Origin of the sequence: Bifidobacterium asteroides (assembly GCF_003202755.1) — a bacterium.
In the GTDB taxonomy this organism is placed as follows: domain Bacteria; phylum Actinomycetota; class Actinomycetes; order Actinomycetales; family Bifidobacteriaceae; genus Bombiscardovia; species Bombiscardovia asteroides_F.
In genome coordinates this window covers 346,030-461,372 of sequence record NZ_QGLK01000004.1, presented here as the reverse complement: position 1 = coordinate 461,372, position 115,343 = coordinate 346,030, and the positions used below count along the sequence as shown (strand labels likewise).

At 59.6% G+C, this 115,343-nt stretch carries 97 protein-coding genes and 2 tRNA genes (2 of these 99 only partly in view); 58 read left to right on the top strand and 41 right to left on the bottom strand.

Features of this window, described 5'->3' with window-relative positions:
- The 9 genes from DKK74_RS05960 to dnaG form a co-directional block, all read left to right on the top strand.
- A protein-coding gene (locus DKK74_RS05960) for an ATP-binding cassette domain-containing protein (RefSeq protein ID WP_110413228.1) crosses the window boundary here: on the top strand, window positions 1-745 show its 3' portion. The gene continues 116 nt to the left of window position 1, outside the view; 745 of the gene's 861 nt are visible here — the last part of the coding sequence; its start codon lies beyond the left edge, outside the window; it ends in the stop codon at window positions 743-745.
- Entirely contained in the window at window positions 742-1,704 is a 963-nt protein-coding gene (locus DKK74_RS05955) for a hypothetical protein (RefSeq protein WP_110413227.1), read from the top strand. Before DKK74_RS05960 ends, DKK74_RS05955 begins: the two co-directional genes overlap by 4 nt.
- A 90-nt stretch (window positions 1,705-1,794) precedes the next feature.
- Window positions 1,795-3,813, top strand: coding sequence for a RecQ family ATP-dependent DNA helicase (locus DKK74_RS05950; RefSeq protein WP_258334482.1), 2,019 nt, complete (start codon window positions 1,795-1,797; stop codon window positions 3,811-3,813).
- A gap of 63 nt (window positions 3,814-3,876) precedes the next feature.
- Window positions 3,877-4,359, top strand: coding sequence for an S-ribosylhomocysteine lyase (locus DKK74_RS05945; protein WP_029678668.1), 483 nt, complete (start codon window positions 3,877-3,879; stop codon window positions 4,357-4,359).
- Window positions 4,360-4,744: 385 nt separating this feature from the next.
- Window positions 4,745-5,380: an N-acetyltransferase gene (locus DKK74_RS05940; protein ID WP_110413226.1), complete on the top strand. Its 636-nt coding sequence runs from the start codon at window positions 4,745-4,747 to the stop codon at window positions 5,378-5,380.
- A 42-nt stretch (window positions 5,381-5,422) separates the two neighbouring features.
- The gene (gene alr / locus DKK74_RS05935; RefSeq protein ID WP_110413225.1) at window positions 5,423-6,781 is read left to right on the top strand and encodes an alanine racemase; all 1,359 of its coding nucleotides are present in this window, start codon (window positions 5,423-5,425) and stop codon (window positions 6,779-6,781) included.
- A gap of 70 nt (window positions 6,782-6,851) precedes the next feature.
- Entirely contained in the window at window positions 6,852-7,310 is a 459-nt protein-coding gene (locus DKK74_RS05930; protein WP_024626651.1) for an Ohr family peroxiredoxin, read from the top strand.
- 18 nt (window positions 7,311-7,328) lie between these two features.
- Complete coding sequence (locus tag DKK74_RS05925) at window positions 7,329-8,612, top strand: deoxyguanosinetriphosphate triphosphohydrolase (RefSeq protein WP_110413224.1); 1,284 nt, start codon at window positions 7,329-7,331, stop codon at window positions 8,610-8,612.
- Window positions 8,613-8,669: 57 nt separating this feature from the next.
- On the top strand, window positions 8,670-10,736 hold the full coding sequence (dnaG, locus tag DKK74_RS05920) for a DNA primase (protein ID WP_110413223.1): 2,067 nt from the start codon (window positions 8,670-8,672) through the stop codon (window positions 10,734-10,736).
- Window positions 10,737-10,829: 93 nt separating this feature from the next.
- Here dnaG and DKK74_RS05915 read toward each other — a convergent pair whose 3' ends face one another.
- A complete protein-coding gene (locus tag DKK74_RS05915; RefSeq protein ID WP_110413222.1) occupies window positions 10,830-11,081 on the bottom strand; it encodes a hypothetical protein in 252 nt (83 codons plus the stop codon).
- Between the two features lie 312 nt (window positions 11,082-11,393).
- Between DKK74_RS05915 and DKK74_RS05910 the strand changes: the two genes are divergently transcribed.
- A complete protein-coding gene (locus tag DKK74_RS05910) occupies window positions 11,394-11,618 on the top strand; it encodes a helix-turn-helix domain-containing protein (protein ID WP_110413221.1) in 225 nt (74 codons plus the stop codon).
- Between the two features lie 49 nt (window positions 11,619-11,667).
- Window positions 11,668-12,441 (top strand): HAD family hydrolase, encoded by a 774-nt coding sequence (locus tag DKK74_RS05905; protein WP_258334470.1) that lies wholly within the window; start codon window positions 11,668-11,670, stop codon window positions 12,439-12,441.
- Between the two features lie 10 nt (window positions 12,442-12,451).
- Here DKK74_RS05905 and DKK74_RS05900 read toward each other — a convergent pair whose 3' ends face one another.
- Window positions 12,452-12,784, bottom strand: coding sequence for a nucleotide pyrophosphohydrolase (locus DKK74_RS05900; RefSeq protein WP_110413220.1), 333 nt, complete (start codon window positions 12,782-12,784; stop codon window positions 12,452-12,454).
- Between the two features lie 441 nt (window positions 12,785-13,225).
- Between DKK74_RS05900 and DKK74_RS05895 the strand changes: the two genes are divergently transcribed.
- The 8 genes from DKK74_RS05895 to DKK74_RS05860 all read left to right on the top strand — a co-directional run bounded on the left by DKK74_RS05895 (window position 13,226) and on the right by DKK74_RS05860 (window position 22,696).
- Window positions 13,226-14,323, top strand: a complete 1,098-nt coding sequence (locus DKK74_RS05895; protein WP_110413219.1) for a PfkB family carbohydrate kinase — start codon at window positions 13,226-13,228, stop codon at window positions 14,321-14,323.
- A 209-nt stretch (window positions 14,324-14,532) separates the two neighbouring features.
- Window positions 14,533-15,507 carry a carbohydrate kinase family protein gene (locus DKK74_RS05890; protein ID WP_110413218.1) on the top strand — a complete coding sequence of 325 codons (975 nt, stop codon included), beginning with the start codon at window positions 14,533-14,535 and terminating at the stop codon, window positions 15,505-15,507.
- Window positions 15,508-15,552: 45 nt separating this feature from the next.
- The gene (locus DKK74_RS05885) at window positions 15,553-16,248 is read left to right on the top strand and encodes a phosphoribosylanthranilate isomerase (protein ID WP_110413217.1); all 696 of its coding nucleotides are present in this window, start codon (window positions 15,553-15,555) and stop codon (window positions 16,246-16,248) included.
- Between the two features lie 2 nt (window positions 16,249-16,250).
- The gene (locus DKK74_RS05880; RefSeq protein ID WP_110413216.1) at window positions 16,251-17,408 is read left to right on the top strand and encodes an iron-containing alcohol dehydrogenase; all 1,158 of its coding nucleotides are present in this window, start codon (window positions 16,251-16,253) and stop codon (window positions 17,406-17,408) included.
- A 38-nt stretch (window positions 17,409-17,446) separates the two neighbouring features.
- A complete protein-coding gene (uriH, locus tag DKK74_RS05875) occupies window positions 17,447-18,388 on the top strand; it encodes a uridine-preferring nucleoside hydrolase UriH (RefSeq protein WP_110413215.1) in 942 nt (313 codons plus the stop codon).
- A 3-nt stretch (window positions 18,389-18,391) separates the two neighbouring features.
- On the top strand, window positions 18,392-19,804 hold the full coding sequence (gene uriT / locus DKK74_RS05870; RefSeq protein ID WP_110413214.1) for a uridine transporter UriT: 1,413 nt from the start codon (window positions 18,392-18,394) through the stop codon (window positions 19,802-19,804).
- Between the two features lie 406 nt (window positions 19,805-20,210).
- Window positions 20,211-21,392 carry an SLC13 family permease gene (locus DKK74_RS05865; RefSeq protein ID WP_110413213.1) on the top strand — a complete coding sequence of 394 codons (1,182 nt, stop codon included), beginning with the start codon at window positions 20,211-20,213 and terminating at the stop codon, window positions 21,390-21,392.
- Window positions 21,393-21,493: 101 nt separating this feature from the next.
- Entirely contained in the window at window positions 21,494-22,696 is a 1,203-nt protein-coding gene (locus DKK74_RS05860; RefSeq protein WP_110413212.1) for an MFS transporter, read from the top strand.
- Between the two features lie 47 nt (window positions 22,697-22,743).
- Here DKK74_RS05860 and DKK74_RS05855 read toward each other — a convergent pair whose 3' ends face one another.
- Genes DKK74_RS05855 through DKK74_RS08930 form a run of 3 tightly spaced genes read right to left on the bottom strand, consistent with a single transcriptional unit; the run spans window position 22,744 to window position 24,481 of the window.
- Entirely contained in the window at window positions 22,744-23,349 is a 606-nt protein-coding gene (locus DKK74_RS05855; RefSeq protein ID WP_110413211.1) for a DNA-3-methyladenine glycosylase, read from the bottom strand.
- Window positions 23,346-23,732, bottom strand: coding sequence for a ferredoxin (fdxA, locus tag DKK74_RS05850; RefSeq protein WP_110413210.1), 387 nt, complete (start codon window positions 23,730-23,732; stop codon window positions 23,346-23,348). The genes DKK74_RS05855 and fdxA overlap by 4 nt, the downstream gene beginning before the upstream one ends.
- Window positions 23,729-24,481 carry a helix-turn-helix transcriptional regulator gene (locus DKK74_RS08930; protein WP_375537554.1) on the bottom strand — a complete coding sequence of 251 codons (753 nt, stop codon included), beginning with the start codon at window positions 24,479-24,481 and terminating at the stop codon, window positions 23,729-23,731. Before DKK74_RS08930 ends, fdxA begins: the two co-directional genes overlap by 4 nt.
- A 58-nt stretch (window positions 24,482-24,539) precedes the next feature.
- On the opposite strand from DKK74_RS08930, the gene DKK74_RS05845 reads away from it, so the two are divergent.
- The 3 genes from DKK74_RS05845 (at window position 24,540) to DKK74_RS05835 (ending at window position 29,898) form a co-directional block, all read left to right on the top strand.
- Entirely contained in the window at window positions 24,540-27,197 is a 2,658-nt protein-coding gene (locus DKK74_RS05845) for a multicopper oxidase domain-containing protein (protein ID WP_110413209.1), read from the top strand.
- A 508-nt stretch (window positions 27,198-27,705) separates the two neighbouring features.
- Window positions 27,706-29,256 carry a hypothetical protein gene (locus DKK74_RS05840; RefSeq protein ID WP_110413208.1) on the top strand — a complete coding sequence of 517 codons (1,551 nt, stop codon included), beginning with the start codon at window positions 27,706-27,708 and terminating at the stop codon, window positions 29,254-29,256.
- Between the two features lie 21 nt (window positions 29,257-29,277).
- Window positions 29,278-29,898, top strand: a complete 621-nt coding sequence (locus DKK74_RS05835) for an NUDIX hydrolase (protein WP_110413207.1) — start codon at window positions 29,278-29,280, stop codon at window positions 29,896-29,898.
- Window positions 29,899-30,094: 196 nt separating this feature from the next.
- On the opposite strand, the gene DKK74_RS05830 is transcribed toward DKK74_RS05835, so the two are convergent.
- Window positions 30,095-30,171, bottom strand: a tRNA-Arg gene (locus DKK74_RS05830).
- Between the two features lie 44 nt (window positions 30,172-30,215).
- The gene (locus tag DKK74_RS05825) at window positions 30,216-32,093 is read right to left on the bottom strand and encodes a 1-deoxy-D-xylulose-5-phosphate synthase (protein ID WP_110413206.1); all 1,878 of its coding nucleotides are present in this window, start codon (window positions 32,091-32,093) and stop codon (window positions 30,216-30,218) included.
- A 179-nt stretch (window positions 32,094-32,272) separates the two neighbouring features.
- On the opposite strand from DKK74_RS05825, the gene purE reads away from it, so the two are divergent.
- The 3 genes from purE (at window position 32,273) to DKK74_RS05810 (ending at window position 34,442) form a co-directional block, all read left to right on the top strand.
- Window positions 32,273-32,779, top strand: a complete 507-nt coding sequence (gene purE, locus DKK74_RS05820; RefSeq protein ID WP_110413205.1) for a 5-(carboxyamino)imidazole ribonucleotide mutase — start codon at window positions 32,273-32,275, stop codon at window positions 32,777-32,779.
- On the top strand, window positions 32,763-33,929 hold the full coding sequence (gene purK / locus DKK74_RS05815) for a 5-(carboxyamino)imidazole ribonucleotide synthase (protein WP_110413204.1): 1,167 nt from the start codon (window positions 32,763-32,765) through the stop codon (window positions 33,927-33,929). The genes purE and purK overlap by 17 nt, the downstream gene beginning before the upstream one ends.
- 69 nt (window positions 33,930-33,998) lie before the next feature.
- Window positions 33,999-34,442 carry a Fur family transcriptional regulator gene (locus DKK74_RS05810; protein WP_110413203.1) on the top strand — a complete coding sequence of 148 codons (444 nt, stop codon included), beginning with the start codon at window positions 33,999-34,001 and terminating at the stop codon, window positions 34,440-34,442.
- Here the strand turns inward: DKK74_RS05810 and DKK74_RS05805 are convergent.
- Complete coding sequence (locus DKK74_RS05805) at window positions 34,414-36,999, bottom strand: bifunctional lysylphosphatidylglycerol flippase/synthetase MprF (RefSeq protein ID WP_110413202.1); 2,586 nt, start codon at window positions 36,997-36,999, stop codon at window positions 34,414-34,416. The two genes, DKK74_RS05810 and DKK74_RS05805, sit on opposite strands and share 29 nt — an antisense overlap.
- A gap of 54 nt (window positions 37,000-37,053) precedes the next feature.
- Window positions 37,054-38,418 carry an alpha/beta hydrolase gene (locus DKK74_RS05800; protein WP_110413201.1) on the bottom strand — a complete coding sequence of 455 codons (1,365 nt, stop codon included), beginning with the start codon at window positions 38,416-38,418 and terminating at the stop codon, window positions 37,054-37,056.
- Window positions 38,419-38,637: 219 nt separating this feature from the next.
- On the opposite strand from DKK74_RS05800, the gene DKK74_RS05795 reads away from it, so the two are divergent.
- Entirely contained in the window at window positions 38,638-39,558 is a 921-nt protein-coding gene (locus tag DKK74_RS05795; protein ID WP_110413200.1) for a metal ABC transporter solute-binding protein, Zn/Mn family, read from the top strand.
- Between the two features lie 125 nt (window positions 39,559-39,683).
- Window positions 39,684-41,831, top strand: coding sequence for an LTA synthase family protein (locus DKK74_RS05790; RefSeq protein ID WP_110413199.1), 2,148 nt, complete (start codon window positions 39,684-39,686; stop codon window positions 41,829-41,831).
- Here DKK74_RS05790 and purD read toward each other — a convergent pair.
- From purD to purT, 6 genes are all read right to left on the bottom strand, one after another.
- Window positions 41,828-43,099 (bottom strand): phosphoribosylamine--glycine ligase, encoded by a 1,272-nt coding sequence (purD, locus tag DKK74_RS05785; protein ID WP_110413198.1) that lies wholly within the window; start codon window positions 43,097-43,099, stop codon window positions 41,828-41,830. The two genes, DKK74_RS05790 and purD, sit on opposite strands and share 4 nt — an antisense overlap.
- Window positions 43,100-43,117: 18 nt before the next feature.
- Window positions 43,118-44,167, bottom strand: a complete 1,050-nt coding sequence (gene purM / locus DKK74_RS05780) for a phosphoribosylformylglycinamidine cyclo-ligase (protein WP_110413197.1) — start codon at window positions 44,165-44,167, stop codon at window positions 43,118-43,120.
- A gap of 38 nt (window positions 44,168-44,205) precedes the next feature.
- Window positions 44,206-45,714: an amidophosphoribosyltransferase gene (gene purF / locus DKK74_RS05775; RefSeq protein WP_110413196.1), complete on the bottom strand. Its 1,509-nt coding sequence runs from the start codon at window positions 45,712-45,714 to the stop codon at window positions 44,206-44,208.
- 17 nt (window positions 45,715-45,731) lie between these two features.
- Entirely contained in the window at window positions 45,732-49,511 is a 3,780-nt protein-coding gene (locus DKK74_RS05770; RefSeq protein WP_110413195.1) for a phosphoribosylformylglycinamidine synthase, read from the bottom strand.
- Window positions 49,512-49,590: 79 nt separating this feature from the next.
- Window positions 49,591-50,343 (bottom strand): phosphoribosylaminoimidazolesuccinocarboxamide synthase, encoded by a 753-nt coding sequence (gene purC / locus DKK74_RS05765; protein ID WP_110413194.1) that lies wholly within the window; start codon window positions 50,341-50,343, stop codon window positions 49,591-49,593.
- Between the two features lie 77 nt (window positions 50,344-50,420).
- Window positions 50,421-51,728 (bottom strand): formate-dependent phosphoribosylglycinamide formyltransferase, encoded by a 1,308-nt coding sequence (gene purT, locus DKK74_RS05760; protein ID WP_110413193.1) that lies wholly within the window; start codon window positions 51,726-51,728, stop codon window positions 50,421-50,423.
- Between the two features lie 135 nt (window positions 51,729-51,863).
- Between purT and DKK74_RS05755 the strand changes: the two genes are divergently transcribed.
- From DKK74_RS05755 to DKK74_RS05735, 5 genes are all read left to right on the top strand, one after another.
- Window positions 51,864-52,916: a methionine ABC transporter ATP-binding protein gene (locus DKK74_RS05755; RefSeq protein ID WP_219997357.1), complete on the top strand. Its 1,053-nt coding sequence runs from the start codon at window positions 51,864-51,866 to the stop codon at window positions 52,914-52,916.
- Window positions 52,913-53,593 (top strand): methionine ABC transporter permease, encoded by a 681-nt coding sequence (locus DKK74_RS05750; RefSeq protein ID WP_110413191.1) that lies wholly within the window; start codon window positions 52,913-52,915, stop codon window positions 53,591-53,593. Before DKK74_RS05755 ends, DKK74_RS05750 begins: the two co-directional genes overlap by 4 nt.
- A gap of 25 nt (window positions 53,594-53,618) precedes the next feature.
- Window positions 53,619-54,500 carry a MetQ/NlpA family ABC transporter substrate-binding protein gene (locus DKK74_RS05745; protein WP_110413190.1) on the top strand — a complete coding sequence of 294 codons (882 nt, stop codon included), beginning with the start codon at window positions 53,619-53,621 and terminating at the stop codon, window positions 54,498-54,500.
- 33 nt (window positions 54,501-54,533) lie between these two features.
- Window positions 54,534-55,397, top strand: coding sequence for a MetQ/NlpA family ABC transporter substrate-binding protein (locus tag DKK74_RS05740; RefSeq protein ID WP_110413189.1), 864 nt, complete (start codon window positions 54,534-54,536; stop codon window positions 55,395-55,397).
- A gap of 77 nt (window positions 55,398-55,474) precedes the next feature.
- On the top strand, window positions 55,475-56,653 hold the full coding sequence (locus DKK74_RS05735; protein ID WP_110413188.1) for a glycosyltransferase: 1,179 nt from the start codon (window positions 55,475-55,477) through the stop codon (window positions 56,651-56,653).
- A 6-nt stretch (window positions 56,654-56,659) separates the two neighbouring features.
- Here DKK74_RS05735 and DKK74_RS05730 read toward each other — a convergent pair whose 3' ends face one another.
- Both DKK74_RS05730 and DKK74_RS05725 read right to left on the bottom strand, forming a co-directional pair.
- Entirely contained in the window at window positions 56,660-57,436 is a 777-nt protein-coding gene (locus DKK74_RS05730) for an ABC transporter permease (RefSeq protein WP_110413187.1), read from the bottom strand.
- On the bottom strand, window positions 57,433-58,365 hold the full coding sequence (locus tag DKK74_RS05725; RefSeq protein ID WP_110413186.1) for an ABC transporter ATP-binding protein: 933 nt from the start codon (window positions 58,363-58,365) through the stop codon (window positions 57,433-57,435). The genes DKK74_RS05730 and DKK74_RS05725 overlap by 4 nt, the downstream gene beginning before the upstream one ends.
- Before the next feature lie 157 nt (window positions 58,366-58,522).
- Here DKK74_RS05725 and DKK74_RS05720 point away from each other — a divergent pair, with 157 nt between their 5' ends.
- Window positions 58,523-59,215, top strand: coding sequence for a response regulator transcription factor (locus DKK74_RS05720; protein ID WP_110413185.1), 693 nt, complete (start codon window positions 58,523-58,525; stop codon window positions 59,213-59,215).
- A 49-nt stretch (window positions 59,216-59,264) separates the two neighbouring features.
- Window positions 59,265-60,170, top strand: a complete 906-nt coding sequence (locus DKK74_RS05715) for a sensor histidine kinase (RefSeq protein ID WP_219997356.1) — start codon at window positions 59,265-59,267, stop codon at window positions 60,168-60,170.
- A gap of 190 nt (window positions 60,171-60,360) precedes the next feature.
- Here the strand turns inward: DKK74_RS05715 and DKK74_RS05710 are convergent, their stop codons facing one another.
- The 6 genes from DKK74_RS05710 to DKK74_RS05685 form a co-directional block, all read right to left on the bottom strand.
- Entirely contained in the window at window positions 60,361-61,410 is a 1,050-nt protein-coding gene (locus tag DKK74_RS05710) for an NAD(P)-dependent alcohol dehydrogenase (RefSeq protein WP_110413184.1), read from the bottom strand.
- Between the two features lie 239 nt (window positions 61,411-61,649).
- Window positions 61,650-62,675 carry a threonine aldolase family protein gene (locus DKK74_RS05705; RefSeq protein ID WP_110413183.1) on the bottom strand — a complete coding sequence of 342 codons (1,026 nt, stop codon included), beginning with the start codon at window positions 62,673-62,675 and terminating at the stop codon, window positions 61,650-61,652.
- 81 nt (window positions 62,676-62,756) lie between these two features.
- Window positions 62,757-64,166: an NAD(P)(+) transhydrogenase (Re/Si-specific) subunit beta gene (locus DKK74_RS05700; RefSeq protein WP_110413182.1), complete on the bottom strand. Its 1,410-nt coding sequence runs from the start codon at window positions 64,164-64,166 to the stop codon at window positions 62,757-62,759.
- Complete coding sequence (locus tag DKK74_RS05695) at window positions 64,163-64,531, bottom strand: NAD(P) transhydrogenase subunit alpha (protein ID WP_110413181.1); 369 nt, start codon at window positions 64,529-64,531, stop codon at window positions 64,163-64,165. Before DKK74_RS05695 ends, DKK74_RS05700 begins: the two co-directional genes overlap by 4 nt.
- The gene (locus DKK74_RS05690) at window positions 64,528-65,718 is read right to left on the bottom strand and encodes an NAD(P) transhydrogenase subunit alpha (protein WP_110413180.1); all 1,191 of its coding nucleotides are present in this window, start codon (window positions 65,716-65,718) and stop codon (window positions 64,528-64,530) included. Before DKK74_RS05690 ends, DKK74_RS05695 begins: the two co-directional genes overlap by 4 nt.
- Window positions 65,719-66,203: 485 nt before the next feature.
- Window positions 66,204-66,896 carry a hypothetical protein gene (locus DKK74_RS05685; protein ID WP_146210550.1) on the bottom strand — a complete coding sequence of 231 codons (693 nt, stop codon included), beginning with the start codon at window positions 66,894-66,896 and terminating at the stop codon, window positions 66,204-66,206.
- Window positions 66,897-67,337: 441 nt separating this feature from the next.
- Here DKK74_RS05685 and DKK74_RS05680 point away from each other — a divergent pair, with 441 nt between their 5' ends.
- Entirely contained in the window at window positions 67,338-67,661 is a 324-nt protein-coding gene (locus DKK74_RS05680; protein WP_146210549.1) for a hypothetical protein, read from the top strand.
- 595 nt (window positions 67,662-68,256) lie between these two features.
- Here DKK74_RS05680 and DKK74_RS05675 read toward each other — a convergent pair.
- The 5 genes from DKK74_RS05675 to DKK74_RS05655 all read right to left on the bottom strand — a co-directional run bounded on the left by DKK74_RS05675 (window position 68,257) and on the right by DKK74_RS05655 (window position 74,729).
- Window positions 68,257-72,039 (bottom strand): RCC1 domain-containing protein, encoded by a 3,783-nt coding sequence (locus tag DKK74_RS05675; protein ID WP_110413177.1) that lies wholly within the window; start codon window positions 72,037-72,039, stop codon window positions 68,257-68,259.
- Window positions 72,040-72,524: 485 nt separating this feature from the next.
- Window positions 72,525-72,600, bottom strand: a tRNA-His gene (locus DKK74_RS05670).
- A 116-nt stretch (window positions 72,601-72,716) separates the two neighbouring features.
- Window positions 72,717-73,175, bottom strand: a complete 459-nt coding sequence (locus DKK74_RS05665; protein ID WP_110413176.1) for an ASCH domain-containing protein — start codon at window positions 73,173-73,175, stop codon at window positions 72,717-72,719.
- Window positions 73,165-73,734 carry a DNA-deoxyinosine glycosylase gene (locus DKK74_RS05660; RefSeq protein ID WP_110413175.1) on the bottom strand — a complete coding sequence of 190 codons (570 nt, stop codon included), beginning with the start codon at window positions 73,732-73,734 and terminating at the stop codon, window positions 73,165-73,167. The genes DKK74_RS05665 and DKK74_RS05660 overlap by 11 nt, the downstream gene beginning before the upstream one ends.
- Entirely contained in the window at window positions 73,731-74,729 is a 999-nt protein-coding gene (locus DKK74_RS05655; protein ID WP_146210548.1) for a YwiC-like family protein, read from the bottom strand. Before DKK74_RS05655 ends, DKK74_RS05660 begins: the two co-directional genes overlap by 4 nt.
- Before the next feature lie 112 nt (window positions 74,730-74,841).
- Here DKK74_RS05655 and DKK74_RS05650 point away from each other — a divergent pair, with 112 nt between their 5' ends.
- The 10 genes from DKK74_RS05650 to gmk all read left to right on the top strand — a co-directional run bounded on the left by DKK74_RS05650 (window position 74,842) and on the right by gmk (window position 87,105).
- Window positions 74,842-75,210: a DUF488 domain-containing protein gene (locus tag DKK74_RS05650; RefSeq protein ID WP_110413312.1), complete on the top strand. Its 369-nt coding sequence runs from the start codon at window positions 74,842-74,844 to the stop codon at window positions 75,208-75,210.
- A gap of 460 nt (window positions 75,211-75,670) precedes the next feature.
- Window positions 75,671-76,042, top strand: coding sequence for a 30S ribosomal protein S12 (gene rpsL / locus DKK74_RS05645; RefSeq protein ID WP_015022141.1), 372 nt, complete (start codon window positions 75,671-75,673; stop codon window positions 76,040-76,042).
- Between the two features lie 3 nt (window positions 76,043-76,045).
- Window positions 76,046-76,516: a 30S ribosomal protein S7 gene (gene rpsG / locus DKK74_RS05640; protein WP_015022140.1), complete on the top strand. Its 471-nt coding sequence runs from the start codon at window positions 76,046-76,048 to the stop codon at window positions 76,514-76,516.
- A 26-nt stretch (window positions 76,517-76,542) separates the two neighbouring features.
- A complete protein-coding gene (gene fusA, locus DKK74_RS05635) occupies window positions 76,543-78,669 on the top strand; it encodes an elongation factor G (protein WP_110413173.1) in 2,127 nt (708 codons plus the stop codon).
- Window positions 78,670-78,864: 195 nt separating this feature from the next.
- On the top strand, window positions 78,865-80,064 hold the full coding sequence (gene tuf / locus DKK74_RS05625) for an elongation factor Tu (protein ID WP_015022138.1): 1,200 nt from the start codon (window positions 78,865-78,867) through the stop codon (window positions 80,062-80,064).
- A 236-nt stretch (window positions 80,065-80,300) separates the two neighbouring features.
- The gene (efp, locus tag DKK74_RS05620; protein ID WP_015022137.1) at window positions 80,301-80,864 is read left to right on the top strand and encodes an elongation factor P; all 564 of its coding nucleotides are present in this window, start codon (window positions 80,301-80,303) and stop codon (window positions 80,862-80,864) included.
- 22 nt (window positions 80,865-80,886) lie between these two features.
- Window positions 80,887-81,591 (top strand): transcription antitermination factor NusB, encoded by a 705-nt coding sequence (nusB, locus tag DKK74_RS05615; RefSeq protein WP_110413172.1) that lies wholly within the window; start codon window positions 80,887-80,889, stop codon window positions 81,589-81,591.
- Window positions 81,592-81,787: 196 nt separating this feature from the next.
- A complete protein-coding gene (gene carA, locus DKK74_RS05610) occupies window positions 81,788-83,017 on the top strand; it encodes a glutamine-hydrolyzing carbamoyl-phosphate synthase small subunit (protein WP_110413171.1) in 1,230 nt (409 codons plus the stop codon).
- On the top strand, window positions 83,010-86,384 hold the full coding sequence (gene carB, locus DKK74_RS05605) for a carbamoyl-phosphate synthase large subunit (protein ID WP_110413170.1): 3,375 nt from the start codon (window positions 83,010-83,012) through the stop codon (window positions 86,382-86,384). The genes carA and carB overlap by 8 nt, the downstream gene beginning before the upstream one ends.
- Window positions 86,385-86,481: 97 nt before the next feature.
- Entirely contained in the window at window positions 86,482-87,105 is a 624-nt protein-coding gene (gene gmk, locus DKK74_RS05600) for a guanylate kinase (RefSeq protein ID WP_110413311.1), read from the top strand.
- 75 nt (window positions 87,106-87,180) lie between these two features.
- Here the strand turns inward: gmk and ilvD are convergent, their stop codons facing one another.
- Entirely contained in the window at window positions 87,181-89,040 is a 1,860-nt protein-coding gene (gene ilvD, locus DKK74_RS05595; protein WP_110413169.1) for a dihydroxy-acid dehydratase, read from the bottom strand.
- Between the two features lie 178 nt (window positions 89,041-89,218).
- Here ilvD and rpoZ point away from each other — a divergent pair, with 178 nt between their 5' ends.
- The 10 genes from rpoZ (at window position 89,219) to DKK74_RS05545 (ending at window position 100,710) form a co-directional block, all read left to right on the top strand.
- The gene (gene rpoZ, locus DKK74_RS05590) at window positions 89,219-89,503 is read left to right on the top strand and encodes a DNA-directed RNA polymerase subunit omega (protein WP_015022131.1); all 285 of its coding nucleotides are present in this window, start codon (window positions 89,219-89,221) and stop codon (window positions 89,501-89,503) included.
- A gap of 62 nt (window positions 89,504-89,565) precedes the next feature.
- Complete coding sequence (gene metK, locus DKK74_RS05585; RefSeq protein ID WP_110413168.1) at window positions 89,566-90,786, top strand: methionine adenosyltransferase; 1,221 nt, start codon at window positions 89,566-89,568, stop codon at window positions 90,784-90,786.
- Between the two features lie 91 nt (window positions 90,787-90,877).
- Window positions 90,878-93,181: a primosomal protein N' family DNA-binding protein gene (locus tag DKK74_RS05580; protein ID WP_110413167.1), complete on the top strand. Its 2,304-nt coding sequence runs from the start codon at window positions 90,878-90,880 to the stop codon at window positions 93,179-93,181.
- A gap of 102 nt (window positions 93,182-93,283) precedes the next feature.
- A complete protein-coding gene (locus DKK74_RS05575; protein ID WP_110413166.1) occupies window positions 93,284-93,988 on the top strand; it encodes an HAD family hydrolase in 705 nt (234 codons plus the stop codon).
- Between the two features lie 45 nt (window positions 93,989-94,033).
- The gene (gene fmt, locus DKK74_RS05570; RefSeq protein WP_110413165.1) at window positions 94,034-95,008 is read left to right on the top strand and encodes a methionyl-tRNA formyltransferase; all 975 of its coding nucleotides are present in this window, start codon (window positions 94,034-94,036) and stop codon (window positions 95,006-95,008) included.
- Between the two features lie 66 nt (window positions 95,009-95,074).
- Window positions 95,075-96,619, top strand: coding sequence for a proteasome ATPase (gene arc, locus DKK74_RS05565; RefSeq protein ID WP_110413164.1), 1,545 nt, complete (start codon window positions 95,075-95,077; stop codon window positions 96,617-96,619).
- Window positions 96,616-98,124, top strand: a complete 1,509-nt coding sequence (gene dop, locus DKK74_RS05560; protein WP_110413163.1) for a depupylase/deamidase Dop — start codon at window positions 96,616-96,618, stop codon at window positions 98,122-98,124. The genes arc and dop overlap by 4 nt, the downstream gene beginning before the upstream one ends.
- Window positions 98,125-98,214: 90 nt before the next feature.
- The gene (locus DKK74_RS05555; RefSeq protein ID WP_110413162.1) at window positions 98,215-99,051 is read left to right on the top strand and encodes an inositol monophosphatase family protein; all 837 of its coding nucleotides are present in this window, start codon (window positions 98,215-98,217) and stop codon (window positions 99,049-99,051) included.
- A 24-nt stretch (window positions 99,052-99,075) separates the two neighbouring features.
- Window positions 99,076-99,279 carry a ubiquitin-like protein Pup gene (locus DKK74_RS05550; protein ID WP_110413161.1) on the top strand — a complete coding sequence of 68 codons (204 nt, stop codon included), beginning with the start codon at window positions 99,076-99,078 and terminating at the stop codon, window positions 99,277-99,279.
- A 3-nt stretch (window positions 99,280-99,282) separates the two neighbouring features.
- Complete coding sequence (locus DKK74_RS05545; protein WP_110413160.1) at window positions 99,283-100,710, top strand: proteasome accessory factor PafA2 family protein; 1,428 nt, start codon at window positions 99,283-99,285, stop codon at window positions 100,708-100,710.
- A 98-nt stretch (window positions 100,711-100,808) separates the two neighbouring features.
- On the opposite strand, the gene DKK74_RS05540 is transcribed toward DKK74_RS05545, so the two are convergent.
- From DKK74_RS05540 to DKK74_RS05485, 12 genes are all read right to left on the bottom strand, one after another.
- Window positions 100,809-101,096 carry an HU family DNA-binding protein gene (locus DKK74_RS05540; protein WP_015022121.1) on the bottom strand — a complete coding sequence of 96 codons (288 nt, stop codon included), beginning with the start codon at window positions 101,094-101,096 and terminating at the stop codon, window positions 100,809-100,811.
- A 169-nt stretch (window positions 101,097-101,265) separates the two neighbouring features.
- Entirely contained in the window at window positions 101,266-103,737 is a 2,472-nt protein-coding gene (locus DKK74_RS05535; RefSeq protein WP_181414934.1) for a lysylphosphatidylglycerol synthase transmembrane domain-containing protein, read from the bottom strand.
- 2 nt (window positions 103,738-103,739) lie between these two features.
- Window positions 103,740-105,185, bottom strand: coding sequence for an adenylosuccinate lyase (gene purB, locus DKK74_RS05530; RefSeq protein ID WP_110413159.1), 1,446 nt, complete (start codon window positions 105,183-105,185; stop codon window positions 103,740-103,742).
- Window positions 105,186-105,256: 71 nt separating this feature from the next.
- A complete protein-coding gene (locus DKK74_RS05525) occupies window positions 105,257-106,684 on the bottom strand; it encodes a PGAP1-like alpha/beta domain-containing protein (RefSeq protein WP_110413158.1) in 1,428 nt (475 codons plus the stop codon).
- Window positions 106,681-107,007: a hypothetical protein gene (locus tag DKK74_RS05520; protein WP_110413157.1), complete on the bottom strand. Its 327-nt coding sequence runs from the start codon at window positions 107,005-107,007 to the stop codon at window positions 106,681-106,683. Before DKK74_RS05520 ends, DKK74_RS05525 begins: the two co-directional genes overlap by 4 nt.
- A gap of 208 nt (window positions 107,008-107,215) precedes the next feature.
- A complete protein-coding gene (locus DKK74_RS05515) occupies window positions 107,216-107,767 on the bottom strand; it encodes a DUF6466 family protein (RefSeq protein WP_110413156.1) in 552 nt (183 codons plus the stop codon).
- A complete protein-coding gene (locus DKK74_RS05510; RefSeq protein ID WP_110413155.1) occupies window positions 107,764-108,792 on the bottom strand; it encodes a vWA domain-containing protein in 1,029 nt (342 codons plus the stop codon). The genes DKK74_RS05515 and DKK74_RS05510 overlap by 4 nt, the downstream gene beginning before the upstream one ends.
- A complete protein-coding gene (locus tag DKK74_RS05505; protein WP_110413154.1) occupies window positions 108,789-109,865 on the bottom strand; it encodes a vWA domain-containing protein in 1,077 nt (358 codons plus the stop codon). Before DKK74_RS05505 ends, DKK74_RS05510 begins: the two co-directional genes overlap by 4 nt.
- The gene (locus DKK74_RS05500; protein WP_110413153.1) at window positions 109,862-110,395 is read right to left on the bottom strand and encodes a hypothetical protein; all 534 of its coding nucleotides are present in this window, start codon (window positions 110,393-110,395) and stop codon (window positions 109,862-109,864) included. Before DKK74_RS05500 ends, DKK74_RS05505 begins: the two co-directional genes overlap by 4 nt.
- Window positions 110,392-111,324, bottom strand: coding sequence for a DUF58 domain-containing protein (locus DKK74_RS05495; RefSeq protein ID WP_110413152.1), 933 nt, complete (start codon window positions 111,322-111,324; stop codon window positions 110,392-110,394). The genes DKK74_RS05500 and DKK74_RS05495 overlap by 4 nt, the downstream gene beginning before the upstream one ends.
- Window positions 111,321-112,376 carry an AAA family ATPase gene (locus DKK74_RS05490; protein WP_375537558.1) on the bottom strand — a complete coding sequence of 352 codons (1,056 nt, stop codon included), beginning with the start codon at window positions 112,374-112,376 and terminating at the stop codon, window positions 111,321-111,323. Before DKK74_RS05490 ends, DKK74_RS05495 begins: the two co-directional genes overlap by 4 nt.
- A 45-nt stretch (window positions 112,377-112,421) precedes the next feature.
- On the bottom strand, window positions 112,422-113,210 hold the full coding sequence (locus tag DKK74_RS05485; RefSeq protein ID WP_258334469.1) for a uracil-DNA glycosylase: 789 nt from the start codon (window positions 113,208-113,210) through the stop codon (window positions 112,422-112,424).
- 150 nt (window positions 113,211-113,360) lie between these two features.
- Between DKK74_RS05485 and DKK74_RS05480 the strand changes: the two genes are divergently transcribed.
- From DKK74_RS05480 to groL, 3 genes are all read left to right on the top strand, one after another.
- On the top strand, window positions 113,361-114,005 hold the full coding sequence (locus tag DKK74_RS05480) for a LytR C-terminal domain-containing protein (RefSeq protein ID WP_110413150.1): 645 nt from the start codon (window positions 113,361-113,363) through the stop codon (window positions 114,003-114,005).
- Between the two features lie 167 nt (window positions 114,006-114,172).
- Window positions 114,173-114,376 (top strand): cold-shock protein, encoded by a 204-nt coding sequence (locus DKK74_RS05475; RefSeq protein ID WP_015022108.1) that lies wholly within the window; start codon window positions 114,173-114,175, stop codon window positions 114,374-114,376.
- Window positions 114,377-114,695: 319 nt separating this feature from the next.
- A protein-coding gene (gene groL, locus DKK74_RS05470) for a chaperonin GroEL (protein ID WP_015022107.1) crosses the window boundary here: on the top strand, window positions 114,696-115,343 show its 5' end (the start). 972 nt of this gene lie beyond the right edge of the window; 648 of the gene's 1,620 nt are visible here — the first part of the coding sequence; the start codon lies at window positions 114,696-114,698; its stop codon lies off the right edge, out of view.

Here is a 115,343-nt window from a genome sequence, read left to right as displayed (position 1 = left end):
CGGCAAGTCCACCCTGTGCAATCTGATGGCGGGCAGGGCACTTCCTGACCAGGGGCTGATCCACCTGGATGGAAGCGATCTGGTCAGCGACTCAAGAATCGTTCGCCGAGTGGCTTTGGTCAACGAAACCTGGCCCTATCCATCCCGACGGCGCATTAGACAGGCATTTGCCATGGCCGAGGGGTTTTACGGTGATTTCGACTGGCACTTGGCTGAGCGTATTCTTAAGAGCTTCGCATTGAGGCTGACTGACACTTTTGCTTCCCTCTCCATGGGGCAGCGTCAGGTGGTCAAGGACGTCATCGGACTCTGCCTGCCTGTGGAATACCTCATTCTGGATGAACCGACGACAGGAATGGATGCGGCGGCCAGGGAGAGGATCTACTCCTTCGTTCTGGAGGCCTATCAGCACCGCGGACCGACCATGATCATCGCCACCCATATCATCAACGAGGTCAGCCAGCTCATCTCCCGCGCCACGATCATCGACCAGGGGCGGGTCCTGCGATCTTTCAGCGTGGATGATCTGTCTGCCCTGGGGACCACTGTCACTGGCCGTCCGCGTGACGTGGAGGGCTACCTTGCCCAGGGCGACCCACAGCTGCTGAGCAGGCAGCGCATCGGCGACCTGCTGCGCGTCAGCTTCGAGGGGCCAGTGCCCGACGAGCAGCCCAAGGGGCTTATTGTCGCCCCAATGGATCTGCAGACCTACTTCGTCCAGATAACGGAAGGAGCGGCACAATGAATAACACGCAAGTTGCGGGGGCAGTGCGGACGAAGACCAAGCTGGGGCCAGAAAGCCCCGACCTGGATGCTGGACCAGCTGAAGGGTGGGCCCGAATCAAGAGTTTCCTGTCGCCTGCGGTGCAGACCCGGATGGCTCTGCGCGTACAGGTGATGCCGAGGCTGATCGTCTTTTTGATTTGGGCTCTCGTCCTCACTCTGGGTGTTATGGGATTCATCCCCTTGAGCTCCGGGTTCACCGGTCTGTTCACCGAAATGGTGCTCATGGCTACCGCCTTCGTCTGCTCACTGACGACTTTCCGGCCCCTGATCTCCAACGCTGTGACTCGTTCTACAATCGCATGGACCCAGATCATCTCCAATGTGGTCATGGCCCTGGCGACAACCACTTTCATGATCGTGGTCGCGATTATCAGCAGCCTAGGCCAAATAGGATGGATGCCCTTTACGGAAAGCTACCAAAGGTTACTCGTGCAGGGCTGTTCGCCTTGGAGGATAACTCTTGATCCCTGGAGTGTGTCATGTTTTAACTGGTCGTATGCTCAGCAGCCGTCCCGTTGGCTGGCTCTGGCGCTGCATGTCTTTATGGTGCAGATAGCCTTCGTTTTGCTTGGCCAGGTGCTGGGTGACCTCGCCGCCCATCTTGATCGAAAAGGCGGATGCCTGCTGCTGGTGGGGCTGTTGATCTGTGTCGGTTTCTGGCATTCGATTTCCGGCTGGAATTTCTGGGGGTGGCAGCAAACGGCGGTTCAGATGATCAACCTTATGCGCGGCCATTGGATGTACAAGACCTTAAGCCCCTTCATGAATGTTGATTTATGGGGGTACGTCACCATATATTTACTCTGGCCCCAAGTGGTCTTCACGTTAGTCTTCTCCGCCATATGCATCCTGTTCAGCTACTGGCTCACCAGCCGTCGGCAGCTACCAGCTATTCAGGGGCTCAGCATTCTGGGTTAGTGGCAGGATAGCTAAGAATTCCAGCGACGATTGACCACATGGTCGTTCGCCCACTGCTTGACTCCTGTCGGGGCAATAGACTGGGGAATCATGGTGGACATCCAGGATGCAGGGCAGGCGCTGAAGCGGTATTTCGGATATGAGTCCTTTCGTCCGGGTCAGGAGGATCTGGTCAAGGCCATTCTGAATGGGCGAGACTGCCTGGGTGTTATGCCGACCGGGGCTGGCAAGTCCATCTGCTATCAGATCCCTGCCACCCTTCTGGACGGTCTGACCATCGTCATCTCTCCCTTGGTTTCCCTGATGAAGGACCAGGTGGACGGGTTGGAGGATGCCGGCATCCCGGCTTCGTTCGTCAATTCCACCCAGGATATGGATGAGCAGTCACTAGCCCTGGCTCAGGCTGCCCAGGGACGAAGCAAAATCCTCTATGTGGCTCCCGAACGACTGGATGCCCCCAGATTCAGAGAATTTGCCCAGCGTACGAGAATCTCTCTGCTGGCGGTGGATGAAGCCCACTGCGTATCCCAGTGGGGTCAGGACTTCCGCCCTGCCTACTTGGGAATCGGCGACTTCATCAGATCCCTGCCTAGTCGACCCACGGTGGCAGCCTTCACTGCTACAGCGACCGAAAAGGTTCGGCGCGACATTGTATACATGCTGGGCTTGGACGATCCTTACGTAGCGGTGACGGGATTCGACAGGCCCAACCTCTTCTTCGATGTGATCAAGCTGGAGAGCAAATACAAGAATCGCTGGGTGGTCCAGTATGCCCTGAAGCATGGAGATGACTCAGGCATCGTCTACTGCGCCACCCGCAAGGAGACCGAAGCCCTAGCGGATGATCTGGCCAAGGCTGGTGTCAGCGCTGTCAGCTACCACGCGGGCATGGATGCCCAGGACAGGGAGCAGGCGCAACGGGACTTCGTCAACGACAAGGTGCAGGTGGTCGTGGCCACCAATGCCTTCGGCATGGGCATTGACAAGTCCAACGTGCGCTATGTCATCCATCACAACATGCCCGAGAGCATCGAGGCTTACTACCAGGAAGCAGGCAGGGCGGGACGTGACGGTGAGCCCGCCCGATGCTCATTGCTGTGGAACGAGAGCGATATCGTCACCCGCAGGCGCCTGCTTGACATGGACAACGGCAATGACAGACTGACCGGTGAACAGGCTGAAGCGGTCAAGGCCGAACACCGGCGTCTGCTCAACGTCATGATCGGCTACTGTCGAACCACCGGCTGCCTTCACCAGTACATGTTGCGCTACTTCGGCGAGGAAGTGGACCAGGCTGCCGCGGGCCTTTCGCCTGCCGAGGCCGACAAGGGCAAATCCGTCCCAGTCGGGCATCCCGACACCGGTAGCAGCGGCTGCCAGAACTGTTCCAACTGTCTGAGCACCTTTACGACTATCGATGTCAGCAATGTGGCCCGTGCCATCAGCAGATGCGTGCATGATGTGAACCAGGGGTTCGGCTCCGGCAAGATTGCCCAGATCCTCCGGGGGTCGCGCTCGCAGGACCTTCTTCGGCGAGGGCTGGATCGGTGCCCCAGCTATGGCGCTCTGGCCCAGATTCCGGAGGCGCGGATTCGCGACGTGCTCAACCAAATGGCCTCGGACGGGTATCTGTACATCACCGAAGGACGGCTGCCCATGGTCCATTTCGGGCCCAACGCCGCGCAGACGGTCAGCCCGGACTTTCACTACGAAATCAAGCGGACGGAACGACCACGTGCCTCGGGCAAGGTCTTCGGCGGCAGATCCTCTTCAACGGTCGACGATGATGGTCTCGACCAGGCCGGTGCAAGCGATGCCAGCCCAGAGGATGAGGAACTTTTCCAGAAGCTGCGCGATCTGCGGACCAGCATAGCCCGCAAGATCGGCAAGCCTCCCTACATCGTCTTCTCCGACAAGGCACTGCGCGATATGTGCCGTCTTCGTCCGGCTGATGATGCAACCTTCCTGGCCGTCAGTGGGGTGGGACAGCACAAGCTGGAGCAATATGGACCACAGTTCATGGGGATCATCTCCGAGTTCTCGGCCAGAAGAGGGGTGGATGTGGCCAAGGGCACTTCCGGATCTGATAGGCGGGTCGGCCTACCATAAGATATACATGACTTCATTCAGGTTGCCTTTCATACCGGGCGCCCGACAGGAAAGGACACAACAATGGCTGACAAACCAATTGTAGAGAGCTTCCAGCTGGATCACACCAAGGTCAAGGCGCCCTACGTTCGTCTGATCGACGAGGAAAAGGGTCCCCAGGGAGACATCATCTCCAACTATGATCTGCGCCTGGTCCAGCCCAACCAGAACGCCATTCCAACTGCAGGCCTGCACACCATCGAGCACACCATCGCCGTGCTCCTGCGCGAGCGCATCCCCGGCTACATCGACTGCTCTCCCTTCGGTTGCCGGACGGGCTTCCACCTGCTCGCCTGGGGCCGTCATTCAACCGAGGATGTGGCCAAGGCACTGAAGGAGTCGCTGGAGTTCATCGCCGAAAAGGCCACCTGGGACGACGTACCCGGCACCGAGATCACCTCATGCGGCAACTACCGTGACCATTCGCTCTTCTCGGCCAAGCAGTGGAGCCGTGACATCGTCGCTGCCGGCATCAGCTCCGATCCTTACGAGCGCAAGCTGGTCTGAGTTTCAAAAACGTGGAAACTGGGCAAGGGCTGAGCCCTGCCCAGTTTTTTGAAGGGTGCTCATCTAACACTCGTGGGACGAATCGGTCACTTGTGCCTGTTCTTTGGTGTTCGTCTGGGCGAAGGGGCTCAGCGACATTTGGTCATGCCAATCCGTCTGGTCAGCAGGTTTTCGTAGTCAACCTGACCCGTGCCCGTTATTTGCACTCGGAAAACCGGGTTCTGAAGAGTGCAGAATAGCCCAAACTATTCCCCGATTCGCTCAATGCGTACTCACTTCGTGACTGCCTGCTGATGGATACACTCGTACTTCGGCAATCGCAGGGGCAGGTTTCATCCCTGCCGCACCGGTCGAGAAAGAGGTAGCCACAGTGAGCAAGTACGCGATGGAAACTGCACGTTGGATCCGTCATGCCACCATGGACGACTTTGAGGCGATCATGCCTGTCTACGCCTACGCCAGAAAGCGGATGGCTGAGACCGGCAACCCCCGTCAGTGGGGGGACAAGTACCCTCTGCCTGAACGCATCCGTGAGGACATCGCCGGGGGCCACACCATGCTCTTGGTTGACGATGCAGCTGGTATGGACCAAATTCCTGAGGATCCCGTCTATCCTGAACCTGAGCTGGACGACCACAAGGGCAGCCACGAGCGCATCATAGGCGTCTTTGCTCTCTTCCATGATCCGGAACCGGATTATAAGGTCATTGATGGCAGCTGGCTGGACGACCGTCCCTATACCACCATCCATCGGGTTGCTGCCTCGGGACTGGGGCGTCACGCGGCCGGGGACCTGCTTGATTGGAGCATGCGCCGGTACGAGAACATCCGCGCCGATACGGGACTGAAGAACTATGCCATGCAGCACATCCTGGAGACCCATGGCTTCACCCGCTGCGGCAACATCATCATGCCTGAAAACAAGGAGATCGAGAACGTGCGGGTGGCCTATCAGCTGCACAATCGTCCCCTTGACCTGGCTGAGCGCGAAAGGGCCGCTAAGCGCTTGGTTGCCGTCTGAGGACGGGTTTCGACCGTCGCAGCGCCGTCGCACAATGGAGCCATGACATTGAGTGCAGCACCTGCATGGCAGTTCTCCGGGCCCGAGGGCCAAAAGCATTATGAACAAGCTCTTCGGGCCTATCCCGGCCAGATCATCGTCGACTTGAGGACCTTGAAGGCCAATATGGCCACCCTGGTGGATCTGGTTCATTCCACGAACCCTGATGCTGCAGTCATGGGTGTGGTCAAGGCCGATGCCTACGGCCACGGGCTCATCCCCGCCGCTCTGGCGGCCTTGTCCGGCGGGGCCACCTGGCTGGGCACTGCCCAGCCCAGCGAGTCCTTGCGTCTGCGGCGAGCAGGCATCGGCCCCGACCGTTGCCGGATACTGTCTTGGATGTTCAATGGGGATCGCGCGCCCTTCGACCAGCTGATCCAAGCTGACATCGATCTGGGCGTCGGTTCTCTGAAGACCATGGACATGGCAGCCCAGGCGGCAGAACGGGTCGGCAGACCTGCACGCGTCCACATCAAGGTGGACACCGGCTTCGGACGCAACGGCTTCACTCCTGAAACCTTCGGAGACGCCCTGCACGAGCTCTCCCGTCTTGCCGCCCAGGGTCTGTTGGAGCCTGTGGGGCTTTTCAGCCATCTGGCAGTGGCCGACATGCCTGGGGTGGACGAGTTCGTGTCGTCCACTGACGAGCAAATCGCCCTCTTCGAAGAGTTCTATGACAGGATGACGACCGCAGACATGAAGCCTGAAATCCGGCATCTTGCCAACACCGCCGCAACACTCAGCCGCCCGGGGATACGTTATGACCTGACCCGTCCTGGCATCGGCCTGTATGGGTACGAGCCTGATCCTTCCATGGGGATTTCGGCGGATTATGGTCTGCGTCCGGCAATGACCCTTCAAGCCCAGCTGGGCACTGTCAAGGATATGCCGGCCGGTCACGGCATCTCCTACGGGCGCACTTATCTGACGAAGAACCCGACAAGCACGGCCATCATGCCCTTGGGATATGCCGACGGGATCCATCGGTCAGCCTCGGGCTTTGACCGCGAGGGCGCTATGGGCCGAGAGCATCTGGGAGGTCCCGTCCGTCTGATGACTCGCCAAGGGCCCAGGTTGGTTCGTGTCGCTGGAAGAGTCTGCATGGACCAGTGTGTACTGGATCTAGAAGGCATGGCTTCCGACTTGGGAGTGGACGAGGGCGATACCGTTGTTCTCTTTGGGCCAGGCCAAGGGGAGGAACAGGCTGAGCCAACCGCTGATGATTGGGCCCGGGCCGCTGACACCATCAGCTATGAGATCTTCACCTGCCTGCGTAGTAGGATTCCACGGCTCTACCTGGGTGTGCATGAGGTGGTCGAACCCTCCGACCTGCACCTGATTGCCCCTGACTCCATTCTTTGAGACCACTATCACAGGTAGAACCTGGGCTTGGGGCCTTGTCAAGGGGCAATATAAGTGGTGAGATGAGGTTATGACTACATATACAGGAAATGAACCCAGCAATATCTCATACACAGCCGTAGCTGACATCACCGGAGGCCGCGAGGGCCATGCGGACAGCCACGAGCCCGATCTCTCCCTGGACTTGGATACACCCAAGGCTATGGGAGGCAAGGGCCAGGGCACCAACCCCGAGCAGCTCTTCGCCATCGGCTGGGGCGCCTGCTTCCAGGGAGCCATGGGACTGGCCGGCAAGGAGTTGCGCGTGCCAGCCACCAAGCTAGCCCAGAGCAAGGTGCGCACTCACATCTCCCTTGGCGACCAGGGCGAGTCCTTTGGCATCAAGGCTCTGATTGAGGTCTGCCTGCCCGGTGTCGATCGTGATCTGGCCACCCGTCTGGTGGAGCGGACCCAGGAGCTTTGCCCCTATTCCAAGGCCACAGCGGGCAATGTGCCCACTGAAGTGGTGGTCGTGGATAATCTGGACTGAACTGAGCAGGCGCGCCTGATGGGCACTGATGAGGAGGGCGGATCCCGCCTGCTGGCCGAGGGCTACTCCGCCCAGGATCAGGAACGGTGGGCGCCAGAGCCTCCAAAGACCAGCAGCAGGACCGCCTTTGAACGTGATCGGGCGCGTCTGGTCCATTCTTCGGCGTTGCGTCGGCTGGGGGCCAAGACGCAGATCCTGGTCGCCGGCACTGACGACTTTGCCCGTACGCGCCTGACCCACACCTTGGAGGTGGCCCAGATCGGCCGGCAGATCGGTACCATGTTGGGTTGCGATCCCGACGTGGTGGACTGTGCCTGTCTGGCCCATGACCTGGGTCATCCGCCCTTCGGCCACAACGGCGAACGTGCCCTGTCCTCGCTGGCCTCAGACATAGGGGGATTCGAGGGCAATGCGCAGACCCTTCGACTGCTGACCAGGCTGGAGCCCAAGGTTTTCCACCCGGACGGACGTTCAGCAGGAGTCAACCTGACCAGGGCCGCCCTGGACGCTGCGGTCAAATATCCTTGGACCTTGGCTGAGGCTTCGGCTCATCCCAAGGGGGAGAGGACTGCCAAGTTCTGCGTTTATCCCGACGACCAGGAAGTCTTCCGATGGCTCAAGCAGGGAGCACCGCAGGCCAGCACGCCTATGGAGTGCCAGGTTATGGACTTGGCTGATGACATCGCCTACAGCGTTCACGACGTGGAGGATGCCATAGTGGTTGGCTCCTTCGTGCCTGAGCGGCTGGCTGAGCCCAGGATCATCGATGGTGTGGTCCGAGCCGCCCGATCCTGGTATGGCGACCGCTGGGATGCTGACCAGCTGGTCCGAGCCTTGGAGACCGTCCGTGGCATGTTGCCGACGGGCTTTGATGGGTCACGCCGGGCCTTGGCTACTTTGAAGAACACCACCAGTTATCTGATCGGCCGCTTTGCCGACTCCGTGGAGGCGGCTACCCGAAGCCGCCACGGCCAAGGTCCGCTGACCAGGTACTCGGCTGGGCTGGTCATCCCACCCCGGACCTCCTATGAGATTGTGGCCTTGAAGGGGATTGCTGTCTACTTCGTCATGGCTCCCCGTGAGAAGGAGCCCTTCCATGCAGAACAGCTGAAAATCGTGACCGACTTGGTTGAGGTGATGATGGCTGATTCGCCAGCCCCATCTGATGCCTTGGAGGATGTCTTCCTGGAGGATTGGCGCCAAGCGGGTTCGGATGGGGAGCGCTTGCGGGTGGCTATCGACCAGGTGGCCTCCCTGACCGACGGCTCGGCGTTGGCCCTGCATTCCCTGGTCTGCCCGTAGCCCTGCGGCGTTTATGCCGGGCGCAACACATCGGCCTGGCCCGGTAGGCTGGGTGACATGTCCGGAATGATCAAGAAGGAAGACATCGAGAAGGTCAGAGCCAAGGCCGATCTGTATGAGATCGTATCTGAAAGCGTGACCCTGAAGCCTTCCGGTTCCGGCACTTACATGGGTCTGTGCCCTTTCCACGACGAGAAGTCTCCTTCTTTTTCGGTGCGTCCGTCCATGGGGGTCTGGCACTGTTTCGGCTGCGGTCTGGGCGGCGATGTCTTTACCTACGTGGAGCAGGAGGAGAACGTCGAGTTCGGCGATGCCGTCGAGATTCTGGCAGACAAGTACCAGATTGAGCTGCATTATGAAAACTCCCGTCAGGACAAGCGTCGTGGGTCCAAACGTTCCCGCTTGCTGGAGGCCAACGAGGAGGCCCAGCGGTTCTTCGTCTCGCAGATCATGAGCAAGGAGGCGTTGGCGGCGCGCAAGCTCTTGGCGGGCAGAACCTTCTCCCAGGCTGACAGCGCTCATTTCGGTTGCGGATACGCCCCACGCGGATGGGACAACCTGGTTCGTCATCTGTCCACCAAGGGTTTCACCCAGCAGGAGATGCTGGATGCCGGACTGGCCAGGCAGGGGCAGCGGGGGGTCTACGACTACTTCCGGGGCAGGGTCACCTGGCCCATCAGGGATTCCACGGGCCGCACCCTGGGCTTCGGCGCTCGCAAGCTGTATGAGGACGACGGCATCAACGCCAAATACATCAACACGCCTGACACCCAGCTCTACCGCAAGAATCAGGTGCTCTACGGCATCGACCTGGCCAAGGATGCCATCGTCAAAAAGCGGCAGGTTGTTATCGTGGAGGGGTATACCGACGTCATGGCCTGCCACCTTGCCGGCGTCGACACGGCTGTAGCCACCTGCGGCACTGCCTTCGGCGAGGACCATGCCAAGATCGTCCGCCGGCTCATCTCCGACGATGCCTTAGGGGCCATCCAGCTGGTGGGGCCGGTCCAGGGCTCCCGGGTGGTTTTCACCTTCGACGGGGATGCTGCCGGGCAGAAGGCCGCTCTGCATGCCTTCGGCCTTGACGGGAGCTTTCTGACGCAGACCTTCGTGGCGGTGGCTAGGGAGAATCTGGATCCCTGTGATCTGCGCATCCGCTACGGCGATGAGGCCGTGCGATCTCTGGTCGAGCATGCCCGGCCGCTGTACGATTTCGTCATCGACACGGCCGTAGCCATGTTCGATACCCAGTACACCACCGGGCAGATGGGCGCGGTCAAGGCTGTGGCGCCCATCCTGGCCCAGATCAGGGATCGCTCCCTGGTAGGGGCCTATACCCGCAAGACCGCCAGAAAAATCGGCGTGGATCTGGATCTGCTGCGCCAGGAGGTCAACAGGGCCCGCCGCAAGCTGCATGTGAAAGACCAGGACGCCTATGCGGTCCGCACTCCTCACCGCGGTGCGGGTGAATCGGAGGGTCGCGCGGGCCATGGCAGTGACGATGCCATGCAACGTCGTAGGATACAGCGTGAGGATGCTCTCCGACAGGGTTATCATCACATCGATGATTCTGTTTTCATTTGCGAGCAGCAGTTCATGGGCGTGCTTATCCAGATTCCCAGAGCAATCGGTTCAGATGCCTTCGCTCAGCTGAGTCCGGACAGTTTCGAGGTTCCGATTTTCCGCTCGCTCTATCGGGCTGTACAGGCCGCCGGAGGACTGCCTGACAGGAAGACGCCCCAAGGACTGTGGATGCATAATTTGACCAAGGCGGGCGGGCCCATGCTGGAGTCGGCCATCAATGAGCTGGCCGTCATGCCTTTGCCACTGAATTTGGATAAGCAGGAGGATAGGCGACCGGGCAATAAGGAAGGCGATCAGGGCGCAGACTCCGATGACGCGGATGTTCAGCTGAAGCAACCCAGCCCGGAGGAACGTCAGTACGCCTCCGAACTGCTGGCAAGGTTGCTGGATGCCACTTACATGCGACTGATTGCCTCGACCAGGCACCGGATGAATCAGTTGCCAGACGGTCAGGCGAAGTTCGACCTTCTTGGTCAGCTCACCCAGTACGAGACCCAGCGCAGCGAATTGCGCACCCAGGTCTTCGGCAACACCGAGTGAACTGGTGGTCAGATAGGTTGGTCCTCCCTGTCCTTGTCGAGGTTTCAGTTGTAGACAGGGATGAGGAGGACTTGGGGTAGGTGTGGCTCCCTGTTAGGCGGGGAAGGAGACCTGGGAGTTGATGCAGGTCATCACAGTGACAATGATCGCGGTAATGATGCCACCCAGATATGGATTTCTGGTGTGTCGGTAGATCGCCCGTGTCACCAGAGGCATGACTGTCAGTGGGACCAAGGGTGTCAGCATCCAGTCGGGTATCTGCGTGTTGTTGCCAAAAAGACCATTGACCCCAGTGATGAAGAAATACCCATATCCAACTACTGCTATCAGTAGTGCTGGCAGCATGTTGAAGAACGCCAGCAGACTTATGTTGGCTGCTGAGTTCCTCCCGAACGAGGTGGAGTAATTCAGGCTATTGATGAAGACCGATGTGGTTCCGTAAGCTACAAGGAAGAATGGCAGTAGCTAGAACTATGACGAACTCATTTTTGGCGCGAGGCAGAGCTAGGAAATCGTCTCCCGTTCAAATAACCGGTAATGTCTTACTGATATAGTATTACCGGTAAGGCATGACATTTTATTTCTTGTTTCTATCTTGGCTCTGTGGCACATTCTCAAGTACCGAGTGGATGGGCGGAATACGCCGTAGTATTAGGCATGAACATACAACGTCGAAGGACGGCTTTGCATTACAGCCAAGAGTTCGTCGCCTATAATGCCAACCTTTCCCGGTTCGCATATCAACAGTTGGAGCATGGCCAGTCGCGACCCGGGAGTCCAGCCAATCCCAGCTTGATCAACATAATGGCAGTTTCTCAAGTACTTAATGTGAGCCTGGATGAGCTGCTGCCTGATCCATGGCCGGATCTTCACGCCAAGTAGTGTGGGGTGACGCCATTTTCAAGACAAGCCCTGTCGATAGGGTGAATGCATGAACATCGAGCATCAAAAGGAAGAAAGTCGTGCCGGGTCGACTGACAAAGCCCGGTCCGCTGTGGGTCGTCGTCCGCTTGCAGTCTTCTGGGACATGGACGGAACTCTGATCGATTCAGAGCCCTACTGGCATCAGGCGGAGCTCGATTTAGCGCACGAGCATGGAGGAGACTGGAATGCCGACATGGGTTGGCAGGTTTCCGGCAAACCTCTGCCCACCGTGGCAAGGTTGATGCGGGAGCGTGGTCTTGACCTTCCTGAGGATCAGATTCCAGATTTGTTGATTGATGGGGTCATTGCCATGGAGGAGCGTCACATGCCTTGGATTGAAGGTGTTCGCACTATCCTGACAGACCTGGTTGGGGCCGGCATTCCCTCGATTCTGGTCACTACTTCGCCACGCCGTATGGCCCAGGCAGTGGTTGCCAAGGCGCCCGAGGGGGCTTTTGCCGACTATGTTTGCGGGGACGATGGGCTGGCGCAGAAGCCCGACCCTGCGCCCTATCTGCATGCGGCCAGTCTGGTTGGCATCAACAGCCCTGATTTGATGACCTCCTGCTTGGCTTTTGAGGATACCTTGACCGGCATCACTTCGGCTGTTGCATCAGGAGCCACCACTGTGGCCTATACCGGCACCAACCCGGTCGACACCTCATCAGGCCCTCAGTTCGCTTCCATGAAGAGCTATGTTGGAGTCACCCTGGATGATCTGTCTGCACTAATCGCCAAGCGACTCGGACGATTGGGGTCGTCGGCTGCGCAGACCTGCTGACTCGATCTGACTACTGCAGGGGGCGGTATTTTCGGCTGGAGCCGCGTGAAGTGGCCACTGGATACCTTTCGGCCGTCCTCTGCAGTTTATCCATGATAATTTGATCCATGTCCAGATTCAGCCGATCCGCCAGCTGGATGCAATAGGTGAGCACGTCAGCCAGCTCGTCGGTTACGTGGCCTTCATCTCCGTCCCTGGGATCGTTCCCCCACTGATAGCATTCCAAGAGCTCGGCAGCTTCGATGCAAATTGATTTGGCCAGGTTGGCGGGCGTGTGGAATTGATCCCAGTCGCGCTCGTGTACAAAATTCATCACCGCTGTTTCTGTTTCCTTGCTGATCATGATTTCGAGCCTATCAGTCGGCCCTCCTGCCATCGGTTCGGTGCCGGTTCGTCGCATAAATCAAGAAACTGTATTCGATTGCCTATGTTTGTTGCATCGCAATGACCCGTTTGGCTTTGGATGCGGATAGATGCTCTTCGATCAGGATGATCACCAACAGTTGCAGTTGTGGTGAAGTCTTGTCTGCAAGAAAGTTCGGCAGCCTTGGCTTCTGACTGCAATGGCCGTTGTCCCTATGGCATGAGTTGAAACCTTTGGGAATTGTTTGAGCAGACATGCTCAAGACCTCATATAAGGGCTGACCGTTCTCATCTTGTACTGCGGATTACTTCGATTTGGCAAACAAATACGCCTTATCAGGTCGAGAAGTAAACCGGTTGTAGTTCAAAATGATGCTAGATTGTGAATCGGATTTGTCTGAGCAAGTGAGGTGAGGCATCTATGGCGGTGACCAATCGCGAAGAACAGATATTGGGATTGATCAGACAGAATCCAATGATTAGCCAGAACGAACTGGCGCATCTTTGCGGCATCACTCGTTCCGGTGTTGCTGCGCACATATCCAACCTCGTGAAGAAAGGATACTTACTTGGCAAAGGGTATATAGTTTCACCGCCTACCTATGTTGCAGTGATAGGCGGAATCAACTTGGATATTTATGGCATGTCAGTAAATCCCGTAGTAAGCCATTCCTCGAATGTTGGAAAAATCACGTTCAGTCCTGGTGGCATAGGTCGTAATATATCGTATGATTTAGGCTGTTTGGGCGTAAAGAATTATCTCTTGTCGGTCTATGGAGACGACCACAACGGGGCGTTCTTCAAGAAAGATGCCATGGCCAATGGTCTTGACATAACATACTGTCAGCAACTGAGCAATACTCCGACTTCCACCTATCTTTCAGTAAGTGGTCCTGACGGAGATCCGCTGGTGGGGTTGGATGATATGGCCAGCAGCGAACTTATCAGCCCGACTTTTTTGCACGAGCGTGCGCATGTCATTGCCAATGCAAAAGCAGTTGTTATCGATTCCAGCTTAACTGCTGCTTCGATTGCCTGGGTATGTGACCATTATTCGGGTCCGATTTATGCTCGAGTTGTTTCTGTCAATAAAGCTTCGCGTCTGCTAACCGTGCTGAACAGAATAGATACTTTGGTGCTTAGCCGTGCTGAGACACAATTGCTGACAGGCACCGAGGCTTCCGATAAACAGAGCAGCCTGGCCTGCGCTCGTCGCCTGCACAAAGCGGGAGTTCACCGTGTGTATCTGCTTATAGATGGAGTCGGCAATCTATACAGCGAGGGAAGTAACTACGTATTTTGTCGTGATGGTCAAACGACCAAGGGCAGACATAATAACGGTGCAGCTTCGGCTGCCTTGTCCGCTCTTCTTTGGTCTCATAGCAAGAAAATGGACTACCGGGACTGTGCGGAAACCGCATATGCCGCGGCTTCTATGGCCATGGACTGCATTCAGTCAGTTAATCCGCGTTTTAGTTCAGCAACGTTGAGAGCTCGTCGTCATTCTCTTTTTGCATGAGTCTGATTAGCCACTCTTGAATTGATGACCACCATTTCTTTTGACGAAGCAAGCTTAGACTGCTCTCTTGGCAGCAAATCAATATCAGACTTTGAACTATTTGACAGCGCAATAAGTCTTCTTTATGATGAAACTAACAATTGTTTATTAGACAAAACATTTGTTAGTTGTGTTGAACGGCACAACTGCTGGCAAGGAGGCTGGTTCCAATGGTGGATTTCTCAGAGCCCTCATGCGATACCGAGCGATATGTTGTCGTTATAGGTGGCATGAATATGGACATTTGTGGACGTCCGAACACCGCCATCGTAGATCGTGATTCCAATCCAGGTAAGGTTAGTTTATCGGTGGGCGGGGTCGGGCAGAATATGGCGCAATCACTAGCCCATCTTGGGGTGCCCACATACTTAGTGACCGTTTATGGCAATGATGCCAATGGACGTGTTATGGAGCGGAACTGTCAAGAGAACGGCATTCATCTAGAATACTCAAAGCGTCTGGATGATTTCAGATCATCGACATACATGTTTATTACTGATGAAACAGGTGACATGCTCGTAGCGGTCAATGACATGGATATCTGCGAACAGATTACGCCTTCATTCCTGAAGGCCCGTCTTGATTTTATCAATGGGGCTGCGATTTGTCTTTTGGATGCGAATCTAGCGCCTGAAACCATGAAGTGGATCGGAGATAACGTAACCTCGCCGCTTTTCGGTGATACGGTTTCGACAATTAAAGCGAATCATTTTCTGCCTATTCTTAATAAGATGAGTGTGCTTAAGCCCAACGCAATTGAGGCAGGCAAGTTAAGCGGAATCGATATACACGACAGCGCTTCAGCCGAAGATGGGGCTGCCTGGCTTATGGACAAAGGAGTCAAAACCGTTTACATATCTCTTGGGGTAGAGGGCATTTTGTGTGCTTCTCGGACTTCCGGGGCGGAAGAAATGGTTCATGTTCCTCCTTACCCCACGACCATAGCTACTGCCAATGGTGCTGGTGACACGGGAATGGCTGCCATCACATGGAGCTACTTCGACGATCCGAATCGTCCTATACGCGAGGTGGGTCGTATAGCTCAGGCCGCCTCCAGCATTGCATTGGAATGCACCAGGGCAGTTCCAGATATCGATGTGCAAAAGATACGTAAGAAGATGTCTGCACCTTTGATGGTTGCATGAATAAGGAATTTGACCACACTGCGAGTTTGTCAGTAAAGGAGAACAATGGTAGTCAAGCAACTCTATTCCATCATTCACTATGACGAGAGCGTTAAAACCATGGAGGCAGGTGCCGATCATATTGGATTGGTGCCGATGCAGAACGGTGGCGTACCTGCTCAAAGAGTTCCATTAGATCGAGTGCATAAGATTTTTGATGAATGCAGGAACCGCGGAGTAAAAGCTGTGGCTATTATGCTGACCAATGATCCAGATGAGATGATCGAACTCGCTAAAGAAATTCAACCGGACATCCTTCATATCGCTGGTGATGGGTATGAAGCGGATAAGACCTTTGCCGAACGGCTGAAAAATGCTGCGCCCGAAACCAAGCTTATGCAGGCGGTTCTGGTGGACGACGAATCAGCTGTTGAGCGGGCCAAGCGTCTCGCGGCTTTCTGTGATTTCATACTCACCGATTCCGGTCTGGCCCCAGATACGGGCATAGGTGCCAGCGGGCAGACTCATGACTGGAACATCGATGCACGAATTGTCAAGGAATGCGGGAAGCCAGTCATCATGGCCGGAGGACTTGGTCCAGACAATGTGGCAGAGGCTATAAAGAAATGTAGACCCTATGGTGTGGATTCGCTCACTAAGACAAGTATCAAGTATCCGGATGGATATATGCAGAAAGATATTGACAAGGTACGTGAATTTTGCAAGAAGGCCGACCAGGCGGCTGCGGAGGTAGGTTGCTGATTATGCAGTACAAGATGTTGCAGCATGTAAAGGTTCTTTCCACTCATGATTTGGGCGAAACCTTAAAAGAGATACTACAGACCGAATCTTATAAACGGCCTTTGGTGGTAACTGACCATTTTGTATCGACGATGCCTTTGGTGGTCAAGGCTCTTGATTTGCTCCGCTCATCAGGGATCGCGGTTTCAGTCTTTAACAGCGTTGGTCCTGATCCTGCTGCCGGAATAGTCAACGATGCTTTTCTGGCTTTCAAACAGCACAATGCAGATAGTTTGATTGCCATTGGCGGTGGCAGCTCGATGGATGTGGCTCGAGGAGTCAACATCGTCAGAACTAATGGAGGAGACATTCTGGATTACACTGATCCATCCAAGTCGATCTCGCCTTGCCGCGGACAGATCAGTGTTCCTACGACTGCGGGGACTGGTAGCGAAATGTCTAATGCCCTTGTCGTTACTGATGAATCGTCGAAGACGAAAATGACTGTTTTGGCTGATCCTGCTGTCAGTGAATATGCCGTGCTCAATCCTGAGCTAACTCAGACTTTGCCTCCCGCAATGACCATCGCCTGCGGCCTTGATGCTTTTGGTCATGCAGCAGAAGGGTATCTATCCCGTCTATCAAGTCCAATGACTGATGCTATTTGCGAAAAAGTTATGTATCTTCTGTACCAATACCTGCCACGGGCTGTGCATGACGGCAATGACATAGAGGCTAGAGGAAGGGTTATGGTTGCCGCGAACCTGGCAGGTTGGATGCTGAATAATACAGGTACGATCGTCGGTCATTCCATCGCCCATGTGCTCGGTTCCCGCTATCATATCGTCCATGGCGAAGCAGTGGCTTACGCCCTCCCTTCAGTCTTGGAGTTTGTGGGTCCGGTTCGCCCTAAGAAAGTACGTGAGATCGGTCAGATTCTAGGGGCTGTATATCCGGAATCCGCACCTCAGGAGCAGACGACGGTCCTGGCTGTGCGAGCTTTCAAAGACTTTCGGGATAACATACTTGGAATGCATCCATTCGATACCTACCAAATTGATCATTCTGAACTGCTGGGCAATGCCTCGGCAGTTGCCAATGAGCGATTTGCCGATAATACCCCCCGTACGGTTGATGAGGCAGCAGCCCACGATCTCTTGGAAGGTTTTGGAACTCGGTAAATGATCATTATGAAGTAAACAAAGAACGGAGAACGCTTATGAAGCGGAAAGTTATTTTGGATTCTGACCCGGGTCATGACGATGCCGTGGCCATTCTCTTGGCTGTTGGCAGTCAGGCCATTGATCTTCTGGGCGTCACCACGGTAGGTGGCAATCAAAGCCTTGATAAGGTGACATATAATGCCAGGGCTGTGCTTGAAATGGCTCATGCAAACGATGTGCCTGTGCATGCTGGTTGTGACAGACCCCTGGTTCGCCCGCAGGAAGTTGCTGCCTCCATTCATGGTGAAACAGGCCTGGATGGTGTCACACTGCCAGAACCGACCCGTCCGCTGGATGCCGGTCATGCAGTTGACTGGATCATCGACACGATCATGAAGAACGAACCAGGCACTATAACTTTGGTCCCTACTGGCCCGCTGACCAACATAGCAATGGCTGCTCGTAAGGAGCCGGGAATTGTCGAACGGGTCAAGGAAGTCGTCCTTATGGGCGGTGGCTATCATGTCGGTAATTGGAGTGCTGTTGCCGAGTTCAATATTAAAGTGGACCCGGAGGCTGCACATATCGTTTTCAATGAACCTTGGCCGGTCACTATGGTCGGTTTGGATTTAACCCACCAGGCCCTTTGCACACCAGAGGTTCAGAAGCGCATAGAAGGTGTTGGAACCGACCTGGCCCATTTCGTCAGTGGACTCATGGATTTCTTCAGGAAGACATACAAAGACAACCAAGCGTTTGTCGACCCTCCTGTCCATGACCCCTGCACCATTGCGTATTTGATTGATCCAAATATCGTCAAGACTCGTCGATGCCCTGTTGACATCGAGCTGAGGGGTGAGTTGACGACGGGAATGACCGTGGCGGATCTGCGTGGTCCGGAGCCCAGCCCTGAGGATTGCCATACTCAGGTTGCCGTGAAACTGGACTTCGATGGTTTCTGGAACCTGATTATTGATGCCATCGAAAAGATAGGATGAACGATGACTAAAGAATCATCCAAGACTCTCGACGAGGGTGGCAAATCGATTGTTGCCCTGATGACCGCTCTTATGGCCGCTATCTTTGCTTTCCAGCTCAACGCTTCCATGCTTTCTCCCGCGTTGACGACTATGGAGCATGAGCTGCATACTACAAGCTCTCAAATCGGGCTTTCTCAGACGGTTTTCTTCACCTCTTGCGCTGTCTTTTCGCTCTTCCTTCCTAGGCTGGGTGACTTGGTCGGTCGTAAGAAAGTGCTTTTGGGCATTCTGGTTCTGACTGCCATTGGTTGTGTTGTGTCGGCTTTTGCGCCCAACGTGCTCGTGCTCATGATTGGGCGAGTCATTCAGGGGGTTGCAGGTCCCGTTGTCCCCATGACTTTGATTATGCTGCACGCGCAGGTAACAGAAGATGCAAGGTATGCCAGGCTCATGTCAATTCTTACCGCCGTAAATGGCGGTATCGGGGGCGTTGATGCCATACTGGGCGGGTGGCTGGCAGGGACTTTTGGCTTCCGTTCAGTATTCTGGTTCATGGTTGCTGTTGCCGTGCTGGCTATCATACTGGTTGCCGCTTTTGCCCAGGAAAGTCATGCCGCACAGACACCCCGCATGGATTGGGCTGGTGTGGTATTCCTCTGCATTGCATTCGTTTGCGCCTATCTCGCCATCAACGAGGCCGAGAAGCTCGCTGCGGCCAACTGGCTTATGGTGCTTATTGAATTGGTAGTGGCTGCGCTGTTCTTCGTGGTCTTCTGGAATACGGAGAAGAGGAGCAAAGCTCCGATGGTGACGACAACTTATCTGAAGCAGCGGCGGACTTGGGGGCTTTTGCTCACCACTCTGACCACCATGGTTGGTGTATTTGCAATCATGAATGGAGTTGTACCTGCCCTGGCCCAGGATTCCAAAGCTGGTGCCGGAATGAGTGCCAGCGTGGTTTCGTTTGCAACTCTGACTCCCTATGCGCTCATCGGTCTGGCTTTTGGACCTGTTGCTGGAATACTGGCATCAAAATATGGATACCACAAGGTACTCCGTGCGGGTCAGCTAGTGAGCATAGTAGGTGTGATTTTCGGCATTTACGTCTGTCTGTCACCAAGCGTCTGGTCTCTGGTGGTGATGTCTCTGGTCCTAGGTGTTTCATATGCGGGAACGGTTAATATCATGCTAAACGGACTTGGCGTGGTGCTTTCACCAGCTGACAACACCGGGTATCTTCCGGGACTGAATTCCGGCGGATTCAATCTAGGAGCCGGACTGAGCTACGCAGCTCTGTACGCCATAATGAACCTTGTGGCTGGTTCATCCGGTGCGCAGGCGGGCTATGTCTCCTCCATGATTGGTTCTGCTGTTCTTCTCGTTCTTGCATTCCTTTGCTCGTTCCTCATTCCCAAGCAGGATGAGGTCCAATAGTAATTGGATGAGCTGGTTGCAGTTTTCTGACTATGTTCAGCATGAAATTAAGGACGGTAAATCAGAACGGCAAGATGACTCGTTTGTGATTTGTTCTGAACATCCGAAAGTTATCAATGAGCAATGAAGGATGTCGGATATCATCCTGAGTCTCGACCAGGAACGAATGGATGGCAAGTAACATTGCAGTCTAATAAGGGTCCTGCGAATGCACTGATTCGCAGGACCCTTCCATATTTTATGCCTATCCGACAAGAGTCGAAAGTCGGGGCCAGGCAGGCTAGCAGCCAGTAAGTCACGAGTGCCCCGACATAGGCTCAGGAGCGGAAAATAGCGCATGGGAAGGTCCAGTAAGCCGGGGGCGGGCGCGTAAACTAAGTGAGGAATTCGTTCGCCGGAGGTGACCATGCAACATCGGGTGATCGGACTGCTGAAAAACGAAACCGTCCTGGTCGTCGCTGCAGTCGTCGCTCTCGTATCCTGCATCCTCATTCCTCCAGACCGACAGTATTTGGGCTACATCCACGTCAATACCCTCACCCAGTTGGGTTCCTTGATGATGGTGGTCTGCGGCTTTCAGCGCATCGGGGTCTTTCATGCCATTGGGGCCAGTCTTTTGAGCCGTGTCCGCTCGGTGCGCGGTCTGGCCTTGGTTCTGGTTTCGCTGCCTTTCTTCTCCAGTATGTTCATCACGAATGATGTAGCCCTGGTGACCTTCGTACCCTTTGCTATTGCTGTGCTCATCATGGCCGGTCTGGAAAGCCATGCCCTGCTGATCGTCACCCTGATGACCCTGGGCGCCAATGTGGGCAGCATGCTGACCCCGATTGGCAATGCTCACAACTTATACCTCAAGGCCCGCTCCGAGATGCCCACTGGGGAGTTCCTCCTCCTTATGGCGCCCTACGCTCTGGTGGCGGCCCTGATGCTCTTCCTGTGCTGCTGGTTCGCTTTCAGGAATCAGCATTTGGACAAGTTCGAGGGCATGGATGCACAAGAGATTCGTCACAGCATACTAGCGCCCAGGGAGGAGGGGATACAGCCTCAGGTCAAGGAGATGCAACGGTCCAGCGGATGGCGCATCGCCATCTACCTTCTTCTCTTTCTTGTCTGCCTGCTTGGTGTGGCCAAGCTGATTCCCCAGTGGACCATGGTCCTGGTGGTGGTTGTGACCTTTCTGATCTGCGACAGGCGGGTCTTTCTGCATGTGGACTGGGGACTGCTGCTGACCTTCGTGGCTTTCTTCATTTTCATAGGCAATGCCAGGAGGATTCCCCAGTTTTATAACCTGGTCAGCGGCCTGGTCAATATCCACCCTTTGATTACCTCGGTCCTGTGCAGCCAGGTCATCAGCAATGTGCCCACAGCACTCCTGGTCTCAGGTTTTTCGACAGCCTGGCGCTCAATTATTCTGGGCACCAACCTGGGCGGGCTCGGAACCCTGGTCGCTTCAATGGCGTCGCTGATCTCCTACAAAGCTGTAGTCAAGCAGTATCCGAGCAAGAAAGGTGAGTACCTGAAAATCTATACTGCTTTTAATCTGCTCTTCCTCGTCGTGTTGGTTGGCATGGCCCTGCTGCTGGAGTAGACTACCCACCATCAACCAGGAATGGTGCCGCTGACATTGAGAGGGAGGCAGCAACGGTGGAACCGGACCCGTGCGCGTCTAAGTCCAAGGACACAGGGATATTGACCAGACGGAACCTTGGGGTTCTGGTCGGAATCATGGCCTTGGCTATCATGTCGCGGTTTGACTCCATCATCTCTCCTTCCGTGGCCGCCATTCAGGCATCTTTTCCTCGCGCTGATCCCTCCACCGTTGAATCGGTGGTCTCCATTGGCTCTTCGGCGGCCATAGTTTCGGCCCTTTTATTTGGTCAGCTCTTGACCAGAATGAGTTTCAGAACCGCTGCCTGTATCAGTTGTCTGTGTGTCGCCCTGGGCGGCTTGATGCCCCTTTTGGTGCATAGCAGTGTAAGCCAGCTGCTCTTGTTCGCCTTGGTTGTCGGATTCGGCGTGGGCATCGCCACTACAGTTCTTCCGAGCCTGTCGGCCAGGTTCTTCCGCGGGAAGCAGTTGGCGGCGCTGATGGGGCTGGTCCTGGCTGTTCAGGACGGCTCTTCCATGCTGGTCCTTGCCATGGGTGGTGTCCTGGCCAAGGGAGGGTGGCTGCACAACTATTGGCTCTATTTCCTGGCCTTGCCTGCCTTGGTTTTGGTCGTCTTCATGGTCCCCGGAGTCGGTGCAGTCGAGGAGGAGTCGGAAAAGGCCACAGAGTCTCAAACATCCCCCTCGCAGAAGGGCAGACAATGCTGGTGGGCTACCATTTCTTGCATTCTCATCGGTTTTCTGAGCATTTTCCTGGTCGCGGTCCTGTACAACAAGCTCGCAGTCTACATAGCCAAGTACGGTTTGGGCGGCACCAGTGCAGCAGGGGTGGCCTTGATGTTCAACACGGGTTCCTCGGTCGTGATCGGGCTTAGTATCAACGGCATCAAGCGGGTCTGCCGGCAATGGACGATTCCGGTCGCCTTCCTGCTGATGGCCCTGGGCGCCCTGCTCTTCCTGACCACCCGCTCCTTCCCGCTGGTCTGCCTATCGGCCTTCTTGGTTGGTTCGGGCAGTGCCATCAATATGGCCACCTGCCCCTTCCTCCTGTCCAACCTGACTCCGCACAGACGCTATCCCTTGGTCATGGGGGTCTTCTCGGCTACCACCAGCTTTGGTTTTACGGCATCCACCTGGACTTTCAAGGCTTTCTCATCAGCGTTTGGACTGGATCCGGTAACCGGCAGTTTCATGGGCATGCTGATAATCGCTCTGCTGGCCGCTGTCATTCTCTCGCTTGTCCGCTTCCAGAGCTGTGTCGAATCCCGCTTCATTGAGCAATAAGTCACCCCGTAAGCTGTACAAGTCAGAAGTGCAGGCTCTTCGCCTAATCATCGCGACAGGTAGGGGTTGCCGGTGATGACGAACCTCCGTAGGGTCTCCTTGGCGTGGGATATGCCAATTCGGGGGGTTGCCGTGATGGTCTCGTCCTGGTCCAGACTGGCGGCTGCCAGGCGGATGGGCGGTTTTCTGAGGTCATGGCCGTAGTTTCGCTTGTCGATGTCCAAGGCCTGACAGAGCTTGGCAGGACCGTTGGTCAGTTCCCGGTCCGGGTGATGGCCGTGCCTGTGGCTGCGCAGAAGGTCCAGACCCTGCACTGGCTGGCAGGCTCGGATTAGCACGCCGGCACCGAATCCGTCCTCCTGGCAGGAGATGTTCATGCAGTAGTGCATTCCATAGGTGAAGTAGACATACATGTGTCCGCTGGGCCCGAAAAGGGCATCGTTGCGAACCGATCGTCCATGGTAGGCATGGCTGGCCGGATCGTTTTGATCGTAGGCTTCGGTTTCCACGATCCGAACCCAGGCCTGCTTCCCCTCCGACTCATAGTCCCGGATGATCAGGCAACCCAGAAGCATCCGAGCTGCCTCCTCTGCAGGGCGGCCCAAAAAGTCAGGGAAGACCAGGTGATCGTCCTGGCTTGAACCGGCCTTCATTCTGTTTGGTCCTTGCGGACCCAGACCGCGCGCTGACCGCGTGATTCTGGCTGAATGCAGACGAAATTGTCCTGGTGGGGCAGGGCGGCGACCTGTGGATGGTCGTGATCGTAGGGACCCTGGGCCTGGGCGCCGCCGGCATCACCGACCTGGGCGAAGAAGTCTTCGGAGGCATCCTTGAACCAGGTCCACTCCTCCGGCAGGTCCTCCTCATAGAAGATCGCCTCCACAGGGCAGACAGGCTCGCAGGCACCGCAGTCGATGCATTCATTGGGGTTGGTGTACAGGTTCCTGGGGCCCTCGTAGATGCAATCCACCGGGCACTCGTCCACGCAGGCCTTGTCTTTGACGTCCACGCAAGGCTGGGCAATCACGTAGGTCATCGCTTTATTCTCCTTTTTGATGTGTTGTCCGCTTTCGCTACTTTCAGGAAGCATCCTTTTGGTGAGGACAGAGGTTTCAGCAATACGCGGGCCTTTCTATCTCTGGTCTCCTTGTTGCTGCTCTCCGCGAGTCCCTGGACCATACCCCGATGGATTGTGCAGATAATTGGATGGCTGCTGACGCTGTCCAGGAAGGGGCATGAGGTCAGGTACATACTTGCTGAATCTGACCCTGTCCTCACCGGTGCAAAGCCTAGGGTAGTCAGAACATCTAACAGTGTCTGAGTCATGCTCGACGGCACACTCTGTTCTGCATGTCCCCGCCTCTGCTGGGCCAGGGTCCGACCCCAGGCCAGACCTGCTTTCAGAGCAGCCGCATCCCTGCTCCGAGTATCGGGGCAGGCAGTCTCGAGAGCAGTGCAAAGCGAGGAGATCATATCCTCCCTGGCGTGGTTCGTGGACGTGGGGGAGTAGATGACAGCCGGTCTGCCTCGACCGACTGATTGACCATCACCGTCTCTTGTTTGGCGGACTGCCTCGCCCTGTTTGACTAGATGCTCAAGATGGAAACGAGCAGTCGTCGGATGGATGCCGAAGGCTGTTCCGATCTGTTGGGCGGTTAGACCTGTACCGGTCCGTTCGGCTGACGTATGCAGGTAATCCAAGATTGCGGAGCGAATCTCTTCCCCGCTCCTGCGCCTCGAGGGGGCTTGGTCACATCGCTTGTGGGCTTGAATTTCCTGACTCATCGATTAAATTGTATAACTATCAAATCAATTATCAACCCAGGACAAGGCGGACAGACCCATGCAGAATGATCAGAAGATGCGCAAGTCCGGTGGCAGAACGGCCTTGCCCAGATCCAGGATGGCCCTTCTCATAAGCGCAGGTCTGGCTGCACTGCTTGGCCTTATAGCGGCGCTGATTCGTGCGGATCTGATCCACCCTTCAGACAGGGTGCCCTTGGCTGATCTGCATGGTGGGCTCATGGTCTATGGGTTTTTGGGCGCTGCCATCGGTCTTGAGAGGGCAGTGGCTTATCGCAGTGGCGGATCCAAGAAACCCTCCTGGGGATTTCTCGCTCCCGCTTTGGGCTTGCTGGGGTCCCTGCTCTGCCTGCTTTCGCTGATTGTTTCAAGCCGCGCTGCTGCCCCGGCATGGGTCAGAGTGGAGCTTTTTGGCGGTATTCCGTGGACTTTGTCCATGTTGGTTCTGACAGCCATGTATCTGGCTATCTGGCGGCGGCAACCTTCTGCAGAGGTGCTCATACAGGTCCTCGGATCCCTGGTGGGTCTGGTCGGAGCTTTTGGATGGGTTGCAGGATTGGATGCTTCGGTTCTGGCTCCAACCTGGCTCTTTTTTCTGATTCTGACCATCGTCGGGGAGCGAGTGGAGCTGGCCAGGGCGGTCTTCTCGGATGTCCGTCTCGAATCGGGAATTCTGGGTCTGAGCCTCCTGACCGTCCTGATGCTGCCTGTTCAAGCCATGGCGCCTTCGGTCGGTTATCCGCTTCTGGGATTGTCCCTGGGCCTGCTCCTCCTGGTTATGGCCAGTCACGACGTAGCCAAGGGCACCTTCCGTCACGGCGGTCTGCCAGGATTCATGGGCACCTGCATGCTGTCGGCCTACGCCTGGGGACTTCTGGCTGCCCTCATCTGGATGGTGGCACCTCTGGATTCCAGCACCTACTGGGGCGATATGGCGCTGCATGCTTTGGCTGTGGGATTCATCATGACCATGGTCATCGCCCATGTCTGCATGATCGTCCCCTCGGTCATTCGCAGGCCTCTGCCTTTTCATCCCCTTCTCTGGGGTGCTTGGGCGCTCATGCAGGTTGGCTTGCTAATCAGGCTCCTTGGAGCCATCCGGCTCTACACGCCCTTATGGAAGGCGGGGAACCTGCTGAATGTCTTGGGAATCCTCTCCATGATGCTGACCGTGGTTTACCTGGCTGCTCATGGCAAGCAGGTCCTGGCTTCCAAACGCTACCGTCGTCGCCAGCCCAAGGATTCGCATACCGAACTTGTTGGGACCTTGGCCCTGCGGGCGGACCTTGTTGCCACCTCGGCTACTGTGCTGATCTTAGTGGCAGCGGTGGTCTTGATGGCTCTGCGGCCGGCGCTGGCTGTTTCCGTCGGGGCAGCGCCCAATCTTCGAGGGGTTCAGGACGTATCGTCGAAGAGCATCCAGCCGACCGGGCACACCAGCAGAGCTTCCATCAAGGTAAATGGGATGGCCTTTGTGCCGGATACCATCACCATTGATGCAGGCGACCGGTTGGTTGTAGATTTTCAGAACACCGGAGATCAGCGGCATGACTTGGTTTTTGCCAACGGCAAGAGCACAGGATCCGTGCCCGTAGGCCAGAGCGTCTCGGTCGAGGTGGGCGTCCTGGGCGGCGACACCTTGGGATGGTGCTCGCTGGCGGGACACCGTCAGATGGGCATGGAGCTCAAGGTCAAGACCAAGGGTGGAACAACTACCGAGCAAGTGCAGTCCTCCGCTGGGAAGATGACCATGAACCAGGCCCCTTCGGCAGCCAAGCTCAAGTCGTGGGCTGAAAAGAGCGATCCTGCCAAGGCCACTCTTCCACCCCCGGATGACCAGGGGAGGGCTGGAACCAGAAGGTACACCCTTGATGTCAAGGAACGTAAGGAGCAGGTGACAGCAGGGCTTGAGCGTACGGTCTGGAGCTTCGATGACGCGGTCGATCCGCGGGATAAGGGATCGAGGCCCTTGGCTCAGGGTCCGGTGCTTAGAGGTCGGGTGGGAGACACCTTTGAAGTAACCATCAGAAATAAGGGAAGCATGAGCCATTCCATTGACTTTCATGCCGGACCGGCTGTTCCCCAGACCATGATGCGCAACATAGACCCTGGCAAGGAGCTCTTATACACCTTCACCGCTGATCGGGCCGGCATTTGGATGTACCACTGCAGCAGCGACCCCATGTCAAACCATATAGCCAACGGCATGTACGGGGCTGTGGTTGTGGATGACGGCACCATGCCGCCAGTGGCTGCGGAATATGTTCTGGTCCAGTCCGAGATTTATCTGGGGTCCAATGGAGGGACTGCCGATGCTGAAAAAGTGGCGGCCATGACCCCGGATGTCATGACCTTCAACGGACGGGCCTTTCAATATGACGTCCACCCTCTCAAGCTGGAGAAGGGGCAAAGGGTCCGCATATGGGTTCTGGATGCCGGCCCCAATCAGCCTCTGTCCTTCCACATCGTGGGAACCCAGTTCGATACGGTCTGGACTGAGGGCCGCTATCTGATAGGCGGAGGTTCAGGAGCGAATTCCGCCGATGCTTCATCAGCCGGAGCGCAGGTACTGCCTCTGCTGCCTGCCCAAGGCGGATTTGTCGAGCTCAAGGTCGATCAGCCTGGCGACTACTCCATAGTCAACCACGTTATGAGCCTGGCCGAGAAGGGGGCGCATGGCATCCTCCGGGTGTCGTGACGTAATTAAGCGACATGTGTGGCTCTGAGCCAAACGTTTGTCGAGTTTCGGAGCAGATACGATTCCGACCACGCGGAATGGTGGTTCTTGCCTGTCGCCTCCAAGCAGGGAAGTTGGGATGCAATGGCATCCAGGGGAACCTTATACGGACAAGAAAGCTATGGGCTGCGTCAGGGCGACTTCAATCCTGCAGTTGGGGTCCCTTGCTGGGAGTGTATCCCTTGTAGCCATAGTAATTCTGGCTTGCCTGAGCCCCTTGATCTTAGTTGTCGCCTGTTTGCTGATCTGCTGGTTGGTACCAATCGTTCATAGCTGCAGGCGTATTCGAGTTTCTGTCTATATGCAGATAACTCCCAAAGTGAAACGGCAACCGCGGTGTGGAACATTCCGAGTCTCAATGACCAGCAATCGGTCTTTTGGCATTTTCTTTCATGTCTCAGTTGCTTGTACCGGTTTTATGGGCGAATGTGCTGAACGAGCAGGCAAACATGAGGTCTAGCATATAGACATGATTCAGAGCGTGTGTTCATATGCCATCATGCTGACCAATTTCGATTCAGAGGAACAGCTGAACGATTGGAATCAGGTCAGACATCTATGCAACCGCAATCAAAAGTGCGATCAAGAGCGCATTCCAGAGGTGAATTCGAAGTTCTGGTCAGATTGTCCTGACGGCGTGAGCATCTGTGAGAGAACCATTCAGCAGCATTCGGAGTTTCTTGAACGATTTGCCGGCATTCTCAGAACTGCATTTCTGCATAGTCCCCATGTTCTTGTGACTGATGCAGAGCTCTTCGATGGCATCTATTTTCTGGCATTCGGTCCTGATATCGTTCTTGATCTTCTGGGGCAGAGCGGTTATGAGAAGCCCTTTCTCACCGTATCCGGCAGACAACCGACTTTGGAGCAGTGCTTGTTGCGGTTCACTACAGTGCCGCCTGATAATCAGCATCAACTTTCGACTGAAGAAGAGACGATTACCCTACCGGATATAGGTACGCTGCGTCCGCTGGAGTATCAAGTTTTACAGAAGACCGTCACTTCTGAAGAAAGTCAACGATTTGCTCCACAGACTAGAGCCGTCTTGAATGAGCATACAGGCGATCATTGGTCGATAGCTCAAAGGATCGCTTACTTGTACGCTGCATATTGCCAGCAAGACCCGTCTGATGGTACCTGTCAATTCCTTGCTCAACGTTGGCAGGAATGGATAGATGCTGAACGGAAGGGTCTCATCAGGTATGAGCAACAAGATTCTCAAACCGGGTCGAATTCCAGCATCGCCCGCAGCTTCAATGAGGCCTTTCTTCCTGTTGTCAGTGAAAACGCCGATTGTCTGCGTTCCTGGTGTTCTGCCTCCAAGGCGGACGAGGCAGAAAAGACCGCATTTAGGGATGTTTTGGGCAAGATAAGCCATGAGCCGAGACGGTCCAAGGCCTTTGCGCTTATCAGGCATTCGACTTTGCCTGTAGGTAGATCTGATTGCAATAGGACCATGGAATGCGACCAGCAAACGCTGGTGGACTGGTACCAGTTCGTATACCGCTTAGCAATGGCGGATTACCTGGGCTGCTGCCTTATGGCCGTAGAGAGCAAACCGAATTCGTATGAGCGCTATGTAGGCCGGACAGGCGGGCGCTCATTGATGCTGTCGGGCAAGGTCACGGAATTGTTGGGGCAGATGCCTTCCGCTTGTTTTGTGCAGTTCTGTTATCAGTCAAGGGACGCGATACAACAGTGGCGTAATTGTCGACCGAACGCCCCGGATTCTGACCAGCAGCGGCATATTCGCAACATTGCCTATTGTGTGCAGAAGTCTGCATCGCAGCTTGACCGAAAGCAGGATAATTCAAAAATTATCAAACAGTTTGTTGCAACCCTGATTATCGCATCCATATCCGTTTTTTGTGACAAGATCATTTTTTCAAGTTCAATATCCATTATCGTGATTTTGGCTGGAGCTTGGTTCATTGAAGTATTTCCCGAGTTGCTGACAATGATGGAGTGGTTGCACGACCAGCATACGGCAACACAAACTATGGTATTTGCTCAACGGTAATCATCGACCAGGAAGGTGACTGTGAAAAACGCTGATGAGCTAAGGTCCAGGTGTCCTTTGCAGGAAATAAGGCGTAGAAAAGTCTTCGAGGAAGCCGGGGGAGCCGACTTTACCGTGACTGCTGTGGATGTCAAGGTAAAGGACACGGGTGCCGACATGACTTTGCACGTAGCGTCTGTCAAGCAGGGTCAACCAGGCGTGATCTGCGTGACAGTCGCAGAACGAGAAGGAGAGGACTTCTATCTGATAGCGCGGCACTGGCGGGTTGCTGTGGAAGACTGGCAGTGGGAATTTCCGCGAGGCATGGGAGAGCAAGGCGAGAATCCTCAAACCACAGCCATTCGTGAATTGCATGAAGAGACCGGATTGCGGGCTCAGCCTGACGCCGTCCGTCAGTTGCATAGGCTTCATGCCGATGCCGGGGTACTTCAAGACGACGTGCGGGTGATGGAAATACGGCTTGATGACATTTCATCTATTCCTGTAGTCGATAGCGTCAATCAAGGCGGTGATTGGGAACTAGAGGATCTCCAATGGCTGCGGTCAGCTGATATTACCAATATGATCAGTGATGGACGAATGATTGATGGGCTTACCATAGCTGCGTTCTCAATACGAGAGATTGATAAGCACAGGCAGTGAGTTCGTAGCGCGATTTGTGTATGTGTGGTTGGCTGAGCGAAGTTGGACTGCTTGTGTGCTTGATATGACAAATCGCCAACAATGAACGAACCCTTGTCAGCAGTCGTCAACTACTGCGAATCGTCTTACTCATTCATTTATGAGGTATGAACTCAAATCGACTTCCTGCTTCTGGTGCACAAGCAAGAAGCACTATTGGTGACCCCGGAGAGATTCGAACTCTCGACCTACAGATTAGAAGTCAGTTGCTCTATCCAGCTGAGCTACGGGGCCAAACCCTTTTATTATACCCGTTTGGGTCCACCGGCGGGTCAAATTTATGAAGCCTGGTCGACAAGGGCATCCGAGATGGCTTGAGTCATTGCAGGAACGGTCATGCCATACTTTTCCAGCAGGGTAGCTTGGGGAACCCGGTCGTTGAACTCCTTGGCTGCTCCGAAGGCCAGGGTGCGAACCTGTGCAGGTCCGTAGTAGGCGGCCACGGCCTGTCCCCAGCCGCCGTCCAGCTGGCCGTCCTCGATGGTGGCCACCAGGGAGTGGGTGCTGGCCAGGGCATCTAGGGTCTGCTCATCCAGGCGGTCATAGCGATGTGGGTCCACCAGCGTGGGCTTCAGCCCCATGGACGCCTCCAAGGAATCAGCTAGGTCACGGCCCAGGGGCAGGGCATCGCCGAGAGCCAGCAGGGCCACTGTCCTGCCTTCCTGCAGGATACGATAACGATCCCAAGGCTGGCTTTCGGCCGCGGGATTGGAGGTTGCTGGCGCTATCTGCTTGCCGGCCCTTTCTGTAGCCAGCGTGCGCTCGCCGGGCACCCTGATGACCACCGGCTGCCGAGCCGGGCCAGTGGCCCAGGCCAGCATGTCCAGAAACTCGGCCCCACTGGTCGGAGCCAGGCAGGTCAGTCCGGGTATGCCCCGCATCATGACCATGTCGGCCGTACCTGAATGCGTGGCATCGGTTTTGGTTACCCCAGTGGAGAAAATCAGCAGGGTCACTGCACTGCCGTTCAAGGCCATCTCTTGCTCGATCTGGTCGTAGGCCCTCTGGAAGAAGGTGGCCGAGGTGGCGACAACGGGTGTGCCTCCTGCCTTGGCGATGCCCGCGGCATAGGCTATCGCATGGGATTCGGCGATGCCGACGTCCCGATAGTGGTTTCCGGCCCGCTGGCGGAAGTCGGGGTCGATGCCGTTTGACAGCGGCGTGGCTGGGGAGATGACCATTAAGCCCGGCTCTTGTGGGAATCTGGCCTCCAGAGCCTGCATGGCCATTCTTCCGTAGGTCTTTCGTGAGTTGGGCAGGCGACCCAGAGAGTCCAAACCGTCCTGCCAGTGGTTGGTCTCCACTGGGCCTTCGGCGGGCAAATCAGGCAGGGAAGTCATATGAGCCGTGTTTGCATCGCTCTGGGCCATGGAAATCGGGCCAATCTGCCCCTGGCTGCCCTGGCCCAGCCCCAGGCCCTTGCGAGTGTGGATATGGACCACCACCGGATGATCGGTGTCCTTGACCCGACGGAAGGCCTCGATTAGGTCCTCAATACGATTGCCCTCCTCCACGTAGCAGTAGTCCAGCCCAAGGGCACGGAAGGGATTGTCTGAGCTGTGTCCCCCGCTGGCACGGAGGTCCGCCAGGCTCTTGTAGAGTCCTCCGTGGTTCTCGGCGATGGACATTTCGTTGTCATTGACCACGATAATCAGGTTGCCGCCCTGTTCAGCAGCCCAGTCCAGCCCTTCGAAGGCCGGTCCGCTGCTCAGGGACCCGTCCCCGATGAAGGCGATGATGTTGGCCTTGCCGCCGGTCGCATCCCGCTGGGCGGCCATCCCGCAGGCCAGGCCGATGGAGGTGCCGGTGTGCCCCAGCATGAAGTCGTCGTAGGGGCTCTCCTTGGGTGAGGTGAATCCGGACAAATCCTCCTGAGACTCAGGGTCCGTGTAGGCCTGGCGCCGACCGGTCAGGATCTTGTGGGTATAGGCCTGGTGAGAGACATCGAAGATCAGATGATCATGAGGCATATCAAAGACGTAGTGCAGGGCGATGATGGGCTCGATGGTGGCCAGGTTGGAGCCCAGGTGACCGCCGTGACGTCGACAGAAGCGGATCAGCAGCTGACGGATCTCGTCGGCCAGTCGATTCAGCTCTTCCAAGGAGAGAACCTTCAGATCCTTTGGGGAGTCGATGCTGTCCAGAAGCTTGCCCATAACCCTCCTGTCTGTTTCTGTAATGCAATCCAATGATTCTAGGTCTGGAGCGGCGGCTTGAAGCTGCTGAAAGCCTGATGTTCACCAGGCCCGGCCTTTACATCCATAGGACCGTCACGATTGGTCGGCTTCTCCCCGGCCTTGCGTAGTATCAAATGTGCATGAACATTGGAGGGCCGATGGCTGACAATACACATGAAGGGGCACGCGTCGCAGTGATCATGGGATCATCAAGCGACTGGGAGACGATGAAGGAAGCCTGCCGGATGCTGGACCGGTTCGCTATCGTCTACACCAAGGAGGTAATCTCCGCCCATCGCACACCTGGGCGTATGGCGGAGTTCGCACATCAGGCCCGGAGCCAGGGTATAGGAGTCATCATTGCAGGGGCTGGCGGAGCAGCCCACCTGCCTGGTATGGTGGCGGCCCAGACCACGCTGCCGGTCATTGGGGTGCCAGTGAAGTCCCATGCACTGAGCGGGGTTGATTCGCTCTTGTCCATCGTGCAGATGCCCGCCGGTATCCCTGTGGCGACCACGGCCATAGGGGCATCCGGGGCTACCAATGCCGGCCTGCTGGCAGCTTCAATTCTCTCCATTAATGACTCAAGACTGGCTCAGGCCCTGGATGACTACCGTGCCGAGCTGGCTCGATCCGTGGAGGCGTCCAATGCCAAGCTTGTCTGAGGAGACCAAGGGGAGGATTGATCACCTGGAGCCGGGGTCCGTCATCGGGATCGTGGGCGGCGGTCAGCTGGGACGGATGATGGCCCTGAGCGCCCGCTACCATGGATTCCGCATCGGTGTGCTGGATCCCACGCCTGATGCTCCCGCGGCTCAGGTGGCTGACTTCCAAGAGACTGCCGACTATGGCGATCTCGACGCTATCAAAAGGCTTGCTGAACGCAGCGATGTGCTCACCTACGAATTCGAGAATGTGGATGCCGACGCATTGGATCAGGTGAGGGACCGAGTGGCCATCCCCCAAGGAACTGATCTGCTCAGGGTCACTCAGGACCGGGTCCACGAGAAGACCTTTATCAACCGTCATGGCATTGATACTGCCCCTTGGAGGCAGGTTGACAGTCTTGATCAGCTGGATACGGCTCTGAAAGAGCTGGGAATGCCCGCCGTGCTCAAGACGCGAACCGGCGGCTATGACGGCCACGGCCAGGCGGTCCTGCGCACTAATGAGGATCTTCAGGCCCTGAAAGCGCGGATCAAGGGCCAGGACTTCCCGCCCTCCGTGCTGGAGGGGTTCGTGGACTTCGCATTCGAGGCCTCCATACTGGTCTCAGGCAACGGGAAGGACTATGTCACCTTCCCAATGGTGCGCAACGAGCACCGTCACAACATACTGCACATGACTCTGGCGCCGGCCCAAGTCGAGCCTGAAATGGCCGACCGCGCGCGTGACATGGCCCTGACTTTGGCTGACGGCTTCAAGTTGGCCGGAACCTTGGCCCTTGAGCTTTTTGTCATGCCTGATGGCGGTTTAGTGGTCAACGAGTTGGCCCCGCGCCCCCATAACTCCGGTCATTACACTATCGAGGCCTGCTCCATGGACCAGTTCGATGCCCACGTTCGGGGCATCGCCGGGTGGCCCCTGCCCAATCCTCGTCTGCTCAGCCCGGCGGTCATGGTCAACGTTCTGGGCCAGCATGTGGCCCCGGTCAGAAGGTTGCTTGGTGAACACCCCGAATGGTTCCTGCATGATTATGGTAAGGCTGAAGTGCGCACCGACCGCAAAATGGGGCATCTGACGGTGCTGACTGACGATCTGGAGAAGACGGCCAAGGATTTGGAGGCCACAGGCTGCTGGTCCGACCTGGACTGAACTGAATCCTCACATCTGTTCTGGCAATCCGGATGTAGGCTTGGTGGAGCCCAAGGAGTGTGTCTAATCATGAACGCTGGCTCATCGGTCGGCCGCCGGACGCGGCAGAAGAACGCTATCTGGAGGATTCTTCAGTCCCAGAACGACTTCGTCTCAGCCAAGGAGCTGCATAAGCTTCTTCGCGATTCGGGCCAGCGAATCGGCTTGGCCACGGTTTATCGACAGTTGGGTTCCCTGCATATGTCCGGCAGCCTGGACTGCATTGAGCACGGAGGCATCCACCTCTACCGGGTCTGCCTGGCCCAGCGGAAGCATCATCACCATTTGGTCTGCGAACGCTGCGGAAGAACCGTGGAGATCAGCCCGCCGGACGATGGCTGGTTGAAGGCCGTGGCGGCTGAGCATGGCTTTACGGTCTCCTCGCACACCTTGGAGGTCTACGGCCTGTGCAGCAGCTGTCGGGACCGCTTCGAGCAGGCGGACGTCAGCGATCCTCCCGGCCCTTGGGCATGATGGTCTTGATGGCATCCCAGGCCTGCGAAGCCTTGAGATTAGGCAGGTAGGCCTGGACTACAGCCAGTCCGATCTGGGCTAGCTGAGCCGGGTCGGGATAACAGATATAGACCGGGTGCTCGCTGGGTTGGAACTTCTTCTTGAAGAAGAAGAGGGATCGGAAGCCATAGGCCGGTTCCATCAGGTCGGCCACCAGATGCAGGGCATGCTGCAGGAAGGCAGTGCGATCTTCGCTGCTGTCCATGCCGGCCAGGGGAGCGGCCGACAGGCTCATGAATTCCGCCGTGCCCTGGTCGCGTAGCCGTTCGGCCATCCGTGCGATCAGGAACTCCATGATTCCATTGGGGCTGTCGGTCCTGTGCCTCATGAAGTCCAGGGTCCAGCCGATCACCTGGCCCTGGCGGTAGGTGGGCATCCAGCTGGTCACGGCCAGCACCTTGCCCTGGTCGTCCACGGCGTAAAGGATGGCCATGCGCGGGTCCCTCAGTTCATCCAGGCCACCTAGGGTGAACTTCATCTCAGGAAGCGCCTTGAGCTCGGCCCACTGCTCGGAGATGTCCACAATCTGCGACTGGACGTCCCAGGAGGCGTCGTTGAATGTGGTCAGCACGTCGGTGATCTTGTCGCGCTTGGCCTTGTTGATGGCTGTGCGAATGTCCTGCCATTTCTTGCCCTTGGTCTGCCAAAGGCTGGGGGTGACCACCATCTCCGAGCCGACTGTCAGGGTGGACCAGCCCCTGGCTGCCAGCAGATCACGCTGGGGCTTGTGGACACTGTAGAAGACCGGTGACCAGGAATGGGCGTTGCAGAAACGGGTGAATTCGTCCAGATCATCCGCATATTCCTCAGGATCGCCGAAGGGACCAGTGGTGGTCAGGGCTATGCTGTGCAGGAGCCGGTAAGCGATGGCTGAACGGCCGCTCTGGGAGAACCAGTAGCTGTTGCCCTCCCAAGTGGTCATGAAGGACATGCTCTCGCCTCCGTACTCGACCAGTCGATCGGCCTCCTGGCGTTCGCTGCCGTTCTGGATGACCGAGCTGCGCATCCAGGAGAGCAGGACTACCAGGACCACCAGCCAGAAGATCAGCCCGACTCCGTGGCTAACGATTATCCCCGTCGGAGTACGTGGTGCCAGAGCCGGCCGGAAGCGCGAGGCCACACCATTAGGCAGGTAAAGCTCGGGCAGTTGGGAGAGCGCTCTGCTGGTGGTGGGCCAGGGATGGAAGGAGCCGGGACTGACTGCGGTGAAGGCCAGATAGCCCACGGCTGTGGCCAGGAAGGCCAGACCGATGGCTGCCCAGCCTGCCTGTAGGCGTGAGGCCTTGGTCCGTACCAGGAAGATGCGCAGGTTGCGCGCCAAGAAACAGTTGAGAATCAGCGGAGGAAGAGTGATGATCAGCAGAGAGGGAATAGCACCGTGACGGATGGCCTGGGGCAGGCCGTCGCCGATGGTCAGCGGGAAAACCAGGTAATAGAGCACGGCCAGGACGATGGTCAGGCCGTTCAGGACCAGACTGGTGACAGCGGCAACCCGGCGGCCATGGTAGATGCCCCAGGCCACCACCAGCAGGACCAGGGTGGGCATGATCAAGGACGAGACGCTGGTGGGTGCTCGGCCGGCGACCAGGCCATACTGGGCATAGCAGCTGGCCTGGTTGTTCTTGGCCAGGCAGCGGGACAGGGCGGCGCTGCCGCCAGGGTCCGAACCCAGGAACATGCCCAGCGGGGTGAAGAATCCTGCACGGATTCTGGAGGAAACGGTGACCAGGGGACCAAGAGCCAGAACCGTGGAGACGGCTCCCAACAGGTGGCGGGTCTCGTAGGAGCCGCTATGGCCACGCGGATTGGCGTCCTGGACCGGTCCGTGCCAGAGGTGGCCGGTCAGATGGCCGATCAGCGCTGCCGCCAGGGCGCAATAGTAGCCGGGGTTGCCGGTATACAAAACCATCAAGATCAAGGCCGTGTAGCCTATGGTGGCGATTCTGCGCCGCCAGAGGAAGTCGCTGAAGGGGATGGATGCCATCAGGGATCCGACCACCAGGATGATGGGGCTGAGTGTCATGGGCACCCGGATGAACCAGGCCCAATGGTCCTGAAGGGCATTGATCAGGGTGCAGATGACCAGCCCAATAGCCGCACCGCCTACCGCGCTGATGACTGAGGTGATCACGGTGCGCCTGCGACCCAGTCGGGTCTCGGCGATGCATAGCATAACCAGGACCAGGGCCACATCTATAACCAGTTGCAGAGGACCGGGGGTGATGACTAGGGATACCAGCAGCCGTGCGAACTGGACCAGGAGCGAGGGGCGCCCCTGGCCATGAACGGGATGTGGCGCCTGGTGAATGATCAGGTCGGACAAGGGCAGGCCCAGCCGTGTCCTGCCGGGGATGCGCAACAGCCAGATCAGCAGCCAGCTGATCAGGTTGAGCAGGACCAGTCCGAGGCTGAAAGCCAGAGCAAAGGCGTGACGTCTTATCCATCGGGTCAAGTCCCGCAAAAGTACGGTCTTGGCCGAAGGCTCCATAAGTCCGGATCCCTTATTCGTTGTCTCCATGATTACGGCGGCTCTTTCTGCTTATCTGCTTGAACGCTTTGGCCTGTCGGCGGTTCAGTCGAGGCTGGTTTCGATAATGTTCGGAAAATCTGCAATTGGCCGGGACATTGGCCCTAGTCCCATGGCTTCGCCCATCCACTCCAGCCCGGGTTCCCAGGCGGTCTTGACTGTGTGCCAGTCATGGCCCGAGCCCTGGGTGACGACGGCCTGCACCTTCATGCCTGCCTGGGTGGCGGCCTTGGCAATGACCATCATATTGTGCTGGGACTCCTTATCGTTGGATCCGGCTGCTGTGAACAGGCGCTGGCGTGAGGGTGCCCGCTCCAGCATGGCCCTGGCTGGGACCTGGGCCAGGAAGCGTCTTTTGTCGCCGCCGAAGTAGTCGCGGATCATCTGCTCTTGCCGACCCTGGGTCGGTTCCAGCTCTCCGTCGGCTGGGAGCATGTTCCCGTAGATGTCGGGATGCCGTGCCCCAAGCTGGGTAGAGCAGGTCCCGCCCTGGGAGAATCCGCCTATGGTCCATTGTTGGGGCTGGTCGGCGACGGGCAGCTCTGTGCGGATCCAGGTGGGCACGTCCTTACTTAAATAGGTTTCCGCCTTCCCGTAGACCGGGGAGTCCACGCACAGGCTGTTGTGGGAGGAGGACCCGTTCTGGTCGGGGGAAACCACCACTGGCGCCAGGCCCTCGTGCCGGGCAGCATAGGCATCCATCATGGCCGGAATGGCTCCAGCCGTGAAGAGCCGGTCGGGGCTGCCGGGCTGGCCGGCCAGAAGAACGAATACAGGCAGTGCAGGCGGTCTGTCGCTCAAGGCGGCGGGCGGCAGGTAGACATCAGCTGGCCGGGCCGCGAACCGGGAGCGCCCGTTGGGGATGAGCATGCTATAGGAGCGGCCGGCACTCGGATACGAGGGCAGCTCGCCCTTAGATGCCAGGGATCGCCACTGGGCCACGCTCATGGCCGGTCTGGCTGCCTTGTGGTCTCGGTAATCAGGGTAGAGGGAGACGCTGAACAGGGACCCCAAGGTGGTGAATTCGCCGTAGATGATATCCACGCGAAGCCCGGTGGAAAGCAGACAAAGCAGGACGGTCAGTGCGGCCAGGATCCGGCGCCACCCCCGGGCGGTGATCAGGATGCAGACGGCGAACCCCACGGCAAGAAAGCCCAAGGCCACGCTGATGATAACCATCCAGCCCAGGGAGACGCCGAAGAGCATGAAGACATCGGAGACCAGCCAGGTGGCCAACAGTCCCAAGGCTCCTATGCCCAGGGCAATGGCCGCCTGCCGCAGCAGGGTCCGCCAGCGTCCGTGTGTCAGTCCGGTCAGCGTCAGCACGATCAGGGCCAAGGCCGTCAATGCAAACAGTGACGCAGGCAGCCACCCCTGGGTCAGATGGACCTTTGCCAGCCATGCACCCATGCCATTCCTTCCAAGGAAAATACATCCGCAGTTCAGTATAGGGAATGTTCGGGCTCACGGAGACTATTTAGGCAGGCATTCATTCTTGACAGGCCCGAATCCCCGGATCCCGGTCACGGGTTCGTCTATGGTAGATTTATTGATAATCAATCTCAGTAACGTTCGGCAGGTACGGCAACAGGCCCATATAGCGCCGCCGCCAGGAAGGAATCCCCATCCATGCACTCCAGCAGTACACGCTTCCGTCGGACCCGAGCCTTGGCCGCAGGCCTGCTGGCCGGACTGACCCTGCTGACATGTCTGACTGGCTGCGGGAAGAGCGAATCATCCTCGTCAGCTGCAAAGTCCAGCACTCTGCAAGTGGTGACCAGCATCAATCAGTGGCAGTCCCTGGCCGTGGACCTGGGAGGCGACCAGGCTCGGGTGGATACTATTCTGAGCAACACCTCCACTGATGCCCATGACTATGAGCCGACAACGGCAGACATCGCCCGGATCAGCCGCGCAGATCTGGTCATAGTCAACGGGGCCGGAATTGACGACTGGGCAGCCAAGGCCGCTGAAACCGGGCAGGCCCGGCTGGTGGACATATCCAAGGCATCAGGGCACAAGGCCGGAGACAACCCCCATCTCTGGTTTTCCTCCCAGAGCAGGAGAGCGGCTGCCAAGGCTGTGCATGAGGCCTACCGGCAGCTGCGCCCAGGTCGCGGGACCGACTTTGACAAGGCCTACCAGGACTGGCAGGGTCGACAGGCCCGGCTGGACGATCTGATTGCCAAAGCGCGCAAGCAGACCCAAGGCCGGCACTATGCGGCCACGGAATCGGCTGCCTACTATCTTTGCCATGATCTGGGCATGGAGGATTTGACCCCCGAGGGGTATCTGCGGGCGGCCGCCAACGAGAGCGAGCCTTCGCCCGAGGACCTGGTGGCCTTCCGCCATTTGCTGGCATCCGGCCAGTTGGACATGTTGGTGCTCAACACCCAGGAAGTCAACCGAACATCCAAGGACCTGGCCATTGAGGCCCATAAAGCCCATGTGCCGGTGTTCGAGGTCAGCGAGCAGCGCCCCGATAAGTACCGGAACCTGGAGGATTGGATCAGCGCCCTGGTCCAGCAGGTGCCGGGCGCCAAGGCCTGACGGGTCCACTTCCTCTTCATGTTCGCTAAAGGGTGTTCTCACGGGGCTTGTCGTCCTTGATGGGAACAATGGCACAGGTATCGGTAAAGGCCTTTGGGCCCAGTCGCCAAAGTCAGGAGTAAGCGGTGAAGGATCGTAAGCGTCAGCCCGGCCGGTGGACATCCCGGATGCAGAACATGACCGGACGTCTTCGGGTGCGTGGGTGGGTCTACCTGCTCGCCTTCATCCTGATCGACTTCCTGTCAGTGGGCATCCTGCAGTGGGGAGTCTCCCTGAACAGCTCCCGCGTAGAGCTTTCCAACCCGCTGATCGGCTTCTGGGGCTTCATCTCGGCCATGTGGACCCAGCGCCGGTTCGTCCTGGTGCTCAACATGCTGGCTGTGGGCCTGGTCTACCTGGCTCTGGCCTACCTGACCAATCGATTCTGGGCGGCATCAGGGCTGATTCTGGCCATCTGCGCGGTCATTGCAATCATCGAACGCTTCAAGGTGCGTGCGCGGTATGAAGCCGTCCTGCCCTCGGATTTGGATTTCCTCCATGCCGATGCGGCCAACCTGGTCTCCTTCCTGCCGGCCCGGTCCCTGCTCATGATCGGGTTGGGAATCGTGGCTCTGGTTATTCTCGGAGTGCTCTGCTGGTTGGTGACACGGATGGATGCCCGTCGCGGTCGTCCGGTGGCCACTGGCAACAAGCCTCTGGGTGCGGGACTGCGTACGGTAGGGGTCCTGGTCCCGGTTCTGGTGGTGGCACTGTTCATGTCCACTGTGGGCACCTACGGCAGCCCCGCCTACCGTTTCTCGCAGTTTATGGGCGACATACCCTCCATGTGGGACTCGGTCTATGATGCCCAGCGTAACGGGGTCTTCGTGTCCTTCTCGCGGCAGCTGCGGCCCAAGGTTATGGACCAGCCTGCAGGCTACAGCCGTGCCACCATGAAGTCTCTAGCCCACCGCTACCAGCTTTCGGCTGATCGCATCAACCATGACCGCAAGTCCTACATGAACGAGTCGACCCTGGTCTACATCCTCTCCGAGTCGTTCTCGGATCCCACACGGGTGCCGGGCGTCGCACTCAATCAGGACCCTATGCCCCATATCAGATCCATCAAGGAGGGCACCACCAGCGGACTCATGCTCTCCTCCGGCTACGGCGGCGGCACGGCCAATCTGGAGTTCCAAGCCATGACTGGCCTGTCCATGGCCAACTTCGATCCCTCGCTGACCTCTCCCTATCAGCAGGTCATCCCTCACCTGAACTGGATACCCACGGTTAATCAGGCCTGGGGGTCACCATCCAGGTCTCTGGCCTTCCATCCCTATGAGTCCTCAATGTATTCCAGGGCCGAAAACTACAAGAAGTTCGGCTTCTCGCACTTCTACTCGCTTACTGGCCCTGACCAGATAGCCCACCAGGACCGCATCGATCGCAGCCAGTATGTGGGGGATCGCTCCGCCTACGATTCCGCCCTGGAGCAGATGGGTGACGACAAGGGCAACCAGTTCGTCGAGGTCATCACCATGCAGAACCACATGCCCTACAACGACTGGTATGACGATAACAACTTCTCGGTCAACTCCTCCGACCCCAACAGGCCTCTAGGCGACGATGAGATGCAATCCATCCGCACCTACGCCAAGGGGGTCAGTCTGACCGATCAGGCCACTGCCGATTTCCTGAACAGTCTGGACTCCCAGAGCAAGCCGGTCACTGTGGTCTTCTACGGGGATCACCTGCCCGGCATCTATGGCACGGCCAGCTGGGACGAGCACAACTCCCTGGCCCTGCATCTGACCGACTACTTCATCTGGTCCAACAAGGCCTCGGATTCCTCAGGAGCACAGGTCAGCAACAGCGCCTATTCATCGCCCAACTTCTTCCAGGCCCAGGCGGCCGAGCACATAGGAGCCAAAGTCTCGCCCTTCACGGCCTTCCTCACCGAGTTGCACGACAAAATCAGCGCCATTGAGCCTCCGGTGGCCAACCAGATCCAGGACTGGAACAGGATACCCGCAGGGCAGACCAACTATCTGGATGCCCAGGGCCAGCCCATGAACGCCCGTGACTTCGACCGGGCCACGCGTCAGCTTCTGAATGACTACAAGCTGATCCAGTACGACATCATGGCAGGCAAGCACTACCTGCAGGGAACCGGCTTCACCACCACGCCGACCCGCCGTTCGGATGCCGCCCGGCAGAAGGCCAAGGAGCAAGCTCGCCAGGAGAAGCAAAACCGGGATAAGGACAGCGAGAGCTCGACCAGTTCGGCCAATTAGGCTTCCAGGCCGTGGTGGCCGATGTCGTGCCGATAGAAGAGGCCGGGCATCGACAATCCATCCAGCCGGTCATAGACTCGGCGAGCTGCCTGTTCCAGGTCGTCGCCTTGGGCCACAACCAGGGCGGTCCTTCCCGAAGAGGATGTCAGACCAGTTGAAGCTGAGCCGGACACTCCGGCGTAGTAGGCTCTTAGGTCCTGCTCCGGAGCGATCAAGGGCACGGGCACCCCGGTCTTGGGATTGCCGGGATAGCCCTGGGCTGCCAGAACCACACCCAGGCGGCTGTGGGAGCTGTCCCAGGTGAATTGAGGCTCTCCGTCCTCCATCAGGGTGCGGATGGCCGTGCCCAAGTCGCTGGTCAGGGCAGGCAGGACTACCTCCGTTTCCGGATCACCCAGTCGCGCATTGAATTCGATGACCTGAGGACCCTGGTCGGTAACCATCAGCCCCGTGTAGAGAACCCCGGTGAAAGGACTGCCTTCCTGGGCCAGGGCGCGGACGGTGGGGGCGACGATGGCATCCAAAGCCTTTTGGGTCAGTTCCGGTCCGAACTGAGGCAGAGGGGAGTAGGCTCCCATGCCGCCTGTGTTGGGGCCCCGATCCCCGTCATAGGCGGGCTTGTGGTCTTGTGACAGTGGCATGGGCCAGAACTGCTCGCCCCGGACGAAGCACATGAGCGAGCACTCCTGACCCACCAGCTGATCCTCGATGACCACCTGGGCTCCGGCTTGCCCGAATTTATGATCGATGAAGATGGCATCCAGGGCTTGCATGGCCTGGTCAAGGTTTGCGGCCACCGTCACGCCCTTGCCTGCTGCCAGCCCGTCAGCCTTGATGACCACCGGTGCGCCGTGCGAGCGCACATAGTCCTTGGCTGTTTCCAGGTCATGGAAGACCGCATAGTCGGCGGTGGGGATCCCATGCCTGCGCATCAGGTCCTTGGCAAAGCCCTTGGATCCCTCGATGCGGGCCGCAGCCTTGGTGGGACCAAAGGCGGGGATGCCGGCAGCTTGCAGTTCGTCGACCAATCCAGCCGTCAAAGGAGCCTCGGGTCCGACGAAGACCCAGTCGATTCCCAGTTCGCGTATTGCGGCGATCAGTTTTTCAGGCTGCGAGGAATCCTCTTGCAGCAGGCTGATGCCGTCTGGCTCCATGCCCGGGTTGCCCGGGGCACACCAGACCCGATCCACTCCTGGCCCAGCCAGCAGGGTGGTGGCGATGACGTGCTCCCTGGCTCCCGACCCGATGACCAGTACCTTGTCCGCCATGATGGGCTCCTCTCGCTATTACTGACGACCGTCTTCGTTAAGAATGACCTGCTGGCCGTTTTGAGCACGCGTCACCTGTCCGATCAGGGTGTAGGACTCCTGCTCCCCATCCAGGACTGCGCGTGCCTGGTCCAGCTGGTCAGGGGAGACGACCAGAACCATTCCAATGCCCATGTTGAAGATGTTGTACATCTCCAGATGGTCGACCCTGCCCATCTCCTCGATCATCGTAAAGATGGGCGGCACCTTCCAGGCATTCAGGTTGAAGCTGGCCGCCAGCCCCTCGGGCAGAATCCGGGGCACCTTCTCCACGAAGCCGCCTCCGGTGATGTGTGCAGCGCCCCTGAGCAGGCCGGAGGCGAAGAGCGGACGCAGGGCCTTGACATAGATGCGGGTGGGTGTCAGCAGTTCCTCTCCCAGGGTCCGTCCGCCAAGCTGGTAGGGCCGATCCTCCAGCTTCATGCCTCCCTGGTCAAGCAGGGCCTGGCGAATCAGGGAGAATCCGTTGGAGTGGACTCCTGAGGAGGGCAGGCCGATCAGCTGGTCGCCTTCTTTGATGGCCGAACCGTCCACCAGGGACTCCCGTTCGACCACACCCACGGTGAATCCGGCCAGGTCGTACTCGTCAGGCTGGTACATGTCAGGCATTTCTGCGGTCTCCCCGCCCACCAGGGCGGCCCCGGCCTGGACACAGCCGTCGGCCACGCCCTTGACCACCTGCTCCAGCAGAGCCGGGTCGTTGTGTCCGCAGGCGATGTAGTCCAGGAAGATCAGCGGTTCGGCCCCCTGGGCGATGATGTCATTGACGCACATGGCCACGCAGTCCTGACCGATGGTGTCATGGCGGCCGGCTTCCCGGGCCACCATCAGCTTGGTACCCACGCCGTCAGTGCCCGAAACCAGAACCGGATGGCGGTAATTGAGCGCAGACAGGTCGAAGTCGCCGCCGAAGCCGCCAATGTCTCCGGCGCCCGGCCTATGGGTTCTGGCCGTGTGGGAACGGATCCTGTCGATCAGTTCATATCCGGCCTCCACCGATACCCCAGCCTGCTCATATGCCTTCGGCATGGTTGCTCCTTTCTCTGCGCTGTCTGTTCTGTTTTTCGTTAGCGCTCATTGGTCTTCTGTCCCGATCCTGCAGGCATATCAAGCCCGTAGGATCCCTTGGATGCCTCCAGCCGGGCCCGGTCCTTTGGGGTCAGCGAGGCCAGGAAGCCCTGCTCATAGTCGTCAAGTCGCGTGGGATAATCACCGTTGAAGTAGGCTACGCAGAGCCCTTGGTAAGGTGCATCACGGCCCAGACCGATGGAATCCACCAGGCCGTCCAGACTCAGGTAGGCCAGGGAGTCGGCCCCGATGGCTTCTCTGATTTGCTCCACGGACTTCTTGGCGGCGATCAGTTCGGAGGTCCGTTGGATGTCGATGCCGTAGTAGCAGGGATACCGCAGGGGCGGGGAGGCGATGCGCATGTGCACCTCGCTCGCCCCGGCTTCCCGAAGCAGACGGACGATTCTGCGCGAGGTGGTGCCTCGAACTATGGAATCGTCGATGACCACCACCCGTTTGCCGGCTACGACGCCTCGTACAGCGGCCAGTTTCATCCTGACACCCTGTTCGCGCATGGCTTGGCTGGGCTGGATGAAAGTGCGTGCCACATACTGGTTCTTGATCAGCCCCATCTCGTTGGGCAGTCCGGCCGCCTCGGCATAACCTGAGGCTGCGGACAAGGAGGAATTGGGCACTCCGATGACCATATCGGCGTCCACCGGGGCTTCGCGGGCCAGCCTGGCACCCATTCGCTTGCGGGCCGAGTGGACGTTGACTCCATAAATATTGGAGTCGGGCCTGGCGAAGTAGATGAATTCCATGGAGCAGATGGACAGGCAGGTCTGATCGGTATAGCGCTCGATGCTGTAACCCGAGTCGTCCACCCGGACGATTTCGCCGGGGCCGATGTCACGCACCAGCGTGGCGCCGACCAAATCCAGTGCGCAGGTCTCCGAGGCCAGGACGTAGGCCCCTCCTGGCAGCTGGCCCAACGAGAGAGGACGGAAGCCGTTGGGATCCATGGCTCCGATCATGGCATCCTCGGTCATGAGCAGGTAGGCGAAGCCGCCATGAACCTGGCGCAGGGCCTGTTTGAGCGCTGCCATGAAGTCCTTTTCAGGACTGCGCCGGATCAGGTGCATGAGCACCTCGGTGTCGGAGTTGGAGTGGAAGATGGCCCCCTGATCCTCCAACTGCGCCTTGAGGCTGTCGCAGTTGGTCAGGTTCCCGTTGTGTGCCAGGGCTATGTCCCCGTCATGAAAGCGGAAGACGAAGGGCTGGATGTTCTCGATGGATCCTGAGCCGGTCGTGGCGTAGCGGACATGGCCTATGGCCCGGTCTCCGGTCAGCGGCGTCAGGCTGGACTCGTCCGGGAAGACCTGAGTCAGCAGGCCCAGGCCCCGCCGTCCGATCAGATGCCCCTGGTCGTTGGAAACGATGCCGGCACCCTCCTGGCCGCGGTGCTGCAGGGCATGCAGGCCGAAGTAGGTCAGCCGGGCGGCATCGGGGTGGCCCCAGACTCCGAAGATACCGCACTCCTCGTGAATGCCTTCAAGCTCCAACGACATGGTCTATGTCCTTTCCCCTAGGCGGCAAAGTAGTCCACTCCCGACTGGAAGAGCGGCTGCGGGTGGCCTCCGGGCACGTTGAGATACAGGTCGGGGCCGCTGCGTTCCGTGTGGCCCATCTTGCCCAGCACCCGGCCGTCCGGACTGGTGATGGCCTCGACGGCCATGTCGGATCCATTGGGGTTGACCAGCGGATCCATGGAGGGACGGCCCTGCTCATCTACATACTGGGCGGCCACCTGCCCCCGGTCGATCAGGGTACGCAGGAGGCCAGGCTCGGCCACGAACCGCCCTTCGCCATGGCTGATGGGCATGGTGTGGATGTCGCCCACCCGGCAGGCGCTCAGCCAAGGGGAGCGTGTGGAGCTGATCCGAGTATGGACCAGACGGCTCTGATGGCGGCCGATGGTGTTGGCGGTCAGGGTGGGATCCTCGGGCGACCCAGTGACGATTTTGCCATAAGGGACCAGACCCAGCTTGATCAGCGCCTGGAAGCCGTTGCAGACGCCCAGAACCAGCCCGTCCCGGTCCTGCAAAAGCTCTTGGAGAGCATCGGCGACCTGGTTCGAACGCAGGAAGGATGCCACCAGTTTGGCCGAACCGTCGGGCTCATCGCCACCGGAGAAGCCTCCGGGCAGCATCAGTATCTGGCTGCTGCGGATGGCCTGGGCCAGGCGGCGGGAACTTTCGGTTACATCTTCGGCATTCAGGTTGCGGATGACCACAGTCTCCACCTGGGCCCCAGCGTCCCGGAAGGCCCGTGCAGAGTCGTACTCGCAGTTGGTGCCGGGGAAGACCGGCATGACCACCCTGGGTCTGGCGGTCTTGGCAGTCCCCTTGGTTCTGCGCGCTGCTGGCCTGCCGGGCTCACGATCGGTGCGGCCGATGGTCGGCACCGGGCCGCCTTGGCCTCGGTATGGGAAGATGGATTCCAGACCCCTGGCACGGATTTCCTCAAGCTCAGCCAGATCCAGATCCTCGCTGCCACAGCGCAGGCGGTAATCCTCCCGTGTGCGCCCCAGCAGCTGCAAATGCAGACCGGAATCCTGAATGAACAGGGGCTCTGGGCCTGAGGTCTCCAGGATGAAGCTCCCATAAGCAGGACGGAAGAGCGCAGATATGGCAGTGTTTGATGCCAGATTCAGCCCGATTCTGTTGCCCAGGCACATCTCCATCAATGACTGGGCGATGCATCCGTAGCCCGGAGTGGCTGCAGCATCCACCAGGCCCTGGCTGATCAGCGCCTCCACCTGGTCCATGACGGCCCTCAGGCTCTCCGGATCGGGTAGCAATCCGTCCTCCTGATATTCAGGCGTCAAAAGGTAGACCTGCCGGTTCGGGGCCTTGAACTCGGGAGAGACCGCATCCTTGGCTCGCCCCAGGGCCACGGCAAAGCTGATCAGGGTGGGAGGCACGTCCAGGTCCTCGAAGCTGCCGGACATGGAGTCCTTGCCGCCTATGGCACCCACGGAAAGATCCAGCTGGGCCTGGAGGGCTCCCAGGACGCCGGCCACCGGCAGACCCCAGCGCCGGGGGTCGGCGCCGGGCTTGGGGTAATACTCCTGCAGGCTCAGGTGGGCCTGGGAACGGCTGAAGCCGCTGGCCACCAGCTTGGCCAGGCTCTCGACCACGGCCAGGTAGGCCCCGGTGTAGGGATCCTTGCTGCTGATCCAGGGGTTGAATCCCCAGGCCATTGCCGAGGCGGTGGTGGTGTGTCCATCCACCGGCAGCTTGGCCACCATGGCCTGGGCCGGAGTCAGCTGTCGGGTTCCGCCGAAGGGCATGAGGACGGTGCCTGCGCCGATGGTGGAGTCGAACTGCTCGGCCAGACCCTGCTGGGAGCAGACGTTGATGTCTGCAAGCAGGGCCTTCATGCGCGCGTCCAGGCTGCCTTGGACCTCGAATGGGGCATGGTAGGGAGCAGGAACCGTTACCTGGGCATCGGCCTCGTGAGGGGCGCCGTTGGAAGCCAGGAAGGATCGGGGGATGTCCACGATGGTCTCTGATCGCCAAGTCATCCGCAGTCGGGGTTCTTCGGTGACCTCGGCGATGACGGTGGCCTCGAGGTCCTCCTGCCGGGCGTAGTCGATGAATGCGGGCGCGTCTTCGGCAGCCAGGGCCACGGCCATGCGCTCCTGGCTCTCGGAAATGGCGATTTCGGTCCCGTCCAGCCCCTGGTACTTGAGCGGCACCCGGTCAAGGTCCACGTTCAGCCCGTCGGCCAGCTCGCCCACGGCCACGGCGACGCCGCCTGCTCCGAAGTCATTGCAGCGCTCAATCAGCCTGGCTGCCTCCGGGCGGCGGAAGAGACGCTGGAGCTTGCGTTCCTCTGGGGCATCGCCCTTCTGCACCTCGGCTCCGCAGCGTTCCAGACTCTCTTCGTCCTGGGACTTGGAGGCCCCGGTCGCGCCGCCGATTCCATCGCGGCCGGTCCTTCCGCCCACCAGGATGATCAGATCGCCGGGGGCGGGCCGGCGACGAATCACATGGTCGGCCGGGGTGGCTGCCACCACTGCGCCCACCTCCATCCGCTTGGCTGCATAGCCTGGGTGGTAAATCTCCCGAACCTGCCCCGTGGCCAGCCCTATCTGGTTGCCATAGGAGGAGTAGCCGTCGGCCGCCTGACGGACTATCCGGCTCTGGGGTAGCTTGCCCGGCAGGGTCTGATCCAGGGGCTGGCGGGGATCCGCTGCCCCGCTGACCCTCATGGCCTGGTAGACGTAGCCCCTTCCGGACAGGGGATCACGGATGGCTCCGCCGATGCAGGTGGCGGCACCCCCGAAGGGCTCGATCTCGGTGGGATGGTTATGCGTTTCATTTTTGAAGAGGAAGAGCCAGTCTTGATCCCGGCCGTCCACGTCGACCTTGGTCCGGATAGTGCAGGCGTTGACCTCTTCGGACTGGTCCACGTCGTTCAGGATGCCTCGCTTCTGCAAGTACTTGGCTGCGATGGTGGCCATGTCCATCAGGCATTCCGGTCGGTCCTGGCGGCCCAGCTCTTCGCGGATTGCCCGGTAACGTTCCAGCGTGGCGCGGGCTCGGGGATTGTCCGCCTTAATTCGCTCCAGCCTGGTATTGAAGGTGGTGTGCCGGCAGTGGTCGGACCAGTAGGTGTCGATCACTTTGAGCTCGGTCAGCGTGGGGTCTCGCTTTTCCTGACGGTAGTGGTCCTGGCAGAAGCGGACATCCGGCAGATCCATGGCCAGATCCAGCTTGTCAATCAGTGCTTCGAGTCCAGGATCGGCCAAATCGCGAAATCCGTCCAACACGGGCACTGGATCAGGATCCTCGTCAGGCATGGCCAGGGTCTTGGGCTGCTCCAGCCCCACCACCCGTGAGTCGACCGGATTGACCAGGTAATTGCGGACGGCTTTGATCTGCTCGGCATCCAAATCGCCTTCTAGCAGGTAGACGGTGGCCGTGGCAACCAGGGGGCGGGCGCCCTGGCCGACCAGCTGAACACATTGGGCTGCGGAATCGGCTCGCTGATCGAACTGACCAGGCAGGGGGGCCACGGCGAAAAGCATGGGGGAGTCCAGCGGCGGCAGGTCCTCGTTACCCTTCATGCGTAGGGCCTGCTCCAGTCGGGTGGCCACCAGATCGGTCTGGGGCTGGGCGAAGACCGTGGGCAGACAACGTTTGAAGAGGTCTTCGTCGATTCCCTCCAGATCGTAACGATTGATTATGCGCAGGCCGGTCAGCCCTTGCACGCCCGGCAGGGTGCGAAGCTGTTCGGCAAGCCTGTCGGCGGCCTGGTCAAAGCCCCGCTTTTTCTCGGTATAGACACGGAAGAGCACAATAGATCCTTTCGCGATGGACTGTTTGGGGACCAATGAAAAACCCGGAGGCGATATGCTCGCTTCCGGGTCGACCGATTCAGCTATTCGATTGGCTTTCGCGCTCCTCCAATTCGGTAAGCCCATCCAGAATGGTTTGATAAGCCGGAATGATGCTGCCCAGGTCCCTGCGGAAGAGGTCCTTGTCCAAGTGGGTGACCTGGCCGTCATTATTGTTGCTGATAGCCCAGAGCCTGCAGGTGTCGGGGGTGATCTCGTCGCCGAGAAGGATGATGCCCGAACTGGTCTTGCCCATTTCGATCTTGAAGTCCACCAGCTCCACGTTGATGGCGCGGAAGATGCCGGTCAGCGCCCCGTTGATCTCCCGGGTCTTAGCGGCGATGATGTCCAGATCCTGCTCAGTGGCCAGTCCCAGGGCCAGAATGTCGTCCCGGTTGATGAACGGATCATCCAGGGGATCGGACTTGTAGAAGAACTCCAGCACCGGCTGCTTCAAGGCGGTGCCTTCCGCAACCCCGTACCGTTGGGCGAAGGAGCCAGCGGCCCGGTTGCGCATGACAATCTCCAGGGGGAACATGTCCAGCCGACGGTTGAGCTGTTCGGTGTCCGAGATGCTGCGTACGAAGTGGCTGGGTATGCCCCGGCGGGACAGCAGGGAGAATATCACCGTGGTGATCCTGTTGTTCAGTCTGGCCTTGCCTTCGATATTGGCCTTTTTGGCCCCGTTCCCCGCGGTGGCCTGGTCAGTGTACTCAACCCAGAGTATGTCCGGATCATCCGTCTCGTACAGTTTCTTGGCTTTGCCTTGATAGCGCATTCCCAACTTTTCCACTGTTCGCCTTCCTCGAGTTTGTTGCGAATTGGAAACTTCTGCACTGCTTGGGACACGACCACCATAGCAAGCCGGGGTTACATCCCCGCGCCTACCCGGGGTTTCAGATCTTTGACCACAGCTTCGGCACGTTCGGTGGCGGTCTGCAGGTCAGGACCCAGGGCCAGGACTACGCCCATGCGACGCTGACCATGCACTTCCGGCTTGGAGAAGATGCGCAGATCAGTGCCTGGGTGATCCAGGGCCTGCGGCAAACCTTGGAAGCTGACCGGTCCCTGGCCCCTGACCAGGATGGGTCTGCTGACCGCACATGTGCCCTTCGGCAGACTCAGGGTCAGATCCTCCTGATGGACGGGAATGCCCAGGATGGCCCGGGCGTGTAGGTCGAACTCGGTCAGCCGTTGGGAAATCATAGTCACCATACCGGTGTCATGGGGGCGTGGTGCTACCTCGTTGAAGAGCAGCGAGCCGTCGCGCAGGACGAAGATCTCCACTCCGTAAATACCCCAACCGGTCTCGCCACTCTGGCGGGCCAGGGAGGTCATGGCCTCAACCAACCGGGTGGCCATACTCCGGGCCTGCTGCAGGATGTCAGGATTCAGATCCGCAGGTTGCCAGGAGAGGCGGTAGTCCCCGTCCTCCTGACGCTGGCCGATGGGCGTGCAGGGGGCCACGCCGGCGCAGGAGGCCACGGTCAGAACAGTCAGCTCATGGGCCAGGGGGGCCAGGGCCTCCACGATGACCTCGGCCTTGCCCTGGTGCCTGCTGGCTGCCCGGCCTTGGGTCAGTGCCGAATTCCATGCTTGCGACAAACCCTCCCTGCTCCGTACCAGGGTCTGTCCGTGGCCGGAGGAGCTCATCAGGGGTTTGACCATGCAGGGGTAGCCCACCTGGTCCGCTGCGCTGGCCAGCTCTTCGGGGGAGTCGGCGAATCGGTAGGGGGTGGTGGGCAGGCCCACCTGCTCGTGGGCGAAGACGCGCAGAGCCCGGCGGTCCATGCACATGGCCGCCAGGGGGGCGGCAGGCACCACCTGGATGCCCCGGGCCGCGGCACCGACCAGGCGGTCTGTGGCAATGGCCTCCACTTCAGGCACGATCAAATCGGGCTGGATCTTGTCGATCAGGTCCTCCAGGGCCTGCGGATCGCTCATCTTCACCTGATAGCCGGCATGAGCCACCTGGGTGGCCGGTGCGCCGGGATATGAGTCCGCCGCACCCACCCAAGCCCCCAGCCGCATAAGGCTGATGGCAATTTCGCGGCCGAGTTCGCCGGCCCCTAAGAGAAGGACCCGTGTGGGTCTTGGACCCAGAGGAGAGCCGAACGGTCGCTCCCCGGGATTGATAGTGTTGATAATCCGCTGCTGACCGGATGCGCTCATACCCATATTCTGCCACCGACCCGTAGACCAAGCAGGTGAATTATCGATACATGCCTATAAACGACATCTATAGAGGCCTGCTTGTCCACTGGCCGCCGGGACGATTACCATGTCATCCAGTCGACCAGGGAAGGCGGGAACGTGAGCGAGCGGACACCGGCGGTGCGGATGGAGCACCTGACCAAGACCTATCACAGCGACGACGACGAAGACAAGACGGCCCTGGCCGATATCGATCTGACCGTCGAGACTGGGGATATTTTTGGCATCATCGGACTGAGCGGGGCGGGCAAGTCCACTCTTGTCCGCTGCATCAACGGGCTGGAGGATTATGATTCGGGCAGCGTCAAGGTTCGTGGCCGCGAGGTCAAGGACCTGGCTCCGGCCGAGCTGAGGGACTTGAGGCGTCGTACGGGCATGATCTTCCAGCACTTCAACCTGATGCCCTCCAGGACGGTGGCTGACAATGTGGGCCTTCCCCTGCGGGGGAATGGTCGTGACCGTGCGTCTCGACGGGCCCGGGTGTCCGAGCTTCTGGAATTGGTGGGACTGACCGAGCTTGCTGATCATTATCCCGCTGAGCTCTCCGGCGGCCAGCAGCAGCGGGTGGCCATCGCCCGAGCCCTGGCCAACGAGCCGGATATCCTGCTCAGCGACGAGGCCACCAGCGCACTGGACCCGACCACCACGCGCTCCATTCTTCAACTGCTGCGTGATCTGCATGACCAGCTGGGCATCACCGTGATCATGATCACCCACGAGATGTCGGTCATCAGGCAGATCTGCAACCGGGTGGCGGTCATCGATCAGGGCGTCATCGTGGAGCAGGGCAGGGTCTTCGACGTTTTTGCAGACCCCAGGGCCCAGCTGACCAAATCCTTCGTGGCCACCACATCCAACCTGGACAAGGTCAAGGATCTGATGGCCGCCGATTCGCCTCTGGTGGCCCTTGAACCCGGGCAGATCCTCATGCGCATGTCCTATGTCTCCAAGGAGGTCTCCGAGGCCCTGGTCTCCACCATCAGCCGTCGCTACAACCTGGACGTCAACATCATCTTCGGCGACATCGATGTGGTGGAGGGCGCGCCCCTGGGCGGACTGGTGGTCAGGATGGGCGGCGACCCTGAAAACATCCGCCAGGCCATGGAATACCTGCGCTCTCGCAACATCGGAATCGAGGTTCTCAAGTCATGACGTCCCTGCTTACCAACTGGTTCCCCAACGTCATGAGCCGGCTGCCAGAGTTCTTCAGCAGCATGGTTCAGACCCTGGTCATGGTCGGCGTCTCCGGGGTGATTTCCTTCCTGTTTGCTCTGGTCATCGGGGTGGGGCTGATCATCAGCCGACGTGACGGCATCCGCCACAACGGCCTGGTCTTCACCATCCTGGACAAACTGATCGACCTCTTCCGCTCCATCCCCTTCATCATTCTGGCGGCGGCCCTGGTGCCGGTGACCAGGATGCTCATGGGTACGGCCATCGGGCCCAAGGGGGCGATTTTCCCGCTGGTTGTAGGCATCACTCCCTTCTTCTCCCGGCAGATCGAGTCGGCCCTTGCTGGTCTGGACCCCGGGTATGTTGAGGCGGCGGAATCCATGGGCATGACCACCTGGCAGATCATCTGGCACGTCTACCTGCGTGAGGGCATCCCCTCAATCATCAGGGTGACCACCATCACCATCGTCAGCCTGGTGGGCGAGACCGCCACCGTGGGCATCGTGGGCGGCGGCGGTCTAGGTGACTTTGCCATCCGTCTGGGCTACCAGCGGTCCATGAACGACGTGACCATCGCCACCATCATTGTGTTGGTCATCTTCATAGCCCTGATCGAACTGTTCGGCCGGCTTCTGGCCGAGGTCGTCGAACACTGAGCAACCGGGGAAAGGTCAGATTATCGTGGTCGGTCGTAGTCGCGTCGGCAAAAAGAACAGAGCCAAGATCCAGTTGGCGGCACTCAGCCTGGTCATCGTCCTCCTGCTGGTGCTGGTGGTCGGTACTGATATCCGTCTGAACCAGGTGGGTGCCGATGTCAAGGTCGTCAAGGTCGGCGTCATCGGCAGTTCGGACGATCAGATCTGGAAGGCCGTCCAGACAGAGCTGGATCGGCGGGGCGAACACATCAGAATCGAACTCAAGCCTTTCCAGGACGCCATCTACGTCAACCAGGCCACAGCCAACCGCGAGGTGGACTTCAACGCCGCCCAGCATTACGCCTACCTGGAGGACGATGTGAAAACCAACCACTATCAGCTGGCCGTGCTTGGCAATACCTATATCTCGCCCATGAACCTCTACTCGCAGCGCTATGCCAAGCCCTCGCAGTTCCAGGACGGCGACAGGGTGGCCATCCCCAACAATGCCACCAACATGGGCCGGGCACTGAAGGTCCTGGCCGATGCCAAGCTGATAGGTCTGCGCGACCCCAAGGCCACCAACCCGCTGCCCGAGGATGTGGTGGACAATCCCAAGCATCTGCATATCGAGCAGGTGGACCCGGCCGGTATCCTCAACCTGCTGCCCGACTACGCAGGTGGTGTCACCAATGCCAACTTTGTGGTCGATGCAGGTCGCAGCGTGCACGATGCCATCCACGAGGTTCCCTACGATCTGCAGAACCCGGCCAACAAGCCTTATATCAACATCATCGTCACCACCAAGGATCAGCGGGACAACCCCACCTACGCCGCAGTGGTGCGCGCCTATCATTCCAAGCCCGTAGCCGACACCATCGTCCGTGTCTACAAGGGCGCCTGCCTGCCGGCATTCAAGGTTTCCTGATGCGATAGGTTCCAGCAATGAAGGAGGACGGATATGAGCACCAGAAGAACCAGGGCCAAGCGAGAGCTGGCGGTTGTCTCGGTCGTCATCCTGGTGGTCGCCGTCCTGATGGGCGTGGCCTATGTCAAGGTCAACCAGCCCGAACGTGGCCAGCGGGAGATCAGCATCGGCCTGGTGGGTGATGCTGATGAGGAAATCTGGAAGGCCGTTCAGCACGAGCTGGACCAGCGCCGGGCAGGCATAAAAATCAAGCTCCGGTCCTTCCAATATGGGCGCTACGCCAATCAGGCGCTGTCCAACGGTGAGATCGACCTTAACGCCTTCCAGCATTATGCCTTTCTGGAGCAGGAGTCCAAGCAGCACGGGTACCGTTTTGCCGCCATTGGTGACACCTACATTTCACCGCTCAACCTGTACTCCAAGAAGTACCGGAGCGTCGACCAGATAGGGCGAGGCGAGCGGCTGGCCATTCCCAGTGATCCCATTGACTTGGGCCGGTCCCTGAAGGTGCTTGCCAGCGCCGGGCTGATCGGTCTGCGAGACCCCAAGGCCACCACGCCGGTTCCCGAAGACATCGTCGACAACCCGCGCGGGCTGGTCCTGGACCAGGTCGATCCGCCGGGAATCGTCAAGGTCCTGCCCGACTATGCGGCCGGCATTACCAACACCAATTTCATCCTGGATGCCGGCATGAAGATCCAGGATGCGATTTACCAGGTGCCCGGCGATCTCAAATCGCCAGCCAATCACCCCTATGTCAACATCATCGTGGCCAGGCAGGCCGACAAGAACGACCCTGCCTACAAGGCTCTGGTCTCCGCCTACCACAGTCGATATGTGGCCGATGCCATCAACCGCTACTATCGTGGTGCGGCCGTCCCGGCCTTCTCCTACTAATAGTGGGTGCAATCTGGTGGTCGCCTTGTCTTGGTCCGGCCCAAGTCTGCAACTGTTGAACAGCGGAGGGAACGTTGATGAGGGATCATGATCGCCTGACGCTGGCCCTGGTTCTGGATTCCTTCGGCAACAGGGGCAACGGAACCTCCAATTCCGCCATCCAATACGCCCAGGGTCTGGAAGCGCTGGGGCACCGGGTCCGGCTGGTGGGGGTGGGCTCGACAGATTATCCGGCGCGGGTGCATCGAATCCCTCTGGTCTCCCGTGTGGCGGCCAGGCAGCAGATGAGCTTCGCTCGTGCTGATCCGGAACTCTTCCGACGGGCCTTTGCCGGTGTGGACCTGGTCCATATCTACGAACCCTTCGCCTTCGGCCGCGCCGCCCTGTCCCAAGCTAGATCCATGGGCATACCGGTGACCGCCGGCTTTCACATTCAGCCTGAGAACATCACCTATTCCTCTGGCCCATTGCGCTACCTACCCGGGGTGGATGCGGCCATTTACAGGCTGTTTCGGTTCTGGCTTTACGATCATGTCGGGCACATCCACGTCCCCACCCAGCTGACGGCCGACCTGCTGCGCTCGCATGGGTACAAGGCCCACCTGCATGTCATATCCAACGGGTACCAGCCTAGGTTCAACCCCGGGATCCGATATGAGCGTGACCGATACGAGCGTCAGCGATCAGACCGGCTGATCCAAGTCGCGGCCTCCGGCAGGCTGGCCCGGGAAAAGGACCATCTGACCCTGATCCGAGCCTTGGCTCTGTGCAGGAACAGGCGCAGGATCAGCCTGACCATAGCAGGCACAGGGCCTATGGAGCGCCGACTGAGGGCGGAAGCCGACAGGCAGCTGGACGGCATGCAGGTCTCGATTGGATTCCACCAGAACGCGACCATGCCCGACCTGCTCAGGCGGGCCGATCTTCTTATCCACCCCTCAATCGCGGATCTGGAATCGGTCAGCGTCCTGGAGGGGATGGCCTGTGGCGCAGTCCCGATCATTGCCCGATCCGACCTGAGCGCCGCAGGACACTTCGCCCTGACGCAGCATTCGCTCTTCCCGGTTGGCAAGGCCTGGGCGCTGGCTGAGCAAATCGACTGGTGGATAGACCATCCTGATGCCCTTGCAGTCTGGTCCGGACGCTACGCCGAACATGCCAAGGAACATTATTCCCTGGATGCCTCCGTCAAGGCCTTTGCCCATATGGCCATGCAGGCCGTCAGCGATCAAAGAGCCGGAGCAGGTATAGCCTGACCTGGCTTAGATCTCCTGCTTGGATATGATCAGAGCCGATCCGATGATGGCCGCCAGGACCACACCCACGGATGCTCCGGCATAGATCCAGGCCTGATCGGCCTTCAGAGTGTTCAGAACGATCTGTTCGCCGAACCCGACGAAGTCGAAGTATTTCAGCCACTGCCATTTTGCTGTCAACTCTACGAGGCCGATCAGCACGGGCCATATCACGATCACCACCGCTGGGGCTACCAGGGATTTGGCAATGATCAAGAGGACGATGCCCAGACTGATGATGACGGAAACGCAGAAGCTCACCAGTAGGGTCATGACGGCCACATCCTTGCCCAAGACGCCCCAGTCGCCCCCCGGCTTCCTTCCTAGAGCCAGACCGGTGATCAGGATGGTGATGAAGTAGCACAGGGTCAGGAGGATGATGTCAATCAGGATGGTCACGTACTTGCCTAGGATGAACTGTATTCGTGAGATGCCTGATGTCAGCGTGTTCTTCAAAGTGTGCTGGCTGTATTCCGAACCAATGACGATAACGAAGACCGCGATGTAAAAGTAAACCAGGGACGAGGCGGAGGCGGCACCTGCTTGCAGGCCTGTTCTGACTGTCCAGCCCTGGCGTTCGATTGCCGACAGTTGATGAGCGTATTCTTCGCCCCCGGTGGTGATTCCTATGGTCGTCTTGCTCCATGTGGTCACTATGCCGAGTGCCACAGTGGCAATCAGCAGAATCAGCATGCCGATGGAGCGTCGCTGTCTGTAAAAGTCTGCCCTGATCTGGTTAATCATTGTTGTCTCCTAGGCTCTTGAGAATCCTTGTCGAGCAGATCCGCGAAATATTCCTCCAGTGATCCCTTCTGCTGGCTGATTTGATTGACCAGGATGCCTTCCTGAACAAGAAGACTGTTGATGGGTCCCGGTTCCAGATTCCCTTGCTTGATCAGAATCTGATGGTCGTCAAGGACTTGGAAGGGGCCGATTCCCTGGCGATCCAGGAGCATGGCGGCCCTGGAGCTCTGGTCCACGTCGATCAACAGTCCATTCTGATTGATTCGGTCCAGTTCATCCTTGTTGACTTCCTTGATCAGGCGGCCGTGGCTGATGAATCCGAACCGGGAGGAGACCAGATAGAGTTCGCTCAGAATGTGACTGGAGATGAGAATGGTCGTCTGGCGTTCCTTGTTGAGCCTGTCCAGGAGTGTTCTGAATTCCATAATTCCTGCCGGGTCCAGGCCGTTGATGGGCTCGTCCAGAATCAGGAAATCAGGCCGTGTGAGGATGGCCATGGCCAACCCCAGGCGCTGACGCTGGCCAAGAGAGAGGTGACCGGCCCGAGTCTTGGCCTTTTCGCTCAGGCCGACGAAGTCGATGGTCTGATCGATGGCCTTGTCGTCGGCCAGCCCGTGCTGGATGGCTGTCAGCTTCATATTCTGGCTGACGGTCAGTTTTTTGAAGGCGGCCGGAGCCTCAATGATCGAGCCTATTCTGCTTAGTATGCGGCTGTCCTTGCCAATTGTGTGCCCCATCATCCTTATGGTTCCCCCCTGAATGGGGGAGAGCCCGGTGATCAGACGCATCAGAGTGGTTTTGCCAGCGCCATTCTCGCCGATCAGTCCGTAGACCTCGCCCTTGTTTATGGAAAGGCTGAGATCGTCGAGTGCCTGGAAGCGGCCGAACCGTTTGCTGGCATGGTTAATATCCAGAATGGTATCGTCCATGGAGTTCCTTTCGCTATGTCGCTATCAGAGAATCTAAAACGCCTTTCTTAATTGCATGGCTAAGAAATCATTAAGAATTGCATAAATCCGCTTGGGCGAGACCGGCCTCGTTAAGCGGCTTCAGTAACATGAGAGTGACTCGCGAAAGGAAGACAGTATGCCGACGATTCTGGTCGTGGAGGATCAGGAGGACATCCAGTCCCTGCTCAAGGATGTGCTGGGAGGGACCTACCGGATCATCCAGGCGACGACGGGCGCCCAGGCCTTAGCTTGCTTCCAGCAGGAGGAACCCGACCTGATCCTTCTGGATCTGATGCTCCCTGTAGTCACCGGGGACAGCGTCCTCAAGGCCATCCGGCATATTTCTTCAGTGCCGGTCATCATTCTCACGGCCATTCAGGATAAGACCAGAACCGTCAGCCTCCTGGAGCAGGGCGCCAATGATTATGTGACCAAGCCTTTTGACATTGATGAGCTCCGCGCTCGCGTCCAGGTCCAGCTGCGCCAATCCGGGGCGCTGAAAGCGGACGCGGATGCAGCAGGTGAATCGGACGCCAAGATGTGTTTTCAGGGGATCGAGCTGGACCGGATGGAGCACACGGTCAGCGTTGATGGGCACAGGGTCGAACTGGCACGCAAGGAATTCGCCATCCTTGAGCTTCTGATGGACCATCCACATCGGGTCTTCGAGAAGGAGGACCTCTACAGGCAGGTTTGGAACCAGCCATACATCAATGCCGAGAATACACTCAATGTGCATCTGAGCACCTTGCGGACCAGTTTGAACAGATACGCCGGCAGTCAGCGCTACATCGTGTCGGTCTGGGGCATCGGCGTTCGCCTGGTCTGAATTCGGATGGAAGAAAGAACGATGAATAAGGGTCGTCGGAGGTGAATCCGTGAAGGTGGCCGCACTTGTTTTGGGTCTTGTCGCCCTCGCCCTGGCGATTGGCTTGATAATGCTGATTGCCGACCTCAAACGGATCAGTGACGATCTGGACTTCATCAACCATGCCGACACTAACGCCTTGGTAACCACTGGGTCCAATATCGGGCTCATCCGCACTCTGGCGGATAGGATCAATGCCGTTCTGAACAAGACCAGGCGGCTGCAGATCACCCAGGCTGAGCAGAACAAGCAAGTCCGGCAGATGCTGACCAACCTAACCCATGACATCAAGACCCCGCTGACCGTGGCCAGGGGATACGCCCAGCTGCTCAAGGAGGGATCGGCTGATCAGGAGCAATTGGGTAAGATCCTCAACAACCTGCAGTCGGTGGATCACTATCTGCATTACCTGATGGATTTCAATCTGATACAGGAGAAGAGCGTGAGCCTGGATCTGACCAGGGTGAACCTATCGGCATTGGTTCAGCAGGAGCTCTTCAATGCCTTCGATTCTCTGACCGCGCGGTCCGTCACGGTGGAGCCCAGAATTCAAACTGGTGTGGAAATTACGACGGATCAGATCATGATGAGTCGAATAATTCAGAACCTGATTGGCAACTGGCTCAAGTATGCGGAGGAATCAGCCTGGGTGGACCTGCACAAGAGTGAAGATGGACGAATTCATTTGGACTTCGGCAACAAAACTACGGGCGAAGCAGTCGATGTGGACAGGCTCATGGAACGGTTCCAGACCGATGACCAGTCACGTACCAAGATCAGAAGCACAGGTCTGGGTCTGAGCATCGTTGATTCCCTGGTGGATTCGCTCAGCGGCTCCATGAGGCTGGAATCCGCCGACGCTATTTTCCTGGTCCACTTGTTGTTGGGTGATGCTCTGCAATCGAAGGAACTGTAAATAACGTAGGCTTGAGGGAGCTTGGTAAGATGCTGTGGCCGGTCGCGGTCTTCACGACAAGACCGTGACTGGCCATCAGCGCATGTAGGCGGAGAATGGTGTCAGCACATGAATCTGACAATACCTAAATCTGATTGTGCTTAAATCAGATCCACAGATGAGCCGCTTCTCCGTCTACAATCAGGGGAAATCAGGCCTTGGTGTGGGGCACTATAACAGCCCTGGCCGAGAGCTTGTTATCTACCAGCTTATGGTAGGCATCCAGGGCATTGTCCAGCGAGTAGGTTTCGATCTCGGTCTCGATCTGGCCGTTGCGATACATGTTGGCCACATCGTAGAGCTCGGGGATGGACCCCCAGTAGACGCCAAGCAGCTCCTGCTCCCAGGGCTTGGAGTACCAGTCGTATTCCGCCTTGCCGCCGGCGATGCCGACCACGGTCACCCGGGATCCCGGGCCGCCCGAAGCCTGTGCGGCAGCAATGGTCGGGGCCACACCCACGAAATCGAAGGCGGCGTCCACGCCCTCCCCGTGGGTGATCTTCCTGATGTTCTCCACCTGGTGCTCGTCGCTGACCACGGGGATGGCACCCTTGGCCTCAGCCTTGGCCAGGGCCTCTGGCTTGGTATCGGTGGCGATCACGGTGGCGCCGGTCAGGGCGTGAAGAATCTGAATGGCGATCTGGCCAAGTCCACCCAGGCCAATGACCAGAGCGTACTTTCCGCCGCCGTTCAGGTGAGGCATGGCAGCCCGGATGGCGTGGTAAGGAGTCAGGGCAGCGTCAGCCAGGGGTGCAGCGCCGATTGGATCTGCATCGCCCAGCGGTACCAGGTTGCGGGCCGGAACGGTCATGTATTCAGCCATGCCGCCGTCACGCCCCAGTCCCAGCGCCAGGGATTTATTGGTTGCGGCGCTGGAGCAGTAGTTCTCCTGGCCGGCCACGCAGTGAGGGCAGTGGCCGCATCCGGTGGGTCCATAGACGATGTAGGCATCGCCTTTCTTGAAGCCCGTGACATCGGGTCCTACCTCTTCGACCCAACCAGTGGTCTCATGTCCCAGAATGAATGGCGGCTTGGTGTGGCTGCCGGTTTCTGGGGTGTAGTCCTGGAAGACGGAGACGTCAGAATGGCAGCAACCTGCCCCGGCCACCTTGAGCAGAACCTCGCCGCTCCCGGGTGTCGGCTCCGGCACTTCCTTGAGGGTGGGGAAGGTGTTGTACTCTTCGAAAACAACGGCTTTCATAAGCGTCCTTTCATCGTTGAAGTAATTCCGTCCCTGTGCTCAGGGCGGAGGTGTGCAACAGCATCGTTGCAATAAAAATCTTACTGAATGACAGCTTTGCACTCACCCGAACGAGTATGATATGTCCAACAACGCAGGGTGAAAGCCATATACATACAAATACCCCTCCCCGAAGGCTGATTGGCGGGGAAGGGGTTGCAGGATTACCTAGGCTTGCCTTGGTTCAGCGTGAGCGGCTTTTACAGCAGATTGATCAGCGCTTGGGTGTCCTCGACTGTCGTCGCCCAGGAGGTGGCCAGCCGGATCACGGTGTGGGTGGCATCGCTGCGTTCCCAGAAGTCGAAGGCGACCTGCTTGGACAGCTCCTCCATGCGCTCATTGTCCAGGCGGACGAAGGTCTGGTTGGTGGGGGAGTCCATGACGATCTGATACCCCTTCTCCCGCAGGGCCTTTTTGATCATCGCCGCCGTCTGGATGGCGTTGCGGCTGATTCGTGAGTAGAGGTCGTCAGTAAAGAGAGCGTCGAACTGCACCCCCAGGAGTCTTCCCTTGGCCAGGAGTGCTCCCCTTCTTTTGATCATGGTGCTGAAATGCTCGGGAGCGTTCCCCCTGGGGAAGACCACCGCTTCCCCACAGAGTGCGCCGACCTTGGTCCCGCCGATGTAGAAGACGTCGCAGAGACGGGCTATGTCCGTCAGATCGACGTCGGTTCCGGGAGCCACCAGTCCGTATCCCAGCCTGGCCCCGTCCAGGTAGAGCGGAATCTTGTATTCCCGACAGGTCTGCGAGAGATCTTCCAGCTCCTGACGAGTGTAGAGGGTCCCATACTCGGTGGGATGTGAGATGTAGACCATGCCGGGGAAGACCATCTGCTCATGGTTTCCGTCGGCATAGAAGCCTTCCAGAAAAGCGTCAAGGTCCTCTGCGCGAATCTTGCCCTGTTCGCCGGGAATTGTCAGAACCTTGTGGCCTACGGCTTCGATGGCGCCGGCCTCATGGACATTGACATGGCCAGTATCTGCAGCGACCACTCCTTGATATGACTTCAGCAGGCAGGAAGTGACGACCTGGTTGGTCTGGGTTCCTCCGGCCATGAAATAGACCTGGGCCTGGGGGCAGCCACAAGCTTGGGCAATTTTCTGAGCAGCGGAGGAGCAGTACCGATCCTTGCCGTACCCGGGAAGGTGCTCCATGTTGGTGTCGATCAGCCGCTGCAGGACTGCGGGATGTGCGCCCTCGGAATAGTCGTTGACGAATGACAGCATGTGGGTCCTTCCTGTTCGATGATAATTGGCTCCGGACCAGCCAAGCCGATCCGGAGCCATGGTTCTCACTACAGCATATGCTCAGGCGATGAGTTCCTTGACCGATGCAATGATCGCCTGAAGGCTGACCTTGGCATCATTGAAGAGCATCTGCGTATTTGGGTTGAAGTAGAGCTCGTTCTCGATGCCGGCGTACCCCTTGCCTCTGCCTCGCTTGAGGACGACAACATGCTGGGCCTTGTCAACGTTCAGGATGGGCATGCCCGAGACTGCAGTCCCCGGCCGGCGTGCAGCCGGGTTGGTCACGTCATTGGCGCCCACTACCAAAGCGACGTTGGCTGAGGGGAACTGGGGATTGATGTCATCAAGGTCGATCAATTCCTCATAGGGAACGTTGGCCTCGGCCAGGAGGACGTTCATATGTCCGGGCATACGGCCGGCCACAGGGTGAATGGCATAGGATACATCCACGCCACGGCCCTTGAGCAGTTCGCCCAGGTCGGCCAGTTCGCGTTGGGCCTGTGCCTGAGCCAGACCAAAGCCGGGGACGAAGATGACCTTGTCGGCATAGACCAGCTGGACAGCCACATCGTCGGGCGTGGTCTCCTTCATGGTCCCCTGGGTGCCCTGATCCTGGCTGGCGCTGACAGAGGAACCGCCGAACCCGCCGGCCAGCACGCTCAGGAGCGGCCTGTTCATGGCCTGGGCCATCAGGACGGATAGGGTTGCACCTGCTGCACCAACCAAAGCGCCTGCTACGATCAAAGCCACGTTGTCGATCGCCAGGCCGTTCATGGCCACAGCTGTACCTGTGCAGGCGTTCAAGACGGAGATGACCACGGGCATGTCGGCGCCACCGATGGGAATGACGAAGACAAGTCCGTAACCTAGGGCGAATATGGCCGTGAGGAGGGCCCATAGGGTCCGATTGTCCGGATTCAGGCAGAGCAGGACCAGGCTGAGGACCGTCAACAGAGCGAAGAGCACATTCCAGACAGCCTTGGCCGGCAGCTTCAGGTTTTTGATCAGGCCGATGCCCTGGAGTTTGCCGGCAGCTACCAGGGAACCGGTGAAGGTGATGGAACCGATGACCACGCCCAGGCCGGCGGTGATCAGCACCACCAGAGTCGGGGTGCCCTCGGAAGTCAGTATGTCGTTCAGAGCGACCAGGGCTGCAGCGCCGCCGCCGACCGTGTTGAAGACGGAAACCAGCTGAGGCATGTCCGTCATTTTCACCTTCTTGGCCGAGTAGACCCCTGCAACGGATCCAATCAGAATGCCGAGCACGAGCAGAACGATAGCCAGGGAGGAGGTGAAACCCGTGGCGAACAGGTGGATGAAGGCCATGGCAACGGCGATGATCATGCCTGCCGCAGAAATCCTATTGCCTGTACGGGCGGTTTTGGGGGAGTTCATGTAGTGCAGGCCCATGACGAACATGACTGAGGAAAGAAGATAGACGAACCAGGTGATGATGTCGAGGGTGTTCACTTCTCGGCTCCCTCGTTCTTAGCAGTCTGGGTCGGGACGGTCGAAGCCTGTTCGTCCTGACTGGTCTTATCCTTCCCCTTGTCGGGTTTGGAGGACTTGAACATCTCCAGCATCCTGTCGGTCACCACGTAGCCGCCCACCACATTCATGGCGCCAAGGACGGCAGCCAGGAATATAAGTACGTAGGAAAGCGGGGAGTGAGCCTCCGCCGCGATGATGACTACCCCGACGATCACAATGCCATGAATGGAGTTGGCGCCCGACATGAGCGGTGTGTGCAGCGTGGCCGGAACTTTGCCGATCACCTCCACGCCGATCAGCAGGGCCAGAATGAAGAGCGTTATTGCTATGACCAAAGAATTCATTGCTCCTGACCTTTCTCTTCGGTCTTTTCAACATCCGGAGCATCCGCGCTTCCATGCGCGCTGGATTTGGTTGCTCCTGACACAACAAGTGCTTGATCGATCTCGTCGTCCGTTTTGATGCTGAGCGCACCGTCACGAAGGAAATGCACCAGCACGTCCGCCACATTTCTCGACAGAAGATTCGATGCCGTCGTGGCTACGCCGCTGGCCAGGTATGGGGCCCCGATCATGATGACTCCCTTGTCGGTGGTCCTGGTTCCCACCTGTGATCCCTCGACATTGCCGCCCAGGTCGCTGGCAGCGCAGTCCACGACCACAGCCCCGGGATGCAGGTTGGCCACACCCTCGGCGCTGAGGAGGCGAGGAGGCTTCCCGCCTGGAACCTTGGCTGTGGTGATGACCACATCAAAGCCTGCCGCTTTGGCATCCACCGCAGCCTGCTGCTGGGCCTGCTCCTGATCGGTCAGCTGGCGCGCATAGCCGCCCTCGCCCTGCCCCTTGGAGAAGTCCAGTCCCAGGTCGAGGAACTTGGCTCCCAAGGATTCCACCTCCTGCCTGGAGGCGGGCCTGACATCATAGGCGGTGACCACGGCTCCCAGGCGTTTTGCGGTCCCGATGGCCTGCAGGCCTGCGATACCGGCACCCAGGACCAGGACCTTGGCTGGTCGGATGGTTCCTGCAGCAGTGGTCATCATGGGGAAGAAGGAACCATAGGCATCGGCAGCCACCAGAGCCGCCTTGTATCCCATGACCGAGTTCTGCGAGGTCATCTCGTCCATGGACTGGGCCGAGCTGAGCTGTCGGGGGAGTCGCTCCATAGCGATCCCTGTAAGCCCGGACGTTTCCAGGGATTTGATGTAGTCCTTGTCGCTCAAGGACCCCAGCATGCCGATGATCCATGTTCCGGCTGGGATCCCCTTCAGCAAAGATTCATCGGGTCTGTTGACGAAGCCCAGAACTTGTGACTTGGATAGCACACTATTCCTGTCGGTGACTGTGGCTCCCGTCTGCTGGTAGTCCTCATCTTGGAAGCCGGCTCGTGCCCCGGCTCCGGACTCCAATAGGCAGGTAATGCCCTGCCTGGTCAGCCGGGTCACGATGTCAGGCGTTAGGGCCACACGGGACTCCTCATCGTCTGTTTCTTTGAGGACCCCGAAGGCTACGTTGGATTGTTCTGGTCCACTCATGTCTTTCCTTTTCCAAACACAACTGTGTGTGAGTAATTTCATCAATGATTCTAGTTGCTGGTCTTTACTGTTGGGAGGTCAACACAATTTGTATGTGAATAAGTAACAGCTGAGAAGAGACCAAGTTCGAGGTATCTTGCATGGTGTCTTGCCGAAGAGGATGAGAAATAGAAAGAGCAAAGAACCATGCTCGCCAAGTTGTGTTCGCGCAGCTCATGGATTGCCTGAAGAGTGTTTTCGCGGCTTTGATGTCGAATTTTTGTGAACCGGCCGGCAAGGTGCAGGACCTTGCCATCCATGTCAAGCTGCAGCAGGGGAGATGATCCAGTAAAGGGTGCCACATATCTTCAAGAATGATGAGTGGCACCCTGAGGCGGAAGGCCTTGGCGATGGAACGCTGTGGGCAGGTAATTTCACATACACGGTCGGCCAGCCGGCCTTTCCGGTCTGCTATGTCGTTTCAGATCCATGTTCGTTACAGTGCTTTATTCATTCCCCTCGTGTTTTTCGTTCGTCGCAGGGTCCTTGGGCTTGGACTGCAAGGGATTGTGATGGTAGATAAGGGCGAAGGCAGCCAGGGTCTCGATCATGCTGGCGAGAATCCAGGCGATGACGATGGCGTTCTGATGTTTGCCGACGGTTCCCATTCGGGTGAAGATGAATACATCCATGATGAAGGTCTGCAGAACCAGAAGAACCGTCGCCACAACTACCGTCCTGGTGTGCCTGTCCGCATCTGTTCCCTCTCCCTCTGGTTTGCCGGGGGACTTGAAGCTGGCATAGGAGAGGAGCCAGATGCCGATTCCGAAGAGAACGGCGGCAAGAGGCAGGGAGAAGAAGATCGGCATGGTGCTCAGGCTGAGGCCCAGAGCTGCAACCAGGACTGCCGAGGCAAGGCCTAGATAGAAGGAATCGTGGTTTTTGGCCTTGCGAGGTTTGGCGGGCTTTCTTTCGTTCGTTGGCTGAGACGGTTTATCGACGGGTCCGGGCGTATCCTTTGCAGCAGGCTTACCGGGTCGGCTTGGCTTGTCGTCATGTGAGGAGCCATCATGCTCTTCGCCTACCTGGCCGGCCTGCGAGCGGTCGGCGGTTAGGGCCTGGTCCTGCTTATTTTGTGCTCCAGGTCTGCCATGAGCAACGTCCTTGCTGGATGAATCCCTGCCTTCCTTCTTCGGCATGGGGGCATTTTCCGCTTGGCTTTCTCTTCCGTCGTTCGCGTTCTCCGCTGGTCTTGGCATGCGGTCCTTGTCATTCATTGGTGATTGTTCGGGACTTTCATGCCTGCCCTGGTTCTTATTCGCACGTTCGTTTCGATTGTTGCTCATCTGACCCTCCAGGCTTGTTCTTCCCCATTGCTTGTGGCAGGTCATCTGGAAGCCTGCCCGTTTTCAGGAAGCAACATCTGTTGAGGCCAGTGTATGTGTCTTTTTCTCGTAAAAGTGGCATTGACCGGCACCAGATCCATACCGTTCCGATATTGACCCTTATGGGTGAAGCACTAATAGTTTGGCGAGAGGAATGTCCTGCAAAAAGAGCTGGGTTCATTGCAGCGTATCCGACTATGGATGCTGTCTCTGCCTGGTCAGTACAGGCGGCCGTTAACGGAGTCTGTCAGATAGATGATCTGGATGAATGGCTGCATGGGGGCATCGACCCTCGATGCCATCAACCGACTGATCGATGCGACCTGCGCGCAAAGATCAACCTCCGCAAGGCGGGCCATGAAGATTGACCTCAAGGCGGACAGGCCTGTGCCCGGCTCGGCTGACTTGTGTCTGCTTGTTCGGGATTCGTTGGATGATGTGGTTGCCGGGCTCCGTGGGTGTCATGTCGACTGTCTGGGTCCTGTCAGCTGGACTGGCGCGCATAGGGCTGTCACCTCGGTGTATGTCAGGGACCCTGACGGGAACCAGATAGAGTTTTCCAGATACGACCAGGACTGAAACCGAACAAGAACCGGTCATATCAGTAGGCGATAACACGAATGCGAACACAGTTTTTGGGGAAGCGATAAGTGACGGATCTTAAAAGCCCCCCATTCAGATACCGATGGTTTTGTTTATTGCAGTCACAAGGCCTTGTTTAACGTGGTCTCATAATAATTTACACTTGATCGGGTTTAGCTCTGCGCCTAGGCAATTATCTTTTCAGGATTCGTTGAATGTCGTATTGACAAAACTGATTTGAGTATGGAGATGGAGTCAAGAATGGAGAGGTGTGACGTTGAGTTTCGTGATATTAGGCTCTGAGATTTGTTTGGTCAACGGGCGGCGCCTTATCGTCAGGACAACTGGCATCTGTCGACTGGCTACGGTGTCGAATTCAGCCATCCCATGTCTTGCCGTCTTTCCCTTCCTCATTCGCTGAAGGGGTCTTGGAAAAACATCTGTGTCTAGTGAGATGACCAGTTCTATTGTTTCAGGGCCTGCTGCTCATAGGATTGTAGGGTGGCTCCGTTGTGTTGGGGGATTGGCGGAGCCACCCTGGTTGGCCGGGCCGTCTTGGGATGCGGCCTGGCTGCTTACTCGGGTGAGGATTCTAGACGTGCAGGGCGTGGGTTTCGCGCCGGTGGCGTCCGGCTGCGACGGCGCCGGCTGCGGCGAGCAGCCCGGCGGCGAGCAGGAGGACCATGCTGCCGTTGCCGCCCGTCAGGGGCAGGGTGCCTTCATAGGTGTAGGCCAGGTGCGCCGGGGTCTGGCCGACGCCGCCCAGGCTCCAGTCCACGACCACATCAGTCAGACCCGGATTATGGGCGGGCGTGGCGAACGAGACGGACCCGTCAGAATTCTGCTGAAGGGAGCCGACCGTCGCCTGGTCGAACTTGACACCGGTGATCAGCAGCGAGTTGAGGGCCACCTGGGTCGGGGTGCTGCTCTGCGTCAGACTCCCGTTGCCGAGCTGGCCGTACTGGTTGTCTCCCCAGCTGTACGTGTTGCCGTCACGGCCGATGGCCAGGGAATGATAGTAACCTGCGCTGATTCGTGCTGTTGCGAGCCCGGTGCCGGCGCTGTCCTGGCCTGCGGGCGGCGATACACGTGTGGGGGTGTGCCTGTAGTTGGTGGTGTTGTCGCCCAGCTGGCCATCGTAGTTGTACCCCCATGCCCAGGCTGTGCCGCTCCTGTCGATGGCCAAAGAGTGGACCCAACCGGTGCTGATCTGCGCGACTTGGAATGGCTGGCTGGAGTTTGTGGGGTTTCCTACCTGTTTGGGCGTGGGACGGCTGGTTATCGTGCCGTCCCCCAGCTGCCCCCAGCCGTTGTACCCCCATGCCCAGGCTGTGCCGTCCTGGCTGATGGTTAGTGCGTGGTAGCCTCCGGCGCTGATCTGCGTGGCTTTGAAGGCCTTGCTCGTGTCCTTGGGATCGGGCACGCGTGCAGGGTCGGCGGCGTACGTGGTGCTGCCTTCTCCTGTGCTTTTGCCGTTGCCGAGCTGACCGTAGTCGTTGTACCCCCACGTGTATACGTTGCCGTCCGCGTCCAGGGCCATGATGAAGCCCCGGTTGACGCTGACCTGGACCGCGTGCAGCCCCTGGCCGGAGCCGTTGGGATCCTTGGCCAGGGTCGGCGCCAGTTTGGGCGTGCTATACACGTTGTAACTGTTGTTTTCGCTGCCCCAGGTGTAGACGCGCCCATCCGGGCTGATGGCCGCCGAGTCGGCGTAGCCGGCGCTCACCTGGACGGCCTTGAAGGGCTGGCCGTCCGCACCCTTGACGGGCAGCGGCTTGGAATGGTGTTGTGTGTCCTTACTGCCGTTGCCGAGCTGCCCGCGATCGTTGATGCCCCAGCTGTAGACGATGCCGTCGCTGCCGACGGCCAGCGCGTGGTTCCCGCCTGCCGCGGCCTGCGTGTAGGTGAACCCGGAATCCACGCCGTCCGGCAGGGGGATCCTGACCGGTGTCTTCTGCGTAGGCGTCTTGTCTGGATCCTGGCCCAGCTGGCCGTACTCGTTGTCGCCCCAGGCGTAGGCGTTCCCGTCGCTGGCCACGCCCACGGAGAAGCCACTTATTGAGCTGCTGGCGCTTATCTGGTTGAAGCGGATGCCGCGGCTCAGCTTGGGCGGGGTGATGGTGGTCTGCTGGCCGCCCATCACGTTGCCCTTGCTTGGGCTGATCGACCAGCCGCCGGTGTTGGCGGGGCTCCAATGCGCGACCAGGGTGATGTCAGCGGTGACCGGCTGGCTGAAATCATACGCCACCTTGGAATCCCCCTCAGCATCCTTGAGGAACCAGCCGTCGAACAGGAAACCGTCCTTGGCCGGGCTGGCGGTCGGGCGTGTGGCCTGCTGGCCTTCGGTGATCCGCTGCTGGCCTGGGGCCGGCTTGCCGCCGGCGCTGTCGAAGGCGACCGTGTAGGAGCTGATGTAGGTGTAGTCCAGGTGCGCGTCGGGCTGCCGGCCGTTCCTGCTCCAGGAGACGGTCACGTCCGTCTTGCCTCCTGCATGCCGGGGCGTGGTCACGCTCCAAGTGCCGTCCTTGTTGTCCGTCAGGCTCGTGCCCGCTGCCCCGCCGAACTTGACGCCGGTCGGCTTCGGCTTCTCAGGGAAGGCGACCATGCCGGGATTGGAGTCGAAGTCGCCGCTGATGTCGCGTCCCAGCTGGCGGCTGCTGTTGTCTCCCCAGCTGTACAGGTTGCCGTCCGATCCCAAGGCCAGGGAGAAATCCCCACCGTACATGCCGGGCGCGCTGGCTTGGGTGATTGTGACGCCTGCCGGCATGGCCACTTTGCCTGGCGTGCCGTCTTGCGTGCCGCTGGTGCTGCGTCCCAGCTGGCCTTTGCTGTTGTCGCCCCAGCTGTAGAGGTTGCCGTCCGATCCCAGGGCCAGGGAATGATCACCGCCTGCGATGACCTGGGTGAATCCTCTGACGCCTGCAGGCAGGTTCACTTTGCGCGGCGTGCCGTCCTTCGCCCCGCTGGTGCTGCGTCCCAGCTGGCCTTTGCTGTTGTATCCCCAGCTGTAGAGGTTGCCGTCCGATCCCAGAGCCAGGGAATGATAGTCTCCTGCGCTGATCTGGGTGAACTTCGTGCCGTCTGCCGGCATGGACCCCTTGCTTGGCGTGTTATGTTGATTAGAATCAGTACCGCCTATGCCCAGTTGCCCGGTACCGTTGTATCCCCAGCTGTAGAGGTTGCCGTCCGAGTCCAGTGCCAGGGAATGGCTATTGCCTGCGCTGACCTGGGTGAATTTTGGGACCCCTGTCGGCAGGCTCACCTTGCTTGGCGTGCCATGACGAATAGTATTGTCAGTGATGTCGTCGGCAGTGCCGTTGCCCAGCTGGCCGTACTGGTTGTTTCCCCAGCTGTAGAGGTTGCCGTCCGAGCCAATGGCCAAGGAATATACGAATCCTGCGCTGATCTGGGTGAATTTCGTGCCGTCTGCTGGCATGATTACTTTGCCTGGTATATACGAGGATGTTACGGTGCCTTGTCCCATTTCGCCGTTCTGATCGTTTCCCCAGCTGTAGAGGTTGCCGTCCGAGCCCAAGCCCAGGGAGAAGCCTAGTCCTCCGCTGGTCTGGGTGAAGCGGACGCCTGTCGGCGGGGTAACGATGCCTGGCCTGCCGTCTGCCAGGTTGATCAGAGCTCTTACGGTTCCCCAGCTGTAGAGGTTGCCGTCGGAGCCTATGGCCAGGGCAAAGTCTTGTCCTGTGTCGATGTGGTTGAAGCGTATGTCGGATGTGGTGGGCGTGGACAGGGTGATCCGGGTGCCTCCTTCTGCTGGCCCGGAGGCGGGTTTGAGGCTCCAGGAGCTGGTTATCCTGGTCCATTTGGCGGTCAGGGTGATGCTGCCGGTGACGGGCCGGGTGAAGTCGTAGGCGGTGTTGCCGGTGAACCATCCGTCGAACAGGTAGCCGTCCCTGCTCGGGTCCTTGGGCCTGGAGGCCTGTCCGCCGCTGGGGACGCTCTGGGAGGGCGTGCTGGTGTTGCCGTCGGGGTCGTTGAAGGCAACGGTGTAGGCTGCGCGTGTCTGGGGCTGGCTGTCGGCGGTCCTGCTTTGGATGCCGGCGCCGCCGGGCTTGTCGGGAGCGGGCTGTGCGCTGGTGAGGGGGGACGCGGTGTCCAGGGGCGAAGGCGAGGGCAACGGAGACTTGGGGCCGGCCGGACTGGCAGGCAGGGTTGGTGCATTGGCTGATGGGTCCGCCGGTTGGCCTGCAGCCGTCTGCCCCAGCATGGTCGGCTCGGGCACACTGGATTCGCTGGGAGCAGTGTCAGCCGTGGCAAAGACGCCCATGATCAGACTGGCGGGCAAGATGATAGCCAGCAGGACACCAACCATAGTTGTCGACCGGCCGCGTGCGGACTTATGCTGAAACGTAATATGCATAATCCCTTCCCAAATAAATGTAGTTCAATGACGAAATTCCCCACGTTTCTGATGAACTATGTACCGGGAACAGCCCCGACGTATGAAATAATGCTATCACCTGCATATCTTTGGGCCAACTCGAATGTCAATAGTGGGTTTCGCTCTTTTTTCTTCCTAATATCGTAAAAACATTCTTTGAGCCGACCAGTTTGATGCTGTCTATACGGAAGGCGGTCCGATGAAATACTGGTGAATCCATGTCGGTTATGCTATTGCTGATTGTCGTTCTTAGCCGGTTTGGTTATTGCCTTTGGCATCGTATAAGGCTCCGGCCCTATAGGCTTGTGGGTGATTCTGTCATTCGTGTTGCTAGCGCTCGTCTTTTTGGTGTGCGAAGTCATTTGCCAATTTTGGGTCGCACGCGGTCACATATTTGGACGCTGGGGAAGTTTGATCGCATATAACAAAACCCCTGCTTTTAAATCAGAGGCACAGGGTTGAGGTGGGGTGGCTAACGCGGCTCGAACGCGCGACCTCCTGAACCACAATCAGGTGCTCTACCGACTGAGCTATAGCCACCATGGTGAACCGACCCGCGTCGCGGATCAGTGCAACAGATGAAACTATACACGATGGTATGACATGGCACGCCGGTGAAGTGTTAACCATAAGGGCCCTGCTTTGCCTTTGGGACCTTAGTTTATGACTATGGTCTCTACATGAAAGGTTTCCAGCACCACCAGAGTCTGGTCATCGATGGTGAAGTCCGGATCATCCAGCGCCTGTCGCATGTTCTCTGAGGTCCAGAAGGACTCATGAGCCTCGCGCCACTCCGCAGGACTTTTATAGCCTTCTCCCTCGTTCAGAACATGCTGCCATGTGACCACGCCCAGTCGAATCACGCTCACCGAGGCATATCTAAGGACGGCAACTGGCTGGTTATCTGAGTCCACCAAAACTGTTCGTCGGCCGGAGGAGGGGAGTGGTTCATGATCGTGGATGAACTCTGCCATCAGGCTGGTCGTAGCAGTTTTGCGCCCATCCAAAATTGCTTCCACCAGGCGATCACGTTCTGGACCGGGGAAGGCGAATTCATCCTTTGGAAGATTCCCAACATCTCGGGCTTTGACTGTCGGTATTTGTCTATTTGCCATAATCGATGTGAATATCTTGCCAATCAGGTTCTTTGTCGTCGAGCGCTTTTCTGATGGGCTGGTAGGCCTTGATCAGATCAGCCAGACTCATAGCGGCATTGGCGGGGCTGGTGGACGGCAGATTGATCATCGTCATCCGATGCCCCTTCTCCTGCAGGTTTGGCAGGCAGTAGCGACGGTAAAACTGACCGGCCTTGCGTCCTGTAGTGAATATGGTGCCGATGGGCGCATGGTCCAGCAAACTGGCGATGTCGGTAGGCACTACATTGGTGATTGAAGCGTCGGAGGCACCGTGGATGTCGCATTCCTGGATGACATCCCAGAGTGCTATGTGGTGTTTGAGCGCGAACTCGGCGCGGTCAGCCGGATCGGGCTCCGGAACAGGCTGGTCGAAGAGCGCGGCCAGTACGGGCCAGAAGCGGTTGCGCGGAAACATGTAGTAGAAGCCAGCCTCGCGCGAACTCGGACTGGGAATGGACCCCAGGATCAGTACACGGGACTGGTCATCCCAGACAGGCCCGAATCCGTGGGTGACATGTGTGGTCGAAGCTACAGTCATGCGCCGAGCAGGCTGGTCAGAGATGCAGTCATCACGTCAGCCTGCGCAATCACCAGAATGAAAACCAACAGGCTGGTTGCGCATTCAACCAGGCCCACATACAGAATGGGAATGCGGCGCCGACGAGAGATGGCAGGCAGCAGGGCCGCACGTACCAGCAGAACTAGGGCCGTCAACAGAGGCCACCATCCTGCGGTGCGTACCATGGTGACTCCGATCAGGCTGAGGGCCAGGTTCCAAGCCAGCGAAAGCAGGTAGCACCAGGTCTTGCCGCGTTCGCGGATCATGGTTTTGACGAAGATGACCGAACCGAACTGCGTCACAGCGAAGACAGCTGCACTGACCACTCCAAGCGACGGCAGGGCGGCGCTTGGGAAAAATCCGCTGGCGAAGCAGTCCACAGCAGGATTCGGCTGGCATCCGAAGTAGCCGACACCGGAGCTTTCCAGACCAGGTTCCGGCTTCTGGAATCGTGACCCTAGGGAGACGGCGACCAAACAGAGCGTGCAGGCCGCGATCACGACTACCGTATCGTTCCACCAGGAGCGTTCCGTGCGCATCCAGGCGGCTGCAAAATTCAACACGCCCAACACCAGGTAGAGCGGGGCCCATCGCAGGAGCCCAGGGGTGCCGACCAACAGGATCAGCCCAGTCACAGCCATGAGCAGGGCATATCCCAAAGCTGGTGGCGCGAATCTGGCAGCTCGGTGCGAAACCATCCACCGCGAGCCGGTGAATTCAAAGCAGTAGCAGAAAGCCCAAGCGACCATGAGCAGCAGGCTCCTCCAGGTCGGGCCTCCAACCAGCAGCCCAGCCAGGCCAGGCATCAAGGCCATGGCCCAGCCGCCTATTTGGTCGGGTATCCATAAACGCCGCCACTGTCGTCCCTTGGACCCTGGTCCCGTCGGTTTTGCTGATTTGCGGGCTTGAGGGCTCGGTTTGCTGCCGCTTGATCCGGCTGCCTTGCCCCTGTCTGCGTCTGTATGCATACTCATCAGCCTACGCCCCTGTATGGCTGTCACTGCCTCTTCCGTAATGCCGATTCGGTCAATATCATGGTCGAAGAAGGCAAGAATCACATGGGTCCCTGGTTTCAGGAGGCAGATGATGGGTCAGGTGGATATCAAACGCGTATACGAGCAGGCCGGTGACGAAGACGGGGTCCGCATCCTGGTCGATAGGCTCTGGCCACGCGGCGTCAGCAAGGAGCGGGCAGCCCTGTCCGGCTGGCTCAAGGATGTTGCACCCAGTCCGGACCTGAGGCGCTGGTGGCACCATGATCCTGACCGCTTCGAGGACTTCGCCCGTCGCTACCGTACCGAGCTGGACGACAACCCCGCCTTGGAGGATCTGCTGAGCATCGTGCGCGAACACGATCGGACGACACTGGTCTATGCGGCCAAGGATCCAGCAGTCAACCATGCCCTGATTCTGCGCGACTACGTCCGCCAGGCTCTTGACAAGGAAGACAATTAGACGTCGGCATTGATGTTTCTGGCGTCTATATTTACTGATCCAGATATGTTTTCCGATACCTATATGTGCATATATGTGTGAATCCGTTATAGGTGGGTACCTCATTGTAGGTGTCTGTAAATATAAGGTATGTGCAAGGGCCTTCCCATTAACGAATCCGGTGCGTAATCGCAGTAGGCAAAGCCTAGAGCATACTTCCAAGTGGTAGACGTGGCCATGTCTGCCCCGGTGATATACTTTCCATCGTGTGTGCCGGCAGCACGCCTTATGTCACAGGTGAGCTTGTCGGGATATCCCCGAATCCGAAGAATGCAGGCAGCAATGCCCTGCAGGAGGATCAGGGGCCATCGGGCCGGTGGACAGTGGCTGATCTCTCCTCCTAGGAGCGACTGCGGCTGCGGTGCGGCGGTCTCGCAGTGCAAACGAAGACAAGTTCATCGAAGGAATCGGAGAGAGTCAGTTGCCAACAATTGAACAGCTCGTCCGCAAAGGGCGCAAGGCCAAGCCTCGCAAGTCGAAGACTTTGGCACTCAAGGGCAGCCCGTTGCGTCGCGGCGTGTGCACCCGTGTCTACACCACCACCCCCAAGAAGCCGAATTCGGCTCTGCGTAAGGTTGCCCGTGTTCGTCTGAGCTCCGGCATCGAGGTTTCCGCCTATATCCCCGGCGAGGGCCACAACCTGCAGGAGCACTCCATCGTGCTGGTGCGCGGCGGACGTGTCAAGGACCTGCCTGGCGTGCGCTACCACATCGTGCGTGGTGCGCTGGATACCCAGGGAGTCAAGGATCGCAAGCAGGGCCGTTCCCTGTACGGAGCAAAGAAGGCCAAGTAACACATGTCACGCAAAGGACCAGCTAAAAAGCACCAGCTCCTGCCCGATCCCATCTACGGTTCCACCGTGGTGGCCCAGCTGATCAATAAGATCCTGCTGGACGGCAAGAAGTCCATCGCCGAGAACATCGTCTACACAGCCTTGGAGCAGGTCAAGGAGAAGACCGACCAGGAGCCTGTGGCCGTGCTCAAGCGCGCCCTGGACAACATTCGTCCCAGCCTGGAGGTCCGCAGCCGTCGTGTCGGCGGCGCCACCTACCAGGTCCCTGTTGAGGTCAAGCCGAACCGCGCCAATACGCTCTCGTTGCGGTGGCTGACCGATTACAGCCGCGCCCGTCGTGAGAAGACCATGTCGGAGCGGCTGGCCAACGAGATCCTTGATGCCTCCAACGGCCTGGGTGCCGCGGTCAAGCGCCGCGAGGACACCCACAAGATGGCCGAGGCCAACAAGGCGTTCGCCCACTATCGCTGGTAATCCCAAGAGAGCGAGAACAAGGAATTATGGCACAAGACGTGCTCACGGACCTGACCAAGGTCCGCAACATCGGCATCATGGCCCACATCGATGCCGGCAAGACAACGACGACCGAGCGTATCCTCTACTACACCGGCGTCAACTACAAGATCGGCGAGACCCACGACGGCGCCTCCACCATGGACTGGATGGACCAGGAGAAGGAACGTGGCATCACGATCACTTCCGCCGCCATCACGGCCTTCTGGAACCGCCAGTCCCACGATCCTGAGGACCGCTACCAGATCAACATCATCGACACCCCCGGCCACGTGGACTTCACCGCCGAGGTCGAGCGTTCCCTGCGTGTGCTCGATGGTGCCGTGGCGGTGTTCGACGGCAAGGAGGGCGTGGAGCCCCAGTCCGAGACCGTCTGGCGTCAGGCCGACAAGTATGGCGTGCCCCGCATCTGCTTCATCAACAAGATGGACAAGCTGGGCGCCGACTTCTACTACTCGGTGGACACCATCAAGGACAAGCTGGGCGTCAAGCCGCTGGTCATGCAGCTGCCCATCGGCGCTGAGAGCGACTTCCACGGCGTGGTCGACCTGGTGCGCATGGTGGCCTACTACTGGAAGGACGAGGCCGATCTGGGCGCCAAGTACGACACCATCGACATCCCCGACGACCTTAAGGACAAGGCTGAGCAGTACCACACCGAGCTGCTTGAGGCCGTGGCCGAGTCGGACGAGGATCTGCTGGAGAAGTACCTGGGCGGCGAGGAAATCTCCCAGCAGGAGATCCGCACCGCTGTACGCAAGATGACCATCGAGCAGTCGGCCTTCCCGGTCTTCTGCGGATCCGCCTTCAAAGACAAGGGCGTGCAGCCCATGCTGGACGCGGTTGTGGACTACCTGCCCAGTCCCGAGGACGTGCCGGCCATCAAGGGCTACAAGATCGGCGACGAGTCCGTCGAAATCGACCGCAAGCCCACCGTGGACGAGCCCTTCTCAGCCCTGGCCTTCAAGGTGGCCACCCACCCCTTCTACGGCAAGCTGATCTACGTGCGCGTCTACTCCGGCAAGGTGGCCCAGGGCGAAACGGTCCTGGACTCCACCAAGGACAAGAAGGAGCGCGTCGGCAAGCTCTTCCAGATGCACTCCAACAAGGAGAATCCGGTCGACGAGGCCATCGCCGGCAACATCTATGCCTTCGTCGGGCTCAAGAACGTCACCACCGGTGACACCCTGTGCGACGAGAAGGCGCCGCTGGTGCTGGAATCCATGACCTTCCCCGATCCTGTGATCGAGGTGGCCGTGGAGCCCAAGACCAAGGCCGACCAGGAGAAGATGGGTATCGCCCTGCAGAAGCTCTCCGAGGAGGATCCCACCTTCCAGGTCAAGACGGATGAAGAGTCCGGCCAGACCCTGATCTCCGGCATGGGCGAGCTCCAGCTGGACATCCTGGTGGATCGTATGCGCCGCGAGTTCCACGTGGAGTGTAACGTGGGCAAGCCCCAGGTGGCTTACCGCGAGACCATCCGCAAGCCCGTCATGAACCAGGAGTACACCCACAAGAAGCAGACCGGCGGTTCCGGCCAGTTCGCCAAGGTGCTCATGAACTTCGAGCCCCTGGACACTTCCGAGGGCGAGTCCTACATCTTCGAAAACAAGGTCACCGGCGGCCACATCACCAAGGAGTTCATCCCCTCGGTCGATGCGGGTGTGCAGGAGGCCATGGAATCCGGCGTGCTGGCAGGCTTCCCGGTCGTGGGCGTCAAGGCGACCCTGACCGATGGCCAGATCCACGAGGTCGACTCTTCGGAGATGGCCTTCAAGATTGCCGGCTCCATGTGCTTCAAGGAGGCCGCTCCCAAGGCCAAGCCCGTTATCCTCGAGCCCATCATGGCTGTCGAGGTACGTACTCCCGAGGAGTACATGGGCGACGTCATGGGCGACATCAACTCCCGTCGTGGCTCCATCCAGTCCATGACCGACGCCACCGGCGTCAAGGTCATCGACGCCAAGGTGCCCCTGTCGGAGATGTTCGGCTACATCGGCGACCTCAGGTCCAAGACCCAGGGGCGCGCCATGTTCACCATGCAGATGGACTCCTACGCTGAGGTTCCCAAGACCGTCAGCGACGAGATCATCAAGGCCCAGCGAGGCGAGTAATGCCGGTCCGGTCCGCCGCAATGGCGGGCCGCCGCAAAAAGGCTCTTCTGTCACAAGTCGGCGTTACACTCTTGTAGCGCTGACTGGGCGGAGGGCAAAAGTGGCAAAGAACCCGATAACCCAGTAATATGTAGCGAGTGCTCTGTGCGTGGTTCGCGCAGGCAACCTACGAGACGTCCAGGAGGACAAAACACAATGGCAAAGGAAAAGTACGAGCGGACCAAGCCGCACGTTAACATTGGCACCATCGGCCACGTCGATCACGGCAAGACCACCCTGACCGCGGCCATCTCCAAGGTGCTGCATGAGGAGTACCCGGACGTCAACCCCGAGTACGATTTCGCTCAGATCGACGCTGCTCCTGAGGAGAAGGAGCGCGGCATCACCATCAACATCGCGCACATCGAGTACCAGACCGCCAAGCGCCATTACGCCCATGTGGACTGCCCTGGACACGCCGATTTCGTGAAGAACATGATCACCGGCGCTGCTCAGATGGATGGTGCCATCCTGGTGGTCGCCGCCACCGACGGCCCCATGGCCCAGACTCGTGAGCATGTGTTGCTGGCCCGCCAGGTCGGCGTGCCGAAGATCCTGGTTGCCCTGAACAAGTGCGACATGGTCGACGACGAAGAGCTGATCGAGCTGGTCGAGGAGGAAGTCCGCGATCTGCTGGACGAGAACGGCTTCGACCGCGACTGCCCCGTCATCCGCACCTCCGCCTACGGCGCCCTGCATGACGATGCCCCTGACCACGACAAGTGGGTTCAGACCATCAAGGACCTCATGGATGCCGTCGACGATTACATCCCCACCCCGGTCCACGACCTGGACAAGCCCTTCCTGATGCCCATCGAGGATGTCTTCACCATCTCCGGCCGCGGCACCGTGGTGACCGGCCGTGTCGAGCGCGGCAAGCTTCCCGTGAACACCAACGTGGAGATCGTCGGCCTGCGGGACACCCAGTCCACCACCGTCACCTCCATCGAGACCTTCCACAAGCAGATGGACGAGGCCGAGGCCGGTGACAACACCGGTCTGCTGCTGCGCGGCATCGGCCGTGAGGACGTCGAGCGTGGCCAGGTCGTGGCTGCTCCCGGCACCGTGACCCCTCACCACAAGTTCGAGGGCGAGGTCTACGTGCTGACCAAGGACGAGGGTGGCCGCCACTCGCCGTTCTTCTCCAACTACCGTCCGCAGTTCTACTTCCGGACCACCGACGTCACCGGCGTCATCACCCTGCCCGAGGGCGTGGAGATGGTTCAGCCCGGCGATCACGCCACCTTCTCCGTCGAGCTGATCCAGCCCGTCGCCATGGAGGAGGGCCTGACCTTCGCTGTTCGTGAAGGCGGCCACACGGTCGGCTCAGGTCGAGTCACCAAGATCATCGAGTAGGATTGCCTGTCGCTTGTCGACACAATCCGATGACGGGGCCCGGAATCCTTCCTGCGATTCCGGGCCCCGCCCATATCCGGCAGACTTCGCCGCCGGACCAGCCGCGGTGTTCATGCGCCGTGGCATAATAGGCGAGGATTTATCGCGAGCGGGCCGGATCCTGTAAGGCCCGGTGCTTTCGGCAGATGGCCAGGAGCCCTCCGAAGGAACGTTCATCAGAATGAGGTGGTATCAAGGTGGCACAGACTTCCAACGACATCAAGAACGGATCGGTCATCAACCTGGACGGCAAGCTTTGGACCGTCATCAAGTTCCAGCACGTCAAGCCGGGCAAGGGGCCGGCCTTTGTGCGCACGACCATCAAGGACGTCCTCTCGGGCAAGATCGTGGATCGCACCTTCAACGCGGGCATGAAGATGGACTTCGAGACCGTCGACAATAGGACCATGCAGTACTCCTACCGGGATGGCGACTCCTTCGTCTTCATGGACATGAATACCTATGAGCAGGTCAACATCCCCGAGGCCTTGGTCGGCGATCAGGAGCGCTTCCTGCTTGAGGGCACCGACTGCATCATCAGCTTCCATGACGGCAACCCCCTGTCCGTGGAACTGCCCGCATCCGTGGTGTTGACCGTGACGGCAACCGAGCCCGGCGTCCAGGGCAACCGCTCCAACGCCGGTACCAAGCCCGCAACAGTGGAGACCGGGGCCGAGATTCAGGTCCCCCTCTTCGTAGGCGAGGGCGAGAAGGTCAAGGTGGACACCCGCGACGGTTCCTACCTGGGCCGCGAGAACTGAGCAAGGCAGAAACCACACATCCATGGCACGTTCCACAGCCCGCAAGCGGGCCTTGAACACCCTGTATGAGGCCGATGAGAAGAGTCAGGATTTCCTCTCCCTGCTGGAGGAGCGCAAGGCTAGGCCGGGGGCGCAGACACCTCTGCCCGCCTATGCCGTGACCATCGTTGAGGGTGTGGCAGAGCACCGTCGAGATATCGATGAGGCTTTGCAAACCCATTCCACCCGGTGGCCGCTGAGCCGCATGCATGCCATCGACCGCAATATTCTGCGTATCGCCGCTTGGGAGATGCTCTACAATCCCGAGGTTCCCGACAAGGTGGCCATCGATGAGGCCCTGTCCTTGGCCAAGACACTTTCGGATGTCGATGCTCCCTCCTTCATCCACGGCGTTCTCAGCGCTCTGGAGCAGGAGAAGGATGAGCATCAGGCTCGTCGTGAGCAAGCCGATCGAATCGCTGCCCTGGCTGATGCCGAGGCCGATGCAGACGTTTCAGATGATGAATCCGATAAGGCAAAAGCGGCGGTTGCAGTCTCTGAGCCTGCTTCCTCTGAGGATGCCCATGTTGGCAGCGAGTCGGAATCGGCAGCGAGTGGATCTGAAGGAGGGGAATCCGGTCATGTTCCTGACCATACTGTCGATCAGTCGGCCCCCAGCTTGGACCAGCTGAAACTGACCCTGCCGGAGGAACTGACCTCCGATGTGGATCGTCCTTTGGACAACTGAGCAATGATTCGGATAAAGGCCGACCGATGCCCGCTAACTATCAGGGCATCAGGTCGGCCTTTTGCCCTATTCGGACTGGTTGACCTGCAGTCTATCCAGGAAGATTTGGCCAACCATTTTTTGGCTGGGTCTGCCGGCATAATCCATGGGGGTCATTAATATGGGTGCGAATATCCGCGGTAATCAAGGGGGTTCGGTGAACCTGAAAGACACCAACACCATCACCTCCGATAGCCGTTTCTCCAATCGTGCCTTGCTCATCCTTGAGGATGGGGAAGTGTATGTGGGGAGAGCCTTCGGAGCGGTGGGCACTACAATAGGTGAAATTGTTTTCTCGACCGGAATGACTGGGTATCAAGAAACCCTGACGGATCCTAGCTATGCTCGGCAGATCGTTGTGCAGACCTTCCCCCACATCGGTAATACCGGCGTCAATGACCAGGACGGGGAGTCAGACAGGATCTGGGTGGCAGGGTATGTAGTCCGGGAACCCAGCCCCAACGTCAGCAACTGGCGGGCCCGGGGCAGTCTCCATGACCAGCTGGTCGATCAGGGCATCGTCGGTATCAGTCACATAGACACCCGCCGGCTCGTGCGACACTTGCGTTCTGCAGGTGTCATGCGGGCCGGTATTTTTTCAGGCCCGGACCCAATGCTCAACGACGGCGGCAGGCCCAGGACCATGCAGGAACTCCTTGACCAGGTCCGTTTGGCCCCCAAGATGAGCGGGTCCCATCTGACCGGCGAGGTCAGCACGCACAGGTCCTATATCGTCGAACCAGTCGGAGACCGTCAGGCGAAAGAGCCTGTCTGCACGGTGGCGGCGGTGGATTTGGGAATCAAGTCCATGACCCCTCACAGGCTGGCTGAGCGCGGGTGCAGGGTCCACGTACTCCCCGTCGACACCACCATCGAGCAGATACAGGCCCTGCGGCCTGACGGGGTTTTCTTCTCCAACGGTCCAGGCGACCCATCGACCGCGGACGAGGAGGTGTCGCTCCTCAGGCAGGTCCTGGATGCCGGACTACCATTCTTCGGAATCTGCCTGGGCAACCAGCTTTTGGGCCGCGCCCTGGGCTTCGAGACCTATAAGCTGAAATTCGGTCATCGCGGCATCAATCAGCCGGTCATGGATCTCAGCACTGGCAAGGTTGAGATCACCGCCCATAATCACGGATTCGCAGTCAAGGCACCCAAGGGAGACCCAGTGCCCTCACCCTATGGTGAAGGCCGATATGGCCGTGTCCGAGTCTCTCATGTCGATCTCAACGACGGCGTGGTCGAGGGTTTGGAGTGTCTGGACATTCCGGCCTTCTCCGTTCAGTACCATCCGGAGGCGGCGGCTGGTCCGCACGATGCCTCCTATCTGTTTGACAGGTTCGTCACTTTGATGCAGGACGCCAGGGAAGGGAAGGCACATGCCTAAGCGGCAGGACATCCATTCAGTCATGGTTATCGGCTCGGGGCCCATTGTCATCGGGCAAGCGGCCGAGTTCGACTATTCGGGGACCCAGGCCTGCCGGGTGCTGCGCGAAGAGGGGATTCGTGTCATCCTGGTCAATTCCAATCCCGCCACCATCATGACGGACCCCGAGATGGCCGATGCCACCTACATCGAGCCCATCGCCCTGCCCTTCCTGGAGCGGATCATTGCCAAGGAGCGGCCGGATGCGCTGCTGCCCACCCTGGGCGGTCAGACCGCTCTGAACGCTGCCGTGGAGCTGGGCAAGGCCGGCGTGCTGGAGCGCTACGGGGTTGAGCTGATCGGCGCTTCGCTGGAGGCCATCGACAGGGGAGAGGACCGCGAGCTCTTCAAGCAGGTGGTAGACCAGGCCGGTGCCGAGTCGGCCAAGTCACGTATTGCCCACAGCCTGGATGAGGCCGAAGCAGTAGCCGCCGAACTGGGTTACCCACTCGTGGTTCGTCCCTCCTTCACCATGGGCGGTCTGGGCTCTGGAATCGCCCATGATCGCGAGGAGCTGAGGCGGATCGCCGGCGCTGGCATCCATTATTCGCCTACCGATGAGATTCTTCTGGAGGAGGGCATCGAGGGGTGGAAGGAGTATGAGCTGGAGCTCATGCGCGACCGCCTGGACAATGTGGTTGTGGTCTGCCCCATCGAGAATGTGGACCCGGTCGGTGTGCACACCGGCGATTCCATCACTGTGGCCCCGGTCTTCACCCTGACAGACCGTGAGTATCAGCGCATGCGTGACATCGGCATCGCCATCATCCGCGGCGTGGGGGTGGATACAGGCGGCTGCAATATCCAATTCGCCGTCAACCCGAAGAACGGCCGGATCATCGTCATCGAAATGAATCCGCGTGTTTCGCGCTCCTCGGCTCTGGCATCCAAGGCCACCGGCTTCCCCATCGCCAAGATCGCGGTCAAGTTGGCCCTGGGATACACCCTAGATGAGATCGAGAACGACATTACCCGCTCAACGCCTGCCTCCTTCGAACCGACCATTGATTATGTGGTCACCAAGATTCCACGTTTCACCTTTGAGAAGTTCCCCGGGGCGGACACTACCCTGACCACCTCGATGAAGTCCGTGGGCGAGGCCATGGCACTGGGGGGAAACTTCCGTGAATCCTTGGGAAAGGCCATGCGCTCCATCGACAAACGGCACATGACCTTCTCCTGGGACGGCCCACGGCCCGACCAGGCCGAGACTGACCAGTTGCTGGAGGCCATGCACACCCCCACCGAGCACCGCTACCTGCAGATCCAGCGGGCCTTCTGGGGCGGGGCCACTGTGGAGCAGGTCCACCAGGCCACCAGGATCGACCCCTGGTTCTTGGAGCAGATCAGCATGATCAATGACCTGGCCATTCAGGTGCGAGAATCCGAGGTCCTGGATGACGACCTGCTGCGTCGGGCCAAGCAATCAGGACTGAGCGACCTACAGATCGCCCACCTGCGCGGTATGGGCGACCAAGGCGAGGCAGTCGTCAGGGAGCTGCGTTGGGCCTTTGGCCTTCATCCTGTCTACAAGACTGTGGATACCTGTGCAGCCGAATTCGATGCCGTCACGCCCTACTATTACTCCTGCTACGCAGACGAGTCCGAGCTGCGCCCCCGTCAACGCGAGGCGGTCATCATCCTGGGTTCGGGGCCCAACCGGATAGGCCAGGGGGTCGAGTTCGACTACACATGCGTGCACGCCGTCCAGGAGCTGGGCAAGGACTATGACACCATCATGGTCAATTGCAATCCTGAGACGGTCTCCACCGACTATGACATGTCGGACCGGCTCTATTTCGAGCCACTGACCTTCGAGGACGTTCTGGAGATTTATCGGGCCGAGAAGGCCATGGGGCCTGTCAAAGGGGTCATTGTACAGCTGGGCGGTCAGACGCCCCTGTCCCTAGCGGCCAGGCTTAAGGCGGCCGGGGTGCCCATCCTGGGAACCAGCCCCGAGTCCATCGATCTCGCCGAGAACCGCGAGCTCTTCGGCCAGGTGCTTAGCAAGGAGCATCTGAACGCTCCCCGGTACGGCACCGCTCTTTCCCTGGAGGAGGCCAGAGATGCAGCACATGCCATCGGCTATCCGGTTCTGGTCAGGCCCTCTTACGTGCTGGGCGGGCGAGGCATGGAGATTGTCTATGACGACCAGCAGCTGGGCACCTACGTGGATCGAGCCCTGGAGGAAGCCAAGGCCGATACAGTGGTCTCCGGCCGGCTGCCCTCGCCCCTGTTGATTGACAAGTTCCTTCAGGATGCCATCGAGATCGATGTGGATGCCCTTTATGACGGGCAGGAACTCTACATCGGCGGAATCATGGAGCATGTGGAGGAGGCCGGGGTTCATTCCGGTGATGCAGCCTGCACCCTGCCGCCATCCACGCTCTCCGACGACCAGATCAACCGGTTGCGGCAGGCCACCCTGGCAATAGCCCAAGGTTGCGGCGTTCAGGGGCTAATTAATGTTCAGTATGCCTTCATGGCCAACACCCTCTATGTGATCGAGGCAAATCCCCGCGCCTCCCGGACGGTTCCTTTCGCTTCCAAAGCTACAGGTACGGCACTGGCCAAGGCTGCGGCGCGAATCATGGTGGGGGAGACTATCGAGCAGCAACGAGCCAATGGCCTGCTCCTGCCTGTCGGCGACGGCGGCATGGTCCGTGTCGGCCAGCCTGTGGCGGTCAAGGAGTCGGTATTGCCCTTCAAGCGCTTCCGCACTCCGGTTGGCCGGACCGTGGACATTCTGCTGGGCCCGGAGATGCGCTCCACCGGAGAGGTCATGGGCTTCGATCGGGACTTCCCCCACGCCTTCGCCAAGAGCCAGCTGGCCGCCTACCAAGGCGGATTGCCCTCCGGCGGGGTCGCCTTCCTGTCGGTCAATGATGCGGACAAGCGTCAGTTGCCTATGCTGGCCGCTCGTCTGCTGGAGCAGGGCTTCAGCATCTGCGCCACCAGTGGCACGGCCTCCGTCCTGCGCCGGTACGGCTTTGACGTGGCTGTTGTCGACAAGATCAGCGACGAGGAGGAGCAAGGTCGGCCCTTCACTGATGCTGATGGGGTCAGGCACATGGGCCGCAATCCAGTCCAGTTAATTGAGGATGGGGCCATCGACATGATCCTCAATACCCCCAGTTCCAGGGGTTCGCGCTCTGACGGCTATCTGATCCGGGTGGCTGCTATAGCTGCCGATCTGCCGCAGTTCACCACCATCACCGAATTCTCGGCCGCCCTTATGGCCATTGACGTGGTCAAAAAGGACGACTACGAGGTCATGAGCATCCAGGAACACGCGGCCCGGTTGCTTGAGCTGGAGAAGGCCAGGTAGGTACTGGCTATATGATTGACCCATGTTCCGGTCCAGATACGCCGGAGGATGACCTTGAGGAAAGGAAGTGGCCGTGTCAGCGATCAGCGGTGCCGACATGTCGATTCAGGACCCTTCGGGAAAACAGACCGGGGGGCCGGGGAAGACGGGCGGCCGGCTGATCGTGCTGACGGGGCCCACGGCCGTAGGCAAGGGCACTGTGGAGGCGGCCCTACGCCATGCCCACCCGGAGGTCTGGGTCTCCGTCTCGGCCACCACCCGGGCGCCGCGTCCGGGCGAAAAGGACGGCATCACCTACTGGTTCATGGATGAGCAGGAATTTGCCCGCAGGGAGGCTGCCGGGGATTTTCTGGAGACTGCCCTGGTTCATGGCATGTCCCACTACGGCACCCCGCTGCAGCCGGTTCTGGACCATCTGGCAGCAGGGGTGCCCACAATTCTGGAAATCGACCTGCAGGGGGCGCATCGTGTCCGCCAACGGGCGGGGGAGCTGGGCCTGGAAGTGTTCTACGTCTTCCTGGCACCGCCCTCATTCCAGGACCTGGTTACCAGGCTGAACATGCGGGGGACCGAAAATGAGGAACAGCGGGCCCGCAGGCTGGAGACCGCCAAGGTGGAGCTGGCCTCAGAGAATCAGTTCGACCGGGTCATAGTCAACGACAGCGTGGATAAGGCAGCCCAGGCGCTCTGGAAGGTAATCGCCAAGGAATACGGTCTCTGAACACCTGGACTTTACTTCAGAAGAGTCAAAAAATCCCCCAATCGAGTGGGAGCCCGATCGGGGGATTTTGGTTTATCAGTCCAGACCCGACAGTTGGTTGATCAGATCCGGGTCGCGGGTGGCACCCTTGTCTGCCGAGCGGGCGAAGGCGGCGTAGGCTTTCAGCGCCAGGGAGACCTTGCGATCCCTGTGGGCTACGTATCCCTCGCCGGCCTCCAGCTCTGCGCGGCGCTGGGCGAGTTCCTCATCGCTCAGCTCGACGTCTACACGCCGGTTGGGGATATCGATGCGGATCATGTCGCCGTTGCGGATCAGGGCGATTGGGCCCTTGTTGGCTGCTTCAGGAGCGATATGGCCGATGGCCAGGCCTGATGAGCCTCCGGAGTAGCGGCCGTCGGTCAGCAGGGCCACGTCCTTGCCGATGCCCTTGCCCTTGACGAATGAGGTGGGGTAGAGCATCTCCTGCATGCCAGGGCCACCCTTGGGTCCCTCGTAACGGATGACCAGGGCCTGACCCTTGTGCAGGGTGCCGTTGAGTATGACCTCCACGGCCTGTTCCTGCGATTCGACCACCAGGGCCGGTCCGCGGAAGTTCCAGATTTCCTTGGGCACGCCTGCGGTCTTGACCACGCAGCCATCGGGGGCCAGATTGCCTCGCAGTATGGCCAGGCCGCCTTCGGAGACGGCCGGGTGATCCAGGTCGTGAATGGCGCCGTTGACGCGGTCGGTGTCCAGGTCCTCCCACTCCTTGGACTGGTTGAAGGGCTCGGGCGAGGTGATGTGTCCAGGAGCTGCGTGATAGAGTTCCTTGGCTTCGTCCAGGCAGGTGGGGCGCATGATGTCCCAGTCGTTGAGCTTGGACTCCAGATCCGGGTAGTCGATGGAATGCGTGTCCTTGTGCAGCACTCCGCCACGGTCCAGCTCACCCAGGATGCCGCAGATGCCGCCGGCGCGGTGAACGTCCGATATCTCCCAGTCTCCGGAGGGAGAGGCCTTGCAGATGCAGGGGACCGTGTGGGAGATGCGCTCGATGTCGTCCAGGGTGAAGTCCACATCCGCCGACTGTGCGGCAGCCAGGATATGCAGGACGGTGTTGGTGGATCCGCCCATGGCCACATCCATGGTCATGGCATTTTCGAAGGCTTTCTTGGTGGCGATGGAACGCGGCAGGACCGAGTCGTCATCGTCCTGGTAGTACCGGTTGGCAATTTCGACAACCAGCTTGCCGGCCCGCTCGAAGAGCATCTTCCGGGCTGTGTGCGAGGCCAGGGTGGTGCCGTTTCCGGGCAGGGCCAGGCCCATGGCTTCGGTCAGGCAGTTCATGGAGTTGGCGGTGAACATGCCGGCGCAGGACCCGCAGGTGGGGCAGACCGTCTTCTCTAAAGCCAGCAGACCCGCATCGTCGATGCTGTCATCCGCTGAGGCGTACATGACGTCGATCAGATCCGTGCTCTCCTGGACCGTCCCGTCTGGCATGACGGTACGTCCGGCTTCCATGGGGCCACCGGAGACGAAGACTGTGGGAATGTTCAGACGCAGAGCGGCCATGAGCATGCCGGGGGTGATCTTGTCGCAGTTGGAAATGCAAATCAGGGCATCGGCGCAGTGGGCATTGACCGAGTACTCAACAGCGTCCGCAATCAGATCACGGCTGGGCAGAGAATAAAGCATGCCGGTATGGCCCATGGCGATGCCGTCGTCCACAGCAATGGTGTTGAACTCGCGGGGAATGCCACCCGCTTCCTTGACGGCCTTTGAGACCAGACGCCCCACCTTGTTCAGATGAACGTGACCAGGCACGAACTCGGAGAAGGAATTAGCGATGGCCACGATGGGCTTGCCGAAGTCCTCGCCCTTGACGCCAGCGGCACGATAGAGAGCACGGGCGCCCGCGAACTCTCGTTCCTTCATTAATTTGGCTGATCGCATCTGCATAGTTTCATTCAAGTGAACGGGGACAGTGACGGCCCGAACATGACCACATGTTGGAATTTCCGGCGTGTTTGCACTGCTTTTCCCGGCAGAGAAGTATCCGAGGCTAAAATCGAGCCCGGGCGGTAAAATCATACAGATTGAATGAATGGTTCATCCAGTTGAATTGGAGAAACATCTTATGGCATTCGGTACCGAGCCCCATCCGCAGGGATTTGCGAATCCACCCATCGACGACCTCATGAAGCACGCCGATTCGAAGTATGCACTGTCCATTTTCGCGGCCAAGCGGGCCCGTCAGATCAATTCCTATTTCACGCAGCTCAATGAGGGCCTGCTGCAGAACGTCGGTCCTCTGGTCGAATACCAGAACCAGGAGAAGCCTTTGTCCATCGCCTTCCGCGAGATCAACGAGGGCCTGCTTGAGGAGACCCTGGGCGAGGACGATCTGAGCGAAGGCAACTGAGCCTTTCGACTCTTGGTACAGGGTCCTCGGGCGGTGACGGTTTCTAGACAAAGGTGAATGAAATGACAGAGCGACGGCTGATTTCGGCTGAATCAGTGACCGAGGGCCATCCAGACAAGGTCTGCGACCAGATTTCCGATGCCATTCTGGACGATCTGATCGCCCAGGATCCGCACTCGCATGTGGCTGTGGAGACCTCGGCGGCCACTGGCCTCTTCTTCGTTTTCGGAGAGGTATCGTCTCAGGGATACACGGACATCCAGTCCCAGGTCCGGTCCGTGCTGCGTAGGATCGGCTACACCTCCTCAGATATTGGTCTGGATGCGGATTCCTGCGGCGTGACCGTGGCTCTGAGCGAGCAGAGCAAGGAAATCAACCAGGGCGTGGAGCGGTTGTCGGCTAGCCAGGAGAGCGCCGCCACCCGTGAGGAGCGTTACCAGTCCCAGGGGGCCGGCGACCAGGGAGTCATGTTCGGGTACGCCTGTGATGAGACAGATACCCTCATGCCTCTGCCCATCTATCTGGCCCATCAGCTGGCTTTCCGGCTGGCGCAGGTGCGCAAGGAGGGGATCATTCCCCACCTGCGGCCTGACGGCAAGACCCAGGTCACTATCGAATACGATGAGGATGACCACCCTCGCCGGGTGGACACGGTTCTCATCTCCACGCAGCACGATCCTGAGGTTGGGCGTGACTGGCTGCAGGAGCAGTTGATGGAGCACGTCATCACGCCCGTGCTGGATCGCGTCTGCGGCAAGGCCGTCGAGCACCAAGGCTACCGGGTGCTGGTCAATCCGACCGGTTCCTTTATTCTGGGCGGCCCTGCGGCTGACGCCGGACTGACCGGACGCAAGATCATTGTGGACACCTATGGCGGTGCGGCCCATCATGGAGGCGGTGCCTTCTCCGGCAAGGACCCCAGCAAGGTTGACCGGTCCGCTGCCTACGCAGCGCGTTGGGTGGCTAAGAACATCGTGGCCGCTGGACTGGCGCACAAGGTCGAGGTTCAGGTGGCCTATGCCATTGGCGTGGCCGATCCGGTCAGTGTCAATGTGGAGACCTATGGCACCGAGCAGGGGGTCAGTCGGGAGCAGATCCAGGAGGCCGTGCGAGAGGTCTTCGACCTGCGGCCTGCTGCCATCATCGACGAGTTGGATCTGTTGAGGCCCATTTACGCCAAGACTGCAGCATACGGGCACTTCGGCCGGGAGGACCCCGACTTCACCTGGGAGCAGGTGGACAAAGTTGGCGAGCTCAAGGCCGCCATTGGCATGACCAGGTAGCAGCTGTTCATCAAGAGCCACGACGGGTTCCCGGGCATCAACTGGGGAATCCGCCGTGGTTCTCTTAATTGTCAAAGCGAGGGGATCAGCCATGGATTCGCAGGCCGTCAGTCAGCCCGCCCTTGATGGTCTTGCCCCGCGCCGTCGTACGAGCAGCAGTCGAAAGAAGCCCCCGCGCCGACCAGCCGGTGAACTCCCTGTGGCACGGGTGGTGCTGGACGTCCAGGCCACTCATCTGGGCGGGACCTTCGATTATTTGGTGGATGCTGACCAGGCCGATCATGCACAGCCGGGATGTCTGGTTCGCGTTCGATTCGGGGCGCGCAGGGTCAACGGCATCATCTGGGAACGCGTCTCAGACAGCCAGGTTCCCCGCGCATCCTTACGCTATCTGGAGCGGGTGGTGTTGGATCGCAGCCTGATCTCACCTTCTTTGCGCGCGGACATCACTGCTATCGCCAGAGCCTATGGGGGTACTGAAGCCAACATTCTGCGTCTGGCCCTGCCCCCTCGCGTCGCCCGGATCGACAAGGAGCAGCAGCTGGTTCCCGGTCAACCCCGGTTGGCATCCGACCCCAGCTGGGTGGCCGGACTGGCCCAGCGACAGAAGGACCTGAAACAAAGACTTGATCCGGGCTATCAGGGGCTGGAGAAATTGGATCAGTCGCTGGAAGAGGATGCCTTCGCTGCCTTTCTGACTGATATTCTGCCCGGTATGGACCAGGCCGCCCTTCTGGCTGCCAGGGTACTGATTGGCGCACTGCTGGCCGGCCGATCGGCGGTTATGGTACTGCCGGGCACCCGTCAGGTGGCTCACCTGTCCGCAGTTCTCCAGCAACTGGGACTGCGTCCCTTTGGACCTTCTGCCGAAGCAGGTCCGGGCCAACAGAAGGCACGCGGCTGGTCGGGTGATTTCGCCATTCTGGACAGCGGCATGGCTCCCGCCGAGCGCTACAGGGCCTACCTTGCACTGGCCTCTGGTCAGGTACGTTGCGCCATCGGGCTGCGGGCCGCCATGTACGCCCCGGTGGAGGGCTCTGCCCTCTTCGCTCTTATGGACGATGCCAGCTACCAGTACGCCGATGGGATGATGCCATATGCCAATGCCCGCGGGGTGCTGAGGCTCCGGGCGCGTGCCCACGGCGGTGTCTTCCTGGCCATGGCCCGTGCCAGAAGCGTGCGTTCCCACTGGGAGAGTCTGCCCGAGGCCACCGAGGCGGACTCTGGCGTGACTGGTCCAGGCACCGCCTTGACGCTTGACCGGTCCGCGGTGACGACCCTGCTTCCTTGGATTCGCTGGCTGAACCGGGAGGAACTGAGCCATATGGCCGACCCGACCGTGGGCGCCCGGGTTCCGCATACCGCCGTCGCCGTTATAAACAAAGCCTTGGAGCGTGGTCCGGTTCTGCTGTCCATCCCTCAGGACGGCATATTCGAAAGCCTGAGTTGCGCTCGCTGCCATCATCAAGCTCGTTGCCCGCGCTGTACCGGACCCCTGCGGGCACGGCGGCCTGGTGCGCCCCGATGCGCCTGGTGCGGTGCTGCGGCTACGGACTGGTCCTGCCCGGATTGCGGGGGTTCACGGCTTCGGGTGGTCAGGGTAGGCGCCGCTGGGACGGCGCAGGAGCTGCGCATGCTCTTCAGAAATGTGCCCATCGTCATCTCTTCGCCCAGCCAGCCCCGCGGGGTGGTAGAGAGCGTGCGGGATCGTCCCAGTCTGGTCATTGCCACTCCAGGCGCCGAGCCCAGGGTGGTCGGCTCGGGCGTGGATGGCAACAAAGCAGATACAGACGATCCTGATCTGCCCAGGCTGTCACGAGGATACCGGGCCGTAGCCATTCTGGACGCCTGGACCAGCCTGTATGCCCCTGGCATCGATGCGCGCATGGACACCCTGGGAGCCTGGATGCGCGTGGCATCCTTCTGTCGCCCCCGGGCCCAGGGAGGTCAAGTGCTCCTGCTGGGGGAGTGCGATCCCCAGCTGGCCCAGGCGCTGATGACCTGGCAGGGGCCGGTATTGGCCGCTGCGGATCTGGAGGATCGGCGGCTGACTGCCATGCCCCCTGCGGTCGGCATGGCTGCGATCTGGGGTGAAAGGGAGGCTGTCGTCTGGATGCTTGACGCAGTCGGGATTGCGCCGGGTCAGGAGGCTGTCACAGATGCTGGCCCTGAGCCTGTTCCTGCCTTGCTTGGGCCTGTGCCCATACCTGCTCCCTCCACACTGAAAGCCGGCTATCTGGAGGGAACCCAGGACAGGGTCCGAGCCTTGGTTCGGGTACCCACCAGCCGCCGGGACAAGCTGGCTGACGATCTCAAGAGGGCTCAGGCCAAGTATGTTGCCGGTCGCGGGCGAGGAGAGCTGCGCTTCCGGATGGATCCCAAGGATCTGACCTGATTTGTCGCTTCAGGCGGATACGCACAGGGTCTATGCGGCGTGGTTTCATGAGGGGGCGCAGTCAGAGGCGCATATGAACGAATGCAAGAAAGGCGGAGAGTCATGAAGGGATGGCCGGGCGAGATCCGGGTTGAGGCAGATGTGATCCAGGCTGAGCAGGAAGCGGCTCAGGCCCAAGGTCAGCCCATTGAACAGGTCATCTTTGACTTCGGTAACGTCCTGATTCGTTGGCAGCCCGAGATGGCCATGGTGGCCCGATACGGGCACAAGAGTATCGAGGCCATGTTGGATGACAGCCGTTCCGGCTTCTACCGGGCCAACAACATGATGGACGGCGGAGCCACCTGTGCCCAGGCCCTTGACTGGGTAGCCGCCAACTGCGGAGCCCCTTGGGATGACATGTTCGCCTACTATTGTGACCACTTCGTCGATTCACTGACCGGCCCTGTGCCCGGGGCCCGCATGCTGGTGGAGGATCTGAAAGCGGCAGGCCTGGGCGTCTGGGGGTTGACCAACTGGAGTGCCGAGCTCTTTCAACATGCCTGGGATGGCGACTCCTTCCTGCATAGGCTGGATGGGGTGGTGGTCTCCGGGCCCATCCACATGCTCAAGCCCGACCCGGCCATCTACCGGTATGCTCTGGATCAGTTCGGAATCCAAGCTGACAGGGCCCTCTTCGTGGATGACAAGGGTATGAATGTAGTTGGTGCAAACAAGGCTGGCATCCGCAGCCTAAGATTCAGTGACCCCTACGGGCTGCGCACCGCTCTGATCGAGGCAGGAGTGAACATTCCTCAGGTGCAGTGAAAGTGTAGTGGTCCAAAGCCGTCAGATGAAAAGGAGGTTGCCGATATGGTCATGACATTGCTGTTTGTGGGCACACCCCAGGTCGCCTTGCCGTCTCTGAGATTGCTGGCGGCCGACCAGGAGCATTTCCGGGTTGCTGCCGTGCTCACCAGACCCGATGCTCCCCAGGGGCGTGGAAGGCATCTGCATCCAAGTCCGGTCAAGGCTGAAGCCCTGAAGCTGGGGATTCCCGTTCTCGAGAACAACCCATCCGATCCGGATTTTCCGGCGCGGCTGCAGGATACGGGTGCCAGCTGTGCGGCCGTCGTGGCTTACGGACGGATCCTGCGTCAGCCGGTCCTGGATGCCTTTGAAGGTGGTTGGTATAACCTGCACTTTTCTCTGCTGCCGCAGTGGCGAGGGGCAGCGCCGGTCCAGCGGGCCATTTGGGCCGGGGATACCATCACTGGGGCCACGGTCTTCAGGCTGACGGCCGGCATGGATGAAGGGCCCATCCTGGCTCAGTCCACAGTGGAGATTGGACCGCACGAGACCTCGGGCGAGCTGCTGGATCGGCTGGCCGAGGATGGATCCCACCTGCTGGCTGCCAGCCTGGAGGCCCTTGCTGAAGGTCGGATTCAACCCAAGGAGCAGACGCAGGGCGCCTATCAGGTGGCCGCCAAAATCACCCACCAGGATGCTCGCATGCGCTTCGATGTGCCCGTCTTTGCCCTGGATCGGCAGGTTCGAGCATGCAGCCCAGAGCCCGGAGCTTGGTGTCTGTATCGGCAAGGCGATGACCCGCAGGACAAGCAGACAGGGCTGACCGTGCTCAGGGCGGCACCGGCCCGAGGGGACGAACCCGGTCTTCCTGAACATCTGGAGCCTGGGCGGCTTGCCATGGACCGTCGCCACCTCTGGGTGGGCACCAAGACCCTGCCCCTGGAGCTGCAGATGGTCAAGGCTGCCGGCAAGCGTGCCATGAAGGCTATGGACTGGGCCCGTGGAGCTCGTTTGGAAGAGGGAGCCCGCTGCAGCTGAGTCCTTCCGCTCGGCTGGCTGTCCAGGCCGAGCGAGAATTCCAGGGACGGACGAAGGAGAGAAGCCATGCAGGCCGATGATGTAAATGACCAGGATCCGGCCGGGGATCGGCGCAACCGGGCCCTGGCTGCGGCGCTTACCAGGGCTGCCAAGGAGCTGGCCAAGGCCAAGGGCCAGTTGGCCCAGCTGGGTCAGCCGCCTTTGACGGTTGCCCTGGCCTTGAGCGTTGATTCTGTCGCCTATGACAGCCAAGGGGTACAACAGGCCCGCCTGCTGATTCTGAACGGTTCCAGGCGGATGGTGGTGCCCATGGCGCCTGATATCCGCGCCGAGCGGATCAGAGCTGGGCAGGAGGTTCTGCTCAACGCCGATATGGTGGTGGTGCGTGTGGGCGATCAGCCAGTGACTGGGCAGGTCCGCACGCTGCGGGAGACCTTGGAATCCGGTGCTTTGCTGGTGGAAGATCCCTCCGGGCAGACACGGGTCGCTGCACGTGCAGGATCTCTGCAGGACCAGCCTATCGAGGCGGGCAGCGCCTTGCTCATGGACGAAAGCTGTTCGATGGCCCTGGCTGTCCTGCCTGAGTCGGACCAGTCCGACATGCTGCTGGAGGAGACTCCTGACGTGGACTTCTCTGATATTGGCGGCCTGGACAGGCAGATCGGGCGTATCCGTGATGCTGTCCAGCTGCCCTTCCAGCATGCCGATCTGATGCGTCGTTACGGGCTTCAGGCCCCCAAGGGTGTTCTGCTCTATGGGCCGCCTGGCAATGGCAAGACCATGATCGCCAAGGCCCTTGCCCGCGCCCTGGCTCAGGAGGACGATGGCCACGGGGTCTTTCTGTCGGTCAAGGGCCCCGAGGTGCTCAACAAGTTCGTGGGCGAGTCCGAACGGCTGATCCGCCGTCTCTTCGCTCGGGCCCGCAGCCTGGCAGGCCAGGGTGGACCAGTGGTGGTCTTCATCGACGAGATGGATGCCCTCTTGCGTACCCGAGGATCGGGCATCTCATCGGATGTGGAGACCACAATCGTCCCCCAGTTCCTGACAGAGCTGGACGGTGTCGAGTCCCTGGACCAGGTCATGGTCATCGGTGCCTCCAATCGCATCGACATGATCGACCCGGCGGTTCTGCGCCCAGAAAGACTCGATGTCAAAATCCGCATCGACCGGCCCGACAGGACCAGGTCAGCCGCCATTCTGGGCAAGTATTTGAGCTCCGATATGCCCATGGAGGATGATTCCAGGCCCGAGGAGCTGATTCAGGTACTGGTCGACGGACTCTTTGCTCAGGATGATGACCACCTGTTGGGCAAGATCATGGATGCCACGGGCCGCTGGCAGCCCCTCTACCTGGAGTCCGTGGTCTCCGGCGCCATGCTGCATAACCTGGTTGATCGGGTCAAGACCATGGCGGTCAAAGCCTCCATCGAGCAGGGCCGGCAGGTGGGTCTTGACCGTGGGCTCTGCAGGAGAGCAGTCCGTGGACAGTATGAGGACACTCTGGAGGAGCTCCGCGGCCAGGACCCGAACCGTTGGGCTGATCTGGCCGGACTGCGCCCGGGGCAGGTCCAGGAGGTTCGCCCAGTCGACGGTCCAGGAGAGTGGTCATGAGTTCCGGACGGGTCATGGGCACCGAGACGGAGTACGCAATTGCCGACCCCCAGGATCCCGGCGCTGATCCACGTGCTTTGGCCCTGCGTCTGGTAGGAGCCGCCGCCCAGCCGGACCTGGCCCACATTCGCTGGGACTACGGGGGTGAGGATCCGGTCAATGATGCCAGGGGAGGTCGGCTGCCGCGCTCCGCTGCCGCTCCGAGCATGCTCACTGATGCGCCCGGCGCCCGGCTGATCGATGTGGCAGCTCCCAATGGCGCTCGCATTTACGTGGATCATGCCCATCCCGAGTATGCCTCGGCGGAAACAGTGAATGCCTTCGATGCGCTGGTCCAGGACCGCGCAGGTGACCGGATAATGGCCCAAGCCGCAGAAAAGGCCGGAGGCTTGGCCATCTATAAGAACAATGTGGACGGCAAGGGTGCCGCCTGGGGATCGCATGAGAACTATTTGATGGATAGGGCGGTGCCCTTCGCCAGAGTAGCGGCCCTGATGACCATTCATTTCGTCACCCGGCAGATCTACACCGGTTCGGGCAGAGTGGGTCTGGGACCCAGGAGCGAGGAGGCCGGCTTCCAGCTCAGCCAGCGCGCCGACTATCTGACCAGCCGCATTGGACTGCAGACCACCTTCGGGCGGCCAATCATCAATACCAGGGACGAGTCGCATGCAGGGCCGGACAGTCGCCGTCTCCATGTAATTGTGGGCGATGCCAACCGTCTGGATGCGCCCCTGGTTCTCAAGCTGGGGACCACCGATCTGTTGCTGGGACTCTTGGAATCCGAAGGCGATTCGACCCGTCAGATCGATAAGCTGTTGGACCGCTGGACTCTGGATGATCCGGTGTCTGCACTGCACGCGGTTTCCCGTGATGTCACTTTGGCCAAGCCGCTTGCGCTGGCAAACGGAGGATGTGCCGATGCGCTGACCATCCAAAAGGCACTGCTGGATGCGGCCCGCCAGACCAGACGGGATGCCGACCGGCCAGGTTGTGCCGACAATCGGGTTTTGAACCTTTGGGACCAGGTGCTCAAGGATCTGGCTGTGGTGCGTTCGGGCGACGACGAGGCTCGTCTTACTATGACCGATCAGGCAGGAAGATTGGAATGGCTGCTCAAATGGCAGCTCTTGGAGCGCCTGCGCCGCCGCCGGGCCATGCCGGACTGGTCGGATCCCCGTCTGGCGGCCCTGGATTTGGCCTGGGCACGGGTGGATCCTGGCCGTGATTTGCCCTGGCGACTCAGAGGATCCATCCTGCGACTGGCGGATCCCGACCAGATCGCCAGGGCCATGGATCACGGGCCGGAACAGACCCGGGCCTGGTGCCGTTCCCAGCTGCTCCACCGCTGCCCTGATGCGGTCAGGGCCGTCTCTTGGAGTCGTGTCATTCTGGAGGAGCAGGGGCCGGAGGGAGAGCCTGGGACCAGGGTTGTGGACCTGTCCGATCCGCTGGGTCACACACGGTCTTCCTGCCGGGATGACCGCGACATATACTGCTCATAGCGCAGAAAACAGTCCGATATCCGACCGGACGACCACCGGTGGACCACGGTCGGCAATGCCTCGACCACCCGTTTGAAAGAGAAGAGAAGTATGGAATTGCGCGATTTGGCCATGCAGGCCGCCACCATTGCCGTGGAGGCCGGCCGTCATGCCCTTCAGGACCAGATCAACCCTCACGATCCCCGCTCTACCTCAGCCATCGGCCAGGGCACCCAGTTCTCGCCGGGCATCGATACGCGTCTGATCCGCTACTGCCGAACCAAGATCGCCGCCCTGGACCCCATGGATGGCTTCTGGGAGGAGGAGGCCGGCAACCGGCATCCAGGCGGTCGCTACTGGTGTCTGGGCCACATCGACGGCCCGGTCAACTATGTGCGCAACATGGCCGAATGGACGCTTACCATTTCTCTGTTCGCCGTGGACGAGAAGGGCCACGCTTCGCCGGTTCTGGGCATCGTGCATGCACCGGTCCTGGGCCTGACCTATCTGGCTGCCAAGGGCCAGGGCGCTATTAGGATCCGACGGACCATTGTGGGCGACAAGCGGGAGAAGATCATCCCCTCCACGATGACCACCCTGACCGGATCAGTAATCAGCTTCGGCATGTCCTACTTCCCCAACGAGTCCGAAAAGGTCCTGCAGATCGTCTCGCGCATGGCCGGCAAGCCTGCCGACATCAAGCGCGTCGGTCCGGTCTCGCTGGACCTGTGCCGGGTGGCGGACGGCAGCTACGACGCCTACTTCGAACCGGCCTTGCACTCCTGGGACATCCCTGCCGTCTCTGCAGCGGCTGTCGTGGTCCGGGAGGCCAAGGGCACCCTCTGGCGCTGGGACGGCGGGCATGTGCGTTGGGAGGGCAGCAACGACGTGGTGGCCACCAACGGACTCATCGCGGAGGATCTGAATACGTATCTGAGCGGGCGCTGATCCGCTCCGGAAAGGAGAGCGACCATGGCTGAGGCATCCCAGCAGGGACGGCGCATGGCAGCCGGGCAGCAGCAGGAGCAGGAAGAGGATCTGCCGCAGACTAGGGCACAGGAACAGGTCCAGGCGGCTGGATCCGACCTGGATGCCGTCCTGGATGACATTGAGACCACCCTGGAGACCAATGCCAAGGAGTATGTACAGGGCTTCGTCCAGAAGGGCGGCCAGTGATCCATGGCGGACGGGCAGGGGACTGACTCGGACTTTCGCAGGATATTCGGCATCGAGACCGAGTATGGACTGAGCCTGACCGGCGCTGGTGGCCCATATGCCGCCGGCAGGGTGGCCATGGCCATGTTCCGCCCTCTGATTGAGAAGCACGGGTCAACCAACATCTATCTGCCCAATGGTGCCCGACTCTATCTGGACGTGGGATCCCACCCGGAGTATGCCACGGCAGAGGCCCGTGATCCACTGACAGCCCTGACTCAGGTGCTGGCCGGGGAACGAATCATGACCGACCTTGCGGAGCGCGCCCGGAAGTACCTGTCAGAGAACCTGGGCAGGCCTGTAAAGGTTCATGTGTTTGCCAACAATGTGGATGCCCAGGGCCATGCCTTCGGCTGCCATGAGAATTACCTGCTGGACCGGAGGGTCCCCCTGGACATGATTGGAGCCTGCCTGGTTCCCTTTCTTGTCACACGGCAGCTGATCACCGGGGCGGGTCGTCTGAGTCCCGATGGGTTCCAGCTCAGCCAGCGGGCTGACTTTCTTGACGAAGCGGTCTCCTCGGCCACCACCCGTGCCCGTCCCATGGTCAACACCCGTGACGAGCCTCTGGCCGATCCTGAACGATGGCGGCGTCTGCATGTGATCGTAGGGGATACCAACCGGTCGCCGTTGGCCACTTGGTTCAAGATGGCCAGTACCCACCTGGTCCTCAACCTGATCGAGCAGGCCTGTCGTCGGGGCCGACGGTCAGACCTGGCCGACTGGGCCCTGGCTGATCCCAGTACAGCAGTCCGAGCCGTCAGCCGGGATCGGACCGGCCGGGTCACCCTGGAGCTGGAGGCTTCGACGAAGACCGGCGGCATCAGTGCTCTGGGTCTGCAAGAGGCCTATTGGTCGGCCTGCAGGGCCTTGGTGGATCAGGAGGAGGATATAGGCATCGACCGGTCCCAGGCTCTGCGTGCCCTGCAACTTTGGAGGTCCGCCTTGGATGCGCTGGATGCGGGGCGTTGGCGGGACCTGGCTGACTGGGTGGATTGGGCTGCCAAGCTGCGGCTGCTTCAAGGCCTGAGTCGACGTGGCGCCGGGCGGGATCTGGCCGAGGCTCTGGACTTGGACTATCACGATTTGAGCGCGGGAAGATCCTACCCTGGCCTGGTCGGGCATGGGCTCATGCGCTCGCCGGTCGACGACTCCGAGGTAGAGCGCGCCATGGATCAATCTCCAAAGGATACCCGGGCCCGTCTGCGTGGCGACTTCGTCCGCGCCGCAGACCGGGGGACACGCACATGGTCATGCGACTGGAGCCACCTGGTCCTGGGTGGTTCTCGCCGAGTCGAAGTGGACCTGCCCGACCCCTTCGACCATCTGGGCCCACCCCGATACCGCTCCCTGATGGATTTCCTGAAGAGTGCCGCAGAGCCGCGCGCCTAAGGTCATGTTTGCAGTGAGGGGCTTCGTCAGGCCTCACATAACAAGAAGGGCCTTGGCATCCGTGGATGAATGCCAAGGCCCTTGCGGAAAGGCTGGTTTCACTTCTTGTTGGTGACGGCCTTCTTCAGCAACGAGCCGGCAGAGATACGCACGCCATAGCTGGCCGGAATCTTGATGGTCTCACCGGTGCGGGGATTGCGTCCGGTGCGGGCGGCACGCTTGACACGCTCGGCCGAGAACAGACCGGTCAGCTTCAGACCCTCACCGGACTTCATGGCCTCGACGAAGACATCCTGGAAGGCGTTGACAGCAGCTTCCGCCTGAGCCTTGGTCAGGTTAGACTTCTGCGCAATCTTCGAAACGAGATCAGACTTGTTGTATGCCATAGAACATCCTTCTTTCGGGGGCCTCCCATTGCTTGATTTGGGGAAAGCCCAACGGTCAATGACTGATATTACCGCAGATTAGGCCCAAACACCGCATTTTCCGGGGGTTTCCGACATTTCATCAAGCGATTTTTGAGGCCGTCGGGATTGGGCCTGTTCGAGGGGCTCTTCAGATGCGATTGTGGTTGCTCAGCCAGCGCATGGCCAGGGCTCCAAGGGGGATGCGCAGCCAGTAGGTGACCACTCGGAAGACCAGAGTGGCCGAGATGGCCACGCCCGAGGGAACGCCGGCCAGACGGAAAGCCGAGAACAGCACTGCCTCTATGGCTCCCAGTCCACCAGGGGTGGGGACAGCCGAGCCTAGCGTGTTGGCCAGGAGGAAGACGAAGGTGGTCTCGAAAACGTTGGTCCTGCAACCGAAGGCCATCAGGGCGGCCCAGAAACTCATGCCCAGGGCGGCAGACTGCAGTACGGCCCCAAGCACGGCCACCACAAGCTGCCTGGGCTGAGTCAGAATCTCTACAAGGTGGCGGGCATAGGAGGCCACAATGGGCATCAGCTTCTCCATGACCAGCCGCCTCGTGTAAGGCACGGCCATGATCAGGGCCGCGATGATGGCTACCGTTCCGATGACGATGACCAGGGTGTTGGTGGGGATCATACCGGATAGGGTGTTGCGGCCGGTAAAGAGGCCGATGACGATCAGCAGGCAGAAAGTCGTTGCGAACTGGACGGCCACCACAGCGCTCATGATGGCTGTGGCCATGGTGTTGTCATACCCGTCCCGCCGCAGGAACTGCAAATTGACGAAGGCCGGTCCTACCCCGGCGGGCATGGAGACCGAGGTGAACGAGGAGGCGACCTGGGACAGGAAGATGCCTCTGAAGTCGCGCTTGGCAGGGTCGATGAAGACTCCCAGAGTGATGGCACAGCCTACCCATGACAGCGACCCCAGCAGGAAGGACAGCCCGGCCATCCAAGGGTTGGCGTTGCGGACGGCACTGATGACCTGGGGCAGGTTGAACTGGGTGACGATGACCGCCACTGCCACTACCAACAGGGCCAGGGCCACGAAGCTGCGCAGACTGAAGCGGGAAAGGGTCACCTGACCAGTCTCCGCCACCGACTCAGGAGGAGCCAGGGCCCGCAACTGCTTGCGCAGGTCAGTCAGGATCTGTCGATCCCAGCCGGGCAGGGCCTGGGTCTGTGAGGGAATGGCCACCATCTGACAGAAGGGCGACAGGCTCACCAGGGTCTTGACCCCCCAGGAGGCACGGGCCGCCTCGATGGCTTGATCTACGCCGATCAGCGTGGCAATCAAGGTCAGAAGCTGGATCCGGTCCAGGGCGATGTTGGCCTGTGAGCTGGCGCTGTCGCCGTTCTCCCAGCCGGCGATGACCATGGAGCCTGACTGGTCCATGGCCAGAGTCTCCGGGCGTATGCGGCGGTGTGTAAAGCCGCGCTCGTTGGCCCGGCGAAGGTAATCCATCAGCTGCTCGGCCCTGTCTGTGTCCAAGCTCCCGGGTTCCAAGGGCCGAAGGTGGACATCATCCTCCAGGACCAGGATTGAGGATTCCGCGCTCTCAGCCAGGCCATAGGGATGCAGTGTCGTCAGACCCAGGTCCCGCAATTCAACCAGCATAGCCATGTGGTGTTGCATGGAGTTTCTGACCGACCGGTCCCGGCGCATAGAGACTCCGGACAGCTTGATCCACTGCCAGAGCTGCATCAGATAACCCATGGTGTGCAGCTGGCCGTCCATGACCGACACCGTGTAGTTGCGGCCATCCCTGTCTTGGGCCCTGTAGATGCGGGAGGCTTCGATAAGGTCGTCGTCGAGGGCGGGCAAGGGCTGTCCATCAGAGTCCAGACTGGGATCCTGACGTTCCAGGCTGGCGGCGTGGATGCCGATGGAGGCTATGGCCTGTACCACTCCCTGCCCCCAGGCGCCCTTGTTCTGTGTGCCCGCCAGGTATCGGACGATCATGCCCATGATTCGTCCCAGAATTAGCGAGACCAGGACACCGCTGGCCGAATTGGAGGATATGGCGACCATGATGACGGCCACGATGTATAGAGCGTTCCATCCCCATTTGACCGAGCTGCGCAGGCGACGGGGTCCGGCTGCGCTCAGGAAAGCTGCCAGACCGGCATAGAAGTCAGGCAGCAGAACAGGCGATCCTATGGCGTTCTGCGAACTGAATGAGGCGATCAGGGTGGGGTTGCCCGCTTTCAGGATCAGGTTGGAGGTCAGCATGACCAGCCCGAATCCTAGGAACATGGCAAGGGGGGCAGTGATGGCTTGGACCCACTCCCTGTTGACCAGCAGGTGGACGAGCACAGCCAGGACCACGGTCACAGTTACTGCCTGCTGCAGGAAGGCGGTGGGTACGTCCATGAGCCAGTCCATGGCATTGCCGGCCTGGCGCATGTCCGACTCGACCCCTGCGGCTATGCCTTTCAAGTAGATAGCTGCCAGAGTGACAAGAATTCCCAGGATCAGAGCTGCCAGGGCTCGAAGCAGGTCCTCGGCATCATGGACCCGTTGGGGCGGGGTATCCCGGATGACGACCTGGTCTGGCTGTACAGGGTCGGCGGAATCGGTGTCCTCGGGAGTAATGGTCGACTGGGACGGGGTCATGGTCAGTCGCGATCGAAGTCCACCAAGGTTCCGGCTGCGCCGGTGTAGGTTGCCGGCGTCAAGGCCTTGAGCCGACTTGCCGTGTCCTGGTCCAGGTCAAGGCCATTGATGAAGTTCTCGACATCCTCCCGGCCGATCCTCTTGCCCCGCATCAGCTCTTTGACCTGCTCATAGGGATGATCCATGCCTGTACGTCCAGCCAATCCAGCGGCCCGCATGGCCGTCTGTATGGGCTCGCCCAGGACCTCCCAGTTACTGTCCAGCTCGCGGGCCATCAGGGCCTTGTCAGGGTGGATGGTCTGCAGGCCGCTGTCCAGGTTGTCCAGAGCCAGCATGCTGTAGCCCAGGGCCGAACCGATGTTGCGCTGGGTGGTGGAGTCGGTCAGGTCCCGCTGCCAGCGGGTTTCGGTCAGGGTGGTGGCCAGGGTGTCCAGCAGGGCTCCTGAGATCTCCAGATTGGCTTCGGCGTTCTCGAAGCGTATGGGGTTGATCTTGTGGGGCATGGTGCTGGACCCTGTTGCGCCTTTGACGGGTTCCTGGGCGAAGACGCCGCGGGAGATGTACATCCAGACATCCACGGCCAGGTTATGCAGGATCCGGCCCAGGTGAGCAATGTTGCTGAAGAGTTCGGCCTGCCAGTCGTGGGACTCGATCTGGGTGGTCAGTGGGTTCCAGACCAGGCCCATTCGTTCCACGATGAAAGTCCGAGTCAGATCGATCCAATCCACCTGCGGCAGGGCGGCCAGATGGGCGCCAAAGGTTCCAGTGGCGCCATTCATCTTGCCCATGTAGTCCTGATTGCGGATCCGGTCCAACTGCCGGTGCAGTCGGTGGACGTAGACCGCCATCTCCTTGCCCAGGGTAGTGGGTGTGGCCGGCTGGCCGTGGGTCAGGGCGAGCATGGGCAAATCACGGTATTGTTCCGCCATGGTAGCCAGATGATCCTCGATCCGGGTGGCCTTGGGGAGCCAGACCTGTTCGACTCCGCCTCGGATGCAACGGGCATAGGCCAGGTTGTTGATGTCCTCGCTGGTGCAGGCGAAATGGACCAAGGGTGTCAGCCTCGGCAGTTGGGACTCGCGGCCAAGTGCTGTGGCTGCTGCCTCCAGACGGCGGTCGATGTAGTATTCCACAGCTTTGACATCGTGGTGGGTCTGGGCTTCGATGCCCGCCAGTTCGGCGATGCCGTCGGCATCGAAATCCTCGGGTATGGCTCGTAGGTAGGCCTGTTCTGCCTCGGTCAGAGGCTCTACGCCCGGTAGAACCGGATGCTGGCCGTTGCCCTGGTAGCCGTTGGCCAGCATGATCATCCATTCGACCTCGACCCGCATGCGCTCGCGGTTCAAGGCAGGTTCGCTCAGATATTCCACCAGATCGGCAGTCTGTCTGCGGTAACGTCCGTCCAAGGGATTGAGGGGGATGACTGGGGTGATTCGGCTCAGGTTCATGCCTCCAGCCTAGACGACCGGGTCAACCAGCAGGAACGGCATGGACACTCCTGGTGGCGCGCGTGTCCCGCTCATTGCCGCAGCCTGCCTCGGTAGTAGCGAGTCTCCTGCAGATCGCCCTCGATGGCATGGGCGAAATGGTCGTCCTGACGTTGTACTGCTGGTGAATTCTGATCCAGGGCATCGGCCCAGGCCGCCTGCTGGTAGGCCATGCCGTGGGTGGATTCCTTGCCGGGTACGGCAGTGGTCACTGTCCGGCCAGTCTGGTTGCCGCCTGGAGGGGGAGGTCCGCCCGCTCTTCCCCTGACTGTCAGCTGGTTGGGTCGGGAGGGGTTGTCGGCTCCATCAAGGTTGGAGACCAGCTCTTCACGCATCTCCACGCTGGTGACCCAGGTCTCTGCCCCTATCTGGCGATGGGCGATGGGTGATCCGACGGTCACGATGTGATCGAAGTGGTAGCGGTCCGAAAGATCTGAGGCCATGGTGGCGGCCACGATGCCACCCTGGGAATGGCCCACCAGGCTGACCGGATCGTGCGGGCGCACCCCTGCATCCTGCATGGCCTGGTCCACCAGACGCAGGGAGGCCGCCCTGTCGCGCACTGAAGCCTTATCGCTCATGAGCTGGATGTTCTGGGCCCAGCCGATGGGGGAGTCCAGATGGGAGCTGGTGCCGGGTATGTAGACCAGCCAGTGGTCTTTGCCGTCGGCCTCTCGATAGCGCTGTACCGCGACTGTGGCGTAAGGAATGCCGTCCCGGCAGGATCCCAGGGTTTCCAGATTGTGCAGAGCACCGGCGATGTCATGGGCCTCGACCAATCCTTTGCCTTGCGGATGAACAGGATCCATCGCGACTCGGTCACCCTGGAAATGAGCAAGTATCAAAGGCATCAGTAGGCCGGGGCCGGTAACCAATCCGCCAATGGGATCATGATGGTCCGAGGACGGGCCGGATGCGACGGCGTTCAGCAGGGGTTGTTGGATGCTGGCCGTGGTTTCCAGGAATTCCTGGAGTTGTGATGCGTCCAGGTGATCGGTCAGTTTGGCTGCTCCCAGGCCCAAGCCGATGGATCCCAGCATGAACGGGGCGATGGGCTGAAAGACGGTCAATGCCTTGGACATCAGGGAGTTCATCAGCCTATCCATTAATGATTCAGCCTGCGAATACAGCCCATAGGCCTTGGTCAGCTTGTCGGCCACAGACTGGAGCTGGGTGCGCAGATCTTCGCAGGCTTGGGCCTGGTCATTGCAGAAGGACACCATCAGATCCAGGGGCAGATGGGCGTGACCCGGCGGCGGCACTGAAGCCTGTGCGCAAGGAAGGGCTGGCAGCTCCGGCATGGTTCTGCGGATGGCCTGATTGGTCAGAACCCATTGGGATTGCATGGTGGCCAGGGCACCACCTGCCTGGTTGAGCCGATCCGCCATGCCGGTCAGATGGTCCAGCTCGGTGCGTGTATAGCCGTGGTTGTCGGGGGCGGCAGTGATCGTCCGCTTCATGGCCGGCTCTCTTGATCGATCAGGCCCAAGGTGCGCCCTGCCTGGACACGCTGATCCTGGCAGAGGGCATCCATGGCCCGCACCTGGGTCCGATAGGCTTCAGCGGCCCGCCCTTGCCAGTCGACCCTCAGAGCCTGGTCGGCTAATTCACTCAGATGGACCAGAGTGGCTCGCGACTGTCGTACCATGTCGGACAGCAAGGTCCGACAGCGGGCTGCCCGTGCATGACAGGGGCAGGATCCAGCTGAGTCCGGATCAGCCAGGTAGGAGGGTTGTTCCAGGAAGGTGCTCAGGGCGGGCAGTGATGAGGATGACCTATACATGCCTCTACTACAACATGGCGATCCTCCTGAAATGATCCCAGTAGGGCCATGTGGTCGAATGAGGTCCGATTCATCTGGCTGTGGACAGATTTACCGCTATTTCTTGATTCTGTCGGTCAGATGGCTGGAAGATGTTCGCCTGCATGAGGATCGATTTGCTGGAAAGGAGGCGTTGGAATGACTCGCGCGAAAGGCTATGTGCGGCCGGTCACCAGGGTTTGACGTTCTTCCCCTGACCCTTATTGTCGCTCGCCTGGCCTGAAGGCGTGGGGGATGCAGACGGTTCGCTCTGCTGCTGGTTGCGTCTAAGCAGATCCTCCACCTCGGCCTCCTGCTGCTTGGTCAGTCCTAAGGAGGAGCCCTTGCCGGATCCGTCCTTTCCGTCTTGGGCCTTATCGGCCTTCTGCTTCTTGAGCAGGCGCTCGGTGCGGCTGGTCAGCGCAGCGTTGGCGGATCGGTTGGCCTGGGCAGCCTGCCTGGTCTGTGGCAGAATCAGGGGTCCCGGCCGTTCGACCTGGGCGAAGAGATGCTCGGCCTGGTCCTGCAGAGCCTTGATGGATGCTGGATCGGCCTGAGGGTTTTGGACCTGTCGAACGTTGGTGCTCAGCACGCGCGTGCCCTCGTTATAGGTGGCGATGGCTTTGACGTTGATCAGGCCCCAGGCTCCGGCCAGGGCTGCAACCAAGGCCAAGCCAGCCAAAATCAGGCGCACTCGCAGGCGGCGGCCGCTTCTTGCATCTTGCTGGGACTTCCTACTCATAGCAGTCTCCTCGAAGTGCGGATCCAGAGTCCCGTCTCGATCAGGATCAGGATCAGCTCCACCAGTGCCAGCGGCCAGACCAGCGGGGTGACATGTAGGCGGACCTGGTCGACCTTGGTCACCCGGTACCGCTTGGAAGCCGCAGCCGTAGCCCCTTCACCCACTGTGGTCCCCTTGGCCAGGTCCTGGTAGTGGCCGCTCATCTCGTCGGCAATGGCCTTGAGGGTTTTGGGGTCCATGGCGGAGATGCCCGGCTGGCCGGTCTTGGGGTCCGTCACCCAGCCGTCGGCATCGCCTCCGCCGGCATCGGAGCTCAGGGGCACCATGCCGCCCTTGGTCGAGCCGGTTCCCAGCACAAAGGCATCATCCAGCCCTTCCCTGAGGACACTGAAGGATCGCCGTTCTTCAGGCCCGGTCTGTTCGCCATCGCTGATCAGGTAGAGCAGGATTCGGTCGTCCGGATGCCGGTCCTTGGTCTGTTTCAAGACCAGGCTCAGGCGATCCAGCGGAGCATCCAGGCTGGAGCCGGCGGACCTGGATGTGGGCTCTGTCGCCAGTCCCCTGGCCCAGTTGTCCACAGCCCGAACGTCGGGGGTCAGGGGCAGATCGATGCTGGCTGAGGCACCGAAGCTCAGGGCCGAGAAGGAGGCATCCGGGTAAATGCGCGTCAGGTCGTGGACGGCTGTCCGTGCCGCCGCCAGCCGGCTGATTCCTTCCTGATCGCCATATCCGGCATCCTTGACTGCCATCGATCCGGTTATGTCAACCGCAATAAAGACATCAGTAGCGTTGACCGCTTTGTTGGTGGTCTTGCTAACCGTGCTGGGGGTCAGGACCATAAGGGCCAGGATCAGGACCATGGCGGTGCGCCGGGTCAGGGCCCAGCGATCGGCGTCAGTATCCTCCCCCTTGCGCAGTCCATGGATGACCAGCGCTATGGCCAGGAGCAACAGCAGGCCCGCCAGAAGGCCGCCGGCCACCCAGCCCAAGGCAGGCTCAAAGGTCAGGGACTTGAGTATATTCATCGCTTCAGCCTCCAGGCCAGGAGCAGATATCCCGATAGTGCTAGGGCCAGGACCAAGGTCCACCAGCCGGGTGCATCCACCAGGCTGGACTGCTCTTGTTGACGTGGGTCGGCTCCGTGTCGGTGCTCAATCTGGCGGACAAGCGCGTTGATGGAGTTGCCATCCTGCCGTCGCAGGAAGATGCCGCCCTGCGCTTCGATCAGCCGCTGCATCTGCCGGGTGCTTTCATCCTTGGTGCCCTGGTCCGGTCCCGAATAGAGACCGTCCACCGCGATTCCTGCGGCCGAGGTCAGCTTGAGCGCCTCCTCTAGGGTGTATGTGGGTTTGCCGGAGACCACGTTATCGGTGGCCAGTACCAGGGAGCTCGACCGTTGGTCGGCCTTTGCCGGTCTGATCTGGTCCCTGGGTGCGAATTGCGGCAGGAGCGCGGCGCAGCCCACCAGTCCGTCACCAATCAGGGATGTGGTGTCCCGGCGGTTCTGCGTACCCTCCAGCCAGTCGCTGATGTCCTGGTACTGTCGTCCGCTCATGGCATCGATGCGGTCCTGGGACTGCACCCCGTCCAGGATCCGCCGCGCCTTGCTCAATTCGGCTGTGATCATGTCATAGTCGTCGGTCAGAGGGAAGACGGTGCGTGAGGTGGAGTTGAATATGCTCAGAGCCATGCGTTCGCCCCGGAAGTTGCGGACCAAATCAAGGTAGGAGGCGATAACCTGCCGGTCGTAGGGCAGGGTGGACCCGGACACGTCCAGGCATAGCACAATATCGCGGTTATGGCCTTGCTCCAAGGTTCGATCAACCCGGGCGGGCCTTGCAGCAAGGCTCAGAGCCATCAGCAGGGCCAAAGAGAGCAGGACCGCAGCGCAACGGTTCAATCGCCGCCAGCGCCGAAGGGCCTCATGGCCCTCCTCGGTGTCCAAGTCGCTGTACAAGGTCCAGACCCGAGCTTCCGGTTCCTGATCTGGTTTGCCATGACGCGCCATACGGTAAGTCAGCAGGCTGAACGCCAGGGCCAGGATCAAGGCCAGAACCGGCAGCCAGGGCCACCTCCAAGACAAATTGCCTATGCTCATCGAGGCCACCGTTCGATCAGATCCCGTACCCAGTCGGCTGCCTGATTCACCGTGGCGTCGGTTCCCGCGCTGTCCCGGGGGAGGGCAAATTCAGGCGGGTAAAGGGCATCTATGGTCTGCCGAAGCAGGTCAAGGCCCTGCCGGGTACTCGGCGTGCGGGGCTGAGCCTTGATTTCAGCTAGAGTCTTGGTTTTCATATCGTTGTTCCAGGAGCGGGAAGCGAATCCACGAGCGATGGTGGCCAGTGCCGTCATGGCTTGGTCGCGGTCCAGACGGCCACTGTCGTACTGGGCCACCACTTGATCGATCCGCTGACGCCACGCATTCCGGGAGTCGAAGCTCGCTTGGACCGTATGTTCCCCCTGCTGACGACGGTACTTGGGCAGGAGAAGGGCCGTTGCGATCAGGGCCAAGGCCAGTATGACGGCGGTCGCCGTCAGGGCCAGCAGCCAGGTGGGCTGGGTCATGGTAGGCATGACCCTGATTCGGACATGACTGGACGTAAGAGGGATCAGGACGACAGCATTCATGCCGCCATCACCGTCCGCTGCATGGGGATGCCCGGCCGGCCTGCTGAAAGCAGGTGGATGAACCTGTTGAACATGGTTGTACTGGAGTCGGCCCGGATCAGCGAGGCTCCGATTCTGGACAATTCCCTCCCAAAGGCCTCGATCTGGTAGCGCCTGTGCAGGTCCACAGCCCGTGTCCCGTTCGCAGTGCGTAGGAAGGCCGGAATCTTCCTTCCGCTGGGTGCATCCGTTACCGAGTCCATAGCGGGCTGCTGGCGCAGAGGATTCATGGTCTCCACTCCGATAAGATTCAAGGGGTGTGTGGCGGCCAACTGGCGGATGGTCGGCATCAGGTCAACGTTCAATGCCGACTGATCGGTGGCGATGACCAGCATGGCCTGCCGGTCCTGGATGCCAGCGGCGTAGCCCAGCAGGGCTTCAAGGTTGCGTGGTTGATCCAACGGCGACTCCAGAGCTCGGTCCAGGGTCTGCTCGAATCGGGCGAGGCCACCCTGGCAGGGTATGCGGCGGATAGCAGTTGAATCGACCAGGACCAGGTCCACCTCATCGCTGCGGCGCAGGCAGAGGGAGGCGAACATACACAGGGCATTGGCGGCCACCTGGATGGCCTGCTCCCCGTCAGGACATGTTCCGGACATCTCTCGGCCGACATCCAGCAGCAACCAGACCTTGCTGGTGACCAGACGTTCGCGCTCCACCACCATGGGCCGACCCACACGTGCACTGGCGTGCCAGTCGATCATGCGGGTCTCATCTCCGAACTCATAGGCGCGTAAGTCAGCACGCTCATCTCCGCCGCCGCGACGGCCAGAGGAGTGCTCGCCCTCTAACAGACCTAAGGCCCTGCGTACCGTAGGAAGCCGCAGACTTGTGTCCAAGGACTCGATCCGTCTGCGGACCGGGTCGCGATACGGGCGTCGACGGCTCATGGCACTGGCACCCTGTCGACGATCTGGTCGATGATATCGTCGCTGCTGATGCCGTCGGCCTGGGCCTCAAAGGTCAAGAGGATCCGGTGGCGGAGCACCGAATGGGCCCAGTCTTTCAGATCCTCGGGAATGACGTAATTTCTGCCCGTCAGCAGGGCTCTGGCCTGGCCGATGCGCACCAGGGCGATGGAGGCGCGTGGACTGGCTCCCAGTCTCACCTGCTCGGCCAGCCCTTGGATGGGCCGCGAACCAGCACCCCTGCTGGTGGCTGCCAGATCGACTGCATATCGCATGATGGGCTGTGCCACGTGAACTTGCCGGGCCTTCTGCCTCAGGAAGTCCACATCGGCGATGGTCAGTGCGTCTCGATCGTCCTTGCCGGGCATGTCGGTGCCACGGGTGGTCAGCATCTGCAGCATGCGGGTCTCCTGGTCCGCATCGGGATAGGTCATGACTGCCTTGAGCATGAACCGGTCCATCTGGGCTTCGGGCAGGTTGTATGTGCCCTCTTCTTCGATGGGGTTCTGAGTGGCGATCACCATGAAGGGCTGGGGCAGGGCTATGCGTTCACCGCCGATGGTGGTCGCGCCTTCGGCCATGGCTTCCAGCATGGCCGACTGGGTCTTGGCGTTGGAGCGGTTGATCTCGTCCAAAAGGACGAAGTTGGCGTGAATTGGGCCCAGCTGTGTGGAGAAGCGCTGTGTGGAGAAGTCGTAGACCTGGGTGCCTACCAGATCCGAGGGCATCAGGTCGGGTGTGCACTGGATCCGTTTAAAGCTGCCGGAGACCGAGGTAGCCAGGGTCTGGGCGGCAGTGGTCTTGGCCAGACCGGGCACGGATTCAATCAGAATGTGTCCAGAGGCCACCAGCGTCAGGATCAGGGCCTCGCGCAGGTTCTCCTGACCTACCAGAGTCCTTGAAAAGCGGGTCCGGATCCGGTCGGCCAACTGACGGCAACGTTGCAGGTCATCCTGACTGATTGGCGGAACCTGCCGGTCCTGACTGGGCTGAACAGATGGGGACTGACTGGGTCGAGGTGGGAATAATGCCATAGCAGACATGGTAACGGCATTTCCTGACGACTCAGCCAGCAGGACTCAGGTCAGGGACCAGTCCAACGGCTGGGCGCCCATGGCCTCCAGTGCTTGGTTGGCCTTGGAGAATGGGCGGGATCCAAAGAAGCCATACCGGGCCGATAGGGGACTGGGATGCGGGGATTTGATAATGGCTGCGTTGGTCAGTAGGGGCTCTAGGCTCTGGGCCTGTCGCCCCCAAAGAATGGCCACCAGGGGGCGGACCTTGCCCTCCTCGTCGCGTCTGTCGTTCAGGGCACGGATGGCTGCGTCGGTGATCTCTTCCCAGCCCTTGTTCCGGTGGCTGGCCGGCTTACCAACCTGTACAGTCAGACAGCGGTTGAGCAGCATGACCCCTCGCCTGGTCCAAGGCGTCAGATCGCCATTGGAAGGCGTGGGCAGACCCAGGTCGGCGCTCAGCTCGGCGTAGATATTGCGCAGGGAGCCGGGGATGGGGCTGACTGCAGGGTCCACACAGAAACTCAGTCCCACCGGATGCCCGGGAGTCGGGTATGGATCCTGACCCACGATCAGGACCTTGATGGAGTCGAAGGGGATTGTGAAGGCGCGCAGAATGTTCTTGCTGGCAGGCAGATAGCGGTGGCCCTGGGCCAGCTCGGATCTGAGGAAGTCGCCCATCCGGTGAATGTTGGGTTCGACAGGTGCCAGAGCACGGGCCCAGCCGGGATCCACCAGGGCGCTCAGAGGTTTGCGGTGGGGCCGGCCCTGGCCTCCTGCTATGGTCGGAGGGTTGGTACCGGTTCGGTTCGTCGGCTCAGGGGAGGTTGCGGCAATAGGCTGGCTGCTGTTCATAAGGTCACTATATCGCTTGGTGATATGGGGCGGTCATGACTGCTTCAGCCATTTCAGGGTTGGCGGAGGACGTTGAATGGTCGGTTGAATGTTGACCCGACAACGCATTACTTATAATGGTTCAGGATCCGGTGGAGCAGAGGAGAGTTCATGGCTAGCACGCGCGACAATGGGACGCAGGCGCGCCCTCAGGTTCATGATGCGTTCGACAACCCTCCCAAGGGGCCAGTCGGCGTACATCGCGGGCCTCGTTCCCTGTCGATCAGGGTTCTGCCCTACCTGCTGGTGGTTGTCTTGGCGGTGCTGTGTGGTCTGGGTGTATGGGCTGCGGTCAGCGGTTCCCTGCCCTGGCAGCAGACGCATACTGAAGCCTCCCGGGTCATCAGCAGCCACCTGCCGAAGCGTTCAGCATCTTCTTCCGCTTCAAGCAGTGCGACCGCTACTGATCAAGCCTCCCAAGAACAAACTTCTGAGCCTTCCTCCCAGTCGCCTTCAGCGAGCGCTTCCAGCAGCAGCCCGGCTCCCGTGGTCAACCGGGGCACGCAGGTTACCGTCATCAATGGAACCAGGGCCAACGGGTATGCCGGCAAGAAGCGCCAGGTACTGGTCAATGCCGGTTACACTGCGGTCACGGCATCCAACCCGCAAGATGCACTGCCTGGCGTAAGCACGGTCCGCTACCGTGACGAGGCCGACAAGGCCACGGCCCAAGAGGTGGCCAACCTGCTGGGTATCACTCAGGTGGAACAGTCCTCTGTGGCTTCCGCTCCGGTGGAAGCCATCCTCATGCAGTGAGTCCGGTCAGCCGGACAGCGGGGAAATACGACGGCAAAACATTCAGAATTTCGGCTCGGCGTTTTGCAATTGCTTCATAAATAGGCCTAAACTGACTTTGCCGACCAGGCAGATGCGGTCAGTCTCGTATCTGTTGTGACGCGGCACCTATGTTAAGGAAGTTAGTTATGGCACAAGGCACTGTGAAATTCTTCAGCGCTGGCAAGGGTTACGGATTCATCAATCCTGACGATGGCGGCGAGGACGTGTTCGTGCACTACTCAGCCATTCAGTCCGATGGTTTCAAGACCCTTGATGAGGGAGATAAGGTCGAATATCAGGTGGAGCAGGGCCCCAAGGGTCTGCAGGCAACCAAGGTCACCAAGCTCTGATTGTCGTCTTCTGTATTCGTCATGGGGACCCCGGGTTATTCCGGGGTCCCTTTTTATGACTCCTTAGACAATATCCAGACGCTGAGCCAAGATTGTGCAGGATATGGATTGTCTGCAGACGCGGCCGATAAGTTAAGTCTGATATGACATACAGCCTGCAGCGTATTTTCCCTTCGGGTTGGCACTCGGCCCCAGCGAGTGCTAATCTGCTGAATTAGCACTCGAGGTGCGGGAGTGATAACACGATAGCTGACGATCGGGTTCCATTCCACGCCGACGGTGGGTTATAAAACCTCAAGCCATGACGGAGGAAGCAACAATGGCAAAAATCATCGAGTATGACGAGGAAGCTCGTCAGGGCATGCTTGCCGGCCTGGACAAGCTGGCCGACACGGTCAAGGTCACGCTGGGCCCCAAGGGCCGCAATGTGGTGCTGGACAAGTCCTACGGCGCACCGACCATCACTAACGATGGCGTCTCTATCGCCAAGGAGATCGACCTGGAGGATCCTTACGAGCGCATCGGCGCCGAGCTGGTCAAGGAAGTCGCCAAGAAGACTGACGATGTCGCAGGAGACGGCACCACCACTGCGACTGTGCTGGCCCAGGCCCTGGTGCATGAGGGTCTGAAGAACGTGGCCGCCGGGTCCAACCCCATCGCCCTGCGCCGCGGCATCGAGAAGGCTGCTGACGCCATCGTCAAGGAACTCGTGGCCCAGTCCAAGGAAGTCGAGACCAAGGACCAGATTGCTGCCACTGCCACCATTTCTGCAGGTGACCCCGAGATCGGCAATGAAATCGCCGAGGCTCTGGACAAGGTCGGCCAGGATGGCGTGGTCACTGTTGAGGACAATAACCGCTTCGGCCTGGACCTGGAATTCACCGAGGGCATGCGTTTCGACAAGGGCTACATCGCTCCTTACTTCGTCACCAACAACGACGACCAGACCGCCGTTCTGGATGATCCT

What these genes read in the sequence shown, in the direction of transcription:
- DKK74_RS05955 (WP_110413227.1), top strand. Translation starts at nt 742, where the DNA reads ATGAATAACACGCAAGTTGCGGGGGCAGTGCGGACGAAGACCAAGCTG.
- DKK74_RS05950 (WP_258334482.1), top strand. Translation starts at nt 1,795, where the DNA reads ATGGTGGACATCCAGGATGCAGGGCAGGCGCTGAAGCGGTATTTCGGA.
- DKK74_RS05945 (WP_029678668.1), top strand. Translation starts at nt 3,877, where the DNA reads ATGGCTGACAAACCAATTGTAGAGAGCTTCCAGCTGGATCACACCAAG.
- DKK74_RS05940 (WP_110413226.1), top strand. Translation starts at nt 4,745, where the DNA reads ATGGAAACTGCACGTTGGATCCGTCATGCCACCATGGACGACTTTGAG.
- alr (WP_110413225.1), top strand. Translation starts at nt 5,423, where the DNA reads ATGACATTGAGTGCAGCACCTGCATGGCAGTTCTCCGGGCCCGAGGGC.
- DKK74_RS05930 (WP_024626651.1), top strand. Translation starts at nt 6,852, where the DNA reads ATGACTACATATACAGGAAATGAACCCAGCAATATCTCATACACAGCC.
- DKK74_RS05925 (WP_110413224.1), top strand. Translation starts at nt 7,329, where the DNA reads ATGGGCACTGATGAGGAGGGCGGATCCCGCCTGCTGGCCGAGGGCTAC.
- dnaG (WP_110413223.1), top strand. Translation starts at nt 8,670, where the DNA reads ATGTCCGGAATGATCAAGAAGGAAGACATCGAGAAGGTCAGAGCCAAG.
- DKK74_RS05915 (WP_110413222.1), bottom strand. Translation starts at nt 11,081, where the DNA reads ATGCTGCCAGCACTACTGATAGCAGTAGTTGGATATGGGTATTTCTTC.
- DKK74_RS05910 (WP_110413221.1), top strand. Translation starts at nt 11,394, where the DNA reads ATGAACATACAACGTCGAAGGACGGCTTTGCATTACAGCCAAGAGTTC.
- DKK74_RS05905 (WP_258334470.1), top strand. Translation starts at nt 11,668, where the DNA reads ATGAACATCGAGCATCAAAAGGAAGAAAGTCGTGCCGGGTCGACTGAC.
- DKK74_RS05900 (WP_110413220.1), bottom strand. Translation starts at nt 12,784, where the DNA reads ATGATCAGCAAGGAAACAGAAACAGCGGTGATGAATTTTGTACACGAG.
- DKK74_RS05895 (WP_110413219.1), top strand. Translation starts at nt 13,226, where the DNA reads ATGGCGGTGACCAATCGCGAAGAACAGATATTGGGATTGATCAGACAG.
- DKK74_RS05890 (WP_110413218.1), top strand. Translation starts at nt 14,533, where the DNA reads ATGGTGGATTTCTCAGAGCCCTCATGCGATACCGAGCGATATGTTGTC.
- DKK74_RS05885 (WP_110413217.1), top strand. Translation starts at nt 15,553, where the DNA reads ATGGTAGTCAAGCAACTCTATTCCATCATTCACTATGACGAGAGCGTT.
- DKK74_RS05880 (WP_110413216.1), top strand. Translation starts at nt 16,251, where the DNA reads ATGCAGTACAAGATGTTGCAGCATGTAAAGGTTCTTTCCACTCATGAT.
- uriH (WP_110413215.1), top strand. Translation starts at nt 17,447, where the DNA reads ATGAAGCGGAAAGTTATTTTGGATTCTGACCCGGGTCATGACGATGCC.
- uriT (WP_110413214.1), top strand. Translation starts at nt 18,392, where the DNA reads ATGACTAAAGAATCATCCAAGACTCTCGACGAGGGTGGCAAATCGATT.
- DKK74_RS05865 (WP_110413213.1), top strand. Translation starts at nt 20,211, where the DNA reads ATGCAACATCGGGTGATCGGACTGCTGAAAAACGAAACCGTCCTGGTC.
- DKK74_RS05855 (WP_110413211.1), bottom strand. Translation starts at nt 23,349, where the DNA reads ATGAAGGCCGGTTCAAGCCAGGACGATCACCTGGTCTTCCCTGACTTT.
- fdxA (WP_110413210.1), bottom strand. Translation starts at nt 23,732, where the DNA reads ATGACCTACGTGATTGCCCAGCCTTGCGTGGACGTCAAAGACAAGGCC.
- DKK74_RS08930 (WP_375537554.1), bottom strand. Translation starts at nt 24,481, where the DNA reads ATGAGTCAGGAAATTCAAGCCCACAAGCGATGTGACCAAGCCCCCTCG.
- DKK74_RS05845 (WP_110413209.1), top strand. Translation starts at nt 24,540, where the DNA reads ATGCAGAATGATCAGAAGATGCGCAAGTCCGGTGGCAGAACGGCCTTG.
- DKK74_RS05840 (WP_110413208.1), top strand. Translation starts at nt 27,706, where the DNA reads ATGATTCAGAGCGTGTGTTCATATGCCATCATGCTGACCAATTTCGAT.
- DKK74_RS05825 (WP_110413206.1), bottom strand. Translation starts at nt 32,093, where the DNA reads ATGGGCAAGCTTCTGGACAGCATCGACTCCCCAAAGGATCTGAAGGTT.
- purE (WP_110413205.1), top strand. Translation starts at nt 32,273, where the DNA reads ATGGCTGACAATACACATGAAGGGGCACGCGTCGCAGTGATCATGGGA.
- purK (WP_110413204.1), top strand. Translation starts at nt 32,763, where the DNA reads ATGCCAAGCTTGTCTGAGGAGACCAAGGGGAGGATTGATCACCTGGAG.
- DKK74_RS05810 (WP_110413203.1), top strand. Translation starts at nt 33,999, where the DNA reads ATGAACGCTGGCTCATCGGTCGGCCGCCGGACGCGGCAGAAGAACGCT.
- DKK74_RS05805 (WP_110413202.1), bottom strand. Translation starts at nt 36,999, where the DNA reads ATGGAGACAACGAATAAGGGATCCGGACTTATGGAGCCTTCGGCCAAG.
- DKK74_RS05800 (WP_110413201.1), bottom strand. Translation starts at nt 38,418, where the DNA reads ATGGGTGCATGGCTGGCAAAGGTCCATCTGACCCAGGGGTGGCTGCCT.
- DKK74_RS05795 (WP_110413200.1), top strand. Translation starts at nt 38,638, where the DNA reads ATGCACTCCAGCAGTACACGCTTCCGTCGGACCCGAGCCTTGGCCGCA.
- purD (WP_110413198.1), bottom strand. Translation starts at nt 43,099, where the DNA reads ATGGCGGACAAGGTACTGGTCATCGGGTCGGGAGCCAGGGAGCACGTC.
- purM (WP_110413197.1), bottom strand. Translation starts at nt 44,167, where the DNA reads ATGCCGAAGGCATATGAGCAGGCTGGGGTATCGGTGGAGGCCGGATAT.
- purF (WP_110413196.1), bottom strand. Translation starts at nt 45,714, where the DNA reads ATGTCGTTGGAGCTTGAAGGCATTCACGAGGAGTGCGGTATCTTCGGA.
- purT (WP_110413193.1), bottom strand. Translation starts at nt 51,728, where the DNA reads ATGGGTATGAGCGCATCCGGTCAGCAGCGGATTATCAACACTATCAAT.
- DKK74_RS05750 (WP_110413191.1), top strand. Translation starts at nt 52,913, where the DNA reads ATGACGTCCCTGCTTACCAACTGGTTCCCCAACGTCATGAGCCGGCTG.
- DKK74_RS05740 (WP_110413189.1), top strand. Translation starts at nt 54,534, where the DNA reads ATGAGCACCAGAAGAACCAGGGCCAAGCGAGAGCTGGCGGTTGTCTCG.
- DKK74_RS05735 (WP_110413188.1), top strand. Translation starts at nt 55,475, where the DNA reads ATGAGGGATCATGATCGCCTGACGCTGGCCCTGGTTCTGGATTCCTTC.
- DKK74_RS05730 (WP_110413187.1), bottom strand. Translation starts at nt 57,436, where the DNA reads ATGATTAACCAGATCAGGGCAGACTTTTACAGACAGCGACGCTCCATC.
- DKK74_RS05725 (WP_110413186.1), bottom strand. Translation starts at nt 58,365, where the DNA reads ATGGACGATACCATTCTGGATATTAACCATGCCAGCAAACGGTTCGGC.
- DKK74_RS05720 (WP_110413185.1), top strand. Translation starts at nt 58,523, where the DNA reads ATGCCGACGATTCTGGTCGTGGAGGATCAGGAGGACATCCAGTCCCTG.
- DKK74_RS05710 (WP_110413184.1), bottom strand. Translation starts at nt 61,410, where the DNA reads ATGAAAGCCGTTGTTTTCGAAGAGTACAACACCTTCCCCACCCTCAAG.
- DKK74_RS05705 (WP_110413183.1), bottom strand. Translation starts at nt 62,675, where the DNA reads ATGCTGTCATTCGTCAACGACTATTCCGAGGGCGCACATCCCGCAGTC.
- DKK74_RS05695 (WP_110413181.1), bottom strand. Translation starts at nt 64,531, where the DNA reads ATGAATTCTTTGGTCATAGCAATAACGCTCTTCATTCTGGCCCTGCTG.
- DKK74_RS05690 (WP_110413180.1), bottom strand. Translation starts at nt 65,718, where the DNA reads ATGAGTGGACCAGAACAATCCAACGTAGCCTTCGGGGTCCTCAAAGAA.
- DKK74_RS05685 (WP_146210550.1), bottom strand. Translation starts at nt 66,896, where the DNA reads ATGCCGAAGAAGGAAGGCAGGGATTCATCCAGCAAGGACGTTGCTCAT.
- DKK74_RS05680 (WP_146210549.1), top strand. Translation starts at nt 67,338, where the DNA reads ATGATCTGGATGAATGGCTGCATGGGGGCATCGACCCTCGATGCCATC.
- DKK74_RS05675 (WP_110413177.1), bottom strand. Translation starts at nt 72,039, where the DNA reads ATGCATATTACGTTTCAGCATAAGTCCGCACGCGGCCGGTCGACAACT.
- DKK74_RS05665 (WP_110413176.1), bottom strand. Translation starts at nt 73,175, where the DNA reads ATGGCAAATAGACAAATACCGACAGTCAAAGCCCGAGATGTTGGGAAT.
- DKK74_RS05660 (WP_110413175.1), bottom strand. Translation starts at nt 73,734, where the DNA reads ATGACTGTAGCTTCGACCACACATGTCACCCACGGATTCGGGCCTGTC.
- DKK74_RS05655 (WP_146210548.1), bottom strand. Translation starts at nt 74,729, where the DNA reads ATGAGTATGCATACAGACGCAGACAGGGGCAAGGCAGCCGGATCAAGC.
- DKK74_RS05650 (WP_110413312.1), top strand. Translation starts at nt 74,842, where the DNA reads ATGGGTCAGGTGGATATCAAACGCGTATACGAGCAGGCCGGTGACGAA.
- rpsG (WP_015022140.1), top strand. Translation starts at nt 76,046, where the DNA reads ATGTCACGCAAAGGACCAGCTAAAAAGCACCAGCTCCTGCCCGATCCC.
- fusA (WP_110413173.1), top strand. Translation starts at nt 76,543, where the DNA reads ATGGCACAAGACGTGCTCACGGACCTGACCAAGGTCCGCAACATCGGC.
- tuf (WP_015022138.1), top strand. Translation starts at nt 78,865, where the DNA reads ATGGCAAAGGAAAAGTACGAGCGGACCAAGCCGCACGTTAACATTGGC.
- nusB (WP_110413172.1), top strand. Translation starts at nt 80,887, where the DNA reads ATGGCACGTTCCACAGCCCGCAAGCGGGCCTTGAACACCCTGTATGAG.
- carB (WP_110413170.1), top strand. Translation starts at nt 83,010, where the DNA reads ATGCCTAAGCGGCAGGACATCCATTCAGTCATGGTTATCGGCTCGGGG.
- gmk (WP_110413311.1), top strand. Translation starts at nt 86,482, where the DNA reads ATGTCGATTCAGGACCCTTCGGGAAAACAGACCGGGGGGCCGGGGAAG.
- ilvD (WP_110413169.1), bottom strand. Translation starts at nt 89,040, where the DNA reads ATGCAGATGCGATCAGCCAAATTAATGAAGGAACGAGAGTTCGCGGGC.
- rpoZ (WP_015022131.1), top strand. Translation starts at nt 89,219, where the DNA reads ATGGCATTCGGTACCGAGCCCCATCCGCAGGGATTTGCGAATCCACCC.
- metK (WP_110413168.1), top strand. Translation starts at nt 89,566, where the DNA reads ATGACAGAGCGACGGCTGATTTCGGCTGAATCAGTGACCGAGGGCCAT.
- DKK74_RS05580 (WP_110413167.1), top strand. Translation starts at nt 90,878, where the DNA reads ATGGATTCGCAGGCCGTCAGTCAGCCCGCCCTTGATGGTCTTGCCCCG.
- DKK74_RS05575 (WP_110413166.1), top strand. Translation starts at nt 93,284, where the DNA reads ATGAAGGGATGGCCGGGCGAGATCCGGGTTGAGGCAGATGTGATCCAG.
- fmt (WP_110413165.1), top strand. Translation starts at nt 94,034, where the DNA reads ATGGTCATGACATTGCTGTTTGTGGGCACACCCCAGGTCGCCTTGCCG.
- arc (WP_110413164.1), top strand. Translation starts at nt 95,075, where the DNA reads ATGCAGGCCGATGATGTAAATGACCAGGATCCGGCCGGGGATCGGCGC.
- dop (WP_110413163.1), top strand. Translation starts at nt 96,616, where the DNA reads ATGAGTTCCGGACGGGTCATGGGCACCGAGACGGAGTACGCAATTGCC.
- DKK74_RS05555 (WP_110413162.1), top strand. Translation starts at nt 98,215, where the DNA reads ATGGAATTGCGCGATTTGGCCATGCAGGCCGCCACCATTGCCGTGGAG.
- DKK74_RS05550 (WP_110413161.1), top strand. Translation starts at nt 99,076, where the DNA reads ATGGCTGAGGCATCCCAGCAGGGACGGCGCATGGCAGCCGGGCAGCAG.
- DKK74_RS05545 (WP_110413160.1), top strand. Translation starts at nt 99,283, where the DNA reads ATGGCGGACGGGCAGGGGACTGACTCGGACTTTCGCAGGATATTCGGC.
- DKK74_RS05540 (WP_015022121.1), bottom strand. Translation starts at nt 101,096, where the DNA reads ATGGCATACAACAAGTCTGATCTCGTTTCGAAGATTGCGCAGAAGTCT.
- DKK74_RS05535 (WP_181414934.1), bottom strand. Translation starts at nt 103,737, where the DNA reads ATGACCCCGTCCCAGTCGACCATTACTCCCGAGGACACCGATTCCGCC.
- purB (WP_110413159.1), bottom strand. Translation starts at nt 105,185, where the DNA reads ATGAACCTGAGCCGAATCACCCCAGTCATCCCCCTCAATCCCTTGGAC.
- DKK74_RS05525 (WP_110413158.1), bottom strand. Translation starts at nt 106,684, where the DNA reads ATGAAGCGGACGATCACTGCCGCCCCCGACAACCACGGCTATACACGC.
- DKK74_RS05520 (WP_110413157.1), bottom strand. Translation starts at nt 107,007, where the DNA reads ATGTATAGGTCATCCTCATCACTGCCCGCCCTGAGCACCTTCCTGGAA.
- DKK74_RS05515 (WP_110413156.1), bottom strand. Translation starts at nt 107,767, where the DNA reads ATGAGTAGGAAGTCCCAGCAAGATGCAAGAAGCGGCCGCCGCCTGCGA.
- DKK74_RS05510 (WP_110413155.1), bottom strand. Translation starts at nt 108,792, where the DNA reads ATGAATATACTCAAGTCCCTGACCTTTGAGCCTGCCTTGGGCTGGGTG.
- DKK74_RS05505 (WP_110413154.1), bottom strand. Translation starts at nt 109,865, where the DNA reads ATGAGCATAGGCAATTTGTCTTGGAGGTGGCCCTGGCTGCCGGTTCTG.
- DKK74_RS05500 (WP_110413153.1), bottom strand. Translation starts at nt 110,395, where the DNA reads ATGAATGCTGTCGTCCTGATCCCTCTTACGTCCAGTCATGTCCGAATC.
- DKK74_RS05495 (WP_110413152.1), bottom strand. Translation starts at nt 111,324, where the DNA reads ATGAGCCGTCGACGCCCGTATCGCGACCCGGTCCGCAGACGGATCGAG.
- DKK74_RS05490 (WP_375537558.1), bottom strand. Translation starts at nt 112,376, where the DNA reads ATGGCATTATTCCCACCTCGACCCAGTCAGTCCCCATCTGTTCAGCCC.
- DKK74_RS05485 (WP_258334469.1), bottom strand. Translation starts at nt 113,210, where the DNA reads ATGAACAGCAGCCAGCCTATTGCCGCAACCTCCCCTGAGCCGACGAAC.
- DKK74_RS05480 (WP_110413150.1), top strand. Translation starts at nt 113,361, where the DNA reads ATGGCTAGCACGCGCGACAATGGGACGCAGGCGCGCCCTCAGGTTCAT.
- DKK74_RS05475 (WP_015022108.1), top strand. Translation starts at nt 114,173, where the DNA reads ATGGCACAAGGCACTGTGAAATTCTTCAGCGCTGGCAAGGGTTACGGA.